Origin of the sequence: Prevotella sp. P5-108 (assembly GCF_002251385.1) — a bacterium.
GTDB lineage: Bacteria > Bacteroidota > Bacteroidia > Bacteroidales > Bacteroidaceae > Prevotella.
On record NZ_NPJJ01000053.1, the window covers coordinates 1 to 102,128 of the forward strand.

Annotated in this window: 62 protein-coding genes, 5 tRNA genes and 1 pseudogene; 35 read left to right on the forward strand and 33 right to left on the reverse strand. The window is 53.2% G+C overall.

What is annotated here, in order from left to right; translation table 11 throughout:
* Positions 1–113: 113 nt before the first annotated feature.
* Together CIK95_RS10180 and asnB are read right to left on the reverse strand one after the other, a co-directional pair.
* Entirely contained in the window at positions 114–1,496 is a 1,383-nt protein-coding gene (locus CIK95_RS10180) for an ammonium transporter (protein ID WP_094387098.1), read from the reverse strand.
* A 79-nt stretch (positions 1,497–1,575) separates the two neighbouring features.
* A complete protein-coding gene (gene asnB / locus CIK95_RS10185) occupies positions 1,576–3,273 on the reverse strand; it encodes an asparagine synthase B (RefSeq protein ID WP_094466969.1) in 1,698 nt (565 codons plus the stop codon).
* Between the two features lie 558 nt (positions 3,274–3,831).
* Between asnB and CIK95_RS10190 the strand changes: the two genes are divergently transcribed.
* From CIK95_RS10190 to CIK95_RS10205, 4 genes are all read left to right on the forward strand, one after another.
* Positions 3,832–4,056 carry a hypothetical protein gene (locus tag CIK95_RS10190; protein ID WP_094466941.1) on the forward strand — a complete coding sequence of 75 codons (225 nt, stop codon included), beginning with the start codon at positions 3,832–3,834 and terminating at the stop codon, positions 4,054–4,056.
* Positions 4,057–4,212: 156 nt separating this feature from the next.
* Positions 4,213–5,049, forward strand: a complete 837-nt coding sequence (gene dapF, locus CIK95_RS10195; protein WP_094387096.1) for a diaminopimelate epimerase — start codon at positions 4,213–4,215, stop codon at positions 5,047–5,049.
* 27 nt (positions 5,050–5,076) lie between these two features.
* Positions 5,077–6,309, forward strand: a complete 1,233-nt coding sequence (locus CIK95_RS10200) for an LL-diaminopimelate aminotransferase (RefSeq protein ID WP_094389372.1) — start codon at positions 5,077–5,079, stop codon at positions 6,307–6,309.
* A 182-nt stretch (positions 6,310–6,491) separates the two neighbouring features.
* Positions 6,492–8,681, forward strand: a complete 2,190-nt coding sequence (locus CIK95_RS10205; RefSeq protein ID WP_094466942.1) for a glutamine synthetase III — start codon at positions 6,492–6,494, stop codon at positions 8,679–8,681.
* A 103-nt stretch (positions 8,682–8,784) separates the two neighbouring features.
* Here the strand turns inward: CIK95_RS10205 and CIK95_RS10210 are convergent, their stop codons facing one another.
* Both CIK95_RS10210 and CIK95_RS10215 read right to left on the reverse strand, forming a co-directional pair.
* Positions 8,785–9,960, reverse strand: a complete 1,176-nt coding sequence (locus CIK95_RS10210; RefSeq protein ID WP_094466943.1) for a metallophosphoesterase family protein — start codon at positions 9,958–9,960, stop codon at positions 8,785–8,787.
* A gap of 14 nt (positions 9,961–9,974) precedes the next feature.
* Positions 9,975–12,272, reverse strand: coding sequence for a GH92 family glycosyl hydrolase (locus tag CIK95_RS10215; RefSeq protein ID WP_022310326.1), 2,298 nt, complete (start codon positions 12,270–12,272; stop codon positions 9,975–9,977).
* Between the two features lie 155 nt (positions 12,273–12,427).
* Here CIK95_RS10215 and CIK95_RS10220 point away from each other — a divergent pair, with 155 nt between their 5' ends.
* Both CIK95_RS10220 and CIK95_RS10225 read left to right on the forward strand, forming a co-directional pair.
* Positions 12,428–12,829, forward strand: a complete 402-nt coding sequence (locus CIK95_RS10220; protein WP_094466944.1) for a hypothetical protein — start codon at positions 12,428–12,430, stop codon at positions 12,827–12,829.
* Between the two features lie 95 nt (positions 12,830–12,924).
* Positions 12,925–14,289, forward strand: coding sequence for a TrpB-like pyridoxal phosphate-dependent enzyme (locus tag CIK95_RS10225; RefSeq protein ID WP_094387090.1), 1,365 nt, complete (start codon positions 12,925–12,927; stop codon positions 14,287–14,289).
* Between the two features lie 110 nt (positions 14,290–14,399).
* Here CIK95_RS10225 and CIK95_RS10230 read toward each other — a convergent pair whose 3' ends face one another.
* The gene (locus CIK95_RS10230) at positions 14,400–16,676 is read right to left on the reverse strand and encodes an alpha-L-rhamnosidase C-terminal domain-containing protein (protein ID WP_094466945.1); all 2,277 of its coding nucleotides are present in this window, start codon (positions 16,674–16,676) and stop codon (positions 14,400–14,402) included.
* Between the two features lie 206 nt (positions 16,677–16,882).
* Here CIK95_RS10230 and CIK95_RS10235 point away from each other — a divergent pair, with 206 nt between their 5' ends.
* The gene (locus tag CIK95_RS10235) at positions 16,883–17,854 is read left to right on the forward strand and encodes a transporter (RefSeq protein WP_094466946.1); all 972 of its coding nucleotides are present in this window, start codon (positions 16,883–16,885) and stop codon (positions 17,852–17,854) included.
* A gap of 161 nt (positions 17,855–18,015) precedes the next feature.
* Here the strand turns inward: CIK95_RS10235 and CIK95_RS10240 are convergent, their stop codons facing one another.
* The 14 genes from CIK95_RS10240 to CIK95_RS10310 form a co-directional block, all read right to left on the reverse strand.
* A complete protein-coding gene (locus CIK95_RS10240) occupies positions 18,016–19,155 on the reverse strand; it encodes a hypothetical protein (protein ID WP_094466947.1) in 1,140 nt (379 codons plus the stop codon).
* A 132-nt stretch (positions 19,156–19,287) separates the two neighbouring features.
* A complete protein-coding gene (locus CIK95_RS10245) occupies positions 19,288–20,427 on the reverse strand; it encodes a hypothetical protein (protein ID WP_094466948.1) in 1,140 nt (379 codons plus the stop codon).
* Between the two features lie 70 nt (positions 20,428–20,497).
* A complete protein-coding gene (locus CIK95_RS10250; protein WP_254046454.1) occupies positions 20,498–21,079 on the reverse strand; it encodes a DUF1573 domain-containing protein in 582 nt (193 codons plus the stop codon).
* The gene (locus CIK95_RS10255; protein ID WP_158215125.1) at positions 21,076–23,175 is read right to left on the reverse strand and encodes a DUF4838 domain-containing protein; all 2,100 of its coding nucleotides are present in this window, start codon (positions 23,173–23,175) and stop codon (positions 21,076–21,078) included. The genes CIK95_RS10250 and CIK95_RS10255 overlap by 4 nt, the downstream gene beginning before the upstream one ends.
* 4 nt (positions 23,176–23,179) lie before the next feature.
* On the reverse strand, positions 23,180–26,167 hold the full coding sequence (locus tag CIK95_RS10260) for a tetratricopeptide repeat protein (protein WP_094466950.1): 2,988 nt from the start codon (positions 26,165–26,167) through the stop codon (positions 23,180–23,182).
* Between the two features lie 18 nt (positions 26,168–26,185).
* On the reverse strand, positions 26,186–27,670 hold the full coding sequence (locus CIK95_RS10265; protein WP_094466951.1) for a glycosyltransferase: 1,485 nt from the start codon (positions 27,668–27,670) through the stop codon (positions 26,186–26,188).
* A complete protein-coding gene (locus CIK95_RS10270; protein WP_144007804.1) occupies positions 27,667–28,956 on the reverse strand; it encodes a HEAT repeat domain-containing protein in 1,290 nt (429 codons plus the stop codon). Before CIK95_RS10270 ends, CIK95_RS10265 begins: the two co-directional genes overlap by 4 nt.
* A 148-nt stretch (positions 28,957–29,104) precedes the next feature.
* Positions 29,105–30,019, reverse strand: a complete 915-nt coding sequence (locus CIK95_RS10275; RefSeq protein WP_094387102.1) for an IS982 family transposase — start codon at positions 30,017–30,019, stop codon at positions 29,105–29,107.
* A gap of 828 nt (positions 30,020–30,847) precedes the next feature.
* Positions 30,848–43,717 (reverse strand): discoidin domain-containing protein, encoded by a 12,870-nt coding sequence (locus CIK95_RS10285; RefSeq protein ID WP_094466953.1) that lies wholly within the window; start codon positions 43,715–43,717, stop codon positions 30,848–30,850.
* A gap of 17 nt (positions 43,718–43,734) precedes the next feature.
* Complete coding sequence (locus tag CIK95_RS10290; RefSeq protein ID WP_094387079.1) at positions 43,735–45,117, reverse strand: hypothetical protein; 1,383 nt, start codon at positions 45,115–45,117, stop codon at positions 43,735–43,737.
* A gap of 260 nt (positions 45,118–45,377) precedes the next feature.
* Positions 45,378–46,403: a FimB/Mfa2 family fimbrial subunit gene (locus CIK95_RS10295; protein ID WP_094423065.1), complete on the reverse strand. Its 1,026-nt coding sequence runs from the start codon at positions 46,401–46,403 to the stop codon at positions 45,378–45,380.
* Between the two features lie 914 nt (positions 46,404–47,317).
* Positions 47,318–49,375, reverse strand: coding sequence for a hypothetical protein (locus tag CIK95_RS10300; protein ID WP_094466955.1), 2,058 nt, complete (start codon positions 49,373–49,375; stop codon positions 47,318–47,320).
* A gap of 35 nt (positions 49,376–49,410) precedes the next feature.
* The gene (locus CIK95_RS10305; protein WP_144007805.1) at positions 49,411–50,745 is read right to left on the reverse strand and encodes a hypothetical protein; all 1,335 of its coding nucleotides are present in this window, start codon (positions 50,743–50,745) and stop codon (positions 49,411–49,413) included.
* 20 nt (positions 50,746–50,765) lie between these two features.
* Complete coding sequence (locus tag CIK95_RS10310) at positions 50,766–51,398, reverse strand: DUF3575 domain-containing protein (protein ID WP_094389348.1); 633 nt, start codon at positions 51,396–51,398, stop codon at positions 50,766–50,768.
* A 143-nt stretch (positions 51,399–51,541) separates the two neighbouring features.
* Between CIK95_RS10310 and CIK95_RS13360 the strand changes: the two are divergent.
* From CIK95_RS13360 to CIK95_RS10340, 7 genes and pseudogenes are all read left to right on the forward strand, one after another.
* A pseudogene (locus CIK95_RS13360) lies at positions 51,542–51,673 on the forward strand (IS982 family transposase); the annotation flags it as partial.
* Between the two features lie 761 nt (positions 51,674–52,434).
* Entirely contained in the window at positions 52,435–52,575 is a 141-nt protein-coding gene (locus tag CIK95_RS13210) for a hypothetical protein (RefSeq protein ID WP_158214805.1), read from the forward strand.
* Positions 52,576–52,958: 383 nt separating this feature from the next.
* Positions 52,959–56,048, forward strand: coding sequence for a SusC/RagA family TonB-linked outer membrane protein (locus CIK95_RS10320; protein WP_158215126.1), 3,090 nt, complete (start codon positions 52,959–52,961; stop codon positions 56,046–56,048).
* Between the two features lie 17 nt (positions 56,049–56,065).
* Positions 56,066–57,685, forward strand: coding sequence for a RagB/SusD family nutrient uptake outer membrane protein (locus tag CIK95_RS10325; protein WP_022310023.1), 1,620 nt, complete (start codon positions 56,066–56,068; stop codon positions 57,683–57,685).
* 32 nt (positions 57,686–57,717) lie between these two features.
* Positions 57,718–58,692 (forward strand): glycoside hydrolase family 18, encoded by a 975-nt coding sequence (locus CIK95_RS10330; protein ID WP_254046105.1) that lies wholly within the window; start codon positions 57,718–57,720, stop codon positions 58,690–58,692.
* Between the two features lie 32 nt (positions 58,693–58,724).
* A complete protein-coding gene (locus CIK95_RS10335; protein ID WP_094389346.1) occupies positions 58,725–59,963 on the forward strand; it encodes a BT_3987 domain-containing protein in 1,239 nt (412 codons plus the stop codon).
* Positions 59,964–59,982: 19 nt separating this feature from the next.
* Positions 59,983–61,002 carry a BT_3987 domain-containing protein gene (locus CIK95_RS10340; protein ID WP_094387071.1) on the forward strand — a complete coding sequence of 340 codons (1,020 nt, stop codon included), beginning with the start codon at positions 59,983–59,985 and terminating at the stop codon, positions 61,000–61,002.
* Between the two features lie 161 nt (positions 61,003–61,163).
* On the opposite strand, the gene CIK95_RS10345 is transcribed toward CIK95_RS10340, so the two are convergent.
* Together CIK95_RS10345 and CIK95_RS10350 are read right to left on the reverse strand one after the other, a co-directional pair.
* On the reverse strand, positions 61,164–63,032 hold the full coding sequence (locus tag CIK95_RS10345) for a transglutaminase family protein (RefSeq protein ID WP_094466956.1): 1,869 nt from the start codon (positions 63,030–63,032) through the stop codon (positions 61,164–61,166).
* Positions 63,029–65,008, reverse strand: coding sequence for a DUF3857 domain-containing protein (locus CIK95_RS10350; protein ID WP_158215127.1), 1,980 nt, complete (start codon positions 65,006–65,008; stop codon positions 63,029–63,031). The genes CIK95_RS10345 and CIK95_RS10350 overlap by 4 nt, the downstream gene beginning before the upstream one ends.
* A gap of 351 nt (positions 65,009–65,359) precedes the next feature.
* On the opposite strand from CIK95_RS10350, the gene CIK95_RS10355 reads away from it, so the two are divergent.
* On the forward strand, positions 65,360–67,630 hold the full coding sequence (locus CIK95_RS10355) for a family 20 glycosylhydrolase (RefSeq protein ID WP_094466958.1): 2,271 nt from the start codon (positions 65,360–65,362) through the stop codon (positions 67,628–67,630).
* 1,093 nt (positions 67,631–68,723) lie between these two features.
* Here the strand turns inward: CIK95_RS10355 and CIK95_RS10360 are convergent.
* The gene (locus tag CIK95_RS10360; protein ID WP_094466959.1) at positions 68,724–71,849 is read right to left on the reverse strand and encodes a glycoside hydrolase family 2 TIM barrel-domain containing protein; all 3,126 of its coding nucleotides are present in this window, start codon (positions 71,847–71,849) and stop codon (positions 68,724–68,726) included.
* Between the two features lie 90 nt (positions 71,850–71,939).
* On the opposite strand from CIK95_RS10360, the gene CIK95_RS10365 reads away from it, so the two are divergent.
* Positions 71,940–72,935: a YqiA/YcfP family alpha/beta fold hydrolase gene (locus CIK95_RS10365; RefSeq protein WP_094387066.1), complete on the forward strand. Its 996-nt coding sequence runs from the start codon at positions 71,940–71,942 to the stop codon at positions 72,933–72,935.
* 28 nt (positions 72,936–72,963) lie between these two features.
* Here the strand turns inward: CIK95_RS10365 and CIK95_RS10370 are convergent, their stop codons facing one another.
* From CIK95_RS10370 to CIK95_RS10415, 10 genes are all read right to left on the reverse strand, one after another.
* A complete protein-coding gene (locus tag CIK95_RS10370) occupies positions 72,964–73,329 on the reverse strand; it encodes a DUF4359 domain-containing protein (protein ID WP_158215128.1) in 366 nt (121 codons plus the stop codon).
* Positions 73,330–73,342: 13 nt separating this feature from the next.
* Entirely contained in the window at positions 73,343–74,092 is a 750-nt protein-coding gene (locus tag CIK95_RS10375; RefSeq protein WP_094466971.1) for a bifunctional 2-polyprenyl-6-hydroxyphenol methylase/3-demethylubiquinol 3-O-methyltransferase UbiG, read from the reverse strand.
* A gap of 89 nt (positions 74,093–74,181) precedes the next feature.
* Complete coding sequence (locus CIK95_RS10380; protein WP_022309634.1) at positions 74,182–74,955, reverse strand: hypothetical protein; 774 nt, start codon at positions 74,953–74,955, stop codon at positions 74,182–74,184.
* A 295-nt stretch (positions 74,956–75,250) separates the two neighbouring features.
* A complete protein-coding gene (locus CIK95_RS10385) occupies positions 75,251–75,478 on the reverse strand; it encodes a hypothetical protein (protein ID WP_094466961.1) in 228 nt (75 codons plus the stop codon).
* Between the two features lie 4 nt (positions 75,479–75,482).
* Complete coding sequence (locus CIK95_RS10390; RefSeq protein ID WP_022309637.1) at positions 75,483–76,346, reverse strand: Rpn family recombination-promoting nuclease/putative transposase; 864 nt, start codon at positions 76,344–76,346, stop codon at positions 75,483–75,485.
* Positions 76,347–76,533: 187 nt separating this feature from the next.
* Positions 76,534–77,001, reverse strand: a complete 468-nt coding sequence (locus tag CIK95_RS10395; protein ID WP_022309638.1) for a nucleoside deaminase — start codon at positions 76,999–77,001, stop codon at positions 76,534–76,536.
* A 221-nt stretch (positions 77,002–77,222) separates the two neighbouring features.
* Complete coding sequence (gene serB, locus CIK95_RS10400; RefSeq protein ID WP_022309639.1) at positions 77,223–78,467, reverse strand: phosphoserine phosphatase SerB; 1,245 nt, start codon at positions 78,465–78,467, stop codon at positions 77,223–77,225.
* Positions 78,468–78,547: 80 nt separating this feature from the next.
* Positions 78,548–79,492, reverse strand: coding sequence for a DMT family transporter (locus CIK95_RS10405; protein ID WP_094466962.1), 945 nt, complete (start codon positions 79,490–79,492; stop codon positions 78,548–78,550).
* A gap of 227 nt (positions 79,493–79,719) precedes the next feature.
* Entirely contained in the window at positions 79,720–83,076 is a 3,357-nt protein-coding gene (locus tag CIK95_RS10410) for an AAA domain-containing protein (RefSeq protein WP_254046455.1), read from the reverse strand.
* 6 nt (positions 83,077–83,082) lie between these two features.
* On the reverse strand, positions 83,083–84,570 hold the full coding sequence (locus CIK95_RS10415; protein ID WP_094466963.1) for a hypothetical protein: 1,488 nt from the start codon (positions 84,568–84,570) through the stop codon (positions 83,083–83,085).
* A 234-nt stretch (positions 84,571–84,804) separates the two neighbouring features.
* Here CIK95_RS10415 and CIK95_RS10420 point away from each other — a divergent pair, with 234 nt between their 5' ends.
* Both CIK95_RS10420 and CIK95_RS10425 read left to right on the forward strand, forming a co-directional pair.
* A complete protein-coding gene (locus CIK95_RS10420; RefSeq protein ID WP_144007807.1) occupies positions 84,805–86,016 on the forward strand; it encodes a hypothetical protein in 1,212 nt (403 codons plus the stop codon).
* 27 nt (positions 86,017–86,043) lie between these two features.
* Positions 86,044–86,235, forward strand: a complete 192-nt coding sequence (locus tag CIK95_RS10425) for a hypothetical protein (RefSeq protein ID WP_094466965.1) — start codon at positions 86,044–86,046, stop codon at positions 86,233–86,235.
* A 257-nt stretch (positions 86,236–86,492) separates the two neighbouring features.
* On the opposite strand, the gene CIK95_RS10430 is transcribed toward CIK95_RS10425, so the two are convergent.
* Positions 86,493–86,966 carry a hypothetical protein gene (locus CIK95_RS10430; RefSeq protein WP_144007808.1) on the reverse strand — a complete coding sequence of 158 codons (474 nt, stop codon included), beginning with the start codon at positions 86,964–86,966 and terminating at the stop codon, positions 86,493–86,495.
* A gap of 23 nt (positions 86,967–86,989) precedes the next feature.
* Between CIK95_RS10430 and rpsU the strand changes: the two genes are divergently transcribed.
* The 17 genes from rpsU (at position 86,990) to rpoC (ending at position 101,645) form a co-directional block, all read left to right on the forward strand.
* On the forward strand, positions 86,990–87,181 hold the full coding sequence (gene rpsU, locus CIK95_RS10435; RefSeq protein WP_022309645.1) for a 30S ribosomal protein S21: 192 nt from the start codon (positions 86,990–86,992) through the stop codon (positions 87,179–87,181).
* Positions 87,182–87,263: 82 nt separating this feature from the next.
* Positions 87,264–88,142, forward strand: coding sequence for a tyrosine recombinase XerC (xerC, locus tag CIK95_RS10440; RefSeq protein WP_254046456.1), 879 nt, complete (start codon positions 87,264–87,266; stop codon positions 88,140–88,142).
* 29 nt (positions 88,143–88,171) lie between these two features.
* The gene (gene hpf, locus CIK95_RS10445; RefSeq protein ID WP_022309647.1) at positions 88,172–88,471 is read left to right on the forward strand and encodes a ribosome hibernation-promoting factor, HPF/YfiA family; all 300 of its coding nucleotides are present in this window, start codon (positions 88,172–88,174) and stop codon (positions 88,469–88,471) included.
* A 102-nt stretch (positions 88,472–88,573) separates the two neighbouring features.
* Positions 88,574–88,647, forward strand: a tRNA-Thr gene (locus CIK95_RS10450).
* Between the two features lie 36 nt (positions 88,648–88,683).
* A tRNA-Tyr gene (locus tag CIK95_RS10455) sits at positions 88,684–88,766 on the forward strand.
* Positions 88,767–88,772: 6 nt separating this feature from the next.
* A tRNA-Gly gene (locus CIK95_RS10460) sits at positions 88,773–88,845 on the forward strand.
* Between the two features lie 8 nt (positions 88,846–88,853).
* Positions 88,854–88,925 (forward strand) — tRNA-Thr (locus CIK95_RS10465).
* Between the two features lie 99 nt (positions 88,926–89,024).
* On the forward strand, positions 89,025–90,221 hold the full coding sequence (gene tuf, locus CIK95_RS10470) for an elongation factor Tu (RefSeq protein WP_094387056.1): 1,197 nt from the start codon (positions 89,025–89,027) through the stop codon (positions 90,219–90,221).
* A gap of 62 nt (positions 90,222–90,283) precedes the next feature.
* Positions 90,284–90,356: transfer RNA gene (locus CIK95_RS10475), tRNA-Trp, on the forward strand.
* 16 nt (positions 90,357–90,372) lie between these two features.
* Positions 90,373–90,564: a preprotein translocase subunit SecE gene (gene secE / locus CIK95_RS10480; RefSeq protein WP_022309509.1), complete on the forward strand. Its 192-nt coding sequence runs from the start codon at positions 90,373–90,375 to the stop codon at positions 90,562–90,564.
* 8 nt (positions 90,565–90,572) lie between these two features.
* Positions 90,573–91,118, forward strand: a complete 546-nt coding sequence (gene nusG, locus CIK95_RS10485) for a transcription termination/antitermination protein NusG (RefSeq protein WP_094387055.1) — start codon at positions 90,573–90,575, stop codon at positions 91,116–91,118.
* Between the two features lie 90 nt (positions 91,119–91,208).
* Complete coding sequence (gene rplK, locus CIK95_RS10490; RefSeq protein ID WP_022309507.1) at positions 91,209–91,649, forward strand: 50S ribosomal protein L11; 441 nt, start codon at positions 91,209–91,211, stop codon at positions 91,647–91,649.
* 20 nt (positions 91,650–91,669) lie between these two features.
* The gene (gene rplA / locus CIK95_RS10495) at positions 91,670–92,362 is read left to right on the forward strand and encodes a 50S ribosomal protein L1 (RefSeq protein WP_022309506.1); all 693 of its coding nucleotides are present in this window, start codon (positions 91,670–91,672) and stop codon (positions 92,360–92,362) included.
* A gap of 18 nt (positions 92,363–92,380) precedes the next feature.
* Positions 92,381–92,896 carry a 50S ribosomal protein L10 gene (gene rplJ, locus CIK95_RS10500; protein WP_022309505.1) on the forward strand — a complete coding sequence of 172 codons (516 nt, stop codon included), beginning with the start codon at positions 92,381–92,383 and terminating at the stop codon, positions 92,894–92,896.
* A 77-nt stretch (positions 92,897–92,973) separates the two neighbouring features.
* Positions 92,974–93,351, forward strand: a complete 378-nt coding sequence (gene rplL, locus CIK95_RS10505) for a 50S ribosomal protein L7/L12 (protein ID WP_094387054.1) — start codon at positions 92,974–92,976, stop codon at positions 93,349–93,351.
* Positions 93,352–93,485: 134 nt separating this feature from the next.
* Positions 93,486–97,298: a DNA-directed RNA polymerase subunit beta gene (rpoB, locus tag CIK95_RS10510; RefSeq protein WP_022309503.1), complete on the forward strand. Its 3,813-nt coding sequence runs from the start codon at positions 93,486–93,488 to the stop codon at positions 97,296–97,298.
* A gap of 27 nt (positions 97,299–97,325) precedes the next feature.
* A complete protein-coding gene (gene rpoC, locus CIK95_RS10515; protein ID WP_094466968.1) occupies positions 97,326–101,645 on the forward strand; it encodes a DNA-directed RNA polymerase subunit beta' in 4,320 nt (1,439 codons plus the stop codon).
* Positions 101,646–102,128 lie beyond the last annotated feature (483 nt).

Consider the following 102,128-nt stretch of genomic DNA (forward strand, 5'->3'; position numbering starts at 1 on the left):
GGGCCGGGGAGGGGCCTCCCTTCACAAAAAAACCGGAGAGCCGACCGTCACGGTTGGCATCCCCGGTTGAGGTTATAGATGTTGTGATTGAGAATATCAATCCTGTCGCATCGCTATTCCTTCTGTCGCAGATAGTCCTCGTATTCGGCTATCTCGCGCTCACCGATATGCGACAGGCCATAGTGTTCCTCGTGCTGGGAGAAGTCGAGGCCCACGCGCTCGCTCTGTGCACTCACGCGCATGGGGATGACCTTGTCGATAAGCCAGTAGCCCAGATAACTCATGGCAAACGTATAGACGATGACGATGGCTACGGCAAGCAGATGGTAAAGGAAGACCACCACGCCAGCCCACGTGCCCGAGATGAGGCCTTCCTGGATGAAGATGCCAGTGAGCACTGTGCCGAAGATACCGCCCGTGCCGTGGGTAGGGAATACGTCGAGGGCATCGTCGATGCGGCTGTGGCTGCGCCAGTAGACAGCGATATTGCATATCAGTGTGATGACAAAGGCGATGAAGATACTCTGTCCTACGGTGACGTAGCCTGCCGACGGGGTGATGGCCACCAGACCTACCACGCAACCCACGGCGGCGCCCATGGCCGAAGGCTTGCGCCCACGCAGACAGTCAAAGAATATCCAGGTCATCATCGCCGTTGCCGAGGCTGTATTGGTATTGAGAAACGCCTTGACTGCCTGGCCGTCAGCATGCAGCGAACTGCCTGCATTGAAGCCGAACCATCCCAGCCACAGCATGGCTGCTCCCAACAGTACAAAGGGGATGTTGGCAGGCTGCGACTGGCGCGTCTGGGCAGCCCTTCTGCCCAGGAAGATGGCTCCCGCGAGGGCTGCCACTCCCGATGAGGCGTGGACCACGATACCTCCGGCAAAGTCGACGACGCCCCATTTGAGAAAGAGGCCGTCGGGGTGCCACGTCATGTGGGCCAGCGGACAGTAGATGAACACCATAAACCACATCATGAAGAACAGGTAGGCCGAGAAGCGCACACGCTCGGCAAACGAACCCGTGATAAGCGATGGGGTGATGATGGCAAACTTCATCTGGAACAGCGCGTAGAGGGCGAGGGGTATTGTGGCGCCGCCCAGCAGCCTTCCCGTAGGCGTGATGTAGGTGTCGGCGCCCACGTGCTGGAACATCAGAAAGGTGGTGGGGTCGCCCAGCACTCCGCCGATGTCGTCGCCAAACGCCAGGCTGAAGCCGAAGACCACCCATAGCACGCTCACCAGGCCCATGGCGATGAAGCTCTGCAGCATGGTAGAGATGACATTCTTGGCTCCCACCATGCCGCCGTAGAAGAACGACAGACCTGGCGTCATCATCAGCACGAAGATGGTGGCGGTGATGAGCCATGCCACATCGGCGCCATTGATTTTGTTGAAGTCGCAGACGAACGAGGGTTCGGTGGCAAACAGTCCGGCGAAGGCTATGACCGTCATGCCCGCCATGAGGATAATCCATTTCTTGTGTACTTTCATTTTCTTTTCTCTTTATAGGATGATTATTTATGTGAAGTCTGTCGGTGACGGGCTGAGCCCCGTCTTCGGGACGGCAGTGTCAATAAGCCTGGGCATGAACGTCGTGGACGGCACGGCCGCTGGGGTCGTTCTTGCCGCTGAAAGTGGCATCCCAAGCCAGCGCTTCGGGGGTGGAGCAAGCCACGCTGGGCACGCTGGGCACACTCAGAGCCGCGCTGTCGCTCGGGAAATGTTCCTCGAAGATGCTGCGGTAGAAGTATTCCTCCTTGTTCTGCGGCGTATGTATAGGGAAACGCTCGTGGGCATGTGCCATCTCGTCGTCGCTCACCGCCTCGGCAGTAATCTGCTTGAGGGTGTCTATCCACGAATAGCCCACGCCGTCGCTGAACTGCTCCTTCTGCCGCCACGCCACCTCGTGGGGCAGCATGTCGGCAAAGGCCTCGCGCAGAATGTATTTCTCTATCTTGTCGCCGGGACACATCTTGGCAGCGGGGTTGAGGCGCATCGCCACATCGAGAAACTCGCGGTCGAGGAAGGGCACGCGTCCCTCCACGCCCCATGCCGCCAGACTCTTGTTGGCACGCAGACAGTCGTAGAGGTAGAGCTTGGACAGCTTGCGCACCGTCTCCTGATGGAAGGCGCGGGCAGAGGGAGCCTTGTGGAAATAGAGGTAGCCGCCGAAGATTTCGTCGGCGCCCTCGCCCGAGAGTACCATCTTGATACCCATCGACCTGATGACGCGGGCGAGCAGATACATGGGCGTCGAGGCACGCACGGTGGTGACATCGTAGGTCTCGATGAAGTAAATCACGTCGCGCAGGGCGTCAAGTCCTTCCTGTATGGTGTAGTTGACCTCATGGTGCACGGTGCCGATATGGTCGGCCATCATGCGGGCCTTGACCAGGTCGGGCGCCCCTTTGAGTCCTACCGCAAAGGAGTGCAGCCGGGGCCACCAGGCTCTCTGCCGTCCGCCGTCTTCGATGCGGCGCTCGGCATACTGTGAGGCTACGGCCGAGACGATGGAACTGTCCAGTCCGCCGCTGAGCAGCACGCCGTAGGGCACATCACTCATGAGCTGGCGGCGCACCGCGCCCATCAGCGACTGGCGCACGGCGTCGGCGCTGGCATCGTTGTCGTTTACGTTGTCATACTGCATCCAGTCTCTACGGTAATAGCGCTTCATGCCAAGGTTACGGCTCCAGTAGTAGTGGCCTGGGAGAAAAGGCTCGTAATGGTCACACTGACCCTCGAGGGCCTTGAGCTCGCTGGCCACGTAGACACGACCCTCGCCGTCATAACCTATATAAAGAGGTATCACGCCGATAGGGTCGCGGGCGATGAGAAACTCTTCGCGCTGTTCGTCGTAGAGGGCAAAGGCGAAGATGCCCGAGAGACGCTCGAGCATGGCAACGATGTCTTTATTGCTGGGGTCGCGGCCGTCGGCAAAGAGGTCGCGGTAGAGGGGGAGGATAGACTCGCAGTCGCTACCTGTGGCGAAGGTGTAGGAGTTGGCATACTGGGCGCGTAGGTCCTGGTGGTTGTATATCTCACCATTGACGGCGAGTATCTGCTTGCGGTCGCAGCTGAACAGAGGTTGGCGACCGGATTGGGGGTCGACGATAGACAGGCGTTCATGGGCGAGGATGGCGGTGTGACCTGTATAGATACCGCTCCAGTCAGGGCCACGGTGTCTTATCTTCTGACTCATACGCAGTGCTTTGTCACGGAGCTGGCCCATAGGGCCGCTAATGTTGAAAATGGCTACAATTCCACACATATTATATATATTTATAAGGTTGGCTGTCTCTGGACGATAGCCGGTGTGTCGTCGTCTGATGCTGTCATCCTGTAGTGTAGCATCCATAACGGGCGAAAAGCCGGAAATAAGTAAGTTTACCCCTGCAAAAGTAATCACTTTTGTCATGATAACCGCCAGAAATAGAGCAATATGATTTAATAAAATCGCAATAATCTGCAAAGTGTAAGATATAAACTCCATAAACCTTACACTTTCTCACATAATCACCGTGATTTGGTTACAGATTGTTACCATCGTCCCGATGGATGGGGAAAGTATAAGGAGGTTTGCCCAGGTCTTCCTCTCCAGTCCCGAATACAATGCAATAGGCGTGAGGATAATATAGCCCAATGTGGAAGGCTTGCTCCCACCGACCATGTATAGTTAGCCCAATGTGGAAGGTACGCACCCCTGGCAACTCCTACAGAGTTGCCGCTGCTTACGGCTATCCTATTGACTATCTCTTTTGTTCCGGCGCGAGCCGGGCTTTTTTTACCGCCAACGGCGGCTTGTTGCTCCTTGGTATCTTCTGACGTCATGCTGCGCATAACGGTGGTGATGACGGTGATGGCACGATGGAAAACTTGTTTTCCGGCTGCCATTGCTGTCATTGCCACCAAGGCGGAGCCGTCAGAAGACGCCAAGGTTTTTTGTATTCTCTTCATCCACGTAGGGATAGCAGATGCGCGCATGGAGATGACCTCTGCAATGCTCCTGGCCATCTCCACGGTATTTTTGATGACCTCTGTGACAAAAGTGTAAGTCTTGGCAACTTCCGTGCTTACATTTTTATGCAAAAATGGCGCCTCGGCGTTGCAAATCGTAACTTTCTCATAAATAAAAGATAAAAAAACAATATTTTAGGGCATGGTTTGTGACAAACTATGTACTTTTGCAATCGTAAGATTGAGAGAAACGATGCACAACAGGATACACTTTACCAAGATGGACGGTGCCGGCAACGACTACATCTATGTCGACACCACCCGCTACCCCATTTCCGACCCGCAGACGGCGTCGGTGAAGTGGAGCAACCGCCACACAGGCATCGGGAGCGATGGTCTGGTGCTTATCGGGAAGCCCTCGATACTGAGCGGAGCCGACTTCTCGATGCGTATCTTCAATGCCGACGGCTCCGAAGCCAAGATGTGCGGCAACGCAAGCCGATGTATCGGCAAATATCTCTATGAACGACATCTTACGGATAGCAGCGAGATAAAACTTGAGACCCTCTCGGGGGTGAAAACACTCTCGCTGACCCTCTCGCCCGACCGGCTTACGGTCACCGGCGTCACCGTCGATATGCTCCAACCCGCTTTCCACCAAGCCAGTCAGTATGACGAGCAGGTGGGTCTTGATGCCCTGCGAGAGTATGGGCATCCTTTGTTTGTGTCGATGGGCAATCCCCACTGTGTGGTCTTCGTCGACGACATCGCCGCCATCGATGTGGCGCGCGTGGGGGCTATGGGCGAGCATCTGCCAGCCTTCCCCGAGCGCTGCAATATAGAGTTTGCCCAGCTGACGGGCACCGACGAACTGCGCACCCGTGTCTGGGAGCGCGGGTCGGGCATCACCATGGCTTGCGGAACCGGAGCCTGCGCCACCGCCGTGGCTGCCGCCCACGTGGGGCTGACCTCACGCGAGAGCGATGTGGTGATGGACGGCGGCAGGCTCCACGTGAGATGGGCCGAGGACGACCACGTGATGCTCTCGGGCCCTGCCGAGTTTGTCTACGACGGCGAGATAACCCTGTAATTCCACTTTAACAACATCAAGAAGAATATGGCTTTAGTAAACGAACACTTCCTGAAACTCTCGGACAATTACCTCTTCGCCGATGTGGCCAAGAAGGTCAACGCCTACCGCGTGTCCCATCCCAATGCCCACGTCATCAGTCTGGGAATAGGCGATGTCACCCAGCCCCTGTGTCCAGCGGTGATTGAAGCCATGCACCGCGCCGTAGACGACCTGGCTGTCAAGCAGTCGTTCCACGGCTATGGCCCCGAGCATGGCTACGACTTTCTGCGCGAAGCCATCCTGAAGAACGACTTTGCCCCTCGCGGCATACACCTTGACCCCTCGGAGATTTTCATCAACGACGGCGCCAAGAGTGATACGGGTAACATCCAGGAGATAGTGCGTTGGGACAACTCGGTGGCTGTCACCGACCCCGTCTATCCTGTCTATATCGACTCCAATGCCATGATAGGCCGCGCCGGAACCTTCGCCAACGGCCGCTGGAGCAACGTGACCTATCTGCCCTGTACTGCCGAGAACGATTTCGTGCCCGCGCTGCCCGACCACCGTGTCGATATGATATACCTGTGCTATCCCAACAACCCCACGGGTACCGTGTTGTCTAAGGCAGAACTGAAGAAATGGGTCAACTACGCCCTCGCCAACGACGCCATCATCTTCTACGATGCTGCCTATGAAGCCTACATCCAGGACAAGTCCATTCCCCACTCGATATACGAGATACGGGGCGCACGCAAGTGTGCCATAGAGTTCCACAGCTACTCCAAGACGGCAGGCTTTACCGGTGTACGCTGCGGATACACCGTCATCCCGCGCGACCTGAAAGCTGTGACCACCGACGGACGCCAGCAGGTGGAGCTCAACCATCTCTGGGAGCGCCGCCAGTGTACCAAGTTCAACGGCGCCAGCTACATCTCACAGCGCGCAGCCGAAGCTATCTACACCCCCGACGGCAAGGCACAGACCCGAGCCACCATCGACTACTATATGGGCAACGCCCGACTCATGACCGACGCCCTGCGCGCCATGGGCTTCAGCGTCTATGGCGGCGAGAACGCTCCCTATCTCTGGGTGCGCACTCCCGAGGGTCAGGAGAGCTGGCGCTTCTTCGAGCAGATGCTCTACGGCGCCTCGGTAGTCTGCACCCCCGGCGTGGGCTTTGGTCCCAGCGGCGAGGGCTACTTCCGTCTCACCGCCTTTGGCGACCGCGACAGTTGCGAAGAAGCCATGCAGCGACTGCGCCAATGGATGGGATGACGGCAGAGAGGATGAAAATCGTAAAAAAAAGTGACAAACAGTAAAGGAATAGGCAAGATTTTCAGTAACTTTGCACACCGTAACGGTGAGGCCCTCCATGTCGGCACGCGACGGAGCCATCGCCGGCAGCGCTGAAACAAAGAATATTCAAGTTATCAACATATTTACAATTCACGAAGATTATGGCAAATTTGAGATTTGATGCTGTAGAAGAGGCTTTCCACAAGAAACCCGTCGAGGTGGCCACTCCCAAGGACCGTCCGTCCGAGTATTTCGGAAAGCTGGTGTTCAACCGTGCCAAGATGTTCAAGTACCTGCCCGCCGATGTATATCGCAAGCTGGTAGATGTAATGGACAACGGCGCCCAGCTCGACCGCTCCATAGCCGACGCTGTGGCTGCGGGCATGAAGCAATGGGCCGAGGAGAACGGCGTGACCCACTACACTCACTGGTTCCAGCCCCTGACCGAGGGAACGGCCGAAAAGCACGATGCCTTTGTCGAACACGACGGCAAGGGAGGTATGATAGAAGAGTTTTCAGGCAAGTTACTCGTCCAGCAGGAACCCGACGCCTCAAGTTTCCCATCAGGAGGAATACGCAACACGTTTGAGGCACGCGGCTATTCGGCTTGGGACCCCACATCGCCCGTGTTCATCATCGACGACACCCTCTGTATACCCACCATCTTCATCTCCTATACCGGCGAGTCGCTCGACTACAAGGCGCCGTTGCTCCGCACGTTGCGCGCAGTAGGAGAGGCTGCCACCGGAGTGGCACAGTACTTCTACCCCGGTGTCAAGAAGGTGCAGGCCAACCTGGGTTGGGAGCAGGAATACTTCCTCGTAGACGAAGGACTCTACTTCGCGCGTCCCGACTTGATGCTTACCGGCCGTACCCTTATGGGTCACGACTCTGCCAAGAACCAGCAGATGGACGACCACTACTTTGGTACCATCCCTGAGCGCGTTCAGGCCTTTATGAAGGACCTGGAAATCGAGGCTCTTGCCCTTGGCATCCCCTGCAAGACCCGTCACAACGAGGTTGCGCCCAACCAGTTTGAGCTGGCGCCCATCTTCGAGGAGTGCAACTTGGCTGTAGACCACAATATGCTTATCATGTCGGTCATGAAGAAGGTTGCGCGCCGCCACGGGTTCCGTGTGCTGCTCCACGAGAAGCCCTTTGCCGGCATCAATGGTTCGGGTAAGCACAACAACTGGAGCCTCTCGACCGACACGGGCGTGCTGCTCCACGCTCCGGGCAAGACTCCCGAGGACAATCTGCGCTTCGTGGTATTCATTGTCGAGACCCTCATGGGCGTGTACCGTCACAACGGACTCATCAAGGCTTCCATCATGAGTGCCACCAATGCCCACCGACTCGGAGCCAATGAGGCGCCACCCGCCATCATTTCCAGCTTCCTGGGCCGACAGCTCACCGACCTGCTCGACCATATCGTCAAAGCCGACAAGGACGACCTCTTCTCGATGAAGGGCAAGCAGGGCATGAACCTCGATATCCCCGGCATCCCCGAGTTGCTCATCGACAACACCGACCGCAACCGCACCTCTCCCTTCGCCTTCACCGGCAACCGCTTCGAATTCCGCGCGGTAGGTTCAGAGGCCAACTGCGCCTCGGCAATGATTGCCCTCAACGCCGCAGTGGCTGAGGCGCTCAACGACTTCAAGAGCCGCGTAGACGCACTCATCACCAAGGGCGAGGACAAGATAAGCGCCATCATCGATGTGGTTCGCGAAGACCTCAAGACCTGCCAGCCCATCCACTTCGATGGCAACGGCTACTCCGACGAGTGGGTTGAGGAAGCCAAGCGTCGTGGTCTCGACTGCGAGACATCATGTCCAGTCATCTTCGACCGCTATCTCGACGAGTCGAGCGTGAAGATGTTTGAGAGTCTCAACGTGATGAAGCGCGCCGAGCTTGAAGCCCGCAACGAGGTGAAATGGGAGACATACACCAAGAAGATACAGATAGAGGCCCGCGTCATGGGCGACCTCACCATGAACCACATCATCCCCGTGGCCACCCACTACCAGAGCCAGCTGCTCAAGAATGTGACCAATATGTATGAGGTGTTCTCCAAGGAGGAGGCCGACGCACTCACCGCGCGCAACAAGAAAATCATCAAGGAGATAGCCGAGCGCACCCAGGCCATAGAGACCGGCGTGGAGGAACTCGTGGACGCCCGCAAGGTGGCCAACAAGATAGAGGACGAGCGCTCCAAGGCTGTGGCATACCACGACACCGTGGCGCCCAAGATGGAGGAGATACGCTACCAGATAGACAAGCTCGAGCTGGTGGTAAGCGACGAACTCTGGACACTGCCCAAGTATCGCGAGATGCTCTTTCTGAGATAACAGACGCTTGGGGCCACAGCGCCCCAAGTCTTTATAACAAAAAAGCGGACCAAGACAGGTTGGATAACCATCTTGGTCCGCTTTGTTTATTGACGCTGTCAGCCTATCGCTGCATGTAGGTCTTGTGGAATGAGGTCTTGCCGTCTTCCTCTATCACTTTGACATCGAGCTTGCCGCCTTCGGCTTTGACCGAGACTATGGCTACATTGCTGTTGGTCAGTATGGGGAACTTCAGACGGGCATTGGGCTCGGTGTAGGCAAACTCGTGGAGGTGGCCGCAGAGCATCAGGTCGACGTTGGCTTCGTTGAGCACGGGGATAAACTTCTCCCTGACCTCAATATCGCCATGCCAGGCTTCCTTGTCATAACGGGGAGGGATGTGGCCCAGTACTACATGGAAGGGGGCACGCTTGTATTCGTCTGAGGCGATGACCTGGCGCAGCCATTCCACCTGTTCGTTGCGGTAGTTGTCATAGTCGGTGATGCCGGCATACTCGATGTCGTTGTCGGGTTTGTCCTCGCCGGTGTCGAGACAGATGAAGTACACGGGACCCTGACGGAAGGCGAAGTAGAGCTTGGCGTCGTTGGGGCGCACATAGCGCTGGAAGCGGTCGGCTATCTGTCCGCGTGTCTCGTGGTTGCCGCGTACATAGTAGAGAGGCTTCTCCGAGGCGAAGAGCTTGACGGCTTCGTCCATAAATCCGTTCCAGATCTTCTCTTCCTTGTCGAGGATTGACAGCATGTCGCCGTTGAAGAAGACGAGGTCCTTGTCCTTGTAGCCGGCATTACCGAGCAGACGCGCCATCACGTCGCTCTTGCCGTGGATGTCGTTGACCACGACAAAGGAGGTGCTCGCCTTGCGCTCATCGAGTGTGGTAAACGCCAGCGGAGCCTTCTTGTAGACCACCGTGGCTGCCACGTTGCCGTAGATGACCCTGTTGGCCTGATGGCTCAACACCTCCTGTGCATAGATGCGGTAACGATAGGTGGTGCCGGGTTTGAGTCCCTTGAGGGTGACGGCATGGATGCGGTCGGTGCGCTTGATGCCGATGTGGGTGTCATAATACCGGGGACGCGCCTGGGCATAGAACTCTATGCCGTCGTTGGGCAGCAGCTCTACCCAAGCTACCGACATGCTGTCGGTGGTCCACACGATGGTGGCCTCGGTTTCGCCTACGCTCTGCAAGTAAGGCCCGTGCAGAATCTTGATGGCGAATGTCTGAGCCGGCAGCAGGGTGAGTGCTGCCAGCATCATCAGTGTTTTAATGGTTTTTCTCATGATTGATATAGTTGTTACTTCTTTTTCTTCAGTTCACGGCTGAACGAGTAGGGGGCGTCGTTGGCGCTGGTGCCGCGCTGGTAGTTGGGCTTCTGGCTGAGGCTGAAGTCGATGTTGGCGCCGCCCATGAGTGTGGCGTGGTCTATGTAGTTGCGGGTGTATTCGCTGCCGTTGATACGCATGCTGCTGATGTAGGGAGCGTCGGCACCGTTGCCATGGGCGTTGATGGTCACCTTGCGTCCGTTCTCCAGATTGAGCGTCACGCTGTCGAAGTAGGGCGTACCCAGCACGTACTGGTCGCTGGCAGGACATACGGGATAGAAGCCCAGAGCAGAGAATACGTACCATGCCGAGGTCTGTCCGTTGTCCTCGTCGCCACAGTAGCCGTCGGGGTTAGGCGTATAGAAGCGGTCCATCACCTCGCGCACGCGCTGCTGAGCCTTCCAGGGCTGGCCCGAGTAGTTGTAGAGATAGATCATGTGCTGGATGGGCTGGTTGCCGTGGGCGTAGTTGCCCATATTCATGACCTGCATCTCGCGTATCTCGTGGATGACAAAGCCGTAGTAGCTGTCGTCGAAGACGGGAGGTACGGTGAACACCGAGTCCATCATCTGGTTGAACGTGGCGTTGCCACCCATCAGGTCGATAAGTCCTTGCGGGTCGTGGAAGACGCTCCAGGTGTAGTGCCAGCTGTTGCCTTCGGTGAAGGCGTCACCCCACTTGAGCGGGTTGAAGGGTGCCTGGAACTCGCCGTTCTTCAACTTGCCGCGCATCAGACGGGTCTCGGGGTCGAATACCTTGCGGTAGTTCATGGCGCGCAGCTTGAATGGGCGCAGTTCCTTGTCCTTCTTGCCCAGTGCCTTGCCCATCTGGTAGATACACCAGTCGTCGTAGGCATACTCCAGGGTACGGGCCACATTCTCCTTGATGTTTACATCGTAGGGCACATAGCCCAGCTTGTTGTAGTATTCGTATCCGAGACGGCCGGTAGAGCTTATCTCTGGGTGAACTGCCTGGGTACCGTGTACCACAGCCTGCCACAGCGTCTCGGCGTCGGCAGTGCGCACTCCCTTGATGATGGCGTCGGCCACTACCGATGCCGAATTGTTGCCCACCATGCAGCCGCGGTGCCCGGGCGACGCCCATTCGGGCAGGAAGCCGCTCTCGCGGTAAGCATTGGCGAGACCTTCCTGCATCTTGGCGTTCTCTGAGGGGTAGAGCAGATTGAGCAGCGGGAAGAGCGAACGGAAGGTGTCCCAGAAGCCGGTGTCGGTGTACATATAGCCCTTCTCTACCTTGCCGTTGTAGGGGCTGTAGTGCATGGGCTGGCCGTCTACCACCTCCCAGAAGGCGCGGGGGAAGAGCACCGAGCGGTACAGACAGCTGTAGAAGGTGCGCAGGTGGTCCAGACTCTGGTCTTTGACCTCGACGCGACCCAGCACCTCGTTCCAGCGCTGGCGTCCGGCCTTGCACACATCGTCGAACGAGCGGTTGCCAATCTCTCCGAGGTTGACTTCAGCCTGCTCGGCGCTGATGAATGATGATGCCACGCGAGCATTGACCACCTCTCCCTTGCGGGTCTTGAAGCCTATGATGGCTCCGGCATGGTCGTTGGCAGTCTCGGCGATGCCGCGGCTGATTACGCCCTTGTCTACGGTGGCGGTATAGGTGAAGTCCTTGTCAAAGGTGATGACAAAGTAGTTGCGGAAGCCCTCGGGCACACCGCCGTGGTTGAAGGTGGTATAGCCCACTATCTTGCGCTCCTGGGGGAGTATCTTCACGTAAGAGCCGTTGTGGTAGGCGTCGACCACCACGAAGGCAGAGTCGGTCTCGGGGAATGTGAAGCGGAAGCTGGCGGCACGCTCGGTGGGCGCAATCTCTGTCACCACGTCGTAGTCGGCCAGATAGGCGCGATAGTAGTAGGGCAGTGCCTTCTCGGCCTTGTGGGAGAACCAGCTGGCGCGCTGCTCCTCGTCGAAGATGGCGCGTCCGGTGACGGGCATCAGCGAGAACATGCCGTAGTCATTGATCCACGGACTGGGCTGGTGGGTCTGCTTGAAGCCACGGATTTTGTTGGCTGAGTAGGTGTAGGTCCAGCCGTCGCCGTTCTTTCCGGTCTGAGGCACCCAGAAGTTCATGCCCCAAGGCATGGCTATCGCGGGATAGGTGTTGCCGGTAGATATCTCGTAGGACGATGCCGTGCCTACCAGCGTGCTTACATAATCTACGGGTTCGGTCTTGCTCCCGGCGTAGGCCATCATGGCCATACCTGCCGACAGCACTACTGTGCAAAGGGTTCTTAGCTTGTTCATTTTGTTTGGCTTGTTTGTATTGTTTCTTGTTATTGTTGTCTTCACCTTATGCTGATGAGGTCCGGCAGCTGGCGCTGTCGGAAAAATCATCTACAAAGTTACGCATAACCAATCATTTTGCAAAACAAATCGCATCATATTTGTTAAAAATATGTATGCGTGCGCGTGTTATGGAAGCCATCTTCATCCCCATTTCTACCATTGCCGCCGCTATCGCATCCCCCGTTGCTGTCGCCCCGTCCTTTGCTATCCGCACCCCATTCCTCGCAGCCCTCACCCCATCCCTCGCCACCCTCGCCGCATCCCTCGCAATCTGCGTCGCGATGGCCGAAAAGTTGTTTCGGCAGTGGGATATAGTCATTTCGGGCTTTGCCTTAATTGTATCGTGGCGTGCAATAGTCGTTTCGCACCACGAAATGACTCTCGATGTCATCTCGGGCATGATTGGCGCCCTCGGCGGCGTGGCGCCTGCTCCCTCTGTCCCGACAGCGATGGTGGGGAGAGTGGCTGAGGCAACTACGCATGGCGCATCGATGGTGGGGGATGGCAAAATGTAGCCCGCGGTGTGTAAAAAACCGGCAAAACGTAATGTGGTTTGCGTGGAAAATACTACTTTTGTAAATGGAAATCAAATCACTTAACACGACAAGACATGAAAAAACAAAAGAGATTTCTGCTCGAGGAAGACCAGATTCCCCGGCAGTGGTACAACATCCAGGCCGACATGCCCACCAAGCCGCTGCCGCCGCTCAACCCACAGACCCACCAGCCCATAGGTCCTGAAGACCTGGCTCATATATTCAGCGAAGAGTGTTCGCGCCAGGAGCTCGATACCGAGCACGCGTGGATAGACATCCCCGACGAGGTGAGAGACCTCTATGCCTACTATCGTTCGACACCTCTGGTGCGCGCGTATGCCCTGGAAAAGGCGCTCGACACGCCTGCTCACATCTATTTCAAGAATGAAAGTGCGTCGCCACTGGGCTCACACAAAATCAATTCGGCACTCGCACAGTGCTATTATTGCAAGCGAGAGGGCGTAACCAACGTCACCACCGAGACCGGAGCGGGCCAGTGGGGCGCCGCGCTGTCCTATGCCGCCAAGATATTTGGTCTCGAGGCTGCTGTCTACCAGGTCAAGATTACCATGAAGCAGAAGCCCTACCGCTCGATACTGATGCGCACCTTCGGAGCCACGGTCGAGGGCTCGCCATCGATGTCGACCCGTGCCGGCAAGGACATCATCACCCGCGACCCCCTCAATCCCGGTTCGCTCGGCTCTGCCATCTCCGAGGCTGTCGAGCTGGCCATGCAGACTCCGGGATGCAAGTATACGCTCGGTTCGGTGCTCAACCATGTCTCACTGCACCAGACAGTGATAGGACTTGAGGCAGAAAAGCAGATGGAGATGGCCGAGGAATATCCCGACATGGTGATAGCCTGCTTCGGAGGAGGCAGCAACTTCGGCGGACTGGCTTTCCCCTTCATGCGCCATACCATCCTCGACGGCAAGAAGACCGAGTTTATCGCCGCCGAGCCATCGAGCTGTCCCAAGCTGACCAGGGGCAAGTTTGAATACGACTTCGGCGACGAGGCGGGATATACTCCGCTGCTGCCCATGTTCACCCTGGGCCACGACTTCAAACCTGCCAATATCCATGCGGGCGGTCTGCGCTACCATGGAGCCGGAATGATCGTGTCGCAGCTCATCAAGGACGGCTATATGCATGGTGTAGACATCCCGCAGCTGGAGAGTTTCCAGGCGGGCATACTCTTCTCGCGCACCGAGGGCATCGTGCCCGCGCCCGAGAGCTGTCATGCCATTGCCGCCACCGTGCGCGAGGCCCTCAAGTGTCGCGAGGCCGGCGAGCAGAAGACCATACTCTTCAACCTGAGTGGTCACGGACTCATCGACATGCCCTCGTACGACAGCTATCTCAACGGCGACCTGATGAACTACTCGCTCTCTGACGAGGAACTGCAGCAGTATCTCGCCCAGGTGCCCAAAATCATGTAGTCAACACGACAAGCATAGAAATGATAAGGCCGAAGCAGGAGACACAGTGGGTCTCGGGCTTCGGCCTTGTCGTATCTATGCCGGCGGTGATGCCGGCTGGTATCAGCGGGTTACTTGGCTACGCGTATCTCGTGGTTGCCGGCACGCAGCCAGACGGCAGTCTTGCCCGCCTTGGCCCACTGGGCGTCGGTCACGATGCGGTCGGTGCGCAGAGCGCGGCCGTCGATGGTGATGCGGTCAGTGGCGGTCGAGGGAATGTAGACCAGCGCCTCGGTCTTGGCAGGCACGCCCACCGACATGGTGAGCTGGGTTTTGTCGCGCTTGAAAGCGGTAGAGACGGTGCCGCTCAGGGTGGGGAAGGAGAGGCTCGCCTCGCCGAAGGTAACATACTGCGGGTCTATCTTGAAGCGTCGCCAGCAGGGGTCGATAGTCTCGGCGCCCATGAGTTTCTGGGCTATCACGGTGAGACCGCCACCGCTCCAGGCGTGGTTGGACGAGCCGCCACGGAAGCCCCTCTTGCGGGCATCCCAGAACTCCCACAGCGTGGGGTAGTCCTTGTCGTTGACCATGGGGGCGATGCGCTTCTTCAGGCGGCGCATGGCGTAGTCGCCCTGGCCCATCTGGAAGAGGGCCTCCATGATATAGCGTTCCATATAGGGGCTGGCGTATTCCTGCGTCTTGAGTACATTGAATATCTCGCCATACTTGGACTCGTCGGCGATGCCCGAGATGACGGCAAGAGCCTGTACGCGGTCATCGGTAGCGCCCATATACTGGGGATGGCGGTAGCTGTAGCCGTTCCAACAGTGGTTGTAACCCTTCTTGATCTGCTCCATAGTGGCGCGATACTGGGCTGCGTCGGCGTCGAGGCCCATCATGTCGGCCATACGTGCCATCGCGTCGAGTGCCATGTAATGCCAGCCGGCGAAGATGAGCCTGATGTCGCGGTTGTCGCCCCAGTCGCCCCACAGCCAAGTGGCCTTGTAGGCAGCTGTAAGCCCGGTGGAGTCGAGCGGGAAGCGCTCAAGGTATCGGCGCACGGCAGGATAGACCTTGCGGATGGTGGCAGAATCGCCCGTATTCATATAGTAATTCCAGAAACCATAGAGTCCTACGGCTGCCAGCATCTGTCCGGGCAGCTCGCTCTTATAGGTACCTGGCACAGGGGCGTGGAGTATTCCCTCATCGGTCTGCCAGGCAGCCAGTTCGAGCATGCCCTTGCGCATCAGGTCTATCGACGAGAGCGACAGCGTGTAGAAAGCCTGGCTGGTAAGTATCACCTCGTCGCCCCACCACTGTGCGCGCTCGCGCTCGGGACAGTCAAAATAGGTGTCGCGCATATTGACATAGAGCGTATTGAGTGCTTTCTGCCAGAAACGGTTATAGAAATTGTTGTCAGAGTGGAAAGTACCCACCACCTTGGTATCATAACCCGTCTGGCGATAGCTTACGCCGTTGACCTTGATGCCCTTGGGGAGATAGAGGATAATCTTCTCGCCGTTCATCCAGCCCAGCGACTCGTACTGCTGTTGTCCCTGCCGCGTCACGTACTGTGCCCTGACATTCCAGGCGCCCGCCATGTGGGAGTGGTTGGTCCAGATGTCTATGGTGTCGCCGCCCTGGGTGGCGGTGAGGTCTATCACGGGTGTCACCTGCAGGTTGCCGGGGAGGAAGGCGATGACGGTGTCGCGACGGGCACCCTCGTGGAGCTCGAAGCGGGCAGCCTTGACGCCGAAGTCCTTGAACATGGGTATCGGACGGCGTGTCATCTTGCCCCAGGGACGGTCGCCCCAAGAGCCAATCTCGACCGAGGGAGTGAAGCCGTACTTGGCAGAGACGTCGGCAGTCTGCCATCCGTCGATGGCATGGCGTGCGTCGTAGCTGATGTTGCTCTCGGAGAGTCGGAAGTTGGGCATCTCGCCTGTGGCTGTGGCATAGGCGGGATGGATGCGGCTCATCCAACTGGCGTTGGTACACAGCTCGGCATTGTCGGAGTCGATGTAGAGGCCTGACTTGCCGCTGTCCTCATGGGAAAAGCCCGAGCGGCCGAAGTAACATACAAGGACAGCCACGCGGTTGTGACCTCGCTGGAGGTGGCGGCCCAAGTCGATCTCGTCGTAGTAGCCCTCGCCGGGAGCGGGACCACGCTTGAGCGAGCCTTCGAAGACCACGAGGTTGCCGTTGACCCACAGCCAGTACTTGGAGTCGCAGGCTATGCGTGCTTTCAGGCTCCGCGGCTTGGTCTTCATCACCACATCCTTCTGGAAGGCTATCCATGTATTGGGGCGGTTGACACTGTCATCGGCAGCCGTTATCCACGACGCCTTGGCTCCCCATGCCGTGGAGGCACAGAGACTTAAGAGTAAAGAGATGATAAGGTTTCGCATATCTATTGTTTGTTGGTATTATGCTACAAATATACAAAAAAACGGGTAGTGGTAAAAGGAAAAGCCGCTCTTTTTGCTCTATCACAGGGAAAAAAGCGTCTGACGGGCGTCGGAATGACAGAAAAAGTGGTGTGGCTGCCTCTGTTAGCGCGAAAAAGCGTACTTTTGTCAGCGATAGATGATTATGAATTCTGAAGATAGCTGATATGAAGTCTCTGTTACGGTTTCTGCGCAACTGGACACTGCCTGTGTCCATCGCCTCGGGCATCGCGATATATCTGGTCTTTGCCCTGGTGCCAGCCCTCGACGGCGCGGCGCGCGTGTGTGGTCCCATCTGCGACCGCATCCTACCTCTGTTTATGTTCTTGATACTCTTTGTCACCTTCTGCAAGGTAGACTTCCGCCGACTGATACCCGTGAGGTGGATGTTGTGGGTGGGCGTGGTTCAGGTGCTCTTTGTGGCGCTGTTCACGCTGCTGGTGGTGGAATACAGGCTCAAAGACAACAGTCTGATCATCGTCGAGGCCATCATCACCTGCATCATAGCCCCCGTGGCTGCTGCCGCGCCGGTGGTGACGGCCAAGTTGGGCGGCAAACTGGAGCAGATGACCACCTATACCTTCATCTCCAACTTCATCACAGCGCTGCTCATCCCGGTATGTTTCCCGCTGATAGACAAGGCTGCCAATGTGAGTTTTCTCACCGCCTTTCTGACCATCCTGCACGAGGTGTGCATGGTGCTGGTGCTGCCCATGTTGTTGGCGTATATCGTGAAGCATGGCATGAAGCGGCTGCATCGGTGGGTGGTGAGCATCAACGACTTGTCGTACTACATGTGGGGTGGCTCGCTGCTCATCGTCTCGGGCACCACGGCCAAGAACATCGCACACGCTGACACCACGCTGACCTTCCTGCTCATCATCGCGCTGCTGGGGCTTGTCCTCTGTGTCATCCAGTTTGCCGTGGGCAGATTTATAGGTCACTACTTTGGTGCCACCACTGAGTCGGGGCAGGCTCTGGGCCAGAAGAACACCGCCTTTGCCATCTGGATAGCCTATACCTACCTCAACCCGCTGTCGTCGATAGGTCCCGGCTGTTATATCCTGTGGCAGAACATCATCAACTCGGTAGAGATATGGCTCTGCCGGCGCAGGCTGGGGCACGAACTGCACACCTGACGCCCGCAGCCGGTATCAAAACAATATCCGCAATGCCGGATGTGGGCATTGCGGATAGAGAGAGGGCGCTGTCATCCATCAGGGATGGCAGCGCCCTACTTATTATATAAGGTATAGGGCTGATAGTCTGAGCCGTAGAGCTGCTTGTATCAGCCGTGGGTCTACTTGCCGAAGTAGGCGCTGGTGGCGCCGTTGTACTTGAGATGCTTGTAGCCGGCGGGTTCGACGCGCACGGTCGACTTCTTGACCTTCTCCCATACCTGGGCGTCGGTGAGACCCTTGCCGTAGGTGTGGACCTCGATGGTCACGCCGTCGCCATACTCCTTGCGTAGCGCCTGAATGTACTCTGTGGCGGCGGTGCAATCGGCGGTGATGACTACCTTGTCGGACTGATGCTCTACGATGACCTGTACAGGATTGGTAGTGCCAAACTCATACTCGGTACCCTTGATATAGACCTTGGTGTCAATCTTCAGATCCCAGGTGCGGATGGCGAAGTCGTCCTGCTCTGCCACGTTCTCCTTGGCGAGAGGGATCTCGACGACAACCTTCTTGGCAGCCTCGTCGCGCACATGGATAGAGGTCTTGATTTCGCTCCAGTCCTTGTGGGCTTGCTGGTGGATGTCTACCTCCACGTTGCCGTCGCCGGTGGCGGGCACGGTGTTGTCATCCTTCTTGTCGGTGAGGTCCTTGTTCTCCTCCTTGATGTCGCCGCCCACGCCGGGGATAGCCGAGAGGTCCTTGTTGGTCTTCTTGGTCAGCACACCGTCCACGTGCCAGCTATCTTTCTGCTTCTTCACCATGTACCAGATGACGTAGAGGTCTTCGATATCTATGTCCTTGAGCTTCAGTTTGGGGTTCAGGTTGGCCTTGATGATGCTCTTGAGCTGCGGTTGTTCGACTATAGCGTCGAGGGTGGCCTTTCCCTTGCTGTCGTAGACGTATTTGTCGTAGTCGTCATTTCTGGAATAGTAGGCGTAGTCGGCGTCTATATATCCCTTGTTGTATGGCAACCAGACAGTGTTGCCGAATACGTCCTGGGGGAAATAGTCGCCCGACTTGCAGTCCTCGGCGCCGGCGATGCGGTTGTCTAAACGGATGAAGAAATAGGCACCCTTCTTGTTCACCTTGGCAGCCGCAGCACGGGTGGCAGCGGTCTTGTTGCCCTGGATGTACACTTGGGTAGAGGGTTCGGTCTTGGTCTGACTGCCCTGGCCTCCTGTTCCCTGGCCGGAAGTGGAGTCGTCGCTGCAGGAAATCATGGCGATTGCAGCGATAGCCATAAACAATACTTTTTTCATATTAGTTGATTTTGAATAGTTAGTAATGGTTATCAAGATGTCGTCGGCGTCTGCCTGCTCACACAGGCAGGCGCCAACGGCAGTTATTTGTTTGTCTTTGATCGCGTCTCGGATGGTATAGACGGCTGGCGGCTACTTGCTGAAGTAGGCGCTGGTGGCGCCGTTGTACTTCAAGAACTTGTAGCCGCTGGGCTCGACGCGCACGGTGGCCTTCTTGAGTTTCTCCCATAGCTGGGCGTCGGTGAGTCCCTTGCCGTAGGTGTGAACCTCAACGGTCACGCCGTCGCCATACTCCTTGCGCAGCATCTGGATGTACTCTGTAGCGGCTGTGCAGTCTGCAGTAATGACCACCTTGGTAGCCTGATGCTCAATGGTTACCTTCACAGGATTTGTGGTACCAAACTCGTACTCGTTGCCATTGATATAGACTTTGGCGTCAATCTTCAGGTCCCAGGTGCGGATGGCGAAGTCGTCCTGCTCAGCCACATTCTCCTTGGCGAGAGGGATCTCGACGATAACCTTCTTGGCGGCTTCGTCGCGGACATGGATAGAGGTCTTGATTTCACTCCAGTCCTTGTGGGCCTGCTGGTGTATGTCTACCTCCACATTGCCGTTGCCCGTAGGGAGCACGGTGCTCTCGTCTCTCTTGTCCTCGAGGTCCTTGTTCTCATTCTTGATGTCCTCACCGATACCGGGTATGTCGGTCACGTCCTTGACGTCCTGGTCGGTGAGCACTCCGTCGACGTGCCACAGGTAGTCTACGTTCTGGTACTTGACAATATACCACAGCACGTGGAGCTTCTTGAGGTCAACGCCTTTGAAGTTGATCTTGCCCTTGCTCTTGTCGGCTTTGATGAGGTCCTCTACAGTGGGCATCTTGTCAATGGCCTTCAGCGTAGCCACGCCCTTGGTGTCGAAGACATACCAGGGGTTCAAGCTGCTGTTATTCCAGCTGGGGTAGTACACGTCGACGGTACCCTCGTTGGCAGCGACCATGACGCTCTTACCTGTCTCGGTCTGGGGGAAGTACTCTTTGGAGTCGAAGTTACCGATGCCGGGGATACGGTTGTCTACGCGGATAAAGAAGTATGCTCGGTTGGTCGGGACCTCAGCTACGCGGGTGGCAGCCACCTTGCTGCCCTGGATGTACACTTCGGTAGCTGGCTCAGTCTTAGCTTGGCTGCCGCCTCCTGGCTCTACTCCTGGAGTGGAGTCATCGCTGCATGCCATCACGGTCATTGCGGCGAAAATCATGAATAATACTTTCTTCATAATTGTAATGATTTGAAATGTTTGTAAATGTTTGTTTGTTATATTTTTGATGATTATTCTCTTGTTGGGGTCAGTCGCGCCACGGATACCTCACGTGCTGACGGCTGTCGCGCGAGGCGTCGGGAGCGGTATAATATCCTTTCTCCGAGGATTTGCCATCTACAAGTTCCTCGACATTGTTGGCACGGCGCTGCGAATGAACTTCCTCGTAGTCGGGTTGGTCAAAGGAAGGCGGCACCACGTTGACATCAAAGGTGAGTACAGCCATGCCGCGGGGGAGCACGTTGCCAAAGAGCCTGATGCTATGGCGGACGTAGCCGATGTTCTTCGTGGTGTCGAAGGAGAACTTGAGGGTGATGGAATCATGAGGCGGAATGGCGTCGATGTCCTTGGGAGCGTCGATGCAGCCACACGAGGGCTGGATATCGTCAATCAGGAACGGGTCGTCGCCCTCGTTGCGTACCACGTAGGTGAGGTCGAGCACCTCGCCAGACACCACGGGATAGTAGTGGCGTATGGAGTCGGACACGGTGATGTAGGTGGGCCGCACGCGCTTTGTGCATGCGGTCTCCATCACTGCTGCCATGCCTATTATGACCAGAGGCAGGAGTACTCGTGACGCCTTATATATATAATAATGTATATGCATCATTGTCTGTTGGTTATTTCTATTTCGTCGAGAGCCATCGTCTTGCGCCCTTCCGCTGCAGCGGTCTGCGTGATGATGACCTCGGTCTTGACTCCAGGCTGCAAGCCCGTAGCGCTGATGCTCACCCTGACGCGGCGGCTGTCGGTTGGGGAGGTTATGATGGCCTTGCCTTTCACCGCTCCGCCCTGTACGACCTCTATCGATGACGGCGCGAAAATGTGCCATTGTGGTGCGTGAAGCAGCGATACATGGAAGACGGCTGCTGATGGCAGACCCGATGATACCGAGAACCGCTGTACTGGTGCCGATGTGATCAGCCATCCCAGATGATAGTCGGTGGCAAATCCCTGCTTGCCGTCGGTGAGCAGATGGGTGTCGGCTTTGGGCTCGGCATCGATGTTGGCGCCGTGGAGCAGATTGCCGGCGGTATCGAGCCAAGGATAGCTATCCTTCCATTGCTTGAGGTAACCGTCGAGGTCGCCGTCGCTCTCACGGTAGTTGGCCATGTCCTTGAAGGCGGTATGGTGTGACAGCAGCGAGGTCATCGCCTCTATCTGCTGACGGCTTGGTGCCTGCTGCTGACTGCGCATAATCTCCAGGCGGGTAAAGGCAAGCGCCGTAAGCAGACGGTTGAGCTTGCTGCGTTCAGCCTCGTCGGCTTGCTTGGAAGCCCGGTCCATCGTGGAGAAGAACTCGCCAAACTGCTGGGCGTTGAGCCAAGTGCCGAGCGCCTCGTCGATGCCGCCGTAGAAGGGTAGAGTGTGGTGCAGTGCCTGCTCTTCTATCTTGCGATAGTAGTCGCCGAGCAGCTGACCCGTCTTGGGATAAGCCGAGGCGAAGTAGCGGCTGGCGCAAGCCTCGATGTCGACATCGGGATTGATAAGCAGCTGTGCCAGCACATAGGTCTGCACATCGTCGAACGGCGCATAGTCATATCCGCTGCCGTTGAGGAACACGCCCTTGACACCCAGGTCGCGGTAGAAGCGCAGTCTGCTCTGCATGTGGTGCAGACAGGGGTAGGGGGTGAGGTAGTCGTCGAAGTTGCGCATGTAGTCCCACACATAGACTCTGCCGCAGCATTTCTGCCAAGCCTTGATCTGCGCCTCGAGACCCTCGTGGCCCTTGGCCTGTGATGCTTCCGGCGCCATAGGCATGTCGATGGCGCTCACCATCACGCCCACGTTGTCGGGCAGACGGTGTGTGGGAGCCGTGCGGGTGGTCGAGTAGGCCGAGGTGAAGAACATCTGGTGCGGGAAGCGGCGCGCCAGCCGCTCGATGAGGGCTGTCACCGCCGGCGTAGCCGACTGCGGTGTGTTTCCTTTTGCCTTGCATGCGGCGCATTGGCACACCAGCCGATTGTCGTTGGGCACCACGGCAAAGCGGGTGGTCACCCCGTCGCTGCCGTCGCCATACTGGTCTACCACAAACTGCTCATAGGCATGGTAGAGTGCCTCCGACGAGAAGCAGAACTGCCCCGCGTCCCGCTTGCCATTGACCATAGCCGTCGCTTCGGCAGGTATACCGTCGGTAAATACCTTGCGCAGATTGTGTCCCCACAGTCCCCAGTCGAAGTCTACATTGCCCACACCCAGTATGGGCATCATGTCGGCATTGGTATTGGTGGGAGTATAGATGCTGCGATGCTCGAAGGCGAAGCTGCCTTTAGTGTCGCTCTTGCAGTCGACCACAGCGGGAGGCAGGTCGGCAGAGAGGAAGCGGCCGTCATCAGCCGACGCCGAGCTCATGAACTGGTATTGCAGCCAGAGCATCGCTTCGGTAGAGCGCGCCTTGAGTCTTATCTCGTGCGGAGCCACAGCCACCTCGTAGTCGCTGTCCATGCTGCCGTCGAGGTCGACCACCAGCTGCAGCTGACTGTCGTCCTGCGCTTTTCCGGCGATGATGCAGTCGCGGTCGGTAGCCCGTTTCTGGAAGTGACTCTTCAGATAGGCAGCCCATTTGGCGTCGCCAGAGTCGCCGTCGTCGGCAGCCTTGACGGCATACTCGCTGTATTGGCTGAAGGGCTTGAGCTCTGTGCCCGAGCATGCAGCCAGCAGGGTGACAGGCAGGGCGAGCATCAGCGCGCACACTGCTGTGGCCATTGTCTTAGAAGCTGATGAGAACTTGTACATCTATGTTGAACAGGTTTTTGTATCTTGTATTGACGCCGTCGATGGGGCTCTCTTCGGTGCCCGTGCGGGTGTTGGTCTGGGTGTAGTAGGTGAGCCAGGTGCCCAGCACGCCCAGTGTGACATTGCGGTGTATGCGGTACTGACCGCCCAGGCCCACCTGGGTGTTGAGTCGGCTGAAGGTACCAGGCATCGCGTTGTCTATCATCGACGCTTCGGGCGCCGAGCCGATGCTCGCCAGTGCCTGTATGCACGACTTGCCGTCGTTGAGCATGAAGTACTTGCCCTGCAGTATCAGGTTGGCATACATCTTACTCTTCATGTTGTAGAGGTCCAGACGACCGTTGAGCCAGAAGAGGTCGATGGTCTTGCTGGCGCCGATGCCCAGGTTGAGCAGCAGATTGTGGGTGTCGTCCCAGTGGTCGAAGACCCATGCCGGCGAGTCCTCGCCTGTAGCCTGCCATCTGAACCGTTTCTCGTAGGAGTTGATGCGGCGGAAACCGGCATGCACCTCGCCTTCCCAGTCATGGGTGAAGTTGCGGGTGAGACGGGCGTTAGCCATGAGTTGGGGGAAGTACTTGTTGGCCAAGCCCACCGTAGCCGTTCCCGACCACAGGTCGTCAAACTGGTGTGTCCATTCGCCCACCAGCTGGATGCCCGTACCTCCGGGCTGCTGGTCGTCGCTCTTGGTGTCCTTGGCGGCACCCTCGCGGCCGGCGTAGTTGAAGCGCACGCCGACGGCGTCGGTATCGTCCAGCTTGCGTGTATACTCTATCGAAGCCACAGCCGTGATTACATCTTCTTCTCCATAGCGTCCTTGCAGGTATTCAAAGTTGAGTCCATTGCGGTAGCCGCGTGCCACGAGTCCGTCGAGATGACGCCGGAACGAAGCCTCCTCGCCGTAGCCCGGACGGTAGTATTTCTGGTAGACGTAAGCCGAGTCATACTCATGCTTGGCCTCGAAGATGAGACCCTTGGTGTAGAGCAGCAGACGGTTTTCGCTGTCATACTCTATCGCCTTGTTGATGACGGCCATAGCCGAGTCGTTCTGGTGACGGTCCAGGAGCGCCATGGCCCAGTCGCTGCTGTTGGTACTGTTGGCGCGTATCAGCAGCGAGTCGCCCATATACTCTGCCACCTTGGGCAGCAGGATGTCCTGCGAGTTGGAGTACTTGCGGTCGGTGGTGTAGAGCGCAGCCTGCTTGACCACATAGAAGTTGTCATTGGGATAGCGCTCGCGGCCCAGAGCCACCCAGCGGCGGTGCTCCTTCCAGCGCTTGAGCTGGGCAGAAGTGTTGACGGCATATTGCAGACCGTCTTCAGAGAGGGGGCATATCTCGAGCAGGCGCAGGCTCTGCGTATAGGCTTTGCCATAGGCGCCCAGCCGGATGAGGCGCTTGATGTGGGGCACGGCAGCTTCCTCGTAGGCGTTGACATACTGGGCGCGGGTGAGGGCGTCGTCTTCCTCTTCGCATTCCTTGGCAAGCAGTTCGAGAGCCGCCTCGGTGCGTCCGCTGCGGCTGAGGATGTCGGCGTGCTTGAGTATGGTGTTGGGCGCATCGGGGAACTGTGCCTGATAGTCAGCGAGCGCACGCTCGGCGGCAGTATAGCGGCGCAACTCTACGTTGCAGGTCACCATGCGGTTGAAGGCAGCCTCGCGCACCTCCTTGTCGGTAGAGTGCTCTGCGGCAAACTCGAGCAGGGGGAGGGCTTCGCCGTAATCGCCATTGTTCATCATCTCCATGGCACGGGTGAGGCGCTCGCGTGCCAGCTCGTCAGCCACATCCTTGTTGGCGGGGTTGCGCTGGTAGAGGCGGCTGAGCAGACTCGATGCAGCCTGGGCGTTGCCCATACGGCGGTTTACGATGTATGCCTTGTAGAGCAGGTCTTCGGTGTCGCCCTTGCGCTTGCGCTCGGCGGCGATATAGGTGAGGGCGTCGTCGTAGTAGCCGCGGGTGATGGCGGTATTGAGCAGATAGTCGAGCGACTCCTGGCTCTTGGTGCGCTCATAGACCTTGCCATAGAGGATATAGGGGTCGCTCTTGGCGGCAGCGCGGGCGGCGTCGGCCTGGAGCTGTCCGTAGAAGCTGTTGAGCTGGCCGCTGTGGTTGTGCTTCATGCAGCGTTCCACAAACGCCATCGCCTCGCCATAGCGGTTGTCTTCGGCCAGGATGCCAGCCTTTTTGATGATGAGGCGGTAGCTGCCGGGCAGATTGCTCACGCCGCGGTCGGCCACGTCGATGGCTTCGCTGCGGCGACCCTGCTGCAGGAGCAGGTTGCAGAGCATCAGATAGTGCTCTTCCTTCTTGGGGTCGTTGTTGACCAGCTGCTGCAGCGACTCTATGGCGCCGTTCTTGTCGCCCGCCTTGCGGTCGGCGATGGCGCGCTGTTCGAGGCGATAGTTCAGGTCTTTCTTCAGCTGTGCGTCGTTGGGGTAGATATGGCAGAGGCGCTCCAGCAGACGGTCGGCCTCCACATCGTTCTTCTGCTTGCGGTAGAGGTTGATTTTGCGGCGCCAGAGTCCTTTCCAGTAGGGATGTATCTCGAGCAGCTCGTTGACGTAGCAGATGGCGCTCGAGTAGTTGCGTGTCTCTTCCTCGACATTGATGATGAGCTGCTTGGCCTCGACGTTGGCGTTGTTGTCACGCAGGGCGCGCACCAGATAGAAGCGGGCGTCGTCGTAGGACTTCTTGTGGTAGTAGTAGCGGCCGGCGAGCTCGTTGAGCGTCGACACGTCGGGGTAGCGCTTCAGACCTTCGTCGAGCAGACGCTTGCCGCCCTCCCAGTTGCCGCGCTTGAAGGCGGCGCGCACCGTGGCGTCGTAGTAGTCGGGCAGATGGATGTCCTTGGTCTTCACTATCGACTGTGCCTGCACCTGTGCAGGGGTGAACGTGAGTGCCGAGGCTGCCATCATCAGGGTCAGCGCCATGCCGCATATCTGTGGTTTATGTATTTTCATCATCATGACTTTGGTTTTGGTTCTTTATTCGGTGGTTTGGGTGGCTATATTGATGTCGGGGCCGGGGGAGTTGTCGGCCTGGCCCTGAGCGTTGCCGCTGTTGGGATTGTTGAAGCCCTTGCGCTGCATCTCGCCCCATACGATACGCTTACCCATGATAAACTTGAGGTAGCCGCGCAGCGAGAAGAGCATGATGAAGGGGTGGTAGAAGAAGGGCTCGAGCAGGGCAGCGAGCACGAGTCGCAGATAGCTCCAGCCGCGCATGCGGGTCTGCAGATAGTCGTAATAGATGACGACAAGCGAGAGCTGGAAGCAGAAGATATACATCATCAGGAAGATAATCCAGGCTGTGCCCCAGTTGACGCCGCCCGTGAAGGCGAGGTAGAGGAACGTGCAGAAACCTATCAGCTCGATGACGGGGGCGATGAATTCGAAGATGAAGAGGTAGGGCATCGTGATGAGACCCAGCTGACGGTATTTCTTCTTGAACATCATGCGGTAATACTTGGCAAATGTCTGTATCAGGCCGTGTCCCCATCTCACACGCTGGCGGTACAGCATGCGCAGGTTTGACGGACCTTCCGTCCAGCAGCAGGTCTGCGGTATCTGTATCACGCGGTAGGGCTTGTCGAAGTCGCAGCAGTAGCCTATCATGCGGGTAAGCATGTCCATGTCCTCTGCCAGCGAGTCGGCAGAGTATCCGCCGGCGTTGATGGCTATCTCGGTGTCAAACATACCGTAACCTCCCGACACGTTGGGCATGGCGTTGATGTGGCTCCAGCCCATCTTGCCTATCATGAACGAGCGCAGATACTCCAGTGTCTGGAACAGAGGGATGGGCGACCAGGGTATGCGGTACTTGATGAGCTCGCCGTTGACCACCTTGCAGGCATTGGAGATGTTCATCACGCCCGATACGGCTATCACGTTCCTTTCTTCCACCATAGGGCGCACGCACATACGGATGGCGTTCTTGGAGAGGATACAGTCTACGTCGGTATTGATGAAGTAGGGATAGTTGGCTACGTTCAGACCGGCGTTCACGGGGTCTGCCTTGGTACCACCGTTCTCCTTGTCCACCACGCGCAGCTTCTCATACTCCTTGCGGTTGGAGATAAACATACGCTTGAACGGTTTGGCGATGATGCGCTGCTTGTAGAGATAGGGCACTTCGACGAGGTCAAACTCCTCAATCATCTTCTCCAGCGTGCGGTCCTTGCTACCGTCGTTGACGATGATGACTTCAAACTTGGGCCAGTCTTGCGAGAGCAGCGACTTCACGTTGTCCACGATGGTGTTTTCCTCGTTATAGGCGGGAGCCACGATAGACACACCGGGGGTATAGGGCGAGTTGTCGAATATCTTCTTCACGTAGATGTCGCTCAGGGAGTGGCGCGAGCGGCGTGTCTCTCTGAACGACAGGGCCACCAGCATCACGTAGCTGAACATCAGCGCCATCGAGTAGAAGAAGACGAGATATCCGTAGGTGTATAATATAATCTCTTTCATCGTGCCAAATTCTTGATATAACTGTCAAACACTCTAACCTGCTTGAAGAGGATACTGTCGTCCTTGTCGGTACACTCTTTCTCCAGGCGTTCAAACTCTTCCATGCCCTTCTCGCCATACAGGCTGAGCGACATGATGATGTTGAGCTTGGTCGACTGGACCTTGGACTCGCTCCATGCTTTCAGGAAGAAGGGGATGGCGCGGCCCGTATTGAATGTCACCAGGGCGCGGAGGATAAACAGGCGCAGCTGCTCGTTCTGATGGGCGTAGGCAGCCATGAGCAGCGGCTCTGCTGATACCAGATGGGCCTTGATGATACACTCTATGGTAGCCTGGCGTACCACCTGACTCTTGTGGGCCAGGTATTTCTTCATGTTGTCCATATCCTCGGCTGTACCCCAGTAGCCTACCTCTCTGATCAGACAGGCTTGCAGCTTCTCGTTCTCACACTCGGCGATGATAGGGGGCAGCGAGGGCATCTCCTTGTTGGCTATATGGCGTGCTCTCATCAGGAAGTGTATCTCCAGAGCGTCCCATTCGCGCCACTCATAGTTGTGCAACTCGCTCTCCATGAAGAATCTGAAGGGATTGTAGTCGCTCAGCCACAGATAGTACATACGTGTCTCCTTGCGGATGACCTGGTTGACCGAGTTGAGCAGGCGCACCAGCACCGACTCGGGCAGGTCAATCATCATGAACTGGGAGATTTGCAGCGCGCGACGCCTGTTGGTGCGCGAACCGAACACGAGCATACGCTCCATGAACTCTTTGATGGCGAGGGCGTTGCAGAGGGTGCGCACGTTGCGGTAGTTGTACTCGTTGTAGTAGTCTGACTTGACCTGCACCAGCAGCCTGCACAGCGCAAACATGTACTTGGGCTTCTTGCGGCGGGCTATGTCGCGGGTGGTGAGGCCTATGCGCTCGTCGATCTCGTTGCGGGTGAGCTTGTCCTTATTGAGTGTTATCTCGCAGAAGATGTCGTAGAAACGCTTGTAGTAGCGGTTGTAGATGCGGTTGCGTCGGCCCTCGAAATGCTTGTTGACACTGATAGAAATGGTAAAGAAGACCATCGATATACAGCAGATGAGAATCATGAAGATGCTGACACGTACCACGAAGGGATAGTTGAAGAAACCATTGTACCACATGGTGAGCACATATCCCATATAGTCGATGGGGGAGAAGTCGCGGGTGCGCATACGGTCCATGATGCTGTCTGTAAAGACTTGCGGGCAGCACAATAAGGTCATAGACAGTGTAAGCACTATTCGCTTTATTGCTCTCATTTCAGTTGTTCTCAGTTTCCTTGTTGGTTGAGGCAGTCTGTTGATACAATGCCAAGAATTCGCAATTCTGTTTATTCCGTTTATAAGCGCGTCTATATTGATTATATGTTGCGCCTATATTAATTAACGTGAGTTCGACGAATATACTTTAGAATAAAGTAAGTTGCCTGTCATTTGAAATGTCCACGGTCTGTACTCGTATGGTTGGTTTCTTTGGGAAGTAACAGTATGCAGCTATACCTCCCAGAAGATTGACTACAAAATTGTCAAAGCTTCTATGTCGTGAATGCTCAACTTGGGCAATGTTCTTCAGTTCATCATTCACAGTCTCAATGATCGCCCTCTTCCTGAGCAGCAACTTGTCGGAAACGGACATCAAAGCTCCCTTCATGTTGCTCTTGAGTTTCGTGATAAGCTGAATGCCATCCACAAAAAGTCTTTCAAACAGACGCTTTCCAATATATCCTTTATCACCAACGAGCTTTCCATAAATGAATTCGACAAAAACTTTATATTCAAGAGGTTTTCGGTCGTCAACATCCCCAGGGGTTATCATAAAGTTGAGCAATTCACCTTTCTCGTTGCATATCAAGTGAAGTTTGAATCCAAAGAACCAACCCATGGAGCATTTGCCTCTTTGTGCGATACCCTTGAAGGTCTTGTGAATATGGATTCTCTGATTCTTGCATACTCGCAGAGGTGTGCTGTCGACAAAACTGATACCTGTACACTTGCCAAGCAAGACCTTCTTGATGAACACTATCAATGGGATGGCAATCTCCCGTTCCAGTTCAACGAAACGATTGTATGATACCACCTCAGGAAACAGATGGCGCATGTGTTTGCATACCTTTTCGAGATAGAAATGCTTCAGGCAGCGATACCCTGATGAATGAAAGAGAATCATTATAATCATGATTTCCGCCTTTGACATGCGGCTTTCACGGTGGTATTTGCGCTTTCCTTCTGCCTTAAACGTATATTTTGCCATCTGCGCATCATAAACTTTGCAAAAATCATCAGCAATACAGAAAATTTCTGTAACTTTGTCTTCGGTAATCATAGCGAAATTCTTTAGTTTCATTGTTTTTTATCCACTACAAAGTTACTAAAAATTTCGCTAATTACCATATTTTCAATGAATTATAATTCATCGAACTCACGTTAAGTTATGAAAGAGGGGGTGTGTCAGTTACTTCTGACACACCCCCTCTTGTACATCCTTACGACATCGGCAGAATCCATTTAGCAGTCAAAGACCTGGATGCACTGGGCTGTTTCATGCTGCCCTCCGCTATGGTAGATGTATCAGAGCATTATTGTTTCAATGCCTTACCATCAGAGTTCTTCATTTTGCAGTTATGTACCTAATCGCACCACCTCTATCGAAAGGGCGTTCACTGACAGCATTAGGTAGGTTCTATAAATTAGCTTGCGATGTATTTGCGACTATCGTGCCGTAGGTTTTTGTTTTTCACGAGGGAGCGTAGCGGGCTACGTGACTGAATGAAAGACAAAAAGATACGGTGCGAGAGGCGTGAAGACATCCAAGTAAAACAGAAACACTGCCTTACATTGAAAACTAATTTATAGAACCTACCTTTATTCATATAAGGAGAGTCCGAATCGATTTCTCCTTCAAAGCAGCAACGAGGTTTTGAAAAGATGATACCATCCTCTGCTTGGGTGACAAATGAATATGATTTGACTTTACGTCTCATAGTGACCATTTTGAGGGTGAAAATAGCCATTTTGTGGGGTCAAAATAGTTATTTTGAGGGGTGAAAATGAGGCGTATAGGTCAAAATGGGTGCTAATAATGCAGTTTGGATTTGGTACATATTTTAGGCGTATAGGTCAAGATTTTCGTCTTTTATTGCAAAATTCCCTATTAATCTCTCCTTACAAGCCCTATAACCTTGCTATTTCCCTCTGCCCTGACTACATATACGCCAGGAGAAAGCTCTGCCTCGCATTTGCCAAGGAATGGAGTGGCACGATGGCGGAGTATGCCATCGGTGGTGTAGAAGAGGACATCGGAATCTGTGGAGAGACCAGAGACTGTTACGTGACAACGGTTGATGGATATGGTCCATCTGGCACTGTTTTCATCACGTTCACCGATGTCAGGACGCACACCGCCGATGGTCAATGAGAATCTACCTGTGGTAAGCACCGGGGATGCAGGATTCTCGCCCACAGTAATCTCAGCAGTATAATCATCTTCCATAAGATTCGTTACAATGCCCGTTTGATAGTCTTTTAGCCATACCTCGGTGGTGGCGGGTGAAACGCCTGCACTCCTATCGAGCGAGAAGATGTAACGACCGGTTGAGCCAACCCTCGTAGCCAAGGATATTTCCTTTTCAATAGGAGCAGCACCTACCAACGACATCATCTCGCCGCCAGCGCCACATACGGCAATGTCGGGGATAGCGGGATTCATCGACATAAACTTCGCTCCGTCGCGATTGATGGTATATACCATAGAGGTGTTATCATCAGAGGTGTTATCCACTGGCTGCAGACTGACAACGCCAGCCGCATGTGAAACGCCCACGCTCCGATCGGCATCCTCACCTGTTGCATCTGCGGAAGACAAGGAGATATTGAGGACGTTACGAGTGTTGCCCGTGTTAGTAGAAGCAGAAGAGGTATATAAGAGCTGGGCAAAGTGGAGATGCTCCTCTTTGTTGATGGTTGCCGTCTGTGTGAAGAAGGCTTCTCCGGGCGAGAGTGTATTATCAGCATACCACGATTGCTTCGTCACATAGCTTCCATTGGGGTTCATCGTATATACCACGTGCGGCACATTCATGGCATACGTCCCGTCGTCCATCTTCTTATATACGGGATAATTGCTTATAAGATAAGGCATGCCCTTGAGGTTCCATCCCATATTATATACAGAGGTGAAGGTGAAGTCAGCACCGCCATTGGTTGATGTGCGGTCGTCATATTGAGTGAGGGTGACATAATCCTTGTCGGCAGACTCGCGATAAAGATAGTGAGCGTCAGGATCGTCAGCGGCTTTCGCTCCGTATGCGGTGAAACGAAGAGTTTGCTTTGTAGCTGTAGAGCCACGGTCGATGAGCATACCCTCGTTGGCTGTGCGGGTGTCTGTGGTGAGCAGTTTCCAACATGGAGAGTCGCTCTCTGCAAAGCTGTACTTATAGTTGCTTCGTGCCTCACCGTCATACTCATATCGATAGAATGGGGCAACGGCTTCTTCCGTAACATTGTTATTATTTTTATCGTATGTGGTAGTTGTGACGAAAGGCATTACGCCCTCATCGTTCGTCCCATAGTTCATGTCAAATGGCAGTGAGACGAGGGAGTATTGTGCGATGGTTTGCTGTCCGATGGTTCTCTCGGCTGCCACATATCGGAGGTCGATAGTATTGCCCTGTCCATAGAGCGAGCCGCCCTCCGATGCCAGAACGTAGCCTGGGCGCAGGGGATTGGCGTTGGTAAAGTATGGTGAATTGTCGCTCTTTACATCACAAATCAGATTGCCACCTTTTTGGAGATACACCACTGAGCCTTCATGTGGATAAGTCTGCCCGTTGTAGCTTGTGGCAAGAGTATTGGCATGTATGTCCAATGGCGAGTTGATAGTTCCCGTTGACCATGTCTCAAAGCATCCTTTATCCACATTGGAACCAATGAAACGGGGATTGCCGAGAAGGTCACGGTCTGAGGTATAGTCAACAAATTGCTGAAGAGAAGATGAGATATGGCTCTTGCCGTCACCCGATGTTCCGTTATCACCGCCTTCAATATTGTCTGTACGTTCGTGTAGCTGATACCACAAGTTGCGATTGCTGACATCCGCCTCTGGTATTTCTCCATGATAAGCCGTAGTGGAAGGACGGAAGTAGGGGGCAAACGGCATAGTAGAGTCCGTCTCCTTATACATTATATTATTAATGGCATGTGAGGCGGTGGAGCCTTGAGTCAAGTCACCTCCTACGACAGTGCAGTTGAGCATATAGCCTCCGGAGCTGAGATCGACAAGGGCTGAGGAGGCTGATGGCATCTTGTTGTCACGTATAAGCGTGTTGTAGAGCAGTCCCGACTGGAGATTGACGAGGTGTTGACCGGTGGCAGTAATCTCATTGTTGGCAATGATGGAGTTGCGCAGGGCCACATTGCCTTGCTGTATATCCACCACGGGCGAAGCGGATTTGTTTGCAGCACCGTTATCGGCATTACCAATCAGAAGTCCGTCGAAAAGACAGTAGGTTAAAGGCTCCACCGATTTTACACCATTCACGATGGTATGCTTGGCGTAAGAAGAAGCCATACCGTCGCGGTCGGCATCCATAGCCTTGATATATTCTTCTATCTTGTCGTTATCGTAATACTTGTTTCCATTCTTATCTGTCGTCTCCTCAACTCCCGTATTGATGGCTGACGGCAGACTTCCATAAAGCGTTACGTTGTTGCGCATGGTGATGGGCTTACCGGTAGATGTGTCCGTACCCTCCTTTACGAAGACATACGACTTTTCGCCTTCATGGACGTTAGAATAAACGGCTGCAGCATCTATGGCTTTCTGGAGATTGCCCTTGGTATATGCCTTTTCCCAAGAGAATCCGTTGTAGGCAGGGCCTGACAAGTCAAGCGATGGATTGACATAGAGCACACGGCTAAGAGTGGCGATACATTCATAAGCACCTCTCTCCATACCGGCAGAGCCGTAATAGCGGCTGTTATTGGCAAGGTCGAAGTCCTTCTTAACCAAGTCCACATAATATGGGTCGTTGTCATCGTCGGCATTCGAAATATCCACGTCAGAAGTGTAAGGATACCTTCCCGTGAGGTCCCTCACGAGTTCCACATATTTCTTAGGCGATGCCTTACCGATAATCTTTGCACTCGGATTGACACGGAAGTCGCGCGAAGCCTTAGCCCAACTGTCAGCAGCAGTTAATGCCGGGTCGAAGAAGTTCGGGCCTTGCAGCACGTTGTTGTTGTCGGATGACAACGTCACATTATAATTATTGACATTATCGTCTGAGCTGAGCGACGATATGGCATTATACGACATGCTTCCAGTAGCGGTTAGACCTGTCCATTCACGAGTAGTCTCATACCCGTTATTGCGCCAAAGCACAGAGTTGTGCATCTCCGAATTGCCTGAAAATTCTATCTCACCACCATTGAGGGCAAAAGTGCAGTTAACCACCTTGGTATCTGTGGCGACGAGCGGACTTCCCGCATTGCTATGGAATACGGAATTATAGATGAGAGCGTCACCTCCACCCTCGCCTATAGTTACTGCCGGCACTTCTGAGGTTGCTCCATTGATGCGGAAGTCGCAGCGGTTCATCGTCAGCTTATAGAGAGGATATTCAGATGGTGTGTCGCTGATTGGATATTGAGTATATTTAACACCATTATTGCTGACTATCTCTCCATTCTCCGTAACGTATGATTTACCTACAGGAGAACCATTTTTATCGACCTGATCCTTATAGAACACAGCGGCACCTCCGTCTTTATCTTTAGACTTAATATTACAGAAGGTCAATCCGTCGAAATATACAGGAACGACATAGTCTTTCACATCGTTAGTAACATTTCCCGAAGATTCCCTCTGCCTTACATCACCTATCACGAAGATATGTCCGAGGAGATCCTCATTCACGCCCGAGCGTTCCGAAGCGAAAAGATAAACGGGATAGTCGTGGATGTTCTCCAGTCCCTGCACATCCTTACTGTAGCCACCACGTATAGTAAGGGAGTTCACACCCTCGGGTGTCGAGCCAACGGGCGGCACTATACTACTCGTAGAGATGTCTGTTGTGATAGTGAAACCGAGATTACCATTGATGGTATATACCGGTTGGTATTGTCCTTCAAGCATACGAATCTCCTTGTCGTGTCCGTTGCGTGATGCAAGCAGCGTCTCTATAGCTCGCTGCACGTCGCTCGTCGCCGTCTCCCATGTCTTACCGTCAGCCACCGAGGCACTGGTTCTCTCCTGTTGCGTCACCCACAGCACATCTACATGTCCTTTCTCCACCGACGGGTCGAGCTTCACGTGCTGGTATTCATACACGCCGAGATCAATGTAAGTCTGGTGGTGAGTAGGGTTGGGGTCGGTGGAAATACGCAGCATCGACTTGCCCGTAGCATCGGCGTATGTCATATACTCGTCATTACCGATTGGCACAGCCGTCTCACCCGTGTTGACATTTTTGTCGTCATACGCCGTATGGCGATAGATACCGGCACCCTTTGCCTTTTCTTCTTCATAGACAAACGTCGGTTTTTTACCGCTCAGGTCCTGCTGTAGATATGTCCATCCATTATCCACGAGGTTGTTGATACGACCTATCATCCAGTCGGCAGAGGTATAATATCCTGCCTTTCCTGCCTTTGACGACGGGTTGATGAAGTTCGGTCCGTTGATGGCGTCGTTGTCAGAGGCGATGATGATGTTGCAGGTAACGGGGTTAAGACCTGTATTGGGATCCTTGTCGGGATTATCTACTGTTGACTCTTTGATAGTTGTGTTGTCTGTATAGAGATAGTTATATTTGCCAATCCACAGCGAAGGTATGAAAGTTCCGAAGCCTTTATATGTCTGGAGTCGGTAATCAATATTGTTTCCGGAGTTTACAGGGGCGTTACCCTTACCCTCCTCGTAGGCGCAGAACCACAGCATCTCGGCATTCTTCTTATTATTATCCTGACTAAGGTTGGCTACCCTGTTCAATCCGCTGTCACCCGTCACTTCATTGCCCCAGAATATGGTGTTGACAATCTTATGTGGATTGTTGGTTTTCAATGTTTGTTCGCCATCAGAGTACTTGCCTCCTTTATTTGGCTTATAGCAATAGATAGCGGGATAGGCATAGGCAAGATTGCGCACCACGTCGCAGTTAATCATGTGGAGCGAGGCATACTCTCCGAGCAGCACAGCACCTCCCACACCTGTCTGATAGTTTGTGTCAGCCTCGTTGTTTGCAAACAGCGAGTTTACTATCACGGTGTTGTAGCTGGCATTGATGGCGCCGCCACGTCCGGCGTATGTCACACTATTATTACCTATTTGGTCAGTCTCCACCTTGGCATAGTTCTGCACAAAGTTGCAGGCGAAGACCTTCAGCTCGCTGTCGGTGAAGATGGCACCTCCAAGGCATCCTCCGTTGTTGCGGAAGTTGCAGTTGCGCACCTCAAGAGGGATGCTTCTATATCCTACAGGCCTCTCGATAGCATTGCCGCTGCCATCCGTATATGTTCTTAAGACATCACCTGTAGTCCAGTTGCCTTCGACACAGATGGCACCCCCCTTATAGTATGTTGATTTACTGTTCACGGCTTTTGCGTCATATCCCATAGCCATGCCGTCCTCGATCTCCACACCATCAATGATGACAGGCACACCACGCTCGTATGGAACAGTGCCGTTGCCGGCATTTGCGTCATATTTCTCACTTGTGATGTCGTGATATTTAATCGTAGCATCAGGCAGTCCTCCCACGTGCTTCTCGTCGGCGATACAAGTTATGACGTGATATACGTTTTCGTTGGAATTACCGTTCACCACCTGTCCTGACAGAATGGTCTGCACTGCCATCTCCCACGGTTCAGCAATGTTGTTGTGGTTGATGTCGGAGAGTTCGCGGTTCTCTATGATGTTCTTAATCTTGGGATGGGAGATAACGACAGTTGAATTGCCATAAGTAAAAGTAGTATTATCAGATGGCTCAGCAGTGTTGCCATAATAGGTGGAATCCTTGTTATTGTCGCTTTGTTTTGTCTTGACACCTCCAACGATGGTCACGCCTTCAGGCACGAGATATGTACGTCCACGGCTGTTCACATATTCTCCCTTGATATTACGCATGGGGTAATATGTTCCGCCGCTGAGGATAATCTCAAACTTCTTCTTTCTGTTTGTATATACGCCATTCTCATCTTTCATCTTGCGTGCCTCCCTCACATATTGCAGCGCATCGTCGAGATAGCGCATGGGATAGGCGAACGACGAGCCTTCCTGCTGATAGTATGGGTCTTGGGTCTGGTTCTGCATCACCTCCACTGATGTAGTAGCCACGTCGTCCTCGTTTTTCACCACAAAGATGCGGGTCATGAGATTGTCGGCAGTAGCCACAGGCAGCACCAGTTCGTCGATGGCTCTCGCTCCGATGTCAATGAAGTCGTTGCCCTCAAATGTGCGTGTTTTCTTTGCGAGGTCTTCGGCGGTAAGGGCATCACTCGCGACAAGGGCTTTATAGTCCTTGTACTCCATGCCTCCACGTGCCAGCAGACTGTATTTCTTTATCTTATAGAACTCATAACTATTATGCATTCTCTTGACAGCCGTTCCCTTGCTGTCGATATAGTCATGGTTGTACGTTTCTGTGGCGAAGCGCACACCCTTGACCACATCGGTATGCACTGCGATGTTGTTGATACCCGGCTCACGTGTTGTCTCAGTGGCGCAGAAGGATATGGGATAGTCTTTGATGGTAAGGTTGGTGTTCCCCGCATCCGTCGGTGTTGTCATGCCGTTGACGTTCGACTGCTCGCTACCCGTGTTCTGCCAGAACAGCACACTGTTTGCCCTGACATTCGGCGTGCCGTTGGTGGTGAACGAGATACCTCCTCCCGCTCCGCTTGCCGTGTTATAGATGATGTCGGATGTGAAGATGCGGGCAGGGTTGGTTGCGGCGTTGACATTCTCAGAGGATGCCGATGCCGGTTCTTCCACGTATAGTCCTCCTCCGTCACCCTTGGTTACCTCGTTATATTGCACGATACTTCCGCTCACCAATGCGCCCTCTTCGAGATACAGTCCACCTCCGAAATCCGTAGCCTTGTTGTTCTGCACCACGCAGTTGCGTATATGGGCATAGCCCGTGACGATGGCAGCGCCACCCACACGAGTGTCAGTTCTCTTTCCTGTAGATTGCTTCTCGCCGTCGGCATTGCCGCCTTCAATGAATAGTCCGTCGAGCACGGCGCGGGCTGATATGTTTTCAAGAGTATCATTTGGATTGAGTGTTCCCTCTTCGTCAAATGTATTATTGGTGAACGTCACCACATTATACACGTTTACATCCTGGTCATCAGCCTGATATACACCGCTGAGAGTTGTGCGGTTTTTCAGTACATCACGGTTGTCGGTATAGTTGCCCTCAGAGACCTTGGTATAGAATCCGTTTTTGTCAGCACTTTCGTAGTCGTCGCTATATCCTCCCCATACCTCCACTCCATGAGGCACGATGATAGTATAGTCGCGTGTGTTCACCTCCTGTCCCGAATTCGTCTTCTTGTATGAGCGGCGAGGGCGATATACAAAGCCAGAATACTGATAAGTTTTGTTCCCGCCTACAGTTGTTTCCTCCGGCGCATCGCCCGCCAACTTCACAATCACTTGTTTCTTGACTACATCGTCCTTATGCTCATACACATATCTTCCCGCAGCATCCAGCACCTTCTGCAACTTAGTCCAGCAAGCCGCATTAGCGGGATTGGCAGCCGAGCCTGTGCCGCGTCCGTTCTGCGTGACATAGTACACCGCCTTGTCCGTGCTTGTAGTTACATCCGGCGTAATGCTATACGCACCATTAAACTCGTATGCACCGATATCCACGGTGCAGTCTTGGATACGGTCGGCATATTGCGCATCGTATGAAGGAAGCACAATATCGGCAGTACCCTCCATATTCTTACCCAACTGGTCAGTTCCCATATTAATGGCAATAGCCCCTTCCTTCAAACTATAGTCACCATTGTCGGCATCGTTGAAGAGGTCTGAGACTGACATACCCTTGTCATCCATATAAACGAATGAAGAAGCATCAACATTAGTATAGGAATTGTCAAAAGTCCTGTGTGTATTTTTATTCTTAAACAAACAGTTTTTCAGAGTGATATTGCCTTTTTCTGTGGTACAGTCGAATTCTTTGGTATTATTTGTTGTATTATTATAAATTATTGAGTTATACACATCAATACGGCCATTTGAGAACCATTTTCCAGAATACAGTGTATATGGTCCTTCATTAGCCGTAATTGTATTATTATAGAATCGTCCATTCTCAAAGAACACGCCAGTACCTTGCGTTGTTCCGTTACCTGTAATCTTATTATGAATGACAGAAGTGTTGAATACAGTACCAGTTCTTTGATAAAGTCCTCCACCAAAGACATTATTGTCAGAACCGCCTTCACTATTTAATATATTACCATCAATCTCACAGTTTTCAATTATTCCACCATTTTGGAATATGCCACCTCCACGAGTATTTGATTTTGACGACAGAATATTATTTGTTATCACACAGTTAGCCAAACGTCCATTGATACGCAAAGCCACTCCAGCTCCACCGTCACGCTGATGTGTAATCTTGGCTCTTCCGTTGCGGATAACAAAACCATCCCAACTGGTAATGACACAGAATGGATTAATTGGGTCGTTATCAAACTCCAGGTTATTTCCTGGTTCCTTTCCATTTATTTGTACACTTCCCTTAAAGTAAGGATATGGCTGGGTAAGCACACGCTGTGACTTATATGCCTTTGCATAACTATTAAGATCATATACATTGTTTTGGACTCTCGAACCTAATAAATGGTCAATCTTTGTGCTGCCGTTATAGGCCTCAATCTCTAATATGTCAACATGCTTTTGACTGTTGTTATTTGAGTTGACCTTAATATATAAGTATTGACAGCTAATAGTCCTACCAAAAACAAGGGTCTGTGATTTATCTGCTGTAATATCTTTATTTTCCCATATCAGCGTGAAGGCTTTCTCATCTACTTGTTGAGCTATACCATCATCGGAATAAGATGGTGCATATCCTATTGTATAGTTGTTGGGATAATAATTGCGGTTTGTGATTTTCAGAGATGTTATTTCATATGTCTGTCCCATATCTATAATTATCCACTGAGGCAGACCACCATTTTTAATTCCATGACCTGCATTATCGTCCTGCCAGCGCGAATGCCAGAATGTATCATTATTTCCATCAATACATGCAGGTGCATTACCCTGTTTATCATCGGAAGAAAAGTCAACTACTTTCCACAAATTAGTGACATCTCCTGAGGAATAAGCAGCCAATACATTATGCTTATAGTCATCTACCTGAGGCCCCCATGCTCCTGTACCAATAACACCTGTCTCAGTCACCTCGTCATCTCTCAATGTCTCAAGGATAGATGTCTTGGGCACACGCTCTTTCATACCAGGGGATTGAGGGTCGCCTCCCTTGCCAGGGAAACCACCATATACATCCACTGCATCACGCATGAAGAAGCCTTCGCGACGGATGTATTCACCCTCACCTATCCAGACTTGAACTCGCTTGCTCTTGTCAACAGTTGAGACTTCTATAGTTGTACGGTCAGGATTGACTGTGCTTTGACTTCCTGGATTGAAATGAGTTACACCTGATTTTGTCGTATATTTAATAGTATTATCATCATTCCTATCCAACGAGCGGGCAAAAGCCTCATCCACAGCCCATTGGAGTCCTGTAAGTTGATAGCCGTCTTCATACAGTTCCGCATCCACGCCGCCAAAGCCGTGGTTGTTCTTATATTTGTCTGACTCGAGGTTTCCATTGATGGCATTCTGCCATGATGAACCGTCACCATCCCTTGTGTTGTCTATTGTTCCGTCGGGATTACGGTAGTCGCGCACATAAATAACCTTGCCGTATGGTGGCTGGTAGCCTCCCTCAACATCCTCATTGGAAGTGTCGCCTTCTGCCACATCGTTATGGTTCTCCACTGCACCAATGTCGGCTGCACCGCCATAGTTGCGGAAGAATACAGTTGTCATGTCCTTTCCGAAACTCGGGTCTGTTGCTGAAGTACCTGTCTCATTGGCAGCATTCACCATCGGGTTCATATTTGTCGGCATCCAGTTGGGGTCGCCACCGTACATCGTCACATCGCCGTCCTTGTTCACCCCAATGTTGCTCGTGGGGTTGACGAACTTGGGATAGGTGTCGGTGTTGGAGGAGTAATAGGAGAACTTGGCGGTGGCGACATCGCTAAAAGAAGTTACTCCCAGGTCCATCATATTGTTGGCATTGGTTGCTCCTTCTGCCAATCTTATACTTCCGTTTGATGTCGTATAGAAAGTGACAACCTTGGAATCGGGAGTAGAGGCATCAGCCTTCAAATCCGTTATCTTGGGATTGTTGCCTGAGGTATATGAGCCATAGCCGATATTGGCATGAAGGGCGGTGTTCTTCACCTTGATATTGGCATTATCAGTTGCCATAACGCCATATCCCACGTTGCCACGGATGAGACAGTGGTTGAGGGTGAGCGTGGCGTTGTTGCCCGTAGCCTCAACGGTGGCTGCCTGCTGACGGGTCACGGCATTGTTGTGGAAGATACAGTTCTCCACATCCACCTGCATCACGGCTCCTGGAGTGTTGCGCAGGAAAAGGGCGGAGCCTTGCGAGGCGGTGCAGTTGGCTACCACGCAGTTGCGTATCTTGATGTTCTCCATCAGTTTGTCGGCATAACTGTTGATAATGGCGATGCCCGCTCCTCCCTCCAAAGCGAGGGTGGGCAGCACACTGCTCGTCTGGGCATTGGCAAAGTAGAGCTGGAAGCCATCCACAATAACGTCGGTCGCTCCATGGCGCACGGTGATGATATGACAACCATTTTCGGCATAGTCGCCACCTGTGATGTTGGCGGTTATGCGGGTTGGGTAAGCCTTGGGATTGCGCTTGGATATGTTGGTGCCGGTGAGCGATGAGGCAAAACCGCCATATAGCCGCACATGGCTCGGCAGGTCGATATACGACGAGCGGATATAGGGAATATAATTGTTTCCAGCCGTGGTGGTTGTGCCCTCCTTGACAAGTAGCTGCACAGGATTGGTAGCTGTGGGATTGAGCTTCTTGACAACATAATCCAAGGCATCGTTGATATTACTGAAAGCATTCTCCCACGAATTGCCCAATGTCTCATCTGAAACTAATGACACCTCAGCATCAGTGGTGGGGTCGATAAATATTGTTTTTATCGGAGTGGTATTGTCTTCCATACTTGCCACTAACTCATATTCACCATTAAAGCTATTAGCCACAAAGGCGCCAAGCACGCAACGGGGGGCAAACTGACTGCCTAAGATGTCCTCAGTGATATGTGCATCAATGATGTCCTTGCCTTCCGTCTCGTAGTCAGAGCCATTGGGATAGTTGGCGCTCGTTGGATAGTCGTTGAGCTGCATCCCCTTATGGCGCAGGTATGACGAGGCGCGGGGATTCCATCGTCTTGAGACAGTGGAACTACCCAGCACTCCCGTTGCATCGGGGACATTGGTGAAGTCAGGATAATATCCCGGAATAGACTCATTGCTGTTTTCCTCATTCAAGGAATACACTCCGTTGGTGCGCTTCACCGTTCCGCTCCAATCGACGTAGTTGTATTTGGAGAGAGCCACGAAGTCGAGCTTCACCTTCGGGGTGGAGGCATTCTCACGGTATGTGGCATACTGCACATTGTTGTTGGCAGCTACCTCATTGCCCCATATCACGGAATTGGTAACCATACCGCCGCCATCCACATACAGTCCGCCGCTGCGTCCGTAGCGACGGCTATTATACACCACTCCCGCTCCCACACATTTGTTGCATGTGATGGTGAGGTGGTTGAGCAGACCGCCATTCTTCATAAACACTCCACCCGCCTCGGCCGATGATGTGTTGTTGTTCACCACGCATCCCGTTGCGTATGAAGCATATCGCGCCTTGTCGTCCTTAGGCTGCGAGGAGAAGGCTATGGAGAGTCCGCCACCACATCTCGCGGCATTGTTCTCGATGAGACAATGGCGCACGATGCCGCCATCATCGCAAGCTACACCGCCACCATATCCGTCGGTAACACCCACTCCGCCCGACTGGTTCTGGGTGACATAGCATTGCTCCATCAGTCCGCCGCCGTCCATATACACACCGCCTCCACGCAGCGACGATGAGTTCTGGCGGATGATACAGTTGCGAAGCACGGTGTTGCCCACCATATACACTCCGCCGCCATAACTGTTGTGATAAGCATGAGAGCCGTCAGTTTGCTCGGGCACGGTGCGGTTGGAGGCATTGCCGTCGCGTATGGTAAAGCCGTCGAGACCGGCGGTATCGGCAAGAGCCACGCCGCGGTTTTTGGTGTCGAGACCGGAGGAATGGGTTGAGGTGTTGGTGGCAAACCATACCACATGGTATGAGTTGCCCGTAAACGACTCGTCGTATTCGTTCTTTTTCGAGTCCCACTTCATCGGGTCTTCCGTAGAGCTACTGTGATTACCACTGAGCGTGGTGGTGTTCTTCATTAGCCACTTCAATCCTTTGGCTTCAGAGATTGGCATTTCCGAACCTTTAGCATCAAGGACGATACGTTCTTCGGGAGTGTCTTCGGGATTTGCGGCATCAAATCCTCCATACACCGTTATGCCCTCATAGATAAGAAAAGAAGTGTATAGCACACCGTCGCCACCGGGGGTAGAAGTGGTGGGGCTGTATGTTCCTTTCGCCACATACACCCGTCCCTCCGTGATGCCGTTTCGGGTCATATAGTCGTGAAGCGACTCTATGGCATCCTGCAGGTTGTTCTTAGCCTGCGCCCACGAAGTGCCGTCGTTGGCATAAGATCCATTCGTCTTCACATATCTCACAGGTCCGCTGAAGCTACCCGTCTGCGCAAAAGCTGTGGTGCAGAGGGTCAGCAAGGCTATTATCGTAGTATATAATCTTCTTTTACTCAGCATGTTATTATCTATGTTATTTACTTATTTGGATCGGTAAACTTCACTATGTTTTCCACGTCTTTCACAGTGTTGACATGGATTGTCGCCCTTATCCATGGGGTGAAAATCGGATAGCCGTCGCTGCCTTTAGGAGCACCGTTGAGGTCTGACTTCTTTATCTTTATCCGGGCATGATGACCCGTGGTGGCATGGTCTTCTTCAGTGAGAAGGGAAGAATATGATCCATCCTTTTTTTTCTCTGAGGTGGTGTAATTGTTCACCAGTATCTTCAACGTAATGTCGTAATAATAATCTCCAGGACTTGGGGTAACAAGTTCCGGCATCACATAGATGACCTTGCGACCGTAGTACATGCCCGACTTTTCTGCTTCCGGGAGCACTTGGTAGTATTCCTTTCTTGTTTTGGCGTTTCCTTTAGAATCTGTATATGGCTGATCTTTTCCCGTATACTTCTCTTCTCCGAGAAAAGCCGCGTCGAATGTGCTTTTGTATTTTATCACATTCATCGGCTTGAATATTGGCAGTTCTTCCTTAGGCAGTAGTCGCGCCTCGATGAAGGAGAAGAACACCTTGTTGTAGTCTTCGGATGTGTTATCCGTCGTGCTGCGCATTGTATCCTTAGAACCATTTGATTCCTTTTTCTCCTGCTTCCATGCCTTGGTTCCTTGAAACTTCTCGTCGATAGTCCATTGCAGGTCAACCTTTGTTGCCACATGATACAGCACCATGTCGATATGCGGCACATTAGAGGCATAGTCTTTTATGGTGCCGTAATAATTACCATCGTTTTCGAGGTTATATGGCGAGGAGTAGAGGTTCTGCATATTGTTACGCAATTCAGACTGGTTGGTGAACGTAACTCCATCCTCTACTTCTTTAGAAGAACTCCAAGACGAGACATCTGTCACGAGTTTGTATTTCGGGTTTGCTGAGCCACTGTCATCCAAGTCCAGATTGCTTGCCACCACATACACCCTGCCTTCCTTGCGGTTGAGCGGGAGATTGATGGAGAGATGACCTTGATAGACATAGAGGCCATCCTTAGCCGAGAAATGACCATTGGTGTTATCTCCGGAAGTGGAGAGCTTCCAGTCCTCGGACTTCACCTCTTGCTTCTTGAATATGACTTGGGTGGAATTAGAGGAAGAGGTTGAGACGAGGTATATATAGAGATATTTGGGGAGAGCAAAGGTCTCCGCTTCACCGGGGTCTCCAAGGGCGCGGGTGACGGCTAACGTCGAAGCAGGCTCCTCATTGCCTATGCCCACATCAGTGGGATTGACGAATCCTTCGGCGGGGATAGAGATGGAGATAGGCATCTCCACGGTCTCCAGACCGCGGGAGGCAAGACTGTCGTCATCCGAACAAGAGGTGACGAAGGCAGCAGCCAGTATCATCATTATAGTCAATAATATATTTTTCAAATCAATTTTCATTGTTATTTTATTTTGGAGGAGTTATTTAATAACTTAAGTTTCGCATATGCTCAACTTTTTGGAAGTTAAGGAGTTAAGGAGTTATCGCTCCCGTTGGTCGCTGGGAGTTAAGCCATTAGTATTGAGCATTGGATATAAGCGCAACAACATTTGGCTTAACTCCTTAACTCCTTAACTCCTTAACTACCAACTATTATCCTTTCTTGCGAAAGTTGAGTTAATAACTATATCTCCGGCTCATAAGTCCCCCCTTGCTTCCAGTCCAGCGTCACGCTTACTCCCACGTCGTGACTCTCGGGAGTGAGCGAGCCGTCGTGCTTCATCTTCATCTTTATTATCTTGAGATAACCGGCGAGGAGGGGTTGCTCCACAGAAATGATGTTCTCAGTGACAGAGCCGTCGGGGAGGGTGATGTATGCCTTTATGCGGAAGAGGGACTCTGCCTGGGAGTCTGCCCTTGCCGGGGCTTGACTGACGGCGGAAGCGGTGGCTACGGTGTTGTTCCTTGATGGGAAGCTCACGGCATAATGGCAGGTGCGGTGCTGACCGGGGAGAGGTATCTCAGTTGAGCGCACCACGGGATTGGCTGTGAAGGCGTAGGTGCTGTCAGCCACTGCGAAGGAGGTGGCGAAGTCCTGGGTGAACACCTTCATGCCGCGTATATCCACACCCGTGGTATCCACCACAAGAGCGGCGCAGCTGTTAGCCATATACAGGTCAACGTAATATGTCTCGGTGCAGCCGCACACCTCTATCACTTGTCTTGCGGTGAAGAGACCGGTGGTGTGGCTGTTGAGGGTGTCGGTGAGGTTGTCATACTGCAACTTCATGTCACCGGGATGGGTGTCATCGAGGGGGCGGATATTTTCAGCGTCGGCTATATTTGCCACAACGAGATTACGGTAGTCACGTTCTGGCAGATACACCACGTATTCAGCTTGCGACGCATCCATCGTATGCTTTTCCGTTTTATACAGTTTGTCGTCGGTGTCATAGAATGAGAGAGAGATGTCGTGTGCCCAGTCAGTGAATATACCGCTGAGTGAGGAGCTGAGTGCTTGTGCCACGGGGCGTTCCTCCTCCGTGCCGAGCTGTGTTTCGAGTTCGGTTTGGATGTTTGTTCTGAGTTTCAGGCGATATACGATTTTGTTGTCCAATCCGCAGTCGGAGTTGTCCTCGTCGATGATAGAGCACGACGAGAGCATCACCGCCGCAGCGGGCAGCATCAGCAGACAATACTTGCTTCTCATTACCTTTATTTATATTATATTATAATTGTTGTTATTAATAAGCACTACATGAATGCGAGGTATTACGCTTTTGCCCTTACAGGGCGAGCGTTGACGCGGTTATGCCAATTACCCAGGGTGGCGCTACGCTCTGCCCTGGGCTATGGGCTGTTGCCCTTTCAGGGCGTGCATTCAACCTGAAGGGCGTGCATTCGACCTGCGTGACGTGCATTCGACCTGCGTAACGTGCATTCAACCTGCAGAACGTGCATTCGACCTGCTTACGACCTAAAATATTACGTTCTGTAATGGTCGAAATATTGCGGGATAGTTGCCAAAATATTGTTCGGATAGTTACCAAAAAGATGTTGGGTAGTTTCCACAATCTCTTTTGGTAGTTAGCAGAATATCATTCGACAGCTCGCATTCAAACACGATGTCCCTTGTCCTCACACTACAAAGAGTTAAGTAATGGCATCACGACAACAGTTGTCGTGATACCATTAGGACTTTCTATAAGTGTCGGAAGTGGATTCGGCAGTGATACCTCCTCTCCCAAGTCAGTATCCCTCCATGTCGGAGAAGCTAACTTAACTCCTATTCTAAGTCAGGCTTTCCACGTCGGAGAAGCTAACCTAACTCCTCTCCTTAGTCAGGAGAGTTGCCCTTTAAAGGGACGGAGAGGTCTGTCTTCTCACGCGCAGCCACTGGGAGCGTGGGCGTCCCGCCCGCGGCATGCCGCCAAAGCATATATCCCTCAGGCATAATGGCTTTATATTACCATCTTTCGGCAGAAGGGACAGACCCCCTCCCCCCTTCGGGGTACTCCCCCTAACTTAGGGGGAGAGCTGAGATTACTCTCGAGCATAGGCTTGCCGCTTCAGACGGCGGTATCTCGACAGTTCCTTTACTTCCGATACTTGAAATATACTATATTAGTTGATTGGAACATCGAATGTCAAACCACTCTGCCATGTGAGGTCAACAGAAAGACCGAGCTGGAGCTTAGAGGCACGGAGGTCAGGAATAGTGACGTATGCGTTCTTCAAGCTATTAATAGTGAAGTTGGCAGTAGTTGTGTAGTCCTGAATGAATACACGGTTTACATTTGTTGCAGGGAAGTTAGACTTAGTAGTCTCAGGCCAATTTATTGAACCTGATGCTGTACCACCTGTATTATTGTCATTTGGATCCAACTTTGCCACAAGATAGAACTTCTGTCCAGGAGCAATGCGACCATCTACCCCAAAGAATTCTTCTTTATCATTGACAAGCTCCAATGCAATGTTGACAGCGGGCTGCTTTCCATCAGTTGCATCAGAAACATAGTTATCAAAAACCAAAGTATAGTTCTTTGATGATTCTGAATTACGTTTTGCCCAAACACCATTAGAAGATGCATCAACAGACAAATCATTGTCATATACAACATACTTCTGGTCATTTGACTTAGGATTAAGGAAATCCCAACCGACTGTCTTTGACTGACCACCAATAAGAATACCTGTTACATGGAATCCACCAGTTGGTATTGTTATCTGTTGATTAGAACTTTCCGAGTTCATTGCAGCGGAGTTGTCTTCAAGATATGCTTTATCAGCACACTTAACTGTAGTTGCAAGACATGCCACACCATAATTAATATTATATTGAAGAGCTACTGAACGAGAGTTGCTATTAACTGTTTTAGTCCAGTCCCTGAAGTTTCCTGTTGATGCATTCCAAACTCCATCCCAATTAGCGACTGTAGTTGGCCAAACATCAGTTCCTGTACCAGTTGTGGCAATTTCTTTAGTAGTTGCACGTGCAGGAGTATGTACAAAGTATGTAAGCGCAGCTGGATATGTAACATTATTCACGTCAAATGCAACATTAGCATTAGTTCCAGTGGACCCTGCATTTCCTACATTACCGTTGGTTACATATTCAAATTTATTAGTGGTATCAAAAGTCAACTGGGCAGCACCTTCAGGAAGTCCGTATGTTGCGGGGAAAGTGCTATATTTATCAACGAGTCCATCATACTCTAACTTATAGCCAGTAGTATTACCCTTAGTGTCTTGCTCTGCTGTTGCCTTGACTTTAATTGTACCACTTGCATTAGTAATATTATCCTTTATAGCACCTGCAAGTCCCTTAACGTCATTGTCAGAAGACGAGCTAAGGTTTTCGCAAATCTCATACAACTGCTTCAATGTGAAAAGAATTGCATTAGCAGAACCTCCACGAGCACCATTTGAACCAACAGAGGTGAAATTTGTATATGCAGTTTTTAAAGTCTGCCATTTTGATTCATCGCCAAGCGAAGCCCATGTACTTGTCGTACTTGTTGAATTAGTATATGAACTATTTACGATTGCATCAAGATAATCAGAAAACTCCTTAGCTGTTGTTGTATAACCACTATTTTCGCTGAGTGTAGTTACCAAAGAATACTCGATGTTAGCTAAAGTCTGTCCACTTTCAATGGTATGTGTTGCTAATGTTCCTTTACTAAATCTATCTTTATTGTTAGATGAGCCAATAGGACCGGTTCCATAGAATAAGAACTGACTTGTTCCTACTGGGATATATACGTCAGTATAAATCTTGCTGGATTGAGTATCAGAAATATCAGAAGCATTAAGTTGTGCGAGTGTAATAACCTGATCCAGCTGAATGTTAGAAGTTCTTTGTGCAGAAGAAGTAGTAACATTAAAAACATCAGCCTCTTTAAAAGTAAGAAGATTGATATTATTCATACCAAGGAATGTACCTGTATTACTATTAGTACCACTTCCATTCTGAGTATTTCCACCAGTCATACGGGTTGAGGTCTTTCCTGAAACAGGCGTTGCGATATTAATCGCAAACTGGGTCTTCACGCTCTTACCGTCATACGTGGGGTTGACGGGAGCATCTGTTACGTCGTCGGAGGACGAGCAGGCTACGAAACCTGCGGTTGACAACAGTGCTATCGCACCGTTGAGAACGTAATGATTAATTTTCTTCATAACTTTTTGTATAATTAAATATTGTATATAATTGATTATTCAAGTTGTTCTGCATTGCGGCGGGCATCCTCGTTACCTGAGGCTGCGGCACGGCGGAAGCGGCAGAGAGCCTCTTGCTTGTCGCCCGTCATGTAGAGGGCTACACCGAGGGCGTTCTGGGCGCGCTCGTCCTGCTCTACGGTGCGGAGCATCGTCAGTGCCTCGGCATAACGTTCCTCACGCAACAGCTCTGAGGCACGGTTGATAACCGCGGCGGCTGAATCGGGCACGTAGTCGTAATATATGCGGATGTATCCTGAATTACGCTGGTCGCTCAGCACGTTGTCCTTCAAGTATTTATATGTCTTTCCCCTGTTCAGCCGCTTCATCTTGCGCTCACGCTCGTCGGGGTTCTTCTCGGTGTCGATGATATTGAGTAGCTGGTCGCGTCCCTCTATATTGCTGTCGGCAATCTGGTCGCGCAGCTCTGTCCATGCCTCACCGCCGTTGCATAGCTCAAACATGGCATTGCCTGTCTTTACCCTCTGCTTGATATAGTCGCGCAGGGCGGCAGCACGGTTCTGACCCAAGAGGTTGTTGCGCTTCACGCTTCCCTCGGGCGAGGCAAGACCGATAATCTGTATGAGCTTTACGCTCGACGTGGAGTCAGCCATAATCTGGCGAGTGATGCTCACGATGGTGTCGAGAGTGGCGGCATTGTCGCGGAAATCGTGCAGCAGTGTCCACTTGTCCAAGGGGAAGAAGACATACAAGGCTCCCTCCTCCTTGCGCAGTATGCGGCTGCTGTCGTAAGGACGATACTGGGATATATGCTGAAGCACGGGATTGTTGCGCTGTAGCTCGCCCGCCTTGCCGGTGTTGTCCTCAACCGGGGAGAACACGGGATGGAAGGGACGCTCGCAGAGGAAACTGTCGCAGCAAAGGACTACGGCAGGACTTACCTCGCAGCAACCCTCCCCCTCTACTGACGTGCAGAGCTGAAGTGTGGAGCCTACTACCCAGGGATAGCGGTCGGTGGGCAGATAGGCGGTGCGAGTGATGACTGAGTCGATACCCGAAGGCACATACGAGGGTACAGTGGCATTGCGGTCGCCAAGCACCACGCGGCGGCGCAGCTTCTTGGCATTGAGCTTGCCGCGCACAGTGACTGACTCCTCAAAGATGGTGTCGGTGCCACAGGTGAAGAGCGGAGTCACCTGATAGGAATAGTCGGATGCCGGCTGAGGCAGGGTGAAGGAATAGCGGACACGGTAGCCATTGCCCTCGCGCTCCACACCGTCAACACGCAGTGACATCTGCGGTGACGTCTGCGATATGGCATCTATACATGCCATAACCGTGAGAGTGATAATCAGAAAAAATCTTTTCATAAATATATCCTTTCCTTACCTTATTTTATTATATACACTATGTTCAACGCCAACTTGGGCAGAACAAGAAACTTGTTGTCGGAACCAAGGTAGGTGCCGCACTTAGGGGAGTAGTACCTGTCAGACCAGGTATAGCCGAGGTCGAGACCCGCCTCAGCCTCAAGACTCCAATGGGGAGAGAGTATCCACGAATAACCGTAGGATGCACCTATGGCGGCAAGGTCGCCCTGTCGGCGCTCACCGTCAACACCACCATAAAGTCCAAAGGGAAACTTGATGTCGCTTACGTTATAATGCACATAAGCTATGTTTGCTCCGAAGTAATGTCCTGAGAATGATTCGCACAACCAGTAGCGAAGTTGTGGGGCAACAAGCAGATGCTTGAGTTTCTTGTTGTCGGAAAAAGACCATGGGTTAAGGGCAACATTTATCCCGGCTGTCCATTTGTTGGATAGCCTTACCTCTATAGCTGCATTGGGAGTTGTGGTGGCGTCATAAAGGATGTTGCTTTTCAAAGCCAAGCCTTGTGCTTTTATGGTTGAAGTGTTACCCATCAACAATAACAACATCAACAATATTACCTTTATCCCTATTGTCTTGCATTTGCTCATTGCATCTGTTTTTAATAATACCTTATTCTGTTCATTTATCATCGACCTCCCAGTAATGGTTTACGGTATGATGCGACAGGTTTATTTGTCGATTAAGTTGCTACGCAACGGTTTTCCTAAATTGACGGTGCAAAGTTACTGAACTTTTTTGTATTGCTGATGATTTCTGCAAAGTTTTTGATGCATTGAAAAAAAAATTGGCGCTTTAGGCAGAAAGAAAGCGCAAATACCAGCGTGAAAGCCGCATGTCAAAGGCGGAAATCATGGTGATAATGATTCTCTTTCATTCATCAGGGTATCGCTGCTTGAAGCATTTTCGTCGAACTCACGTTAATTATGTACAAAGTTATGCGATTATTTGTAAAATCTATCCTTTCTGTCCTTTTTTTTTCATTTTTGCAGCATTTTTAGGCAAAAACGGCGGCCATCGTCGCGTTTTCTGCCATTCCAAGCAGTTTATTTTGAGACCATTTGCACATCGCCCGCTTGCGCAAAAAGTTGCGCAACCCTTGTCCCGACGACCTGCGACATTGGCGCAAATTTGTCGCAGACATCCTCCGTCTTCTTCGCCACATCCTCCGTCCTCTTTGCCGATAGTCTTCAACTTCTCCGCCGCTTCATCCGTCTTGACCGCCATATCCTCCATCTTGCCGCTGCCCCCATTCAGCTTCTCCGCCGCTCCGGCTGTCTTGCTCGCCATTCTGACCCTCCTGTCCGCCACCGCGCCAATCTTGCCCGCTACCAACTATATGTTGATTTCAGGGCATGAAATAATGATTGCAAAGCATGATTTCCTTATTTCGTGCCCCGAAACGACTGTTTCGCGCCTTGCAATTATCCTCAAGAGGGCTGCGGGCGCAATGGCGCTGGTGTCGGCGCAAGGCGTCGCGTACGCGAGCGATAGAGTAATTACTATTAATAGAATATAGTTAAACATATTTAATTTCGCCGTCATCCCTCCGCATCTCTTTTCCCCTCTGCAGCATGGCCGAGATGGCTCTGGCTGCCAGCCTTTGACTCCCGCCCGCATCTCGGGCGTGGTTGTTGTTGGTGAAAGTATAAGTATTTGTAATACAATATGAAGCACGTTACGCAGAATGTGCGCTCTGCCAATCGTCAAGTAGCTGCGCCCGTCTTGCCGACCATCACGCTTGGCATCAAAGTCATCTCTGCGCCCGCCGCGCGCGTGTTTATGATTGTTAACAATCACCGCGCTTGATGTGTTAATTGTTGCAAATGCCCCCAGAGCCATCTCTGCTCCTTTTTTCCATCCCTTCTGTCGTTACCTCTCCATTGCAGGACGATTGAAAAAACACTAAATGCACGTCTGAAATTCATCACGACCTTGGTGGAATTGTGTGCTGTGTACGCACACAGCGATTCCGACCACACAATTTTGCGTTAAAAGCGAAAAAAAGTTCATGAAAATTTGCACGGGAATTATATTTTTTGTTAAATTTGCGGCCATAAAACCAACGTATGCTAAACTCGGACGCGTCCAGGACCAGCCCAACGCAATAAAACCTCATTATAAAAAATTGAAGAATTAGCACTAAACGTCTATTCTTATATGTCTAACTTAAAATAATAATGTTCAACGCTATGAATGAAAAGCAATTGTTAAGATTGTGCTTTTCTGCAGCCTTGTGCATGGGTGCTCTGAGTGTCAGTGCCGCTTCTACGGAAGCCACAGGCAGCTCCTACTCTGTACAGCAGGCTAATGTAAAGCAGGTTAGCGGACAGGTACTCGACGAGAACGGCGAGCCCATCATCGGAGCAACCGTTACCTTGAAGGGAACCAAGACCGCAGTGCCAACCGACGTAGATGGTAACTTCTCATTGAAGGCTCCAGCAGGTAGTAAACTTGTCATTACCTATCTGGGTTACTCCACCGTAGAAGTCAATGCCGGTGAAGGCATCAAAGTAACCATGAAGCCCGATACCGAGGTGCTGAATGAAGTTGTGGTAACAGCTCTGGGTATCAAGAAAGAAGCCAAATCACTTTCGTACAACGTACAGCAGCTTGGCGGAGATGCTGTAACAAAAGTCAAGGATGCCAACTTTGTCAACTCTCTCAATGGTAAAGTAGCGGGTGTCCAGTTTACTACAGGTTCTGCCGGCGTCGGCGGTTCTACCCGTGTCGTTATGCGTGGTGCCAAGTCACTCACCGGCAACAACGGCGTACTCTATGTCATCGACGGTATACCCATGAATGACCTCAAGGGTAGCCAGCCCGAGGGAATCTTCGAGGGTGCCGGCCAGACAGGTGATGCCGTGTCTACCATGAACCCCGATGACATCGAGAGCATCAACGTGCTCACCGGTCCTTCGGCTGCCGCCCTCTATGGTGCCAACGCCGCCAACGGTGTCATCCTCGTTACCACCAAGAAGGGTAAGAAGGGTCATATGGACGTTACCTACAGCGGCAGCTTCCAGTTTTCTGAGCCCTTTGTGATGCACGAGTTCCAGAACCAGTATGGTCCTACCGAGGCCAACTCCTACTTCAGCTGGGGTAGCAAGCTCGCCACTCCTTCAAGCTATAGCCCTAAAGATTTCTTCCAGACCGGTACCAACATCTCTAATAATGTAAGCCTCTCTGTAGGTTCTGACCACAACCAGACCTATCTCTCTTTGGGTTCGACCAATGCCCAGGGCATCATCCACAGCAATGACCTGGACCGTTACAATGTAGCTTTCCGCAACACCACAACTGCATTGAACGACAAGCTGACCATCGACTTCAGCTATATGCTCTCTACCGCCAAGGAGCAGAACATGCTGTCACAGGGACAGTATCACAACCCGCTGGTTGCCGTCTACCTCTTCCCCGCAGGCGACGACTTCAGCAAGCTCGGCTACTATGAGCGCTATGATACCAACCGCAACTTCCCAGTACAGTACTGGCCCTACGCCAACGATATGAGTATGGAGAACCCCTACTGGCAGACTGAGCGCGAGCGCTATATCAACCACAAGACCCGCAATCAGATCTCGCTCTCTCTCAACTACAAGATCAACAGCTGGCTCGACGTGACCGGTCGTGTGAAGTACGACAACAGCCACAACCGCTCCGAGTACAAGTTCTTCGCTTCTACCAACCAGTTGTATGCCTCTAAGTATGGCGCATACAAGAATCTGACCGAAGACTATACCACACTCTACGCCGAGGCATTCCTCAAGGCCAACAAGTATTTCTGCAATGAGACATGGAATGTGTCTGGTGTGCTGGGTACCAATTATACCCAGAACGACTACAAGCCTTTCGGTTTTGAGGGCCATCTGCTGGGTACCCCCAATATCTTCACCTTTGAAAACGTGAAGACCAGCGATGCCACCTTCAAGAAATATCAGGATGACGGCTACCGTACCCGTCTGGAGAGCGTATTCGCTACTGCCCAGGTAGGCTACAAGGGTATGGCTTATGTAGACCTCACTGCCCGCAATGACTGGTCATCCAAGCTCGAAGACAATTTCTTCTACTGGTCTGCCGGTATCTCTGGCATCTGGACCGACATCTTCCCTGTCATCAAGAGCAACAAGTGGCTCAACTACTTCAAGACCCGCCTCTCTTATGCTGAGGTAGGTAATGAGCCTAACAATCCTTATCTCAAGCGCGGCGGTTACACCATCAACCCCACTACCGGTCGCCCTGAGACCACTACCGTCTTCTATGATGACCTCAAGCCCGAGCGCACCAAGTCTTGGGAGTTGGGTCTCGACTTCGTCCTCTTCCAGAACAAGTTGAAGGTCAACGCCACTCTCTATAAGTCGGCTACCTATGACCAGTTCTTCAACGTGCCTATGTCTTCATCTACCGGTTATACCAGCATCTGGACCAACGGTGGCCGCGTAGACAACAAGGGTATCGAACTCTCTGCCCGCTTCAGCCAGCCACTCGGCCCCGTAGACTGGGAGACCTATATGACCTGGACTCTCAACCGCAACGAAATCAAGGAGATGCTCCACGGATGGAAGAACCCCATCGACGGACAACTCTACGACCTCGACGTGATGTATCCCGCCAGCACTTCAGGTTATCAGAACCGTCTGCAGGTAGGTGGCTCTATGAGCGACATCTGGGTACGCACACTCAAGACCGACGAGCACGGAGCCATCTATGTCGACTCTGACACCAAGACCGTAGAGGCCAGCCCCAACGGCAACCAGTATTATGCTTATGCCGGCAAGGCCACACCTAACTACAACCTCTCTTGGGGCAATAGCTTCAGCTGGAAGGGTCTCAACCTCAGCTTCCTCTTCACTTACCGCAATGGTGGCGTGGTAGTCTCTGAGACACAGGCCATCCTCGACTACTATGGCGCTTCCAAGGCTTCTCAGGATGCCCGCAACAACGGTGGTGCTATCGTCAATGGCAAGCCCATCCCCGCTCAGGCTTACTATCAGGTAGTGGGTAACCCCACCAAGACCATCGATGCCATGTACACCTACAGTGCTACCAACCTGCGTCTGCAGGAACTGAGCCTCGGCTATGATGTGCCAATCACCAAGTATGTCAACTGGATCAAGGGTCTCAACCTCTCATTTGTAGCCCACAACCTGTGGATGCTCTACAACAAGGCTCCATTTGATCCTGAACTTACATCCAACACAGGAACCTATTATCAGGGCGTAGACTACTTCATGCAGCCAAGCCTCCGCAACTTAGGTTTCTCTGTTAAAGTTAAATTCTAACAAGGAGATAATACACTATGAAATCAATCATCAAATATACATTGATAGGAGCCTTTACCATGAGCTTGGCTACAGCATGTACCAACTCGTTTGAGGATATCAATACCAATCCCAATGAGGCTCACGACAAAGATATGGAGAAAGACAACCTGAGCACAGGTGCCTTCTTCACCCAGATGCAGAACAATGTGGTGCTCTACAAGGACGGTGCCGGCAACGAGTCTTCTGACTATCAGGTCTGTCAGGGTCTCTCTCATGACCTCTATTCAGGCTATATCGGTCCGACCGGTACCTGGGCCAGCGGCTCTCACAACGGTACTTACAAGATGACATGGTATGAGCAGATGTTTACCAAGCCATTCTCTCGCGTCATGCCCGCATGGCAGAGTCTGGTAAAGGCAGCCGAGAAGGGCAACCAGCCCGAAATCAAGGCTCTGGCAGACATCATCAAGGTTGAGGCTATGCACCGTGTCACCGACACCTATGGCCCTATACCTTATATCAATTATGGTAGCGGTTCGCTGGGAACTGCCTTCGACAGCCAGCAGGAAGTGTACAAGAAGTTCTTTGCCGAGCTCGACGATGCCATCGACGTGCTCACTCCTCTGGCCAGCGCCGGTGCTACTCTGATGCAGGACTACGACAATGTCTATGACGGCAGTGTCAAGAACTGGGTCAAGTTTGCCAACACTCTGCGTCTGCGTCTTGCCATCCGTGTGGCTTATGCCGATGCAGCCCTCGCCAAGACCGAGGCAGAAAAATCCATCAACAATGTCATCGGCGTCATCGAGGCTGTAGACGAACACGCCGAACTGCTCCACAGCAAGCTCAACTACTATCATCCCAACTATGATATGCAGGAGACCTTCAATGCCGGTGAAATCCGTATGAGTGCAGCCATGGACTCTTACATGAACGGTTACAACGACCCCCGTCGTACCGCCTACTTCAAGACTGCTGCCGACGACGGTGGCTATCATGGTGTGCGCTGTGGTACGGGCAACATCAGCTCTAAGGTCAGTGCCTATGCCGGAGCCAAGATTTCCAAGCTCAATATCGACAAGACCACAACTCCTATCGTGTGGATGACAGCTGCCGAGAGCTACTTCCTCCGTGCCGAGGGCGCTCTGCGTGGCTGGAACATGGGTGGTACAGCCCAGCACTTCTATGAGGCTGGTGTGAAAATCTCTTTCCAGGAGGCTGGCGTCTCTGGCGCTGACAACTATCTCGCCAACGACGAACTGACTCCCGCTGCCTATGAAGACAAGACCGGCGACGGCAACGATGCCGCTTCTCCCAGTTCTATCACCATCGCTTGGGACGAGAGCGCTGGCTTTGAGAAGAACCTCGAGCGCATCATCACCCAGAAGTGGATAGCTATGTATCCCGATGGCCCTGAAGGATGGTCTGAATTCCGTCGTACAGGTTATCCCAAGCTGTTCCCCGTGGTACGCAATGACAGCAATGGCAAGATAAGCACCAGCGTACAGATACGCCGACTGCCTTATCCACAGTCAGAGTACACCACCAACAGCGCTGCTGTCAACTCAGCAGTAAGCGTACTCAACGGCGAGTCTAACAATGGTACCGGCGACAACGGTGGCACCACTCTCTGGTGGGACAAGAAGTCACATTAATATTAATAATGTATATTAAAGATAGAACCAATATGAAATTCAGAATATTTTTCAGCGCTGCCGTAGTAGCCTCTATGGTGTTTGGGGGTCTCACAAGCTGTGATACCGACACCGAGGCCAATACCGTTCAGGGTTTGAAGACCTATGACGAGCAATATTACAAGAATCTCCGTGCGTACAAGAAGAGCGACCACGAGATCTGCTATGTTTACTATCAGAACTGGGCACCTCTCGAGGGTGTGGAAGGTAGCAAGGACCCCGCCTCTTGGGGCGAGCGTCTCGTCGGACTGCCCGACTCGCTCGATATCTGCAACCTCTGGATAGGTATTCCTACCCCAGAGACCCATCCTGTGGCTTACGCTGATATGCGCTACTGCCAGGAGAAACTGGGTACACGCTTTGTGTTCCATGCCGATGCCTCTAACTGGAACCACGCCGTGTGGTATCGTGACGAGAATATGAATGTAGACCAGAACACCATCGTAGACCTGCGTGAAGACCGTAGCGAGGAAGCTCTGCGTGCCTATGCCCGATGGGCTGTCGATACCGTGGTAAAATGTGGTCTCGATGGCGTAGACTTCGACTACGAGGGATGGGACAGCAACTCTATGTACATCGTTGCCGATGAGTGCAACAAGTATTTCGGTCCCGAAGGCAAGTGGGCAGAGAAGCTGTTCATGATAGACTATTTCGGTAGGTCCCCCGGTGACAACTGCGAACCCTATTGCGACTACCTCATCAAGCAGGCATATAGCGGCCAGGGTGCTACCGGCATGGGCGCTCCCGCTGGCTGGCCCGAGGAGAAGCACCTCTACATCGAGGCGTTTCATCAGAAACCCGACGGTGGCATGATTTGGAACTATGCCCGCTGGGAGCCCGCAAAGGGTCATAAGGGCGGTGTAGGTAGCTACTCTACCCGTTTCAACTACAACCAGTCTAAGAACGGACAGCCCTATCAGGCTCTGCGTGAGGCCATTCAGATTATGAATCCCGCGTTGAATAAATAAACGTATCAACACTACAATAAACAGAAACAATAATGAATATCAAGTATAGTTTAATGTCGGCAGCCCTGCTGCTCATGGCAGGCGGTACAGTACTGACCGGCTGTAATGCTGAGGGCGACGACTTCGATTATGGCAAGAACGGACTTCTGGTAGTAGGTACCGAGGTTACTCCCGTTCAGAAATTTGTGGTTGAGGATACCCCTTCTTCGTATCCTATCTCTATCCAGGCAACCAGCAAGGTAGAAAGTGATGTTAAGGTTTCACTCGCCATCGATACTGCATTGGTATCGCAGTACAACCTTAAGAATGGTAGCTCTTACTATGGCATACCATTGGACTGTGTAGAACTCGAGAACAGCGAGGTAACCATCAAGGCTGGTAGCGCTGTATCTACAGCCACTGCTGTCAAGGTGGTAAGCACCGAGTCATTTGTCGAGGGACGCAGCTACATGATTCCTGTTACCATCAAGGCCGTATCTGGTGGCAATCTGGATGTCGTTGAGGCTTCGCGCACTCTCTTCATCCGCATCTCACGTGTGCTCAACTTCCACCATATGTCATACACCTCTACCGCTTCATCCAACTTCATCTTTGATGAGAGCAAGAAGGTAGACCTGGGCAACTACACCATCCAGTTCAAGTTCTATGCCAACGGCTTCGGATATGCCGGTAACATCCAGCGTGTGCTGGCTATCGAGGGTGCCAATGAGGAAATGGCCAATATGTTCCGCTTTGGTGAGTCTGGTTCTGCTGGTGGCGACATCCTCCAGTGGATTTATCCCGGTGGCGGTATGTTCTCTACCACTCACTTTGCTGCCCGTCGCTGGTATCTCGTGACCTGTACCTACAACGGCTCCGACTTCAATATGTATGTAGATGACAACCCCTCACCCGATGCCAATGCGTCTGTATCAGGCAAGTCTACTCCCTTCCAGCGTTTCGAGCTGGGTATGTCTTGGGGTAACTACTATGCCAGCCAGTACTTCAGCGGTCGTCTGGCTGAGATTCGTCTGTGGAACAAGGCCCTCTCTCCCAGCACCATCGCTACCACTCTCTGTGGCGTAGACCCCAACTCTGATGGTCTCGTGGCTTACTGGAAGATGAACCAGACAGAGGGCTATGTCATCAAGGACGTTTCTAACCACGGTTATGACATGGACTGGAAGAATACCGTGCGCGACAAGAACGAGAGCGGTAATCTCTCAGCTACAACCGATGCTTATCAGGGTATCTCTTGGGGCATAGACGAAAACAACAAGTGTTCTGAGTAATCAAAGGAGGATAGTAACAATGAAAAATATAATCAAATCAGCAGCCCTCGGTGTCTTGGCAGTAGCCGGCATCACGATGGCATCATGCTCGAGCGACACCGTATATGACGTGGTGGGCAATCCCAACAACCTCGTTTACTTCAAGGCTAACGCCAACAATACCTTTACAGGTACGGTTGCTCATACTCCGGTAGGTGACTTCGGTTCGCTCAAGGGCGAATTCCCTGTAAAAGTGCAGCGTGCCCCAAGCCAGAATTGCAAGGTATATGTAGTCTCAGATCCCAGCCTGGTTGAAGCCTACAATGCCGAGCATAACACTTCTTATGTTGCTCTTCCCGAGTCTGCCGTTACATTCGAGAACCAGAACGTCACGGTAGAAGCAGGAAAGACGGATGCAAGCGATACCGTGAAGGTAACTCTCAATGAGAGTGCTCTGGCTTCGCTCACCGAGAAGGCCTATATGATGGCTGTCAAGATAGGTTCTGCCGAGGGAGAACTTAAGGGCAGCGAGGAGCGTGGCGTAGGTTATCTCATCGTGAACACAGAGACCAAACTCGTCAAGGATATTTCTTCTAAAGATGACGTTGTAGGAACTCTCCTTACTGATTATACTGGTTGGAATGTTAAGTATGACAGCGGTGTAGATATTACCGCCAGCGAACTCTTTGATGGTGACCTGACCAATGGCGCTGGTCTCCGTGCCGACGGCAATGATGGCAAGACCAAGGTAGTCATCGTGGATATGGGCGGCAATAAGTCTGTCAGCGGTTTCCGATTCTCACGCTACTACAAGTCCTGGTATGGCGGATGGTGGTATGATGAGTACTATTTCTCTGCTGTCAAGATTGAGTTGAGCAAAGATGGTGTCAACTGGGATGAGGCTGGTACCGTCACAGAGAGCGAAATGCCCAAGAACGGAGGTTACCAGTACTGTTCGTTCTATGGTGGTGTGTCAGCACGCTACATACGCCTCTCTATTGAGAGTGGCTCTTCTTCAGTATCAAGTCTTGCCGAATTAGGCGTATATGTAGCCAACTGATAGATTAGCAAGAATACACCTAACGGGCTAATGACCGTTTGGGGTTCAATATTAAGGGGTGCCTGGCCGATATGAAGACCATGCACCCCTTTTATCAATGTCTCTCTGATTGTTCTGATTGTTGCTGCTGCAACTGTTTCTACCACCCAATCAGTAGCCCTCTATGGGCGCTTGAGTATCACTTTGCCTTTGTAGACTGTGTCGGCGGCGCTGTCGAGGTCGTCCAGCAGCTGCGCCTTGGCGGCGGGATAGGTGCCGCGTCGCAGGATGAGGGTGTTGGTCTGCTTGACGGTGTGCCCCTCTACGCTTACGGTCGATGTGAAGGAGCCTATCTCGTTGGTTATGCTTACCGGCTTGGGCGTGGCTTCTAACATACATCCCTCGGGCAGCGTCATCTCGATAATCTCCACGTTCTTGAAGCCTTGATCTATGTAGATCTCGTGCTTGCGGTCGCGCGCTATGTGGCTCGGGACAAAGTTGCTGTGCAGCGGGTTGATGGTGGCAAAGAGGCGGGCACGCGTGCTGGTGGCTATCTGCACCTGGTCGGCTTCGACCGAGGCTGAGATGAGAGGCAGTAGGCCACGCCCGCCCTCGCCCTTGCGGTAGCCCATCCTCGCCACAGCCCGCTTTATGTTGCCAAAGGGCAGACTGTAAGCTCTCGCAGCCGCATTGATGCAGTCTTTCTCGCTCTTCTTGAGCCAGCCATAGAGCCTGGTGTAGCGATGACAGCTATAGCTGTCGATGATGTTTATGCTGCCGGTGCCGTCGGGGCGGAAAACGGTCTTCACCTTGGTAGTGCGCAGATTGAGTGTATCGGCATAGTCGGGCAGGATGACTCTGTGTCCGCCCTTGTCGCTTATCTCTACCGCCTCGTGTCCCGCTATGTCGTCGTGGGTATAGCCCAGAGGTATCTCTGGGTTGGTACACTCCATCCATATCACCCCTTTGGAGGTGGGCACCTTGAGGATGACGTGGTTGAGCTGCTGGAAGTTGGGCAGGTCGATGAGCCTGTCATACTTGGTGCTGATGAGCGTATAGGTCGAAGCCACGCCCGCTTCTGCCAGCATGGCCTTCATCAGATTGGTCAGTGCCTTGCAGTCGCCGAAACCTTTGCGCCACACAAACTCGGCAGCCAGCGGGCGGTAGCCGCCGATACCCAGCTGGATGCTCACATAGCGGGTGTGGCGGCGCAGCAGGTTGTAGAGCACCCTCACCTTGTCCCAGTCGGTGGTACAGGTGTCGGTGAGCTCGTGCACCTTGGCCCGGGCGTCGTCGGGCAGCACGTCCATGCCCTGGCAGAGGCTGTTGATCCACAGTCCAAACTCTTCCCACGACTTCATGCTGCCCTGTGTGCCGTAATAATCAAGTCTTTCTGGCACGAAGAGCACTTTGGGAATCTGCTGCAGCAGCGGTTTGCTGAACTCCTCATAGACCACCTCTCCCTGGTTGGCGAGCGTGAAAGTCCGGCGTTTCTTCCCCTTGGGCGTGGTGCTCTCCACGGGCTTCATGTCGGTGTCCATAGCCACATAGCGCAGGTTCATCGATGCCGGGAAGTCTATCATGTAGGTAGCCTCCTTGACCTCGGTGTCATAGGCGGGTATGGGCAAGAAGGGCGGATAGCTTATGGTGTTGTCCGTGCGGTGGTAGGTCACATCGGTGGTCACCACGATGGGGTAGAGAGGCAGGTCTATGCTCAGTTCCACGCTCTTCAGGTCGGTGACCATGTCTCCCGAGTACTCCGAATACTTCAGGTCGCCGGCTTTGTATTTCTTGTTGAACTTGCTGTTTACCCCTTCGACCACGCAGGCGAAACGTTCAATCTTCTCCGACTTGTCGAGCGTGGTGTAGAAGTTGGCCAGCTGGCTCATGGTCTCCTTGTATATCACCACCTCGGTGTGCTCGGTCATGCGGTATTCGCTCTGCGAGATTACGTCGATGTGCACTGTCTGCTTGCGTATCTGCGCTGTGGGCTCTGCCCATGCCGCGGCAGCCCATGCCGTGACTGCGGCGATAAGCGTGATGATTCTCATGGCTTTTTCTTTAGTACTATGAGGTCTTTGCTGCGCTCCACGATGTTGGCGAAGAACGTCTTCACCTCGTCGTAGCGGTTGTTGGCAAAGAAGACCTTGTTGATTTTGAAAATGGTGTTACACTTGATGACATTGTTGGCTACACCGCAGACGATGCGTGCCGTTATCTCGCGCCCCTGGGTAGCGATGTTCACGCTCTTGGGCAGTTCCTCTACCTCCCAACCCTCGGGGATGGTGATGGTGTAGAGGGTGCGCTCGGTATGGATGAAGGGAAACTCTATGGGCATCTGGCGGGTGGCGTCGGTGAACGGGTTGCTCTTGACCATGGGGTAGATGATGGGCGAGATGTAGATGTGGTCGTCTGTGGCTTCACCCTTGCGGGTAAAGGTGTAGTCCTCGCTCGCCTCGTCGCCAAACTCCTTGGCGTCGGTGGTCTTGTAGTCGGCTATACTGATGTTGAAGTCTTCCTCCTTGTCGGTCACATATTCCTTCTCGTCCTTGGCTTGCGCATAGTGGGAGCGGAACATATAGGCACCCGTACCTCGGTGTACGGCCTTGACCTTGCCCTTGAGTTCGCCGTTGACGTCTATCGCTGCCGTCACTACATTGCTTTCGGTGTCTTTGCCTATGAGCTGCAGGTCTACCCACTTCTCGCCCTCTTGCTTGCTCAGGATGCGTGCCTTGTTGACATACAGAGAGGGAGTGAACGCGTTGAGGAAGCCTTTCTCCGACGAGGCGTCGGCATACATCATCTTGCCTTCGCCCATGGGTATTCCCACCACAAAGGTGTTGAGTTTGTCCATGCTGGGGTAGGTCACGGGCAGCGTGCCGGTGTTGCGTAGGCGCATCACCACGGGCACCGCCTCGATGCCGGCGTCGCGCAGCATGTTGACCATTATCAGGTTGATGTCGGCGTTGGAGCCTGTGCCCGCCTTGGCGGTCTTCGCCATCGACTGTGGGCTCAACTCGAACGTCTCGTTCCACTTGAGGTGGCTGAAGAGCAGTCGCAGCACCGCTGCAGCACGTTGCTCTGTATCGGCTATCTTGTCTATGCCCTTCTCCTTGATTTCGTCACAGTAAGGGCTTTTGCTTCCAAACTTGCTGCCAAACCAGTCGGCCTTGCGCAGCATCTCGTCTATGCGCTCCCAGGTCTCTCCGAAGTCCTTGTAGCCCACATAGGGGAAGTTGGTGGCTGTGAGCTCGGCGGTGATGCGGGCCATGTAGTCTCTCTTGCACCACACGTAGTCGTCGCCTTTGACGGCAGGCATGTTGTTGCCCACATAGACATAGTTCTTGCTGGTGGTCTGTATCACGTCACTGCGCGCTACGAGCCCATCGCCCAGGATGGGTTGCAGCAGACCAGGTCCGCGCAGTTCATACCTGAACAGCAGCCACTCGGGAATGATGGATGTATATCTTGCGTGTACCACGGGTATGGGTTGTTGGGCGTTCCAGTCGTCCATCTGGTAGTAGAGGTCGCTGCTCACGTTGTATTCGTACTCGATGACCGACCCTACCTTGGCCTGGGGGATGGTAAACTTGACGCGGTCGTGGTATTCGTCGAGCTTCTCTGTGAATATCATGTCGCTCTTCATCTTGGTCTTGACCACCTTGCCGTTCTCGAGGTTTACGGCGACTGCCTTGATGCCGAAAATCTTCTCATGGCCCTTGGCGCCCTGGCTGTTGTAGAGCACGTGGTCTACGTTGGCATAGTCCTTGCCGGCGTCCTTGAGTATCTTGATGCGGAAGCGGTTGGTGGTGACTTCGGTGATGTCGCCGCCGTCGAGGCGAAAGCCCACATCGCGCAGGTTGAGCAGCACCACGGCTGCCGCCGATGAGTCTTTGTCGTAGGTGGTCATCTTCAGTTCTTCCATGGTGGGTTCGCCGAATTTGAACTTGGGCAGGCTCTGGCCCCAGGCAGCCACCGACATCAACAGGGCGGCTGTGAGCATGATGATTACAGGTTTTCTGGTCATAGTAGAATGATTTGCGTTAGATGATATTTTGCAAAGATAGTGCAAACCGAACGCCATAAGCTTGCTTGATGGCTGAGGTGCAGCCTATCTTATGCAAAGATAGTGCAAACCGAACGCCATAAGCTCGCTTAATGGCCGAGGTGCAGCCTATCTTATGCAAAGATAGTGCAAACCGTCGTACCGACCAAGCCCATGGCGATATTTCTTACGTTTTTGCTCGATTTTTGTTGACATTCTGTCGGTGAGGGCAGGGCTGTGGCAGTCCATCTGTGCATCCCGGAAGAAAAAGGACTGATTTCCTTTTGTTCTTCACGCCGTTTGTGCTAACTTTGTAGCATAAAACCTAAAGATATGAAGATAAGTATAAAGAAAGCATTGGTCTGCTGCCTGTTGTTTGCCGGCGCTACGGCTATGGCACAGCAGCCCGCCATCATTCCCGTACCCGACCAGATGACGGTGGGCACAGGAGCGTGGACCATCAAGAAGAGTGCAACCATCGGTTGCGACAATGCACAGCTGCGGCCTGCCGCCGAGTATCTCAGCCAGATGCTCAGCCGCGCCACGGGCTATCGCTTTGCCGTCAAAAATGGCAAGGGCGACATCCGCCTTACCCTTGCCAATGAGGGCAATGCCGGTGCCTATCGCCTCAGCGTCACCGGCAAGGGAGTGACCATCGAGGGCGACACCTACCGTGGCGTCATCAACGCCATAGCCACCCTGCGCCAGCTGCTGCCCGACGACATCGAGTCACAGCAGGTGGTGGCACGCACGTGGACGGTGCCCTGTGTGACCATCACCGACGCGCCACGCTTCGAGTGGCGTGGCATGGAGCTCGACTGCTCCCGCCACTTCTTTACCGTCGACGAGGTCTACAAGCTGCTTGACGTGCTGGCGCTCTACAAGATAGACAAGATGCACTGGCACCTCACCGACGACCAGGGATGGCGCATCGAGATTAAGCGCTATCCACTCCTCACCGAGCGTGGTGCATGGCGCATCTACAACAACCAGGATACCGTGTGCATGAAGCGTGCCGCCGAGGAAGATGCACCCGACCTGCAGGTTCCTGTTGCCCGTACGCGCCGCGATGATAAGGGACGCACCCTCTATGGTGGCTTCTACACCCAGCAGCAGGTGCGCGACATCGTGGCTTATGCCCAGGTGCGTGGCATCGAGATTATCCCCGAGATAGATATGCCCGGCCACAGCCTGATGGCCATCGACAACTACGACGGACTGTCGTGCTTCAAGCAGACGGGATGGGGCAAGCTCTTCACCACGCCTATGTGCCCGGGCAAGGACACCATGCTCGAGTTCTGCAAGAACGTGTGGAGCGAGGTCTTCGACCTCTTCCCATCGCGCTACGTACACATCGGCGGCGACGAGGTCGACATGAAAAACTGGAAGACCTGCCCCGACTGCCAGAAGCGTATGAAGGACCATCACCTCACGACCGAGCCACAGCTGCAGGCATGGTTCAACCACTATATGGAGGACTTCTTCACCGCCCACGGCAAGACCATGATAGGCTGGGACGAGATTATCGCCGGCGGACTCACCGCCAACTCGGCCGTGATGTGGTGGCGCTCATGGGCTGCCGACTCGCCCAAGCAGACCACCTCTCATGGCAATGCGCTGATATGCTCGCCCAACTCCGAGTTCTACATCGACTATCAGGAAGACCGCAACTCCATCCCCGCCATCTACCGCTTTGACCCCGTCAAGGGACTCGACGCCAAGGAGCAGCAGCTGGTGCTGGGTGTGCAGGCCAACCTCTGGACCGAATGGGTGCCCACGATGAACCGCGTGTGGTATCAGGCGTTCCCACGTGTGATAGCCACCGCCGAGCTGGGATGGAGCAAGCCCCAGACCATGAATATCGACAACTTCACCAGCCGCCTCGTCGCCCATCTGCCCCGTCTGCAGAAGATGGGTGTCACCTATCGCATACCCGACCTCACTGGCTTCTATAATGTCAATGTCTTCACCGACAAGGGCGTGGTCGATGTCAAGTGTGCCGACCCCTCGGCCACCATACGCTACACCACCGACGGTAGCATACCCGGCGTCAACGCACAGCTCTATGCCGGACCGATGACCATCACCGAGACCACGCATTTCACCTTCCGCACCTTCGGCCCCGACAACCGCAAGGGTGATATGGTGAAGTGCAGCTATGTCAAGGAAGACCTGGCACCGGCTGTGACCGCCGACAGTCTGAAGGAAGGACTGCAGGTGGCATGGCACGACTACGACGGACGCGACTGTGCCGGCATAGACCAGGCTGCGCTCAACAGCACCTATGTTACCACCGGCATCCAGATACCCGCCGAGGCAAAGGGCAATATCGGACTTATCTTCAACGGATATATCGACATCCCCGCCGACGGCATCTATACCTTCGCCCTGCTCTCTGACGACGGCAGCTATCTGAAGATAGACGATACGATGGTAGCAGACAATGATGGCGAGCACAGCCCGCGCGAAATCATCGGCCAGCACGCCATGCGCCGCGGTCTCCACCCTATCTATGCCCGCTACTTCGACCACAACGGTGGTCAGCTGCGTCTGCGCGTCATGGACGACAAGGGCAACGATGTCCAGGTGCGCTTCTGCCACTAAGGCTTACCTTATTATATAGTACAGGCGCCACGTGACGCCCGTTACTACCGACTCCATTGTCCGCAATGCCATCACCCCAGGCATTGCGGATATTTTTTTGATGCCTTGTGGTGAGGGAGGCATGTGGCGTGGTGGTCCCCCGTATCGTGGGCAGCGCCCTACGTTTCCGTTTTGCCAGCCTCCCGATTTCCCCGCGCTCCATCCCCTTCGTGCGGAGGCGTCCTATAGCCATTGTAAACCATGTGTTTGGAAGCGCCGTGATTGTCATCGTCGGCTCGTATCATAAGATACGTGACCTCGTGCCTTATGATACGTGGGCTCGTAACAAATGACGCGCGGCCTCGTACCTATTGATACGAGCCACCAACTGTGGTTAGCGTGGCGGTGTGCGTGGTTGGCGCGGCGATGTGTTTGGTTGGTGTGGCGGTGTGCGTGGTTGATGTGGCGGTGTGCGTGGTTGGTGCGGCTTTGTAATTGGTTGTCAGCCGGAACGCACCCTGTAGCAACTCTGTAGGAGTTGCGATTTCATAGCCCAGGGTTGCGGGCGAAGCACGCTACCCTGGGTAGCTGCCCCCACTAATGTGGCAACGCTGTAAGTGTTGCGATTAGCCGTAGGCGTTACCCATAGCAGGATAATTGTCAAAAATGGGTTGGTGGAAATAATAAGATTGAGTATAACGCCTTCGGCTAATCGCAACTCCTACAGAGTTGCTACACCTTATTATATATATACCCAGGGTAGAGGCGCTGCGCACCTCAACCCTGGGCTGGGGAAACGTAACTCCATTACCTTTCCGCGCCGCACGCGCCGCGCCGGTGACCTTCGGTTCAGAGTTGCCGCTGCTTGCGGGCTGGCTGCGCTGTGCCGTCGTGGCGTCCATCATCCCTTACTATGTCCTGCATTGCCCGCGCTGTTGTTTGCTACTCCCTTACTGCTGCTTGCATCGCCTGCGCCGCCACCCGCCTCTCGGCGCTCGTCGCGGTCAATCGCCATGCCCGCTCTGTGTTCTGCGCCGTCGCAATTAGATGCAAAAAGCCCGCCATCTTCGCTTGGGTTGCGATGATGGCGGGCTTGAAGGATATTGGGGGCAGTTTACTTCACGGGAACGAGCCAGAAGGTTACGTTGTAGTCGCCATACTTGAGGCGATACTCAGGCTGGGCTTCAGCCGCGCGTGACCATGAGTCTACACCACCCACTCCGGCTTGCTTCTTGTCGATGCACAGCTCGGTGTACTTGGACTTGGGCAACTGGGCAGCGTGGCGCTGCTTCTTCTTGTCGCCCTCGTCGAGGTCGGAGATGTTGTAGTGGAGTGCAGAGGCAGAGAAGGGTGCGTCGGCCACAATCTTCAGACCCTTGCCCTCGGTGGTAGTCTGGTTCCACCAGCGTATGCCGGTCTTTGTACCGGTCTCCTGCGGACGTATGTAGGGATAGAACTGCTCGTCGGCGGTCTGAGTATAGATGCCAAGACGCTGAGAAGAGCAGCGGTCGATATAGTTCTCGTTGGGGCCGAGGCCATAGAAGTGGCTCTGGTCCATCTGGTAAGGCATGTCGAGCTTCATACCGAAGCGCATGAGGTTGCCCACCTCTGCACCGGGAGTGGCCTTGAAGTCCTGGGTAACGCGTATCTGTCCGTCGGCACCAATGAGGTAAGACAGAGTAAGTGTTCCCTTGACCTCGGGCATATCATAAACGACCTTAACCGAAGCTGAATTCTTGCCCTTCTCGACCTCGGTAGACTTGAGGTTGATGACGGGGTTGCGCCAAACCACGTAGCGACGCTGCAGGTTGGCACCCATATCGTTGTCGGTCACTGCACGCCAGAAGTTGGGCTTCAGCATACCGCCCTCGCCGAGCATAGACACGCCATCGACCTCGTAGCAGTTGATGTAGCTGGTGGCGGGGTCGAACTCTACCACGAAGTTGCTGCCCTGAACGCGCAGAGGAGCACCCTTCTTGTTGGCTACCTTGACCTTGCCCTTGGCTGTGCCGATGAGTCCGTCGGCGTTGAGCTCGGGCTTGGCGTCCTTCTCGGCGATGGCTATCTGGGCGTAAGCCATGGTCTGTCCCTTGGCGATGAGAGGTTCGGCAGTCTTGGTCTTGAAGTCGATGTTGAGCATCACCTCGGCATTGGCGTCGATACCGTCGAGCTTGTAGGGCAGAGTGTAAACCACCTTCTGCTGGGGAGCCACATCGAGGTTGGCTATCTCGCCCTGCTGTACGGCCTTGCCATCGGCGAGGAGAGTCCAGCACAGCTTGTAGTTATCGATGTTGCGGAAGAAGTTCTCATTGTAAACCTCTATCTTGCCAGCCTTGGCGTCGATGGCCTTTGCCCATACGTTCTGATACTGGTAACCAACCTCGTAGGCATGAGGATTGAGTTTGCGGTCGGGGCTGATGAAGCCATTGTTGTTGAAGTTCTTGTCATCATTGCTGTCCCAGTCGTTGTAGTCGCCGGCATAGGCAAAGATTTCCACACCGTTGGCATCTTTCTTGCGGAGAGCCTGGTCTACGAAGTCCCAGATGAAACCACCCTGGTACTTGGGGTACTTGCGGATGATGTCCCAGTACTCCTTGAAGTTGCCCTGGCTGTTGCCCATAGCGTGGGCATACTCACACTGGAAGAAAGGCTTCTTGGCCTTCTCATCGGTGCGCTTGCAGTACTCCTCACTCTCCTTCAGGCCGAGGTACATGGGGCAGTAGAAGTCGGAGTCGAAGTTCCAGCGGCCGCGCTCCCAATGTATGGGACGGCTGGGGTCGAACTCCTTGACCCATTTATAGGCATTCTCGAAGTTCACACTCTCTGCCGTCTCGTTGCCGAGTGACCAGATGATGACGCTGGGATGGTTGAAATACATGTGTACGTTATGCTCATTGCGCTCCATTATCTGTTTGGCGTACTCGGGCTTACGAGAGAAAGCGGTCTCTTCGTAGCCAAGACCGTGGCTCTCCTGATTGGCCTCGGCGAGGACATAGATACCGTACTCGTCGCAGAGGTCGTAGAAGCGGGGGTCAGAAGGATAGTGACAGGTGCGGACAGCATTGATGTTGAGCTGCTTCATAATCTTGATGTCCTGCAACATGCGCTCCACGCTTACCACGTAGCCGCCGTCGGGGTCAATCTCGTGACGGTTGGCGCCCTTGAGGAGAATGGGCTGGCCATTGACCAGCATCTGCGAGTTCTTGATTTCTATCTTGCGGAAGCCCACCTTCTGGGTGAGGACCTCTGTCACCTTGTCGCCGTTCTTGACTGTGGCCACGAGGGTGAAAAGGTAAGGAGTCTCGGCAGTCCACTTCTTGACATTGCGCAGCGAGAAGCGGATGGTGCCGTAGGCGTGGCGCTTGAAGTCGGCAGTGCTCTTGGCCACGGTGATGCCGTTGGCGTTGAGCAGCTCGAAGTCGATGACAGGGCGTCCGGTCACGTCGACCTTCACCTCGAGGGTACCGTCCTTGTAGTCATTGATGAGGTCGGGGGTAATTCTGAGGTCGTCGATATGCACTCCGGCGTCGCGGGCGTAAAGGTAGCTCTCGCGGGCCACACCGCTGAGGCGCCAGAAGTCCTGGTCTTCGGAGTAAGAACCGTCACACCAGCGGAATGTCTGGAATGAAATGAGGTTGTCACCCTTATGGATGTAAGGGGTAATGTCGAACTCGGCAGCCACCTTGGAGTCCTCGCTGTAGCCCACGAAGCGTCCGTTGACATAGAGGTACATGTTGGAAGTGACAGAGCCGAAGTGGGCTATCACCTGCTTGCCGTCCCAGTTGGCAGGGATGGTGATGATGCGGCGGTATGAACCCACGTGGTTGCGCTCGTTGGGGGTATAGGGCGGGTTGTTCTTGAAATGGCCGCGCCAGACATATCCCACGTTGATATAGGCAGGGTCGCCATATCCCTGGAGCTCCCACATGCCGGGAACGTTGATTTCGCCCCATGTGCTGTCGTCGAGGTCGGTCTTGTAGAAGTCGGTAGGACGCTGGTCGGCGTTCTCTACAAACTTGAACTTCCACTTGCCGTCGAGCGAGAGAAAATTGGACGACTCGGTCTTGACGCCCTTGAGCGCCAGGTCACGGTTCTCATACGCGAAGAACTGGGTGTGCAATGGGAAACGGTTTACCGCGTTTACCTGCAAGTCTTGCCATTCAGTGAAAGTGGGCGTCACGTCGGCCGCCGACACTGAAAGTGTTGCTGCAAGTGCCAATAAAAGGAATGAATTTCTCATGTAATTATTGTTAATTTAATGATAATGCATAGGTAGACATGGCAAAGATAAGCAAAAACAATGGTAACTTTGCACATAAATGGCTTAAAAATGCAAAATCCCTATATTAAACAGTACCCCGACCTCATGGACGGGAAGAAAATCATGTATATTCATGGTTTTATGTCATCAGCACAGAGCGGAACGGTATCAATCCTGCAGACACTGTTACCCAATGCGACGGTGGTGGCGGACGACATTCCGCTGGACCCGGTCGAGGCGGTGACGATGTTGCAGGAAATGGCTCGCCGGGAGAACCCCGACCTCATCATCGGTACCTCGATGGGCGGCATGTATGCCGAGATGCTGCACGGCTATGACCGCATACTGGTCAACCCCGCACTGGAGATGGGGCAGACCATGCAGAAGAGCAACATGATGGGCAAACAGGTGTTTCAGAATCCACGTCGGGACGGCGTGCAGGAGGTGGTGGTGACCAAGGCTCTGGTCAAGGAGTATGCCGACATTACCACCCGCTGCTTTGCGGCGGTCGATGCCGACGAGCAACGGCGTGTCTATGGTCTCTTTGGCGACAAGGACCCGGTGGTGCATACCTTCGACCTCTTCCACAGCCATTATCCTCAGGCTATCCGCTTCCACGGCGAGCACCGACTGATAGAAAAGGTGGTGCACAGGTATCTGATACCGGTGATAAGGTGGATAGACGACCGGCAGGAGGGCCGCACGCGTCCCGTGGTGCTGATAGACAGTTCGACCATGAGAGACAGCTATCTCAACGCGACATCAAGCATGCACAAGGCGTTTGAGATGCTCATCGAGAAATACGATGTAAGGATAGTGGCGCCGGCTCCCACCGACCACCCCGAACAGATAACCGAGATGGGAGCATGGATAGAAGACGCGCTCTCGGCTCCGGCGTGGAACAGGGTAATCTATACCAATGACCCGCAGCTCATCTGTGCCGACTACCTGATAAGCGACCGCGATGTGGATGACTTTATGGGTACCGTCATCCGTTGGGGCAGCGACAAGTTCAAGACCTGGGAAGAAATCATCGGTTATTTCGAACTGCTGGGTGGCCAGTAGCGGGGTAGGGGTGAATTGGGAGACCGTGTCATTCATCAGTCTTCTGCAGCGCCTGGCGTATATCGTCCTTGTCGCTGGTGAAGACATGGTTGAAGGCACCCACCGAGACCACGCGGGTGGTTCCGTCGAAGGTAATGCGGCCTACGCTGAACAGCAGATAGTTGCTTACCTCCAGCGAATTGTCCAGATAGACTTCTGTCACTTTGCTCACGAAGAGCGAACCTAAAAAGCCCATCACGATACCGTCGTCCTGGCGTTGGGAAAGGGTCTCGTTCACATAGCCCGAGACCGCAGAACGGATGGCCTCGGTATGGGCTTTCTTGTCGGGACAGGTAAGCGCCATCAGCAAGATGACAAATAGGGTGATGACCAGGGCAAATATCTTTTTCATCATAATCTTGATATGTTTAAGGGTTGGTTCTCTCCAGACTGAGCTGAGCCAGATAGTCGTAGTGGCCGCCTTCGGCCACGAGCCGACAGTCGAGCCCCGCCTCACGGGCTGCGGCGCTGAGCAGCGGATAGTCGACATAGAGCCAGTCGAACGGTAGGCCCTCGACACGGCCATACCGCATCTGATAGTCGACCTCTCCATAGTATTTGCCGGACAGGTCGATGTCCATACCACCATCTTCATCCTGATAGACATAACTCAGGTCGCTCGAGTCGATGAGTATCTGTCCGCCCGGGGCAAGCAGACTCGCCACGCGACGCAACAGCCCGCCCAGTCCGCTCATCTTGCCGGCTATGCCCGTACCGTTCATCAGCATGAGTATGGTGTCGAAACCTCCGCCGAGGCGTGGGTCGAAGAGGTTGATGCACTCCACATCGGCGATGCCGCGCCGGCGCATGGCCTCACAACTCAGGGGCGACACGTCGATAGCCTTGACGCTCACACCGCGCTGCTGCAGCGCCAGGGCGTGGCATCCGGCTCCGGCGCCCACATCGAGCGTGGTGCCGCGGGTCATCTCCAGCGCCTTTAGTTCCAACGGCGGCATGCAGTCGGTAGTGCGGAAGAGATAGTCTACCGGCATCTCGTCGTCGTCAAACATCGACGACATCACGGTGAGCGTCTTGGCTTGTCCCGTGGTGAGATAGTCGAGGATGGCTGCGCCCATAGGGTCGCGCTTGGGGTCGAGGGTTTGGGTATCGATGGTCATCAGGGTGGTATAAAAATCGGCATACCGGCTGCGATGTACTCTGCCGCCGATATGCCTTGTCATGAAAAATTCTATCTTTATGGATGCGATTAGAGAATACGACCTACGATGCGGAAGTTGAGCACGGGATAAACTGTAGCCTTACTCAGATATTTCAGCACTTCGCCGGTATCGCTGTTGGTGTCGGCCTTGGTCAGCTTGTGGTCGCGCAGATAAACCTCGGGGGTACCCCAGAACTGCACACCCATGTCGAAGTTGAAGGCGAAGCGATGCTTGGCGGGAACTGCACGGCCGAAGCCTACGCCCAGATAAGGACGGAAGGCGGCAACCTTGAGTGTAGCGTCTACGTTACCACGCTCGTCGGGGGTAAGCAGGTAGTCGCCCAGGTCAAGACCTATCTTCTGGCCGTCGGGGAGAGAGGCGTTGAGTCTGTTGATATCCATCAGCACGCCGTCCTTGGTATTCTTTAGGGTAATTATCTTGTCGGAACCCAGGTAGGCACCTGCGGTAACGTGGAATGCACTCGTCTTGAATGGGTAGACATCGAAGAGCAGATGGCCGGTGGTGAGCGACGACTTGCCTTCCACCTCGAAAGAGCGGGGGCCATTATAACTTGCTGGGATTTCACCGTCGAGGTCGAGGTCGGTTTTGACTTTAATCTGCGGGAAGATGTTTACGCCTCCGCGTACGGTCACGTAGGGAGTGATGGGGGCTGCAGCCTCGATGCTGATACCGGTAAGGCCGACACCGACGCCCACACTGAGATGGTTGAAGATTCCATGGTCATCTACAGCACTTTCCTGGGCTGAGAGTTGGCTGAAGCTCATCATCGCCATAGCCAACAGTAGCATAACTTTTCTCATAGTTAATTTAGTTTTAGTTTATGTTAATATAATGTTGATGATTGCAAATATAATAAAAATCTCTTTACCCACCGCAGTTTATGATAAAAAAATGAGAAACAGCCGTGATTTTGTTACCTTTTACTGCGCGTCAGCCCTATAAACCCTGCTCAGCAGCCACTTTTGCTACAATGATTCTGAAGTTTATCCACAGAAAAGGCTGGACCCCGCGAGTGGAATCCAGCCTGCTTTATAGTATGGTAACCGATGTCTCCAGCGTCGCCTCGATGATGACAAGGCTCCCAGAAACATCCGGCTACATCATCTCCTTTATTTCCTGAATCGTCATGTCCACCACCTCAGCCACCTCTTCAGCCTCTATGCCTCGCTGCAGCATCTTGCGGGCTATCTCGACCTTCCTGAACTTAATGCCCTCTGCAAATCCCTCAACAAATCCTTCAGCGAAGCCCTTGGCATAGCCTTCAGCATAACCATCCTTCTTGGCAGTGTTGATGGCGTTGATGACGTCGCAATCGGTATACATCTGTCTACAATATCTTCTTTATCTCCTGAACCGTCATATCCATCAGTTCAGCTACCTCTTCTACAGCCATGCCTCGCTGTAACATCTTGCGGGCTATCTCGACCGTCTTGAACTCAATGCCCTCAGCGCGTCCCTCTGCAAAACTATCCTTCTTGGCTGTGTTGATGGCGTTGATGATGTCGCGATAGGCATTCACACTATCCTCGTACAGCATCCTGTCCTGTGCATTGAACTTGGAAACTTCAGCCTGTTCAAACAGCCTTGTGAACACACGCTCCTGAAGGGCAGCGGGGCGCTCCATGAGCACAGAGAGGTTCTTGAGCACAAACATCCACTTGTCGTACATCGTGACGAGCTGGTCTTCGGTCTTGTCAAACTTGGGAATCTCTACATATATATAAGTGAGCTTGTCATAGAACACCTTCTTGGTGTCGACCTCCATAAGTTTAACCTCATGATGCCAATGCTGCGCTTCCTCCAGACCTTCTGCGAAATTGAAATTCAGCAAACCGATGGTATAAACCGAACTGAGATGGAAGTCCCAGTTACCTCCACGCTGAGCCTGCTCACGGATAGGGAAGGTGGAGTAATAGATGGTGCGGTCTTTGAAGAACTCCTGATACACATTCTGCATCTCGACGATAAACTTCTCGCCCTTCTGGTTCTCGCAATAGACATCAAAGATGGCGCGCCGGGCATCAGCACGGTCGCCCAACTGCTCAGAGTTGAGGTAAGTCACATCCTTTACATCCTGTTCGCCACGAAACAATGCGTTGAGGAAACTTATCAGCAACTCCTTGTTGAACTCGGAGCCGAAAAGGCGTTTGAAACCGAAATCAGTATGCGGGTTGATGTATCTTTCTGTCATAACAATATATTGAGAAACAATGACTATATCTGCAAAGTTAAGAAATAAAATCAGAAACGTAACTGTTTTGTCAGTTTTTTTCGTCATCCATAACAAATAAACGATAGTTCGCGCGGCGGCGGGACAACTCCTCTGCAACCAAAAAAGCCAATATCCTCTGCCTGTGGCGGATATTGGCTTGTAGGGGTCAATACTCAGTCTTGCTGTCGCTCTCTCTCCATGCCTCAAAGGCTTTCTTGGCTTCATCGGGCAGCAGGATGCGCATGGGCTTGTGGCGGTCTGCCGGAGCGAGGGCTATCTCCTGATAGATGAAGTCGTCGTCGAAACCTATTGCGGCAGCGTCCTTGCGGTCGTTGGCATAGTAGATGTGGTCCAGATGTGCCCAATAGATGGCACCGAGACACATGGGGCAAGGCTCGCATGAGGTGTAGATGTCGCAACCACTGAGGTCAAAGGTACCGAGACGCAGCGAGGCGGCGCGGATGGCACTGACCTCGGCATGGGCGGTAGGGTCGTTGTCGAGGGTCACACGGTTGGAAGCCTCGGCCACCACCACGCCGTCGCGGGCTATCACGGCGCCGAAGGGGCCGCCGCCTTTGCGCACGCTCTCTTCGCTCAGGGCGATGGCGCGTCTCATCAGTTCTTCTTTCGTCATAATCGTTCTTGTTATTATTGTTTCCTGCACAAACTTATTCATTTTTTTTGAATTCCCCAAATAATGTGTGTTAAATATCCATCATAGTCCCGCTGCGCGCATCGCCAGACTCCACGGCAGAGACCATAACCGCAGCCGTCATACACCCGCTTCGGACAAAACAAAACCGCAATGCCCTGGTGTGGACATTGCGGTCGGGAGTGTCGTGTATGGTCGCGGGGTCAGAAACGGCCCTGGTCTTCGAGATAACTGTCCTTGAACCCGAGGAAGTAGAGCACTCCGTCGAGTCCAATCGTATTGATGCTCTGCTCGGCGCTTGCCACCACGCGTGGCTTGGCATGGAAGGCTATGCCCAGACCGGCTTCGCTCAGCATGGGCAGGTCGTTGGCACCGTCGCCCACGGCGATGGTCTGCGCCAGGTTTACCTTCTCCACTTGTGCGATGAGCTTCAGCAGTTCGGCCTTGCGTGTACCGTCTACTATCTCTCCCACATAGCGTCCGGTGAGCTTGTTGTTATCGTCTATCTCCAGCTCGTTGGCGTAGACATAGTCAATTCCGTATCTGCGCTGGAGGTATTCGCCGAAGTATGTGAAACCACCGCTGAGGATGGCTATCTTGTATCCACATCTCTTGAGTACCGACATGAGACGGTCGGCGCCCTCGGTGATAGGCATCTTCTCGGCTATCTCCTGCATCACACTTGCATCGAGGCCCTTGAGCAGTGCCACGCGTCGGGTGAAACTCTCCTTGAAGTCTATCTCGCCCCTCATGGCGCTCTCGGTGATGGCGCGCACCTTGTCGCCCACTCCGGCGCGGTCGGCCAGTTCGTCGATGCACTCGGTCTGTATCAGCGTCGAGTCCATATCAAAGCATATCAGTCGGCGCATGCGTCTGTACATGTTGTCCTTTTGGAATGAGAAGTCTATACCCATGTCTGCCGACATGTGCATGAGGTCTCCCTGCATTTCCTTTTGGTCTCGGGGCGTGCCACGCAGCGAGAACTCGATGCAGGCCCTCACGTTGCGGTTGGTCTTCTTGATGCTCTGGCGTCCAGTGAGGCGCAGTATCGAGTCGATGTTGAGCCCCTGCTGCGCGATGATTTTGGTGGCTGAGGCAATCTGCTCTGCGGTGAGCGTCTTGCCTATCAGGGTGAGGATGTAGCGGTTCTTGCCCTGCTTGTTGACCCATGCCTCGTACTCGTCGTCGCCTATGGGGGTGAAGGCTATTTGCACCTGCAGTTCGGTAGCCTTGAAGAGCAGTTCCTTCATCACCTGTCCCGACTGGCGCTCGTCTATACGGATGAGGATGCCAAGTGAGAGAGTGGCGTGGATGTCTGCCTGACCGATGTCGAGTATCTGGGCTTTGTGGCGTGCCAGTATCTCTGTGACCATCGCGGTGAGTCCCGGGCGGTCTTGACCGGTAATGTTTACCAGTATCTGTTCAAATTTCTTGTTGTCTTGTTCCATTCTTTGTGTATCTTGATGCACAGGTTGCAAAAGTACTTGTTTTCCTGCTGACTTACAAATTTATGCGCTTAAATCTTTCCTCACTTGTGGCGTACGTGGTTGAGTATGCGTGGGAACATACGGCGCAGCCGCATCAGGTATTCACCTGTCTTGCTTCCGCCTACCACCATTGTCACAGCCGCGATGATGAGCGTCAGACCCACCATGTCGCGCGGGGTGAGGGTCTCGCCGAAGACGAGCACGCCGAAGATGATGGCTGTCACGGGCTCCAGCGCTCCCAGTATGGCGGTGGGCGTAGAGCCAATGCGCTGGATGGCAGCCGTGGTGCAGAGGAAGGAGATGGCGGTGGGGAAGAGCGCCAGCGCCACCACGTCGGCCCACATATACCACTGGCTGGCGGCGGGCATGGTGAAGGGCGTGCCTGTGGCAAAGCGTCCGGCAAAGATTACAGCGCCGAACACCAGCACGTAGAAGGTAATCTTGAGCGTGGGGATCTCGCTCAGCATGGGGCGGTTGGCGCCCACGATGTATATGGCGTAGCTCAGCGACGATGCCATGACCAGAAGCGTGCCCACCAGACTCAGTGTGTCGCCGTCGCTGCCACGATAGAGCAGCCCTATTCCGCTCAGAGCCATCACGATGCAGAGGATGGTGGTGATGGTGAGCCGCTCCTTGAAGAAGAGTGCCATGATGACCGCCACCATGATGGGGTAGACGAAGAGCAGCGTTGAGGCTATGCCTGCCGCCATGTGGTTGTAGCTCTCAAAGAGGGTGAGCGACGAGATGGCCATTATCAGACCCATCGCCACGAGTGGCAGTATCTGGTGCCGGCGTAGTCCGAAACCGCGTCCGCGCATCATCAGCATAGCTGCCAGCATAGGTATGGCGGTCATATAGCGGAAGAAAAGAACCGATTCGGGGTTCATACCTATTTTATATAGGGGCAGGGCGAAGAGGGGATTGGTTCCGTAACTTGCGGCTGCGATGGCAGCCAGAATATAACCTTTAGTAGTGTTGCTAAGCATAGAGATATCTGTTGTGTAGCAGCCCGCAACCGTAGCGGCAGCTCTGTTTGACGGTGCAAAGGTACTAATAATCTATCCATGCCACGCCATGACTGCCCACTTTTTTTATCCCCGTCTGCCAATTGTCTGTTTTCCAGCTATGCGAGGGCCTTACGGCCACCACAATCGTTTGTGGCAAAGCCTCTGCGATATGGCCTCTGCCGATTATCCTTGCTCCCACGACCGGACTACTCTTCTTGCGGCTCGGCATATCCCTCCCTGCTGCGTATATGGTCCAGGAGTTTTGCGAAGAGTGCGTTCTGGCGCAGCGTATGTTCGTGTCCGGTAATGATGAGCTGCTTGCGGGCACGCGTGAGCGCCACGTTGAGCTTGCGGTCTATCACCAGGCCGTCTTCCTCCATGCAGTTGGCGGTGAGGAAGTCCAACTGGTAGGCGTGCTGGATGGTAAACGAGTAGATGATAACGTCGCGCTGCGACCCCTGATACCGTTCTACGGTGTCGATGGATATGCGGGTGAGCGGCTCGATGCCCATCTGCTCAATCTCGCGACGTATCATGGCTATCTGGTTGCGGTAGGGCACGATGACGCCCACCGTGCGGTCGGGGTCGAAGCCCTTGCCACAGTAGGAGTATATCCGCCCGACTATCCGAGCTACTATCCTCGCCTCTACGGGGTTGACCTTGTCTGACTGGGTGGGTGAGAGATTGCCGGCCGAGGGGAAGTAGAGCAGGCGGTGATGGTGGAGAAGCGTGTCGAGACTGTCGGCGGCGTGGGGCAGTGGCGTGGGGTAGATGACGTCGGTCTGCTGGTGGGGCAGGGGCACGCACTCCAGCTGCTCGCGACGGTAGAACATCTCGTTGGGGAAACTTGCGATGTCGGGGTGCATGCGTCCCTGACGTCGCAGGATGCCCACAAACTGCGTGCGACCCAATGCCATCTCGCGGCGGTAAAGCCGCTCGAAGAGCGAGTTGCGGCAGTCGGTGAGATGGATGGCTGTGAGCAGCGGGTCGGTGGTCTGCGAGAGTGCGGCGGGCTGCTGTACCACTGCCGGCAGCTGCTTGTAGTCGCCCACCATGACAAACTTGTCGATATGGGTGAGCAGCCCCATCAGCGAAGGCTCGAGTATCTGGCTGGCCTCGTCGATGATGGCCAGGGAGAAGTGGCGCAGCGCGAAGAGGGGCGTGCGGCTCTGCAGCGTGGTGGTGGTAGCCACGACCACGCGGGCCGAGAGCAGCGTCTGGCGCACGAGGTCGAGTCTGGGAGTCTCGCCCACGCGCCTGTCGAGCAACTGGTCGCGGAAGCGGGGGTCGCAGGTGTACTCGTTGCCTATGCGCAGATAGTCTATGCCCGCCTCGGTGAGCATGGCGCAGATTTCGTCTACCGCCCTGTTGGTGTACGAGGTGAGCAGCAGCGATGCGTCGGGGTCGCAGAGTGCCTCTTCGACCATGAAGCGCAGCGCCATCGATGTCTTGCCGGTTCCCGGCGGGCCCACGAGCAGGAAGAATTCGTTGGCCTGCTTGACCTTGAGCAGCGTGGCGTCGTAGGTGGGGCTGTAGGGGCGGGTGAGCAGTCGCGAGGTGTCGGCTGTGGGTTCGCGCTGCGAGAGGAGCAGCTGTCGGCGGTCGCTCGGCGCGTGTATCAGTTCGCTCAGACTGCGCAGATTGGCGGTAAAGGTGTTGTCTGAGCCGCTGTGCTCTACGGCATAGGTGCTGTCGGCGAGTATATGTTCGTTCTGCTGGCCGTCGTTGAGGTGCACGGTGATGCTGTGTTGGCTCATCGTCACTATCGAACCCTTGAAGAGGATGGCGCCGGTGGGGTTGGGCGTGTCGGTGTAGGCATAGAGATATATCGAGTCGCCCGGGCGGAAGTTGGGCAGGAAGTCCTCGCCCTGGTCGGGCACGTCGAGGCTGACGATGTCCCATCCGCCGCGTCCCTTGCTCTTCTCCTTGCCAGTGATGGTGAGCCCGGTGTAGATGTTGCCCATCTCGCGCTTGGTGGCGAGCGGCATGTTCCACAGGTCGGCCATGCTGGCACTTACGCCTTCATTGCTGCCCACCTTGGCAGCCAGCTGCTCGCGCATCACAAATGTCGCCATGGTGCAGAAGTAGGCGTGCTCTACGGCGCTCATGGTGTGGAGCGGAGTGAGCAGGCGCTGGAGCTGGGGCAGAATGTAGTCGGAGAAGAAGCGGGTAGACAGTTGTCGCTCGTTGATGGTCTCGGGGGTGAGCTGGTCGATGATGCTGCCAAACCCGTCGTGGGCTATGGCGTAGTCTTGCGCCACGATGCGGTTGCGCAGGGCAATAGCCTCGCGGAAGAGGGCCTGGTACTCGTTGACGGCTACCAGTCCGCCAGGCAGGGGATACTTGGAGTAGAGCAGGCGTATGTCGGTCTTGCGGTGGCCCAGTCCGAAGTTCTGGCGCAGCAGCCCTGCATAGAGCAGCAGCTGCACATAGTGGTCCTCCTTCTGGAAGGAGCCATACTGGTTGGCATATCCGCGCTCGATATTGTAGTTGCGCCCCGACTTCTGTTCGACCAGCAGCCGCATGTCGGTGGTCATGAGGTCGATACGACCCTGGATGCCCAGCCGCTCGCACACGAAGGAAGGCTCGAGGATGGCCCGGTCGCGCCTGTAGGGACGGCGGCGCGAGGCGGGGTCGGGGGCGAAGAGATTGTCTACGATGCCGCACAGATTGTCGACCTGCGCCTTGGCGTCGACCTTGAATTTGGCTCCGCCGGCAAAGTCGGGGCAGGTGCAGTAGTCGAGCGCCCGCTCGCGGAAATTGGTGCGCAGGGTGTCGAGCCAGTCGTAGTCCGTCGGGTGGTTGATGATGTCGTCGAGGGCGCGCCCGGCGAAGTTACCCAGGAGTATGGCATAGGAGTTGGCGGCAGGGCTGAGCCTGTTGGCGACATAGGCGAGGGGATGGTGGCCGTAGTCGGTGAAGCAGCGCGCTATCTGGCTGATGTCGAGCAGATAGTCGGGCTCGACGATGATGAGCCCGGGCTCGAGGTGTTTGCCCTCATGGCAGTCGATGAGGTTGAGCTGCATGCCGCGCTTGAGCAGGGGCTGCAGATAGCAGTGGGCGGTGTAGTCGACGGTGTAGGTGTCGCCCGTGCCTTCGCCGTCGGCATGGACGTGGATGAACTGGTCGTCATGGTCGGTGACCACGCAGCGCAGATAGCGGCGGTCTATGGTGTGGCTGAGGTCGGCGGGACGCCCCATGACGGGCAGACGGCCCACGAGGGTCGAGGGCACGTCGGTGGAGGTGACTGCCGACACGAGCAGAGCCAGCGCGCGCAGGTCGTAGGGCCAGTCGGCATCGGCGATGGGCTCGGTGCTGTTGGAGTGGCGGCGCATGGTCTGTACCTCCTGCCTGTCGGCGGCGCCCACGGCACGGCTGCGACACAGGTAGTCGACCTGCGAAAACAGGTTGCCAAAGGCCATGCCCGTATCCTTGACTCCCTCATGACACACCTGCGCTAGGGCGGCGTGCAGACTCCTGTTGCGCACCTCGACGGCATCGTTGTCGAGGTGCGCAAGCGCCTCTACACGCCGGTAAAGTAGTGTGGCTGTATCTGGCATCATGTTCTCTTAGTAGGCAGCACGTGTGAATACGGTGCCATTGCGGTAGTAGATCTGGCCGCCTTCATCGCTGAGGTCGCGCCACTCGTCGCTGGAGCCTACGCGCTGGAAGTGGTGCAGCTTGCCGTCTTCTCCGGTGGCATAGAAGTCATTGCCCTCAGAGAGCTGGCGCTTGGCGTTGGCGGCGGCTTCGAGTTTGTCGCTGCGCACCTTGCCCTGGAGCAGACAGTTGAATATCCACAGCAGTACGACGATGGCCAGCACGGTGAAGCCGCTTATCCACTTGTATATCTCGTGGACGGGCAGCATCCTGTGGAGCTCGGAGCGGTGGGCGCTGGTGGCATAGGCGATGATGATGTTGGGCAGGGCGAGTATCACGTTGATGCCGAAGACGGGTATCAGTGACACGGGCAGCCACATGGCTACCACCACGGTGTTGACCACAATCACCATCAGTATCTCGACTGCAGTGAGCCAGAAGCCCTTGTCGGTATCGCAGGCCTCAGCATCCTTGATGTGGCGGCTCATCATCCAGCAGTTGTAGGCCATGGCGCAGGCCAGTGCCGTGAGCATGATGATGGCGCCCAGACCTTCAAAGAAGCCGGCAAAGAGATTGGCGAAGATGGTCTCGGTCAACTGGGGCACGCAGAGGCATACCGTGATGACGGCGATGAGGGCCAGTAAGAGATAGTTGCTCACCAGGAGCAGTTTGGGCATCTTCTGGTACTCGGTGCTGATGGTCAGCTCGTCGTCGTAGGTGGTTATCTTGTTCTTCGGACCCAACTCTATCTCGTCGCGCTCGGCAAAGAGCAGGATGGCCATAATCACTGCCAGCACGGTGATGCCCAGGAGCGAGTAGAAGATGGTACTCTTGTAGACCAGCAGGCTCTTGTTGTGGATATACTCCTGCATCTTCTCTTGCTCCGGGTCGGGCTGGGGTGCGGGGGTGTAGTCGGGGCTCACGCGCTGGGCTGCCTCGGCCACGGCGTCGGCATTGATGCCGAGAGGGGCATTGCGCAGGAGGCGTATCTTATACCGCTTGGTGTCGATATTGGCTATGTTCTGCATGATGGGCTCGCCGTCCTTGACCTGCTTGATGACCATAGGCTTGCCCACATTGTCGGCATCATCGAGCGAGTAGTGGCCCTGGGCGTCGACATTGATGAAGCCCTTGACGTGGAGCTCCATAGCGCCGTCGGCAGCGGTGACAATCTGCATGAATGTCAGATTGCGGTTCTCGGAGACGCGCGGGTTCATGACTGCCAGCTGTCTGTCGGCATAGAGATACAGCTTGCCGTCGCTCTCCTGTCCGGCGTAGGCATAGGGGTTGTCGTTGTCCAGGTCGATGACTGCCGTGGGCTGCATGGCCTCGGTCTGTGGCTCGATTACTTCTGTGCGGTATTTCACCGCAGGGTGCAACTCGTTGAGAACGGATAGCGCGAGGGCAGCTATCACATAACAGGCAATGTGGATGGTCCACTTCTTAGATGTCTTCATTGTCTATATAATATAAATAGGTGTAATGCGATTGTCAATGTGTGACAAAGGTAAAAATAAAAAACGAGTAATGGGTGCAAAAGGGCACACTTTTTTGTCTGGCCATGACAAGTAGGGAGAAAAAGTGGGTCCGGCAGAGTTTTATACGTATCTTGAGAGCTGTGGACAGAATGATTTTCGCTAATTTTGCAGACTGTTGGCATGGTGCCGGCAAGCATAACGGAAATGGAAGATATGATACAAGTGATAATAGACGTGAAGGTCAGGGACTGGGTGACGGCCCGCGATATGGTGATGACCGTAGAGGTAGACGAGAACTCGGTGCGCCGTCTGATGCTATACCCCTATGTGGGTAGGACGCAGGTGGACAGGCGCGAGATGGCTCCGATGATAACCGAGCTGGATAGCGCCATAGGCAGCGGGCTCGCCATACTGCTGGCAGACGAACTGCTGAGTCAGGAGGCTGAGGTAGACTGCAGCATCGATTTCGTGGACAAGAACAGGCAGCTCGTCGAGCGCTATGGATGGACCGATGCCGCCAGCATCTATGCCGCCTACAGCGAGGGCAGGGACTACAACAGATATGCGCTGCGTCTCTTCCTCGACGACTGCAGCCGCCGGGAGGGCCCAGACAACCACTACACGCGCCACTATGTGGAAAAGGCGCTTGCCCGCGACTCCGACGCCCTGGATGTGCTGGGTTGCATCGACAAGTATGACGAGCGGGGCGAGCCCAACCCCTTCTATGCCGAAGATTACTGTCAGAACCAGACTCCGCAGTTCCTTCTGGAGATGTTGTTCGCATTCCAGTGCAACGACGAACCGCCGATAGACAACCTGCACCAGTTCTTCCTGCACGGGGTGGGGATAGAGCCCGACGCGCGGATGGTGAGCATACTCGAGGACTGCCAGCGCCGCATGGCAGAGGTGGAAGAGTATATCGACTGTAGGGACGAGACGGGGCTGAAGATGCTGCTCGCTTCGCCCGAGGACGACTGCAACCACTTCCTCGACATCGTGGAGTCGTGGTGTGGCGACGCGAGGCTCGATTATCTTGGCGTGTTGGTCGTGTCGAGGCTCTACGGCTGTCGTATAGACAATGCCTGCCGGAAGCGGGTGGTAAGGCTCGTCACCCGGTATGCCAAGTGGGGTTGGACCTATGCCTTGGGCGCCCTCTCCTGTCTGGCCGAGGACTGCGGCATTGATGAGGTTGAGGCTGCGATTGCCCGTATATTCACCGAGATGCCATCGCCGCAGGCCTTTGATGACTACCGCGAGGTGCTCGGCAGATATTTTCATCGCAACGACTATCTCGAGACCTGTTTCAAGAACAGCCAGACGCTTGCCCGTATGGACGGCGAGAGCGAAGACGACTCGATGTTTGTCCCTAAGGAAGAGGACGAATTTCCCTTCCGTCACAACGGCTATAGCGGTGACCAGTGTTAGCGCCATGTGGCTGGCTGTGGCGGCGGGATGGGCAAGAGGTTGAGCCACCACAGCCCCGAGGATATCAGCGACAGCCCCGAGAATATCCGTGGCAACTCCAGGGATATTCGTGACGGCCCCAAGGACACCCGCGACGGTCTCAAGGATATCCATGACAACTTCAAAAATATCCAAGACAGCCCCAAGGAAAACCACGACAGTCCGAGGAAGAGTGGATAGAAACCCAACCGCCCTCCCAGCCGCTCCCAGCGTTGTAGCAATCGTCACCAATAGGCAAATCACCATTTCTGCCATTCCCTACATTATTATATATATAAGGGCAGTCACTTTATAGTCCCTGACCATCCACTTTATTGTGCATTGCAGCCCACTTTGTTGTACACGGCTACCCATCTTGCTACATCCGTTGCCCGCATTGTCTGCGAGTTTGTCCACTTCGTCGCACCTATTACCCGCTTCGCTCATCCGTTAGCCATTCACATTCCCATGCAGCATCCCATCAGAGTAATTTCGTGACACGCAATACCAGTATCAAGCTCCGCAACAATCATTTCAAGCCATGAAATATCCATATCCCTCCTCGCAATAATTCTGAAGATACCCTCGGCGACCGTGAAGATACCCTCGGCGACCGTGAAGGTACCCTCAGGAAGTGTGAAGGTGCCCTCGGCAATTCTGACGATGTCCTCGGCGAAAGCGCCGATAATCTCCCTTTTTGCATCAGTCCTTCCCCGACTTCCATCCATAATCTCCGCCCCAGAAACGGGGGCTGCGGAGGGCGTATCTATGGGTTGGAATGGGCTGGAGATAGTGGCACTGAATGGCGTAAATGCAACAATTTCAGCCGTTTTGTGAAAAAATAGGGCAAAAAACTTGCCCAAGTGACAAAATAGCAGTAATTTTGCAGCCGCTATTATTGGGCGCATGCCCGAAAGCAATAAGTTTAACATAATTAATTAATAAAAACAAGACAATGATTATTGTACCAGTAAAAGATGGTGAGAACATCGAAAGAGCTCTCAAGAAGTTCAAGAGAAAATTCGAAAAGACAGGTGTTATTAAGGAACTCCGCTCTCGTCAGCAGTTTGATAAGCCTTCTGTTTTGAAGCGTCTCAAGATGGAACACGCCATCTACGTACAGAAGCTCCGTCAGGAAGAGGAATAATTTTTCCTCCGAAAATTTGGTAGTTTGAATTAATTTCCGTATATTCGTTGCCGAAAACAGTAATGTAATAGGCGCGATGGCGATGATTGGCGAATTTTTGGACTACTTGCGGTTTGAAAAGAACCGTTCAGAGTTGACTGTTAGCAGTTATGCCGAAGACCTGAAGGCTTTTGAGGCATATTTCAAAAATTTGGACATGCTGCTTTCCTGGGAGACTGTCGATGCCGATGTCATCCGTGGATGGATGGAAAGCATGATGGATAAAGGCAACAGGGGCACTTCTGTTAATCGCAGACTGAGTGCTCTTCGCTCGTTTTACCGTTATGCTCTGGCTCACCAAAAGGTAGCCCGCGACCCGTCGAGGATGATTAAGGGCCCGAAGAAGGCAAAGCCCCTGCCGCAATTTCTGAAAGAAGAGGAGATGAACCGGCTTCTGGATGTGGTGGAGTGGGGTGATGACTTCGAAAGCGTAAGGGCAAGGACGATGCTGATGACTTTTTACGAGACAGGCATACGTCTCTCTGAATTGACAGGACTGGACGACACGGCGATAGACTGGGCTAACCATGCTGTCAAAGTGTTGGGAAAGCGCAACAAGCAGCGCATCATCCCTCTGGGTGATGAACTGGAGTACACCTTATTAATATATATAAGGGTGCGTGATGAGCAGGTCAAGGCCGGTAACGGCGCCCTGTTTGTGACTCGCAAGGGAGAGAGGATGAGCGGTGACCAGGTAAGAAACGAGGTGAAGCGATGTCTGTCGCTTGTATCCACGCTCAGCAAACGGTCGCCCCATGTGCTCCGCCATACCTTCGCTACCGCTATGCTCAATCATGAGGCTGGTCTGGAAAGTGTGAAGAAACTGTTGGGTCATGAGAGTCTCTCTACGACCGAAATCTACACCCATACCACCTTTGAGCAACTCAAGCGAGTATATCAAGAAGCCCATCCAAGGGCGTAACTCTTTAATTAAATAAAAAGGAGGTAATTATGGAAGTTAAGATTCAGTCGATACATTTCGACGCTACCGAGAAGTTACAGGCGTTTGTCGAAAAGAAAATCGCCAAGTTGGAAAAAACTTATGAAGATATTCAGAAAGTAGAGGTGCAATTAAAAGTGGTGAAGCCTGCCACCGCTCTCAACAAGCAAGCCTGCGTGACTGTGGGTGTGACCGGCAAGGACCTTTATGTTGAAAAGACTTGTGACACATTTGAGGAAAGTATTGACCAGTGTGTCGAGAGCCTGAAGGTTCAACTCACCAAATTCAAGGAAAAACAGCGTAGCCATTAAAAAAAACTGCAAAAAGTTTTGGCAATAGAAAAATAATGCGTATCTTTGCAGCCGTTTTACAACATGTCCTAAAAACGAGTCGCTCGGCGGCTGCAAGGATTTGCCTCTTTAGCTCAGTTGGCCAGAGCACGTGATTTGTAATCTCGGGGTCGTTGGTTCGAATCCGACAAGAGGCTCAAGAAACGGAAACGGACGCATGGCCGTAAAAATATGGGTGGTTACCAGAGTGGCCAAATGGGGCAGACTGTAAATCTGCTGGCTTTCGCCTTCGGTGGTTCGAATCCATCACCACCCACTCAACGCGGAAATAGCTCAGTTGATAGAGCACTAGCCTTCCAAGCTGGGGGTCGCGGGTTTGAGCCCCGTTTTCCGCTCTAAATTTGCTGTAATAGCTCAGTGGTAGAGCACTTCCTTGGTAAGGAAGAGGTCCTGAGTTCAACTCTCAGTTACAGCTCTAATTCTTATCTCATTCCGGCAGAACGGAAAGGATATGGAAAACAAACAATATATTAATTTAAACTGATTTTCATTATAAAAATTAAATATCAAAGCTATGGCTAAAGAAGAATTCGTACGTACCAAACCGCATGTAAACATCGGTACTATCGGTCACGTTGACCACGGTAAGACTACTTTGACAGCTGCCATCTCTCTCGTTCTTCACAAGAGACTGGGTACTGGCGAGGAAGTTAAGTCATTTGACCAGATCGACAACGCTCCTGAGGAGAAAGAGCGTGGTATCACTATCAACTCTGCTCACATTGAGTATGAAACAGCTAAACGTCACTATGCACACGTTGACTGTCCCGGTCACGCTGACTATGTAAAGAACATGGTTACTGGTGCTGCTCAGATGGACGGTGCTATCCTGGTTTGTGCTGCTACTGATGGTCCTATGCCTCAGACACGTGAGCACGTGCTTCTCGCTCGTCAGGTAAACGTTCCCCGTCTGGTAGTATTCCTGAACAAGTGCGATATGGTAGACGACGAGGAAATGCTGGAGCTCGTTGAGATGGAGCTTCACGAGATTCTCGAGCAGTATGGCTATGAAGAGGATACTCCTATCATCCGCGGTTCTGCACTCGGTGCTCTGAACGGTGTTGAGAAGTGGGAGGACAAGGTTCTCGAACTGATGGATACTGTTGATACATGGATCCAGGAGCCTGTTCGCGAGGTTGATAAGCCTTTCTTGATGCCTGTTGAGGACGTGTTCTCAATCACTGGCCGTGGTACTGTTGCTACAGGTCGTATCGAGACTGGTAAGTGTAAGGTAGGTGACGAAGTTCAGCTGCTCGGTCTCGGTGAGGACAAGAAGTCAGTTATCACTGGTGTTGAGATGTTCCGCAAGATTCTTGCTGAGGGTGAGGCTGGTGACAACGTAGGTCTGCTTCTCCGTGGTATCGACAAGAACGAGGTTAAGCGTGGTATGGTAGTTGTGCACCCCGGTGCTATCACTCCTCACGATCACTTCAAGGCTTCTATCTACGTATTGAAGAAGGAAGAGGGTGGCCGTCACACTCCATTCGGTAACAAGTATCGTCCTCAGTTCTATCTCCGTACTATGGACTGTACCGGTGAAATCAAACTTCCTGAGGGAGTTGAGATGGTAATGCCTGGTGACAACGTAGAGATTGAGGTTACCTTGATTTACAAGGTTGCTCTGAACGAGGGTCTCCGTTTCGCTATCCGTGAGGGAGGTCGTACAGTAGGTTCTGGTCAGATCACAGCTATCCTCGACGACGTTAAGTAATCAGAGAATTAGTTGAAAAACTAAATACAAGTCTCCGCAGCTGCGGTTGCGGAGACTTTCTTACGGGTTTAGCTCAGTTGGTAGAGCACTGGTCTCCAAAACCAGGTGTCGGGGGTTCGAGCCCTCCAACCCGTGCAAAAATAAAAAATATATGTTTAAGAAAATAGGAAATTATTGCAAGGCTTGTTATAACGAACTTGTACATAAGACCACTTGGCCGTCATACGCTGAGCTGACGCATAGCGCTGTTGTTGTGCTGTCTGCTTCTGTTGTGGTGGCTCTTGTTGTTTTCGCAATGGATAGTTTTTTCCGTTTTGTGATGACTACCATCTATCCTAATTAAAGGTAACAATGGCAGAAACTGGAATGAATTGGTATGTACTGCGCGCCGTTAGTGGCAAGGAGGCCAAGCTCAAAGAATATATTGAGGCCGAAATCAAACACAACGATTTGCTCAGTGCTAATGTAGCTCAGGTACTTATTCCTACAGAGAAGACATATTCTCAGCGTAACGGTCGTCGCGTGGAGAAGGAAAAAATCTCTCTGCCAGGATATGTTTTTGTGCAGGCAACACTCATCGGTGATGTTGCACATACTTTGCGCTTTATGCCCAACTGTTTAGGTTTCCTCGGAGGTCTTGACAATCCATCACCTGTTCCCCAGAGCGATATCAACCGTATGCTCGGTGCTGCTGAGGAAGCTGAGTTTGCCGCAGACGTAAACATCCCTTACGAGGTAAACGAGGTTGTCAAGGTTACCGACGGTCCTTTCAGCGGATTTACCGGTATCATCGAAGAGGTGAACACCGAAAAGCGCAAGCTCAAGGTTATGGTGAAAATCTTCGGACGCAAGACACCGCTTGAGTTGAATTTCATGCAAGTAGAAAAAGAAGGATAGGCGCATATTGTTACGGTGTGTCTTCCTAACAAGTCGAGAGGCTTCCACTCTTCAGACTGATAATTAACAAAAAATCAATTATTAACAAAAATGGCTAAAGAAGTTGCTGGATTAATCAAATTACAGATTAAAGGTGGCGCTGCGAATCCTTCACCACCCGTAGGTCCTGCTTTGGGTTCTAAGGGTATCAACATTATGGGATTCTGCAAAGAGTTCAACGCCAGAACCCAGGATAAGGCAGGTAAGATACTTCCTGTTGTTATCACTTATTATACAGACAAGTCTTTCAGCTTTATTATCAAGACTCCTCCCGCAGCTGTGCAGTTGAAAGAGGTGGCCAAGGTAAAGAGTGGTTCAGCCCAGCCCAACCGTCAGAAGGTGGCAACCGTAACCTGGGATCAGGTAAAGGCTATCGCCGAAGACAAGATGGCTGACTTGAACTGTTTCACTATCGAGAGCGCTATGAGACTTGTTGCCGGTACTGCTCGCAGTATGGGTATCACTGTAAAAGGGGACTTCCCTGGAGAATAATTTAAAAACTTCAATTAAAGATGAGTAAACTGACAAAAAATCAAAAATCAGTCGCTGAGAAGGTTGAAGCAGGGAAGATGTACACACTCAAGGAGGCTACAGAGCTGGTCAAGGAAATTACCACTACCAAGTTTGAGGCTTCTGTTGACGTGGACGTTCGTCTTGGTGTTGACCCCCGTAAGGCAAACCAGATGGTTCGTGGCGTAGTATCTCTTCCTAACGGAACAGGTAAGGTTACGCGTGTACTCGCCCTCTGTACTCCCGATCAGGAAGCAGCTGCCAAGGAGGCAGGTGCCGACTACGTTGGTCTTGATGAATATATCGAGAAGATCAAAGGCGGATGGACAGATATCGATGTCATCATCACAATGCCCTCTTGCATGGGTAAAGTAGGTCCCCTCGGCCGTGTCCTCGGTCCTCGTGGTCTTATGCCTAACCCCAAGAGCGGTACTGTAACTATGGATGTTGCTAAGGCAGTTAAGGACGTTAAGCAGGGTAAGATTGACTTCAAGGTAGATAAGGCTGGTATCATCCACACCTCTATCGGTAAGGTTAATATGACCGCCGAGCAGATTTATGGTAACGCTAAGGAGTTTATCCAGACCGTTATCAAGTTGAAGCCTGCTGCTGCTAAAGGTACATATATCAAGAGTATCTTTATTTCAAGCACTATGAGTAAGGGTATCAAGATTGATCCTAAATCAGTTGAATAACTCTAAAAGTTTTGTACAATGAAGAAAGAACTTAAAGATACTATTATAGCAGAGCTTGGACAGAAACTCAAGGAATATCCCCATTTCTATCTTGTTGACGTAACAGGATTGAATGCAGAGAAAACCAGTGATTTCCGTCGCCAGTGCTTCAAGAGTGAAATCAAGATGGTCGTTGTGAAGAACACCCTTCTCCACAAGGCAATGGAAGAGTCTGAGATTGATTTCTCTGAGCTCTACGGTAGCCTGAAGGGTAGCACCGCCGTCCTCTTCGCTCACACAGCGAATGTACCTGCCAAGTTGCTTAAGGAATATACCAAAGAGGGTATCCCCGCACTTAAGGCTGCTTACGCAGAGGAGGGTTTCTTCGGAGCTAACCAGCTCGAGGAACTCGTGGCTATCAAGAGCAAGAACGAAGTTATCGCAGATATTGTTGCTTTGCTTCAGTCTCCCGCCAAGAACGTTGTTTCTGCTCTTCAGTCAGGCGCAAACACCATCCACGGTGTGCTCAAGACTTTAGGCGAGCGTCCTGAATAATAATTGCAATGTAACAATTACAATTACATAAAGTCAAAGATATATTTATTACAAGAACAATTAAAATTTAGAATAAAATGGCAGACATTAAAGCTATTGCAGAAGAATTAGTAAATCTTACTGTTAAGGAAGTAAATGAGTTGGCAACAGTCCTGAAGGACGAGTACGGTATTGAGCCCGCAGCTGCAGCTGTTGCTGTTGCTGCTGGTCCTGCTGCTGCTGGTGCAGCCGCAGCTGAGGAGAAGACATCTTTCGATGTTGTCCTCGCTGAGGTAGGTGCTACAAAGCTCCAGGTAGTTAAGGCTGTTAAGGAGGCTTGCGGTCTTGGTCTGAAAGAGGCTAAGGATCTCGTAGACGCTGCTCCTGCTACAGTTAAGGAAGGTCTCTCTAAGGAAGAGGCTGAGAACCTGAAGAAGGCTATCGAGGAAGCTGGCGCTAAGGTAGAGCTCAAGTAATAAGAACTCAGTTTTCTCTTAAATATGGTTAGGATTTGCCCAGTCGGTGAGTCCTAACCTTTTTGTGTCTTTCTATAGACGCTGATGCCCAGCCCGCTCTTTCGGGCTTTTATAACAGATCATTTAATTCATTTATGGCTACAAAAATTGTCGATAACAGAGTAAATTTTGCCAGCGTGCATAATCCGTACCCTTTCCCGGATTTTCTCGATGTGCAGTTGAAGTCTTTCAAGGACTTTTTACAGTTGGAAACTCCGCCTGAAGAACGCAAGAATGACGGTCTGTATAAGGTGTTCGCTGAGAACTTCCCTATCACCGATACTCGCAATAACTTCGTTCTTGAGTTCTTGGATTACTATATTGATCCGCCGCGTTACACCATAGACGAGTGTCTGGAGCGTGGCCTTACATATAGTGTGCCTTTGAAGGCTAAGATGAAGCTGTTTTGTACCGACCCCGACCACGAGGATTTCGGAACCGTCATCCAGGACGTGTTCCTCGGTACCATTCCTTACATGACAAGCAACGGTACATTCGTTATCAACGGTGCTGAGCGCGTGGTAGTTGCCCAGCTGCACCGTTCACCGGGTGTATTCTTCGGTCAGGGTGTGCATGCCAACGGTACTGTGCTTTACAGCGCACGTATCATTCCATTCAAGGGCTCTTGGATTGAGTTTGCGACCGATATAAATAATGTAATGTATGCTTATATCGACCGTAAGAAGAAATTGCCTGTTACGACACTGCTGCGTGCCATCGGTTATGAAAGCGATAAGGACATTCTGCGCATCTTCGACCTTGCCGAGGAGGTAAAGGTCAACAAGAAGAACCTCAAGGCCTGCGTAGGCCGCAAGGTTGCCGGTAGCGTGGTGACTCGCTGGAACGAGGATTTCGTGGATGAAGATACTGGTGAAGTAGTATCTATTGACCGTTCGGAAGTTATCGTTGAGCGTGAGACAGTCATCACCGAGGAGATGATACCTGAGATTCTGGAAAGTGGAGCTCAGAGCATTCTCCTGCACAAGGATGCCGAAGCCGGTAACAAGTATTCTATCATCTTCAATACATTGGCCAAAGACCCCTCTAACTCTGAGAAGGAGGCCGTGCTCTACATCTATCGCCAGCTGCGTAATGCTGACCCTGCCGATGATGCCAGTGCCAAGGAAGTATTCCAGAATCTGTTCTTCTCTGACAAGCGTTACGACTTGGGCGAGGTGGGCCGCTACCGTATCAACAAGAAGTTGGGCCTGAACACCGAGTCTGATGTCCGCGTGCTTACCAAGGAAGATATCATCGAGATTATCAAATATCTTATCCAGCTCGTCAACTCCAATGCTACTGTTGACGATATCGACCACCTGAGCAACCGCCGTGTACGCACGGTAGGCGAGCAGTTGGCCAACCAGTTCTCTATCGGTCTTGCCCGTATGGCCCGTACCATCCGTGAGCGCATGAACGTTCGTGATAATGAGGTGTTTACTCCTACCGACCTGATTAACGCCAAGACCATCTCGAGCGTTATCAATTCATTCTTCGGTACCAACCCTCTGAGCCAGTTCATGGACCAGACCAACCCCCTTGCCGAGGTTACCCACAAGCGTCGTCTTTCGGCCCTTGGTCCTGGCGGTCTTTCTCGTGAGCGTGCCGGTTTCGAGGTTCGAGATGTACACTATACTCACTACGGCCGTCTGTGTCCTATCGAGAGTCCTGAAGGTCCTAACATCGGTCTTATTTCATCACTCTGTCTGTATGCCAAGATTAACGACCTCGGTTTCATCGTTACACCTTACCGTAAGATTGTTGACGGCAAGGCCGACATGGACAACAAGGACGTGGTATACCTTACCGCAGAGGAGGAAGAGGCCAAGATTATCGGTCAGGGCAATGCGCCCCTTACTCCCGAGGGCAACTTCATCCGCAAGGTTGTAAAGTGCCGTCAGGATGCCGACTATCCAGTAGTTGCTCCTACCCAGGTAGATTACATGGACGTTGCTCCCCAGCAGATTGCTTCTGTTTCAGCAGGTCTTATTCCTTTCCTCGAGCACGATGACGGTCACCGTGCGCTGATGGGATGTAACATGATGCGCCAGGCAGTGCCATTGCTCCACAACGATGCACCTATCGTAGGTACCGGTCTGGAGAAGAAGGTCTGCGAGGACTCGCGCACCATGATTACCGCCGAGGGCGACGGTGTCATCGAGTATGTTGACGCCACCACCATCCGTATTCTTTACGACCGCACCGAGGAGGAAGACTTCGTCAGCTTCGAGCCTGCTCTCAAGGAGTATCGCATTCCCAAGTTCCGTCGTACCAACCAGAATATGACCATCGACCTTCGTCCTATCTGCGACAAGGGTCAGCGTGTGAAAGCCGGTGATATCCTCACCGAGGGTTATGCCACCGAGAATGGTGAGCTGGCCCTGGGTCGCAACCTGCTCGTAGCCTACGTGCCATGGAAGGGTTACAACTATGAGGACGCCGTCGTTATCTCTGAGCGCCTGGTAAGTGAGGATGTGCTCACTTCCGTACATGTCGACGAGTATTCACTCGACGTGCGTGAGACCAAGCGTGGTGTGGAAGAGTTTACCTCTGATATCCCCAATGTGAGCGAAGAGGCTACCAAGGACCTTGACGAGAACGGTGTTATCCGCGTCGGAGCCCGCGTAGAGCCAGGCGATGTGCTCATCGGTAAGATTTCGCCCAAGGGCGAGAGCGACCCCTCACCCGAGGAGAAGCTGCTGCGCGCCATCTTCGGCGACAAGGCCGGCGATGTGAAGGACTCTTCACTCAAGGCCAATCCATCACTCAGCGGTGTGGTTATCGACAAGAAGCTCTTCTCTCGTGCCATCAAGACTCGTGAGTCCAAGAAGCAGGACAAGATTGTTCTGGCCAAGATTGACGAGGAATACGAGGCAAAGAATGAGGACCTGAAAGATATCCTCGTTGACAAGCTCCTTGAACTCACCGAAGACAAGAAGTGTGAGGGTATCAAGGACTATACCGGTGCCGAAATCATCTCCAAGGGTTCTACCTTCACCGCTACTGCGCTGAAGAACCTCGAGTACGACGGCATCCAGAGCAATGGCTGGACTGGCGACGAGCATACCGACGGCCTTATCCAGAAGCTCATCATGAACTATATCCGCAAGTACAAGCAGCTCGATGCCGAGCTGAAGCGCCGCAAGTTTGCCATCACCATTGGCGACGAGCTGCCTTCAGGCATCCTGCAGATGGCCAAGGTCTATATCGCCAAGAAGCGTAAGATTCAGGTGGGCGACAAGCTCGCCGGTCGTCACGGTAACAAGGGTATCGTTTCCAAGGTCGTACGTGCCGAGGATATGCCTTTCCTCGAGGACGGACGTCCTGTAGACCTGGTGCTCAACCCTATGGGTGTGCCCTCTCGTATGAACCTCGGTCAGATCTTCGAGGCCATCCTCGGTGCTGCCGGTAAGAAGCTCGGTGTCAAGTTTGCCACTCCTATCTTCGACGGTGCCAAGCTCAACGACCTCTCCGAGTGGACCGACAAGGCAGGTCTGCCCCGCCTCTGCTCTACCTATATATATGATGGTGAGACCGGCGAGAAGTTCGACCAGCCTGCTACCATCGGTATGACCTACTTCTTGAAGCTCGGCCACATGGTAGAAGACAAGATGCACGCCCGTTCTATCGGTCCGTACAGCTTGATTACCCAGCAGCCACTCGGTGGTAAAGCCCAGTTTGGTGGTCAGCGTTTCGGAGAGATGGAGGTTTGGGCTCTTGAGGCATTCGGTGCAAGCCATGTGCTCCAGGAGATTCTGACCATCAAGAGTGATGACGTCGTAGGACGTTCCAAGGCTTACGAGGCTATCGTCAAGGGCGATGCCATGCCTACTCCCGGTATCCCCGAGTCACTCAACGTACTTCTCCACGAACTCCGTGGTCTTGGTTTGAGTATCAAACTTGATTAAACGAGAACCCTTAATTATTTCAAGACAATGGCTTTTAAGAAAGATACAAAAATAAAGAATAATTTTACGAAGATTACCATCGGATTGGCTTCTCCCGAAGAAATCCTGGAAAATTCGTTTGGCGAGGTTACCAAACCAGAGACGATTAACTATCGTACCTATAAGCCAGAGCGTGACGGACTCTTCTGCGAGCGCATCTTCGGTCCTACCAAGGACTATGAGTGCGCCTGCGGCAAGTACAAGCGCATACGCTACAAGGGTATCGTCTGCGACCGATGCGGTGTCGAGGTTACCGAGAAGAAGGTACGCCGCGAGCGCTCAGGTCATATCGAACTGGTAGTGCCCATCGCACATATCTGGTATTTCCGTTCACTGCCCAACAAGATTGGCTATCTGCTCGGAATGCCTACCAAGAAGCTCGACGCTGTGGTCTACTACGAGAAGTATATCGTCATCAAGCCCGGAGCCTTTGAGGGCCGCACCGACAAGGACGGACTCGAGATCAACGGTTCTCACCGCATGGACCTTCTCACCGAAGACGAGTATCTGAACATTCTCGATACCCAGCTCGACCCCAACAACCAGCTCCTCCCCGACGATGATCCCAACAAGTTCATCGCCAAGATGGGTGCCGAGGCTATCCGCGACCTCCTTACCGACCTCGACCTCGACTCTATCTCTTACGAGCTGCGCGACCGAGCCAACAATGACTCCAGCCAGCAGCGCAAGACCGAGGCTCTGAAGCGCCTGCAGGTTGTCGAGGCTTTCCGCTCGTCCAAGGAGGTCAACAAGCCCGAGTGGATGATTATGAAGATACTTCCCGTCATCCCCCCCGAGCTTCGTCCGCTCGTACCCCTCGACGGTGGCCGCTTTGCCACATCCGACCTCAACGACCTCTACCGTCGTGTCATCATCCGCAACAACCGTCTGAAGAGACTCGTCGAAATCAAGGCTCCCGAGGTGATTCTCCGCAACGAGAAGCGTATGCTCCAGGAGGCTGTCGACTCTCTCTTCGACAACTCTCGCAAGGCCAGTGCCGTGAAGAGCGAGAGCAACCGTCCGCTCAAGTCACTCTCCGACTCACTCAAGGGTAAGCAGGGCCGCTTCCGTCAGAACCTTCTCGGTAAGCGTGTCGACTATTCAGCGCGTTCGGTTATCGTCGTTGGTCCTGAACTTAAGATGGGAGAGTGCGGTTTGCCCAAGCTGATGGCTGCCGAGCTCTACAAACCATTTATCATCCGCAAGCTCATCGAGCGTGGCATCGTCAAGACTGTCAAGAGCGCCAAGAAGATAGTAGACCGTCGTGAGCCCGTCATCTGGGACATCCTCGAGAATGTCATGAAGGGTCACCCCGTGCTCCTCAACCGTGCTCCTACACTGCACCGTCTGGGTATCCAGGCCTTCCAGCCCAAGCTCATCGAGGGCAAAGCCATCCAGCTCCACCCGCTGGCATGTACTGCGTTCAACGCCGACTTCGACGGTGACCAGATGGCTGTCCACCTTCCCTTGAGCAACGAGGCTGTACTCGAGGCACAGATACTGATGCTCCAGAGCCACAACATCCTCAACCCTGCCAACGGCGCTCCTATCACCGTGCCTTCTCAGGACATGGTGCTCGGTCTCTACTATATCACCAAGCTCCGTCCCGGAGCCAAGGGCGAGGGTCTGAGCTTCTACGGTCCCGAAGAGGCCATCATCGCCTACAACGACGGCAAGTGCGACCTCCACGCTCCTGTTAAGGTGCTCGTCGACGATATCGTTGAGGGTCAGCCCGTCAAGCATATTGTCGAGACCTCTGTTGGCCGCGTGGTAGTCAATCAGATTATCCCCGATGAACTGGGCTTCGTCAATGAAATCATCTCCAAGAAGTCACTCCGTGGCATCATCGCCCGCGTTATCAAGGCAGTCGGTATGGCTCGCGCCTGCGCCTTCCTTGACGGCATCAAGAACCTGGGTTACCACATGTCCTATGTAGCCGGTCTGTCGTTCAACCTCGACGATATCATCATCCCTGTTGAGAAGGAGGCTATCGTAGAGAAGGGACAGCGCGAGGTCGAGGAGATTACCAACAACTATAACATGGGTTTCATCACCGACAACGAGCGTTACAACCAGGTTATCGATGCCTGGACCCACGTCAACGACGAGTTGGGTGATGTTCTGATGAAGGAAATGACCGAAGCCGACCAGGGCTTCAACGCCGTATACATGATGCTCGATTCCGGAGCCCGTGGTTCTCAGGACCAGATCAAGCAGCTCTCCGGTATGCGTGGTCTGATGGCCAAGCCCCAGAAGGCCGGTGCCGAGGGCGCTCAGATTATTGAGAATCCTATCCTCTCCAACTTCAAGGAGGGTATGTCTGTGCTCGAGTACTTCATCGCTTCCCACGGTGCCCGTAAGGGTCTTGCCGATACCGCTATGAAGACTGCCGACGCCGGTTACCTTACCCGTCGTCTCGTCGACGTGTCCCACGATGTCATCATTACCCAGGAAGACTGCGGTACACTGCGTGGCCTCGAGTGCCGTGCGCTCAAGAATGGCGACGAGATTGTATCTTCTCTCGGCGAGCGCATCCTCGGCCGTGTGTCAGTCCATGACATCATCCACCCCACCACTGGCGAGCTCATCTGCGCAGCCGGTGAGGAAATCAATGAGGAGAAGGCCGACATCATCGAGAAGTCACCCATCGAGATGGTAGAAATCCGCTCCGTACTTACCTGTGAGAGCAAGCGCGGTATCTGTGCCAAGTGCTATGGCCGCAACCTCGCCACCTCGCGTATGGTACAGCTGGGCGAAGCTGCCGGTGTCATCGCCGCTCAGGCCATCGGTGAGCCTGGTACACAGCTTACACTGCGTACATTCCACGCCGGTGGTGTGGCTGGTAATGCAGCCGCCAACGCCAGCATCGTTGCCAAGAACAATGCCCGCATCGAGTTTGAAGAGGTGCGCGACGTTCCCTTCCGCGACGACGAGTCCAAGGATTGCCGTATGGTCGTAAGCCGTCTGGGCGAGATCCGATTCATCGACCCCAATACCGATATTGTCCTCTCTACCCTCGACCTGCCCTACGGTTCTATCCTCTACAACAAGCACGGCGACATCGTCAAGCAGGGCGACCTCATCGCCAAGTGGGACCCCTTCAATGCGCTCATCGTTACCGAATATGCCGGTACACTGCGCTTCAACGACGTCATCGACGGTGTCACCTTCAAGGCCGAGACCGACGATACCACAGGTCTTTCCGAGAAGATTATCATCGACGCCAAGGACCACACCAAGGTTCCTACCTGCGATGTGCTAGACGCCGACGGCAATGTGCTCGGTACCTACAACTTCCCCGTAGGCTGTCACGTAGTGGTAGAAGACGGACAGAAGGTATCTACCGGTGCCACTCTCGTTAAGATTCCACGTGCCGTAGGAGGTGCTGGTGACATCACCGGTGGTCTCCCACGAGTTACCGAGCTCTTCGAGGCCCGCAACCCCTCTAACCCCGCAGTCGTATCTGAGATCGATGGCGAGGTCACTATGGGCAAGCTCAAGCGTGGTAACCGCGAGATCATCGTTACGCCCAAGCACGGCGAACCCCATAAGTATCTTGTCAATCTGAGCAAGCAGCTGCTCGTGCAGGAGCACGACGCCGTGCGTGCCGGAACTCCACTCTCCGATGGTGTCATCACTCCCAATGACATCCTTGCCATCAAGGGTCCCACCGCCGTACAGGAGTACATTGTCAACGAGGTACAGGATGTTTACCGCCTCCAGGGTGTGAAGATCAATGACAAGCACTTCGAGATTATCGTGCGTCAGATGATGCGCAAGGTTCAGATTAATGACCCGGGCGACACCACATTCCTTGAGCAGGAGCTCGTAGACAAACTCGACTTCGCCGAGGAGAACGACCGCATCTGGGGCAAGAAGGTAGTCACCGACGCCGGCGACTCCGAGAACCTCAAGGCTGGTCAGATTATCACTCTCCGCAAGCTGCGCGACGAGAACTCAAGCCTCAAGCGCCGCGACCTGCACCTCGTCCAGGTGCGCGATGCCGTCCAGGCCACAGCCACCCAGATACTCCAGGGTATCACCCGTGCTGCCCTCGGTACCAAGAGCTTCATGTCTGCCGCTTCGTTCCAGGAGACCACCAAGGTGCTCAACGAGGCTGCCATCCGTGGCAAGCAAGACCGCCTCGAGGGTATGAAGGAGAATGTTATCTGCGGTCACCGCATCCCCGCCGGTACAGGTCTGCGCCAGTTTGACAAGCTCATCGTTGGTTCGCGTGAGGATTACGAGCGCATCGAGGCCAACAAGAAGAACATCCTCGACATCGACGTCAAAGACAGCAACATCTAAGGTTTTTCCCTTGATTACAACATAAGCGAGAGCCGCCGGCCCACTTAGGGCCATGCGGCTCTCGCTTTTTTTCAATGATACAGCCGTTATTGAGTTTTGTATGGAGCCCCAGACTGCTTGATCATGCGATTTGGAGCATTATCCGCCGGCTGCATGACGGCTACGCCGTAGCTCTGCAGATTGCTGTGGAGTCGGCAGAATTGTTAAAAATGTTAATTCCCGTTTGGTTTCATCCGCCTTATGTGTCTTATTGGTGTAACAAAGCCACAGTACAATGACCGAAAACCAGTTCATCAGCCTTGTCCCGCGACTGCGCCAGGTGGCGCTCACCGCAGCTGTCGGCGCCGGAAGTGATGGGGTCTGCGGATTTTTCCGGTTGGTAACACCGTATGTTAGGAATAAAGTCGTACCTTTGCCATATGGAACAGACCAAGCTACTACGCGCCATTCTTCCGGATGTGCTTATAGACAACTTCGATGTTG

What these genes read in the sequence shown, in the direction of transcription:
- CIK95_RS10205 (WP_094466942.1), top strand. Translation starts at nt 6,492, where the DNA reads ATGGCAAATTTGAGATTTGATGCTGTAGAAGAGGCTTTCCACAAGAAA.
- rpoB (WP_022309503.1), top strand. Translation starts at nt 93,486, where the DNA reads ATGGCTACAAAAATTGTCGATAACAGAGTAAATTTTGCCAGCGTGCAT.
- CIK95_RS10285 (WP_094466953.1), bottom strand. Translation starts at nt 43,717, where the DNA reads ATGCTGAGTAAAAGAAGATTATATACTACGATAATAGCCTTGCTGACC.
- CIK95_RS13210 (WP_158214805.1), top strand. Translation starts at nt 52,435, where the DNA reads ATGAAGCACGTTACGCAGAATGTGCGCTCTGCCAATCGTCAAGTAGCT.
- CIK95_RS10395 (WP_022309638.1), bottom strand. Translation starts at nt 77,001, where the DNA reads ATGACGAAAGAAGAACTGATGAGACGCGCCATCGCCCTGAGCGAAGAG.
- CIK95_RS10420 (WP_144007807.1), top strand. Translation starts at nt 84,805, where the DNA reads ATGATACAAGTGATAATAGACGTGAAGGTCAGGGACTGGGTGACGGCC.
- CIK95_RS10245 (WP_094466948.1), bottom strand. Translation starts at nt 20,427, where the DNA reads ATGAAGAAAGTATTATTCATGATTTTCGCCGCAATGACCGTGATGGCA.
- rplJ (WP_022309505.1), top strand. Translation starts at nt 92,381, where the DNA reads ATGAAGAAAGAACTTAAAGATACTATTATAGCAGAGCTTGGACAGAAA.
- CIK95_RS10425 (WP_094466965.1), top strand. Translation starts at nt 86,044, where the DNA reads ATGGGCAAGAGGTTGAGCCACCACAGCCCCGAGGATATCAGCGACAGC.
- CIK95_RS10255 (WP_158215125.1), bottom strand. Translation starts at nt 23,175, where the DNA reads ATGGCCACAGCAGTGTGCGCGCTGATGCTCGCCCTGCCTGTCACCCTG.
- CIK95_RS10390 (WP_022309637.1), bottom strand. Translation starts at nt 76,346, where the DNA reads ATGACAGAAAGATACATCAACCCGCATACTGATTTCGGTTTCAAACGC.
- CIK95_RS10305 (WP_144007805.1), bottom strand. Translation starts at nt 50,745, where the DNA reads ATGAAAAGATTTTTTCTGATTATCACTCTCACGGTTATGGCATGTATA.
- dapF (WP_094387096.1), top strand. Translation starts at nt 4,213, where the DNA reads ATGCACAACAGGATACACTTTACCAAGATGGACGGTGCCGGCAACGAC.
- rplK (WP_022309507.1), top strand. Translation starts at nt 91,209, where the DNA reads ATGGCTAAAGAAGTTGCTGGATTAATCAAATTACAGATTAAAGGTGGC.
- secE (WP_022309509.1), top strand. Translation starts at nt 90,373, where the DNA reads ATGTTTAAGAAAATAGGAAATTATTGCAAGGCTTGTTATAACGAACTT.
- hpf (WP_022309647.1), top strand. Translation starts at nt 88,172, where the DNA reads ATGGAAGTTAAGATTCAGTCGATACATTTCGACGCTACCGAGAAGTTA.
- CIK95_RS10265 (WP_094466951.1), bottom strand. Translation starts at nt 27,670, where the DNA reads ATGAAAGAGATTATATTATACACCTACGGATATCTCGTCTTCTTCTAC.
- CIK95_RS10375 (WP_094466971.1), bottom strand. Translation starts at nt 74,092, where the DNA reads ATGACCATCGATACCCAAACCCTCGACCCCAAGCGCGACCCTATGGGC.
- CIK95_RS10210 (WP_094466943.1), bottom strand. Translation starts at nt 9,960, where the DNA reads ATGAGAAAAACCATTAAAACACTGATGATGCTGGCAGCACTCACCCTG.
- rplL (WP_094387054.1), top strand. Translation starts at nt 92,974, where the DNA reads ATGGCAGACATTAAAGCTATTGCAGAAGAATTAGTAAATCTTACTGTT.
- CIK95_RS10275 (WP_094387102.1), bottom strand. Translation starts at nt 30,019, where the DNA reads ATGATTACCGAAGACAAAGTTACAGAAATTTTCTGTATTGCTGATGAT.
- CIK95_RS10310 (WP_094389348.1), bottom strand. Translation starts at nt 51,398, where the DNA reads ATGATAAATGAACAGAATAAGGTATTATTAAAAACAGATGCAATGAGC.
- CIK95_RS10335 (WP_094389346.1), top strand. Translation starts at nt 58,725, where the DNA reads ATGAATATCAAGTATAGTTTAATGTCGGCAGCCCTGCTGCTCATGGCA.
- CIK95_RS10215 (WP_022310326.1), bottom strand. Translation starts at nt 12,272, where the DNA reads ATGAACAAGCTAAGAACCCTTTGCACAGTAGTGCTGTCGGCAGGTATG.
- CIK95_RS10270 (WP_144007804.1), bottom strand. Translation starts at nt 28,956, where the DNA reads ATGAGAGCAATAAAGCGAATAGTGCTTACACTGTCTATGACCTTATTG.
- CIK95_RS10320 (WP_158215126.1), top strand. Translation starts at nt 52,959, where the DNA reads ATGAATGAAAAGCAATTGTTAAGATTGTGCTTTTCTGCAGCCTTGTGC.
- CIK95_RS10370 (WP_158215128.1), bottom strand. Translation starts at nt 73,329, where the DNA reads ATGATGAAAAAGATATTTGCCCTGGTCATCACCCTATTTGTCATCTTG.
- rpsU (WP_022309645.1), top strand. Translation starts at nt 86,990, where the DNA reads ATGATTATTGTACCAGTAAAAGATGGTGAGAACATCGAAAGAGCTCTC.
- CIK95_RS10295 (WP_094423065.1), bottom strand. Translation starts at nt 46,403, where the DNA reads ATGAGAAGCAAGTATTGTCTGCTGATGCTGCCCGCTGCGGCGGTGATG.
- CIK95_RS10340 (WP_094387071.1), top strand. Translation starts at nt 59,983, where the DNA reads ATGAAAAATATAATCAAATCAGCAGCCCTCGGTGTCTTGGCAGTAGCC.
- CIK95_RS10380 (WP_022309634.1), bottom strand. Translation starts at nt 74,955, where the DNA reads ATGAGAAAAGTTATGCTACTGTTGGCTATGGCGATGATGAGCTTCAGC.
- CIK95_RS10345 (WP_094466956.1), bottom strand. Translation starts at nt 63,032, where the DNA reads ATGAGAATCATCACGCTTATCGCCGCAGTCACGGCATGGGCTGCCGCG.
- CIK95_RS10225 (WP_094387090.1), top strand. Translation starts at nt 12,925, where the DNA reads ATGAAAAAACAAAAGAGATTTCTGCTCGAGGAAGACCAGATTCCCCGG.
- CIK95_RS10405 (WP_094466962.1), bottom strand. Translation starts at nt 79,492, where the DNA reads ATGCTTAGCAACACTACTAAAGGTTATATTCTGGCTGCCATCGCAGCC.
- CIK95_RS10235 (WP_094466946.1), top strand. Translation starts at nt 16,883, where the DNA reads ATGAAGTCTCTGTTACGGTTTCTGCGCAACTGGACACTGCCTGTGTCC.
- xerC (WP_254046456.1), top strand. Translation starts at nt 87,264, where the DNA reads ATGATTGGCGAATTTTTGGACTACTTGCGGTTTGAAAAGAACCGTTCA.
- CIK95_RS10290 (WP_094387079.1), bottom strand. Translation starts at nt 45,117, where the DNA reads ATGATGATACTGGCTGCTGCCTTCGTCACCTCTTGTTCGGATGACGAC.
- serB (WP_022309639.1), bottom strand. Translation starts at nt 78,467, where the DNA reads ATGGAACAAGACAACAAGAAATTTGAACAGATACTGGTAAACATTACC.
- CIK95_RS10250 (WP_254046454.1), bottom strand. Translation starts at nt 21,079, where the DNA reads ATGATGCATATACATTATTATATATATAAGGCGTCACGAGTACTCCTG.
- CIK95_RS10410 (WP_254046455.1), bottom strand. Translation starts at nt 83,076, where the DNA reads ATGATGCCAGATACAGCCACACTACTTTACCGGCGTGTAGAGGCGCTT.
- CIK95_RS10200 (WP_094389372.1), top strand. Translation starts at nt 5,077, where the DNA reads ATGGCTTTAGTAAACGAACACTTCCTGAAACTCTCGGACAATTACCTC.
- nusG (WP_094387055.1), top strand. Translation starts at nt 90,573, where the DNA reads ATGGCAGAAACTGGAATGAATTGGTATGTACTGCGCGCCGTTAGTGGC.
- CIK95_RS10350 (WP_158215127.1), bottom strand. Translation starts at nt 65,008, where the DNA reads ATGACCAGAAAACCTGTAATCATCATGCTCACAGCCGCCCTGTTGATG.
- rplA (WP_022309506.1), top strand. Translation starts at nt 91,670, where the DNA reads ATGAGTAAACTGACAAAAAATCAAAAATCAGTCGCTGAGAAGGTTGAA.
- CIK95_RS10325 (WP_022310023.1), top strand. Translation starts at nt 56,066, where the DNA reads ATGAAATCAATCATCAAATATACATTGATAGGAGCCTTTACCATGAGC.
- CIK95_RS10230 (WP_094466945.1), bottom strand. Translation starts at nt 16,676, where the DNA reads ATGCGAAACCTTATCATCTCTTTACTCTTAAGTCTCTGTGCCTCCACG.
- CIK95_RS10190 (WP_094466941.1), top strand. Translation starts at nt 3,832, where the DNA reads ATGCTGCGCATAACGGTGGTGATGACGGTGATGGCACGATGGAAAACT.
- CIK95_RS10220 (WP_094466944.1), top strand. Translation starts at nt 12,428, where the DNA reads ATGCGTGCGCGTGTTATGGAAGCCATCTTCATCCCCATTTCTACCATT.
- CIK95_RS10365 (WP_094387066.1), top strand. Translation starts at nt 71,940, where the DNA reads ATGCAAAATCCCTATATTAAACAGTACCCCGACCTCATGGACGGGAAG.
- asnB (WP_094466969.1), bottom strand. Translation starts at nt 3,273, where the DNA reads ATGTGTGGAATTGTAGCCATTTTCAACATTAGCGGCCCTATGGGCCAG.
- CIK95_RS10180 (WP_094387098.1), bottom strand. Translation starts at nt 1,496, where the DNA reads ATGAAAGTACACAAGAAATGGATTATCCTCATGGCGGGCATGACGGTC.
- tuf (WP_094387056.1), top strand. Translation starts at nt 89,025, where the DNA reads ATGGCTAAAGAAGAATTCGTACGTACCAAACCGCATGTAAACATCGGT.
- CIK95_RS10330 (WP_254046105.1), top strand. Translation starts at nt 57,718, where the DNA reads ATGAAATTCAGAATATTTTTCAGCGCTGCCGTAGTAGCCTCTATGGTG.
- CIK95_RS10260 (WP_094466950.1), bottom strand. Translation starts at nt 26,167, where the DNA reads ATGATGATGAAAATACATAAACCACAGATATGCGGCATGGCGCTGACC.
- CIK95_RS10240 (WP_094466947.1), bottom strand. Translation starts at nt 19,155, where the DNA reads ATGAAAAAAGTATTGTTTATGGCTATCGCTGCAATCGCCATGATTTCC.
- CIK95_RS10355 (WP_094466958.1), top strand. Translation starts at nt 65,360, where the DNA reads ATGAAGATAAGTATAAAGAAAGCATTGGTCTGCTGCCTGTTGTTTGCC.
- CIK95_RS10360 (WP_094466959.1), bottom strand. Translation starts at nt 71,849, where the DNA reads ATGAGAAATTCATTCCTTTTATTGGCACTTGCAGCAACACTTTCAGTG.
- CIK95_RS10430 (WP_144007808.1), bottom strand. Translation starts at nt 86,966, where the DNA reads ATGTTAAACTTATTGCTTTCGGGCATGCGCCCAATAATAGCGGCTGCA.
- CIK95_RS10300 (WP_094466955.1), bottom strand. Translation starts at nt 49,375, where the DNA reads ATGAAGAAAATTAATCATTACGTTCTCAACGGTGCGATAGCACTGTTG.
- CIK95_RS10385 (WP_094466961.1), bottom strand. Translation starts at nt 75,478, where the DNA reads ATGTATACCGATTGCGACGTCATCAACGCCATCAACACTGCCAAGAAG.
- rpoC (WP_094466968.1), top strand. Translation starts at nt 97,326, where the DNA reads ATGGCTTTTAAGAAAGATACAAAAATAAAGAATAATTTTACGAAGATT.
- CIK95_RS10415 (WP_094466963.1), bottom strand. Translation starts at nt 84,570, where the DNA reads ATGAAGACATCTAAGAAGTGGACCATCCACATTGCCTGTTATGTGATA.